The organism is Halomonas sp. DP3Y7-2 (genome assembly GCF_019800795.1).
Taxonomy (GTDB): Bacteria; Pseudomonadota; Gammaproteobacteria; order Pseudomonadales; family Halomonadaceae; genus Halomonas; species Halomonas litopenaei_A.
The window spans coordinates 401,162-516,504 of sequence record NZ_JAHVKJ010000008.1 but is presented as its reverse complement, the minus strand read 5'-3'; the positions used below and the strand labels follow the sequence as shown (position 1 = coordinate 516,504).

Sequence of the window (115,343 nt, the reverse complement as noted above, 5' to 3'; positions counted from 1 at the left end):
GGCCAGGCTGTCGGCCAGGCCAGTAGCATTTCCATCGGCATGACCAATGGAGCCGTCCAGGGTGTAGGACCAGCTGCCGTCGGTGTCGACCGTCAGGGTGCCGTAGTCACCAACCACCGTGGTGCCATCGGTGTTGATCTGCACCCAGTTACCGTCCTTGTCCTGGACCTCATAGCGGGCCAGGCTGTCGCTGCCGGTGTCGCTTAAGAAGCTGCCGCTGGTGGTCTCGCTGTTGCTAGCGGCGTCGCTGCCCGCACTCTGCCCCGCGCCACCGTCAAGCCCCGCCTCCAGCACGCTATAGGCGCCGTCCTCGGTCGCCGGGTTATTGTCCGGGCCGCTGGGGTCCACGGTGGGCGTGGAGTCGGCGGCCACCGTTACCGTCAGGGTTGAGGACGCGGTGTCGCCATCGCCGTCGGTGATCGTATAGTCGATCACCGCCTCACCCTCGAAGCCGGCGGCCGGGGTAAAAGTCACCTGACCATCGGCGGTAAAGCTCACCGTGCCCACGCTTGCCCCACCCAGCACGCTGACGGCGGTCAAGGTGGCGCCGTCGGCGCCCTGGATGTCGTTCGCCAGGACGTTGTAGGTGACGGAGGTATCTTCAGCGGTAGTGGTGCTGTCGGCCACGGCGCTCGGGCCGTCATCCCCGATGGCAATGGTCAGGTCCGCCGGGTCGGAGACGTCACCGTCGCTATCCACTGCGCGCACGCCAAAGGTCTCGGCCAGGCTATCGGCCAGGCCGGTAGCATCGCCATCGGCATGATCAATGGAGCCGTCCAGGGTGTAGGACCAGCTGCCGTCGGTGTCAACCGTCAGGGTGCCGTAGTCACCAGCGACCGTGGTGCCATCGGCACTAATGGCGATCCAATTGCCGTCCTTGTCCTGCACCTCGTAGCGGGCCAGGCTGTCGCTGCCGGTGTTGCTTAAGAAGCTGCCGCTGGTGGTCTCGCTGGTGCTCGATGCGTCACTGCCCGCACTCTGCCCCGCGCCACCGTCAAGCCCGGCTTCCAACACGCCATAGGCACCGTCCTCGGTCGCCGGGTTATTGTCCGGGCCGCTGGGGTCCACGGTGGGCGTGGAGTCGGCGGCCACCGTTACCGTCAGGGTTGAGGACGCGGTGTCGCCATCGCCGTCGGTGATCGTGTAATCGATCACCGCGTCACCCTCGAAGCCCGTCGCCGGGGTAAAGGTCACCTCGCCATCAGCGCTAAAGGTGACGCTGCCCTGGCTAGGATCGCTCAAGGTCGCCGAGGTCAAGGTGGCGCCATCGGCGCCCTGGGTATCGTTCGTCAGTACGTTGTAGGTAACAGCGGTATCTTCGGCGGTGGTGGTGCTATCGGCCACGGCACTCGGGCCGTCGTCGCCGATGGCGATGGTCAGGTCCGCCGGATCGGAGACATCACCGTCGCTATCCACCGCGCGCACGCCAAAGGTCTCGGCAAGGCTATCACTCGGGCCGGTCTGGTCGGTGCCGCTATGGGTAACGTTGCCGTCCAGGGTGTAGGACCAGCTACCGTCAACGTTGACCGACAGGGTGCCGTAGTCACCAGCCACCGTAGTGCCATCGGCACTGATCTGCACCCAGTTACCGTCCTTGTCCTGGACCTCATAGCGGGCCAGGCTGTCGCTGCCGGTGTCGCTCAGCAAATGACCTGTAGTAGTTTCGCTGGTGCTTGATGCGTCGCTGCCCGCACTCTGCCCCGCGCCGCCGTCAAGCCCCGCCTCCAGCACGCTATAGGCGCCGTCCTGGGTGGCCGGGTCATTATCCGGGCCACTCGGGTCGACGGTGGGCGTGGAGTCGGTGGCCACCGTGACCGTCAGGGCCGAGGTGGCGGTGTCGCCGTCGCCGTCGGTGATCGTATAGTCGATCACCGCTTCGCCCTCGAAGCCCGTCGCGGGGGTAAAGGTCACCTCGCCATCGGCGTTAAAGGTGATGCTTCCGACACTCGACCCACCCTGCACGCTGGCGGCGGTCAAGGTGGCGCCATCGGCGCCCTGGATGTCGCTGGTACCGTCACTGTTGTCGAGGACGTTGTAGGCCACCGGCGTATTGAGATCGGTGCTGGTGCTATCGGCCACCGCCGTGGGTTCATCGTCGAGAACATGCACCTGCAGCTCATCCCTGGCGCTATGGCCATGCCTATCCGTGACGACGACGTCGAAACGATCAACAACGCTGCCGTCCCCGGAACTGTGGTCTGCCGCGTCACCGTTCTCGGTGTAGCCGTAACTGACCCTCCCCGTCCGCGGATCAAAGCCGGTGATCAACAGGCTGCCTTGGTGACCGACGATGGCCACCGGCGACTCCGTGGTCGCCCCCATGACCTCGACACCATGGATGCGGATAGAGGCGATATCGGCGAACCCCCACATCACGACGGTGTCGAAGATCGTGCTGCCCTCGCCCTCTACCACGCTGTTCACCGCAGCTGACACCTGCCCCTCTCCCGGAGGGGGGCTGACAGGTGGCTCAACCTCACCGCCATCTGGAGGAGTGACCGTCGGCTCTCCTGCGCCTTGTCCGGAGGGCTGGCTCGGCGGCGCGACGTCATCCACACCAGGACGGCTGATCTCAGGTTCACTTTCACCAACACCGGCACTGTCACTCTGACTCGCCAAGTCAACAAGATCGTCTGGAGTTCCGCCTCCTTCTCGAGGCGTCAAGAAGGCTCCGCTAGACGCACCCTCATAGGTATATGCCAGAGGATCTACTGCCTCGGTGATGCGCTGCAGGCGTACGAAATCGAAACCGTCTTCAACACCCGCCTCTATCTCCCCCGCTTCCGGAGGGGCGAGTGCCTCGAATACGTCGCCGTGGGAGGATTCAAGAAAACCCGATAGCTCCGCGACTTGCCGTTGGCTGAGAGCGTGAACGGAGCTGGCATCTCCTTCCCCCATCTTCAAAGGAATCATGACCTGGTGCCAGCCCTGCAAGCGTACTTCCGGACGGCCGTCGTCGAAAATCAGCACAAGACTTGCGCCAGCTTCCGTAAAGACAATATCACCCGCACTGATGGTATCCCCTTGATCCAGGGGCAACACCTCGCCGTCGGGCTTCTTGACCCAAGCTTGACCCACAATACTGCTGACAGTGGCGTTAGTCATACCGATCCCCTTGGACACCGACTTCCGTCCTATCAGTGCATTGATGGTTGCCAGGTAAGAACGAATGTCGTTGTCGTATGACGATGCGGACGATGCTCTGCAAGGAACGGCGTTACGCCGAGATCCGCCAGGACCAAGCAGCACCGCGCACAACGAACACACCAAAAAACAAAATCACGTAAAAACAATTATTTAAATAAACGACTATGATTCAGATATTTCTAAAGTTATGAAAATGACTAGATATTTAGTGTTTTTTTCACTTCACATACCTTTATTTATCATACTAGGTACCTCCATTGGAGTATGTCTATTGCTACAAAATACTGAAAGCCTCAAACAGCACAATTCGTAATATAGAAATGCGCGCACTTCGTCGTTTTTGCATAATGTTGACAAGAAATCTGTGCGCTATTGCGCACCGACAGACACGTACTCGATACATCTGCAAGAGAGCCCATGGACGGCGGCAAGGAGGAGCGTCAGGAACAACAGGAAAGGAGAGGTCAAAAAAACACCCGATGGGCTAGGCCCATCGGGTGTTGTAGCGGTAACGCTGTGATCGCCCGCTGATGCAGGCGATAGTCAGATCATGCGTCTGTAGGGTGCGACATCCTGCGATCCAGCAAGGCGCGCCAGCGAATCAGCACCGGGGCATCGCTCAGCGAGACCTGGGCCAACAGCTGACGGAACTCATCGTGGGCGGCATCATCATTGCCGTCGACGTGGCTCAACCAGAGTTCCAGCGCACAGAGCTGCTGATGCAGGTTGCCGTCGCGCTTGGCCTGCTGTCTCGCCAGTTCCGCCAAGGTGCGCACCGAGTCGAGATCACGGCCGATCTGGCGCCTCACCCGCGCCAACTGAATGGCCAGCTCCGGAACGAACAGAGTCGCGCGTTCTCTGGCCAGCAGCAGGCACTGGTCGAGATAGTCCTCGGCCTGTTCCAGTTCCCCCATGGCCAGGCAGGCGTCCACATACCAGAAGTTGGGACGCTGGCAAGGATCTCGCCCAGTGATCTCGGCCAGTTCCTCGTGGGCGGCCTGAAGCTGTTGCAAGCCGTCACGGCTGCCCGCCAGCGCACGCTGCCAGCCAACCACCGCCCGCGAGGACACCTGCCACAGATGCAGATCGGAGCTTCCGGTCAACTCGAACGCGCGCTGCGCGCGATGGGCGGCCTCGTGCACATGGCCCAGCTGGCGGTACAAGGCGGCGGCGTACATCAATGCCATCGCCAGGCTACCGGGGTGATGAATCTCTTCCGCCAGTCGGATCGCGGATTCCACGTGTCGCTCAGCCCGCTGATAGTCACCCCTCAGGCACAGCGTCCAGCCCTGGAAGCAGGCCGCCGCCACCTGAGGATGATCGGAGAACGGCAGCCACTCGATCATCATCGGGTTATTGAGCGGATCCAGTTCCTCGAGGTGGTCATATGCCTGGCGTATGCGCCCCGCCCAATACTCGCAATTGGCGCCGGCGTAGTCTGCCAGCCGTTGATAGCGGGGATCCTCCAGCCGCACCGCCAGATCGTTCAGACGTGACGCCAGCAGGAAGGCATCGGCATGGGCGTTGCGCTGACTGCAGCCCACCCATAGCCCCCACTTGACCAGGAAGGCCTGCTCGAGATCGTCCTCGTCCTCAAGATCCGTGGTGCACTCGGTCAGCAGCTCTCTGGCCTTGACGAAACTCTCGTGGGCAGTGGGAGAACCGTGTCCCTCCAGTGCAAAGGCGGCTTGACCTCGGACCGTCAGCAGGCTGATTTCTCGCTCGGCCTGTCGTTCGACCTGACGCAGGCTCGCGAGTCCCGCATCGGCCATCTTCAGTGCCGTGCGATTGGCGCTGACCTTGAGGGCCTCTCGTGCCGCCAGTTCGAAGTAGCGAGCACCCCGCGCGTAATGTCCGCTGCGCCGCAAGTGCATCGCGAAATCGCCGGGGTGGCGGCTGATCCACATCGGGAAGCGTTCTTCGATCAACTGCACGACGCGGCGATGCATGTCGACTCGCACATCCCGGGGACAGGATAGATAGGCGGCTTCGTGGAGCAGCTGATGGGTAAACTGATACTGCTTTGCGCCCGCTTCACCGTCAGCGATCTCGATGATCTCCAGCCGGCGCATTTCCTCCAGCGCCTTGCCCAGACGATCGGGCTCCCAACCGCTACATTCGGCCAGAAAGTCGAAACGGAAGTTACGCCCCAGCACGGCGGCCACGTGGGCAACTTCACGATCCACGTCCAGCTGGTCGATCCGGCTGGTCAGAAGGCCCAGCAACCCGTGGGGAAGCTCATCTAGCTGAACGCTACGGCCTTCACGTCGATCCATATCGAGGCGGCGGCAGATCTCCTGCAGATACAGCGGCACCCCATCACAGCGCTCGATGATCTGACCTCGCAAGCGCGGTGACAGGTGAAGCCGATAACGTCGAGCCAGCTGGGTCAGCAGCCGCGACGACTGCATCGCATCAAGACGGCCCAGCGTGATCTGCTGGTCCCAGTGCAGGCGAGTCGGGAGTGACTCACGTCCATGATGACTGGCGATCAACAGCAGCGGGCAGTTGATCGGAAGGCGGGCCTGCAGTCCGGCCAGCACCTTGAAGGAGGGCTCGTCGACCCATTGCAGGTCATCGATCATCAGTACCAGCGGCCGATCCTGCGACAGCTCGAGCACCAGGCCGTGCAACAGGGAGACGACGGCTTCCACCGCCTCGCTGCTCTTGGCCAGCAAAGTGCTCTCCTGGGCATCCCGGATGCCCATGGCCTCTTCCAGCCATTGCCGGTCGTTGTCGTCAAGTTCACCCAGCCCCAGGCGCTCGACCAGTCCGCTTAACCCCTCGGCATCGAGCTCCCCACCTAGGTGCCAGCGCAGCAGCTGACGCGCCACTCCATAGGGTTCCTGAACCGACATGCGGGTATTTGGCTGCCAGCAGATCGTCGCGTCACGGCTCTGCTCCAGGTGACGGAAACCTACCAGCAGGGCCGACTTTCCGAGACCGGATGGCCCTTTGACCAGCACGCTCTGGCGCAGGCCAATGCCTGCCCTCGCCAGGGCATCACGCAACATGCGCAGCGCATTCTCACGGCCCACCAGGCTGGGTGGCATGGCGTCGCGCCCGCCTTCGTTGCTGCCCAGCACCAGCGCCCGCAGGCGCACCCGGCCATCGCTGGCGACCAACCGAGAAAACAACCGAGGCTGGAGGTCCAGTGCAGGAGGCATGTGCTGACTGGCCTCCTGGGAGATGACCAGCTCGCTGCCCTCGGCGGCACTCATCAAATTCAGTGCCCCCTGGGTCACCTGGCCAAGCGGATCTACCAGATGACGTGCTGGGAGGTATACCACTTGGCCACTGTTCAAACCGGCGGCCAGCTCGATGGTCGGTACACTGCCCTCGCCCGTCCAATGGCGCTGGCATTCTTCATCCAGCAGCCGACGGCAGTGCTCGTAAAGCGCTACCAGTTCAGCCAGCTGGTGGGCCGGGCCATGGGTACCGAAACAGGCAAGCCCCAGGCCGCCGGTCGCACCGGGCAGCCAGAACCCACCCAGGTGATGACATTGTTTTTCCAGCCAGCGCATCAGCTCGATCTGCAGCGCCAGGCAGGCACGGGTCTCCGCGCGGCTGCCCATGTCGCCTTGCAGGCTCAGGCGGATTGCCATGACGGACAGCTGACGATGCTCGACTTCGTCTTCACTGAGAGGTGGACTGTCCACGGACAAGGTGCGTGAGAACGCTCCCTTGGGCGACAGCGAACCACTATCGGCCTGGCTGTCTGACCAATAGGCGGCCAGCTGCAGGAAGCCGGGGTCAGGCTGCTGGCCGGACAGCGCCAGCAGCTGCAGGAAGCTGTTGTACTGCTCGTGAGCGGCCGCCATCTGACCCTGCTCGGCCAGCTGGCGAACCAGTCGCTCGTGAAACGGTGCGTAGCCTGAGAAACGGCTGACCAGATCCTGCAGCAGTTGATCAGGCGCTTCGCCCTCCTGGTCCAGCACGTCTTCAGCAAAGCGGATGACGCGCTGACGCCACTCGTTACGCACCTGAATCAGCCAGCGCTGAAAGTCAGGACAGGCAGGTAGCTGCAGCTCTTCGACAAGATCTCCGCGATACAGCTCAAGAATCGTCTTGAGGGTGTCGATATCGCGCTTGCCCTCGAGCAAACGCTGCAAGCCATGTACATCGAAGCCCCACTGGGACGGCAGCTGGAAGGCAATGGTCTGGCGCGACACGGTCAGCACCTTGTCGGCCTCATCCCCCAGAGACTGTCTCAGGCAGTGCAGTGCATGACGCAGATTGGTCCTGCCTGATGACAGGCCCTGATCGGGCCACAGCAGTTCTGCCAGTGTGGCGCGGTTGACCGGCTGCTGATGCAGCAGCAGATACACCAGTAATGCCTTGACCTTGTCGTAGCTGAATTGAACGAGGACATCGTCTCCCAGGCTCAGGGAAAAGTGCCCGAAGAGTGCCAGGTGATCCTGGTCGATTATCTGGGAAGCATCGTGTTGGGCGTCCCGCATGATGGTGTCCCTGCGTGGCGATGCACTCGGCGTCAGGCCGGTACACCGCTGTGAAAACGAAAGGCGACGTCCGGGGTCGTCACTAGTTGCTCTTCGCGGGCCTTGAACTCCGCAATACGCGTTTCTATCGGCGCGTCGGTCAGCTGGCGGGCCAGACTGATGTAATCCTCGAAGTGACGTCCCTCCGACTTAACCAGACCTCGGTAGAACTTGGCAAGCTCCTCATCAAGATGCGGAATCAGTCGTGCGAACCGTTCACAGCTGCGCGCTTCGATCAAGGCACCCACGATCAGTATATCTACAAGCCTATCAGGCTCATCTTTTCTGACCAGTTCTCTGAGCCCCTCAGCGTAGCGCGAAGCACTGAGGTGACGGTATTCAATGCCTCTCGTCTTCATGATCTTGACCACCTGCTCGAAGTGCAGGAGTTCCTCCCGCGCCAGCTGCGACATCTTGGTCAGCAGCTCGGTGTGATCGACATAACGGTACATCAGGCTCATGGCGGTCGAGGCCGCCTTCTTCTCGCATTGAGCGTGATCGATCAACAGCAGGGTTTCGTTATCGAGGGCCCATTGAACCCATGATGCAGGCGTCTCACAGGGCAGAAACTCGAGAAGTTCGACAGGCAAGGAGGCGTCATGCTCGGTGCTGACAGGACTGTTCATGCAGAAAACATCCAGTAGTGGGCAGGTCAGCGACCTGCCTGAGAATCGCGCTGACGACGGGAAGCGGCGGCGCCATTCAAGGCGTCGCTCAGCGCTGCGTACAACTCGGCCGCCGACGCAGGCGCGCCGGGGCGTGGACTGAGGCCATAGGCGTCGAGCACGCCAATGCGCTCTCGACCGACGCGTAACAGCTCGACGGCACGGGACAGCGCCGGCTGTGACGCACGAAAACGGATGCGATGTCGACGCATCTGCTGCTCGAGCCGGGCTTCATCGAATACGTCGATCAGCACCGACGCTTGCTGCTGGCGCAAGGCATCGAGTTCGTTCATGCGCCGCTGACGTTCCTCTGCGGGCATGGCAAACCAGTCGCGAATCTCGTCGCGATGGCGCTGACAGCCTCGACAAACGTCGTCCCCCAGCGTGGTGGAACATAGCCCGACGCAAGGAGACAGCACTGCTCCCGTCATTGATGCACCGCCTGTTCCCGTCTCTTGAATCGGCGACATGGTAACGCCTGCACCGCCGAGACACACCCCTGAACTGGCTCGGCGATGCCCTCGGCGACCAAAGTTCAAAGGCCGTTATGGGGGGCTCGCTTAACATTGTCGACAGTTTATTCTAGAATCCCGGCCACCGTTGACAGCGTGTCCCTCACGCTCGGCTCAGTCCGCCGGAGCGTGACCACCATAAACCAATGAGGGCCCCCACGTGCTTGAAGCCTATCGCCAACATGTCGAAGAGCGTGCCCAGGAAGGCATCCCTGCCAAGCCGCTGAATGCCGAGCAGGTCGCCGAACTGGTCGAACTGTTGAAGGCGCCGCCTGCCGGCGAAGAAGAAGCGGTCCTCGATCTGCTGACCAATCGCGTGCCTCCCGGCGTCGATGAAGCGGCCTACGTCAAGGCTGGCTTCCTCACCGCCATTACCAAGGGCGAGGCAACGTCTCCGCTCATCGACAAGGTCCATGCGGTCAAGCTGCTGGGCACCATGCAGGGCGGCTATAACATCGCCACCCTGGTGGAACTGCTCGACAACCCAGAGCTGGCCAAGGAAGCGGGTGAGCAGCTCAAGCACACTCTGCTGATGTTCGATGCCTTCCACGACGTCGCTGACCGCGCCAAGGCCGGCAACGACGTCGCCAAGGACGTCATGCAGTCCTGGGCCGATGCCGAGTGGTTCCTGTCCAAGCCCGCCCTGGCCGACAAGATCACCCTGGCAGTGTTCAAGGTGCCCGGCGAGACCAACACCGACGACCTGTCGCCGGCCCCGGACGCCTGGTCACGCCCGGACATTCCGCTGCACGCCAATGCCATGCTCAAGAACGAGCGTGAAGGCATCGAGCCGGAAGTCCCCGGTACCAAAGGCCCGATGGCCCAGATCGAAGCGGTCAAGGCCAAGGGCTTCCCGGTCGCTTACGTCGGCGATGTCGTCGGCACCGGCTCCTCGCGCAAGTCCGCCACCAACTCCGTGCTGTGGTTCTTTGGTGACGACATTCCCAACGTGCCCAACAAGCGCGCTGGTGGCTTCTGCTTCGGCGGCAAGATTGCTCCCATCTTCTTCAACACCATGGAAGATGCCGGCGCCCTGCCCGTCGAAATGGACGTCTCCAAGATGGAGATGGGTGATGTCATCGACGTCTACCCCTACGAAGGCAAGGTCTGCCGTCACGACACCGACGAAGTGATCTCCACCTTCGAGCTGAAGACCCAGGTCATCCTCGACGAAGTCCGCGCTGGCGGCCGTATTCCGCTGATCATTGGTCGCGGACTCACCGACAACGCGCGCAAGGCGCTGGGCCTGGATCAGTCGGACGTCTTCCGCCTGCCCGAGCAGCCCAAGGACACCGGCAAGGGCTTCACCCTGGCCCAGAAGATGGTCGGCAAGGCCTGCGGCATGGACGGCGTGCGTCCGGGCATGTATTGCGAGCCGAAGATGACCACCGTTGGCTCCCAGGACACCACCGGGCCGATGACCCGTGACGAGCTCAAGGACCTGGCCTGCCTCGGCTTCCAGGCCGACCTGGTGATGCAGTCATTCTGTCACACCAGTGCCTATCCCAAGCCGGTAGACGTGGAAACTCACCACACCCTGCCCGACTTCATCATGAACCGTGGCGGCGTCTCCCTGCGTCCCGGCGACGGCATCATCCACTCCTGGTTGAACCGCATGCTGCTGCCGGACACTGTCGGCACCGGCGGCGACTCCCACACCCGTTTCCCGATGGGCATCTCGTTCCCCGCGGGTTCTGGTCTGGTCGCCTTTGCCGCCGCCACCGGCGTCATGCCGCTGGACATGCCGGAGTCGATTCTGGTTCGCTTCAAGGGTAAGCGCCAGCCCGGCGTGACCCTGCGTGATCTGGTCCACGCGATCCCTTACTACGCGATCCAGCAGGGCCTGCTGACCGTCGAAAAGTCCGGCAAGAAGAACGCCTTCTCTGGCCGCGTGCTGGAAATCGAAGGCCTCGAGGAGCTTACCGTCGAGCAGGCCTTCGAGCTGTCCGACGCCAGTGCCGAGCGCTCCGCTGCAGGCTGCACCATCACCCTGTCCGAGGATTCGGTCAGCGAGTACCTGAAGTCGAACATCACTCTGCTCAAGTGGATGATTGCCAACGGCTACGGCGACAAGCGCACCATCGAGCGCCGTATCCTGGCCATGGAAGAGTGGCTGGCCAACCCGAGCCTGATGCGCGCCGACGCCGACGCCGAGTACGCCGAGGTCATCGAGATCGACCTGGAGCAGCTCAAGGAGCCGGTGCTGTGTGCCCCCAACGACCCGGACGATGCGCGCCTGCTGTCCGAAGTGGCTGGCCAGAGCATCGATGAGGTGTTCATCGGTTCGTGCATGACCAACATTGGTCACTTCCGTGCCGCCGGCAAGCTGCTCGAGAAGCAGCCCGCAGGCAGCCTGAAGACCAAGCTGTGGCTCGCTCCGCCGACCAAGATGGACCAGCACCAGCTGACCGAGGAAGGCTACTACGGCATCTATGGCCGCGCTGGCGCCCGCATGGAAATGCCCGGCTGCTCGCTGTGCATGGGTAACCAGGCGCGTGTTGCCGCCAAGAGCACGGTGGTGTCCACCTCCACCCGTAACTTCCCCAACCGCCTGGGCGACGGCGCCGACGTCTTCCTGGCCTCCGCCGAACTGGCCGCGGTGGCGGCGGTGGAAGGCCGCTTGCCGAGCGTCGACGAGTACCGTCGCTACATGGGTGAGTTCGATGCCATGGCGGGTGAAATCTACCGCTACATGAACTTCCATGAAATCGAGGAATATCAGAAAGCCGCCTCGAACGTGATTCCGGTCGCCCAGGAGGCCTGAGTCACACCCTGATCAGGCACGCCGCCTGTCAGTAATGAAGCGCCCGGACGTCAACGTCCGGGCGCTTTTTCGTTGGGCGCCTCGCGAATGTCACGATGTCACGCAGTGCCCCGGGGCTGGATAACCCCCGCATCTATGGCATCATGCGATTAACAGCAACGGAGATGCCCCATGAGCCAGATTGTCACCCCAGATATCTGTGATGCCTTTCCTGAAGTGGCCGTATGTGACCCGATCTTCGTCAACTACGGCGGTCAAGAAGCGTTTGCCGGCCCGGTTCGCACGGTCAAGTGCTTCGAGGACAACTCCCTGGTCAAGCAGGCGGTCGCCGAACCTGGCGACGGCGCGGTGCTGGTCGTGGATGCCGGCGGCTCGACCCGCTGCGCGATGCTCGGCGACATGCTGGCAGAACAGGCGGCAGGCAATGGCTGGGCCGGCGTCATCATGTACGGCTGCGTGCGCGACGTAGACATCCTTGCCGAGACGGATCTAGGCATTCAGGCGCTCGGCGCCCACCCACGCAAGAGCGAGAAGCGTGGTGAAGGGCAGCGCGATGTGCCGGTCACCTTCGCTGGGGTCAGCTTTACCCCCGGCCAATGGGTCTACGCCGACAACAACGGCATCCTGGTGGCTGAAGAGCGTCTCGCTCTGGAGTGAGGTGTTCCGCGATCGGCGCGACGCTTCCCCCTACCGCGGCTGCCCAGCCTCCTGTGACCCATCCAGGGCTGTGGTCCAGCACTATCGACCATAGCCTCGGCACGCCATACATGCACCGTCCAACGGCAGACGACCCTCAATGACGCTTGCCCGGGATGTCTTTACCAGCCTGAGCGACCACCTGCGCCCGCTGCTGGCCTACCATCTGCTTTTCACCCTGTTCGCCTCCGCCCTGCTGTTGCCCACACTGGGTTGGCTGCTGGCCATCTGGCTGGAACAGGTCGGTCGACCACTGGTGACCACTGCCGACGCCGTCGAGCTGTTGCTGTCACCTCTGGGCTTCACCTGGGTCTTTGCCTTTGCCGCCGGCCTGCTGACGCTGCTGTACCTGCAGCAGGCCGGCATGATGCTGGTGGCGGTCGAACGCCAGGGCTCCCATGCGCGTCAGGCACTGGTGGCGCTATGGCAGAGCCTGCATCGGCTGCCAGCACTGGCCACACTGGCGTGCCTGCAGGTGGCCGTTCACTTAAGCGGCGTGGCCATCCTGCTGGCCTGTGCCCACCTGGTGCATGACAGTCTGCTCAGCGGCCTGGACGCCTATTATGTCCGTCACGTGCGACCACCGGCTTTCTGGCTCTATCTCTCTACCTTGCTACCGATGGTAGGACTGTGGCTGGCCTTCGCGGGAAGGCTGTACATTCGCTGGTGGCTTGCCTTGCCAAGCCTCGTGCTGGAGGGCCTCAAGCCCTTTGCCGCATTGCGTCGCAGCCACGCTCTGACGGTCAAACGCCAAGGCGGCCTGGCACTGGTCATCTTCAGCATGCTGACCATCCTGCTGGCCCTGCCTTCCGCGGTCTCACTGGTATTCAGTGCCTGGGTCGGCCCCCTGATCGCCAACCTGCCGGATATCGGCGCGGTGGTCATACCGACCATGCTGGCGGTGGTGACCTCGGCCACGCTGCTGACCCTGGGCGTCGCCTTTGCCATCATCGTCGTCAATGCGTTGCTGGCGACCTGTCTTTACCTGCGGCGTGCCCATCGCCTGCCCCGTCCCGCCCCACCCCCTGCCGATGCCCATCCGGGTCGCTGGGCATGGGGTATCGAGGTGGGCATCGTGCTGTTTGCCCTGTCTCAGGCGTGGTTGATGGTCGAGCGACAGGATATCCGCGAACAGGTCGACGTGATCGCCCACCGGGGCGCCTCCATGGTCGCGCCGGAAAACTCCATGTCGGCGATTCGTCGCGCCATGGACGACGGTGCTGATGTGATCGAGATTGATGTCAGGCTGGCCGGTGACGGCACCGTGGTACTGAGTCACGATGCCACCCTGCTGCGCCTGGCCGGTGATGACCGACGCATCGGTGATCTCGACTGGAGCGAGCTGGCCAGACTGGACATCGGCGCAAGCTTCGCGCATGCCTTTGCCGGAGAGCCCCTGGCCAGGCTCGACCGAGTGCTGGAGGAGGTGCGCGGACGCGCTAGGCTGTTGATAGAGCTCAAGCCTGAGCGGGGCCAGGAAGAAGCGCTGATCAAGGCTGTGCTAGGCGACCTGCAGAGGGAGCGGCAGCAGCGGCTGGCATGTCGTCACGATGCCACGGACAAGCTCGAACGGCTCGTCTGCGGCGACCCGCAGCTGCTGCAGACCAGCTGGCTGGCATCGCTGTCCTATCGCCAGGTTCAGCGCATCAATCAGCTTGCGCCCGATGCACGCAGCCTGCTGCTGGCGGAGTGGGCATTGCCCGGAAGCCTGCCCTATCGCCATTTCAATGGGCTCGGGCTGCGCCATACGCAGATTGACGACGACCAGCTGCGCCGGGCTCACGTGAGCGACAAGCCGCTGTACGCCTGGACCGTCAATGACCCAGCGCGCATGGCTCGCCTGATCGACCTGGGGGTCGACGGTATCATTACCGACCGACCCGACCTGCTGACGGCGCTGCTGCGCGAGCGCCAGGCCATGAGCGACGCGGAACTGATGCTGACCAAGCTACGCCACTGGCTGGAGAGCTGAGCTCCGGCGGCGGAGACATGGCACTGCCAGCCAGAGGCCAAGTGGCGTAGCCAGCCAGAATCCAAGTGGCAGTGCCAGCCAAAGCCCAGCTGGCGCTGCCAAGGCTCAGCCAGGCATGACCTCAGTCGCCCATGACGACGCCTTCTCGACGGGGGTCAGCGCCACCGAACAGACCCTCTTCGGTGACCTCCAGTGCCTGCAAGCCGCTGGTCAGCTCACGGGTCTCCACCTCGTGCCCCATCCCCTGCAGATCACGCACGGTGGCCTCGGGAAAACGCCCTTCCTCCAGATAGACAGCGTCACCCAGCGTGATGGCATGGGGCAGATTGAGCGCCTGCTGGGCATCGAGCCCACGCACCAGCATGGCGTCCAGCGTCTGGGCAGTGTAGTGGATGATGGCCGCGCCCCCCGGCGACCCGAGGCTGGCCACCAGGTCGCCGCTCTCACGCTCGAACACCAGCGTCGGACTCATGCTGGACCTGGGCCGCTTGCCCGCTTCGACCCGGTTGGCAATGGGCGTGCCTTGCTCATCGGTAGGCGTAAAGGAAAAGTCGGTCAGCTCATTGTTGAGCAGGTAGCCGCCGTCCAGGTCCGACCCTCCATTGGCCATGATGCGCGAGCCAAACGCCTGCTCGATACTCGCGGTCATGGCGACCGCCTGTCCGTCACCATCAATGATGCTGATGTGGCTGGTGCCATACTCAGGCTGATGGGGCTGCGACGCGTAGGCTGTCTTCATCGCCCCTGGGTTGCCCGGCCGCGCCACACCGGTGCCCATGCTCTGCTCTTCGATCAACTCGGCCCGCTTGGCCAGATACTCCGGCGCTACCAGCGAGCTCCACGTACCGCCTGGGGCCTCGACAAAGTCGCTGTCACCAATGAAGCGGGCGCGGTCGGCAAAGGCCAGGCGCGACGCCTCAAGGAACGGGTGCAGCCAGTCCACGGTGGGCACCCCCTCATTCAGCGCGGTCTCGATCTCGGGCCTGGCCTCCATGATGCCCAGGATCTGCATCATCGTCAGATGCCCCGAGGAAGGAGGCGGAAAACCGCAGACCTCCCACTGCCGCCAAGGGGTACACAGTGCGTCCCGCTCCACGGCCGCGTAGCCGGCCATGTCCTCGAGACTCAGGGTGCCCGGCATGTCCGGATGATTCTGTACCCTGGACACCAGATCCTCGGCAATCTCACCGGTATGCAGAGCCGTGCTCCCCTCCTCGCTGATCTTGGTCAGAATCGCCGCCAGCGCAGGATTGCGTAACCGGGTGCCGACCGCCACAGGCTGCCCTTCGCCATCGAAGAAGTAGGCACCTGCGACATCGTCTTCCGCTAGCGATGGCGTGGCGGCCAGACTCTGGTGGAGGCGTGGACTGACCTCGAAGCCCTCGGTTGCCAGGGTGATGGCGGGCACGAACAGGGACGCCCATGGCAGCTTGCCATGTTCGTCGTGGGCCAGCTCGAGCATGCGCACGGTGCCGGGCACACCGACGGAGCGGCCACTTTCCACGGCGGTCATGAACTCGATCGGCTCGCCGTCTGCATCCAGAAACAGCGCCTCGTCGGCCCCTAGCGGAGCCTTCTCTCGGCCATCGAAGGCGTGGACCCTCTCGCCGTCATGCAGCATCAGGAAGGCGCCACCGCCAATCCCACTGGACTGAGGCTCGACCAGCGTCAGCACCATCTGCACCGCGACCGCCGCGTCAATGGCGTTGCCACCTGCCTTCAATACCTGATAGCCGGCATCCGTCGCCAGCGGGTTGGCCGCTGCCACCGCAAACCGCTCGGTCGCCCAACCCGGCTTTTCCTCGTAACCGGAGCCCTCCTCTGGGGAAATGGCCGGACGGGTATAGTCAAACGCTGGCGCGGCTTCCACTGCCGATGCCAGGAGACTGCTTGCCATTACCCAGGCCACTGCCGTGGCCAGGCCGTCAGGCCGACGCAAGAACGTCGCTCTCATCACCGCTCCTTTTGTGACGAAATCAAAGATGCCTTATGTGTTTCTGCATAGGTGTGTTTATGCATAGGTGTGCTGATGCATAGTTGCTGCTTCAGCATAGTTTATCGCAGCCTACGATACCGCACGCTCATGCTCGCTTCTCGTGGCGCCGGATGCGCAGCCGGCAAAACGCGCAGATAAGCGCCAAGGCCAGCATCACCAGCGTCAACCCGCCAAGGGTGGAAACCAACTGATGGTACCCCTGCGGTACATCCTCGGCGCGCTCGGCCATGCCTTTTTCCGCCAGGCGCACCACCCCAAACACCAACGCCATCAGCAGGCCCAACGGCAGCGCCGAGCGCACACGCGCAAGCGCCTTGGTCAATGACCAGGGCGGGGTGGGCTCGCGCTTGGGTCGCGGTGTCTTTGGTGCAGAGGTGGTCGCCTTGGCCGCAGCGGCCTTGTCGCTGCCCGCCTTCTTGGCGCGACTCGCCGGAGCCCGCTTGCTGCGCGCCTTGGGTGTCGGTTTTTTCGCCGCCGGGGTCCGCTCAGGCAGGATACCCGCCAGCAGCCAGCGCCCAAGCGACCAGCACATCCATCCCAGGCACACCCCGATGGACAGCAGCACGCTCCCCATGACCAACAGATATGCCATTACAACGTCCTATCAACAAACTGCCTGTATGGTGCCAATTCTCATGGCCCTTGGGGAGCCCTGGAGGCCACTTTGCTGCCTGCTCGGCACGCGCCGCTCGTCGCGGCATCATCGGCCACTACACCTGATACGGCGATGTCATGCACCCCGAACCAACGTAACACGCCGCGGCCATGGCCGCGGCGTGAATACGGAGGGTGCTTACAGACGCTTTCGTCGGAAGTTCTCGTCAGAAGCTCTGGTCAAACGCTCTCGTCAGACGTTCTGGTCACACGCCCTCGACAGAGGGCGCTGCTAGCCTAGCCGATGGTTTCGCCCGCCAGCATGAACCAGGTTTCCAGTACAGCGTCCGGGTTCAGGGACACGGAGTCGATACCCTGCTCCATCAACCACTTGGCCAGCTCCGGATGATCCGACGGCCCCTGGCCACAGATGCCCACGTACTTGCCCTTGGCCTTGCAGGCCTGAATCGCCATGGCCAGCAGCTTCTTGACGGCGGGATTACGCTCATCGAAGAGGTGCGCCACAATGCCGGAGTCGCGATCGAGACCTAGCGTCAGCTGGGTCAGGTCGTTGGAGCCAATAGAGAAGCCATCGAAGTACTCGAGGAACTCGTCCGCCAGCAGGGCGTTGGCAGGCAGCTCGCACATCATGATGACCTTGAGCCCGTTGTCGCCGCGCTTGAGGCCGTTGGCCGCCAGCAGGTCAACCACTTCGCTGGCTTCCTCGGTGGTGCGAACGAAGGGAATCATCAGCTCGACGTTGTCGAGTCCCATCTCGTCGCGCACCCGCTTCATGGCACGGCACTCGAGCTCGAAGCACGGCCGGAAGGTCTCGGAGATATAGCGCGACGCGCCGCGGAAGCCGAGCATCGGGTTCTCTTCGCCGGGCTCGTACAGCTTGCCGCCGATCAGGTTCTCGTACTCGTTGGACTTGAAGTCCGACATGCGCACGATGACACGCTCGGGGTAGAAAGCGGCGGCCAGGGTCGAGATACCCTCTACCAGCTTGTCGACATAGAAGCTGACGGGATCGTCGTAGCCGGCAATACGCAGGTCAATGGTCTGTTGCAGCTCACCCGGCAGCGTGTCGTACTCCAGCAGGGCCTTGGGGTGCACACCGATCATCCGATTGATGATGAACTCCAGGCGCGCCAGGCCAACGCCCGCGTTGGGCAGCGTAGAGAAGCTGAAGGCACGATCCGGGTTGCCCACGTTCATCATGATCTTGAACGGAATGTCGGGCATGGCGTCGACGCTGGTCACGTTACGATCGAATTCCAGCAGGCCGTCGTAGACGTGGCCGGTATCACCCTCGGCACAGGATACGGTCACTTCGCGACCATCACGCAGTACCTCAGTGGCATCACCACAGCCAACCACCGCGGGGATGCCCAGCTCACGGGCAATGATCGCCGCGTGACAGGTACGTCCACCGCGATTGGTGACGATGGCCGAGGCACGCTTCATGATCGGCTCCCAGTCCGGGTCGGTCATGTCCGTCACCAGCACGTCGCCGCTGTTGACCTTATCCATCTCGTCCGGGCTCAGGATCACCTTGACCGCACCACGGCCAATGCGCTGACCGATGGCACGGCCGGTGACCAGGGTGCGCCCCTTCTCTTTCAGCTGGAAGCGCTCCAGCGAGCCGCCTTCCTGCTGAGACACCACGGTTTCAGGACGCGCCTGCACGATGTACAGCTGGTTGTCGTCGCCATCCAGCGCCCACTCGATATCCATCGGGCGGCCATAGTGCTGTTCGATGGTCATCGCCTGGCGCGCCAGTGCCATGACCTGTTCATCGTTGATGCTGAAGCGACCGCGGTCGGACAGGGGCACGTCCACGGTCTCGACCGACTTACCCGCGCTGGCGTCGCCGGTGTAGATCATCTTGATCAGCTTCGATCCCAGGTTGCGGCGCAGCACTGCAGGGCGCCCTGCCGCCAGGGTGTGCTTGTGCACGTAGAACTCATCGGGGTTCACCGCGCCTTGTACCACGGTCTCCCCCAGGCCCCAGGAAGAGGTGACAAATACCGCGTCGCGGAAGCCGGACTCTGTGTCCAGGGTGAACATGACGCCACTGGCGCCGGTCTCAGAGCGCACCATCTTCTGCACCCCGGCGGACAGCGCCACGTTCTCGTGGGCATAGCCACGATGCACGCGGTAGGAGATGGCGCGGTCATTGAACAGCGACGCAAACACCTCGTGCACCGCACGCTTGATATTGTCGTAGCCTTCAATGTTGAGGAAGGTTTCCTGCTGGCCAGCGAAGGAAGCGTCAGGCAAGTCTTCCGCCGTTGCAGAGCTGCGCACGGCCACCTTCAGGTTCGGATGCTTGCCCAGCATCTGCTCGTAGGCCTCGCGCAGCGCCGCCTCGAAGGCGGGCGGCAGGGGCGTATCGATCACCCACTGACGAATCTTGCTGCCGGCCTCGGCCAGGGCATTGACGTCATCGACGTCCAGGCGTGCAAGTTCCTGATTGATTCGATCATTGAGCCCCTCGTGGGAGAGAAACTCGCGATAGGCATCAGCGGTGGTAGCGAAACCGCCGGGCACCGTGACCCCCGCTCCCGCCAGATTGGAAATCATCTCGCCGAGAGAAGCGTTCTTGCCGCCAACGCGCTCGACGTCGTTCATGCCCAACTGATCAAACCACAGAATGTACTTGTCCACGTGACCCCCTTGGATGTCGACGAACTCGTCCATGACACGCCGTCATGACTGGATGCTGGCGACTCTATCAGCGCCCCACCATATTCGCCATTGGTCTAAGAGCGAAGTCACTGGAGGATTTTTACAACACCGGGGGAAAAAGCCAGCTTTCTGTAGTCTGGACACCTTCAGGGGCATCGGCGTGCCACTACGCAGCGCCTCCATCAGGGTCATGGCGGCGTCCGACTGATATCCCCCCGGCCCTTCCCTCACCTGGCTTGGGGGCCGACGGTCTCGGCCCATCATTGGGCCAGCACAGCCGATTGATCTGCTTGTAGTGAGGGAGGCCAATCCTGGCTAATTTTACTTCGAACGCGCACAACTTGTCTGTCCCCGCCATGCAGCGGACAATGCCAGCACTCTTTACAAGGTATCCGCCATGACCCGTACCGCTTTCTTCATTTCCGACGGCACCGGCATCACCGCCGAAAGTCTTGGACGCAGCCTGCTGGCCCAGTTCGAGAACGTCGAGATACGCAAGTTGACCAAGCCTTATATCGACACTATCGAGAAGGCGCGCTCGCTGGTCGGGATCATCGAAGCCACCGCGGTAAGGGACGGCGTGCAGCCGATCATCATCGACACTATCGTCGACGAAAAGATTCGCGCTGTGATTCGTCAGGCGCCGGGGTTCAAGGTCGATATCTTCTCGACCTTTCTGGAGCCGCTGGAAAAGGAACTGGAAACTCATTCGTCCTACAGTGTGGGGCGCACTCACGCCATTTCCAGCGATGACGTCTACATGGACCGCATTCACTCGGTGCACTTCGCCCTGGACAACGACGATGGCGCCCGCACCCATCAATACGACCAGGCGGACGTGATACTCGTCGGCGTGTCGCGCTGCGGCAAGACCCCAACCTCGCTCTACCTGGCACTGCAGTTCGGCGTTCGTGCCGCCAACTACCCGCTGACCGAAGACGACCAGGACGACAGCGGCACCCTGAAACTGCCGGCCGTGCTGGCCAAGCAACGCCACAAGCTGTTTGGCCTGACCATCGATCCCAGGCGACTGGCAGCGATTCGCCACGAACGAAGGCCCAATAGCCGCTACAGCAGCATGGACCAGTGCATGCAGGAGGTCGCTCAGGCTGAAGCCATGTTCCGACAGCTGCATATTCCGTTCATCGACGCCACGCGCTTTTCCGTGGAAGAGATTTCGACGCGCATGATTGCGGAAACCGGCATCAACCGCCGCTTTTCCCCTCGCTGATCGCGCTCAGGACATCGGGGCAAGTGCTCCGAGTCCCCGGTTACATCTGCTCTCTCTGTCCGATGGGCCTCACGGTCGGCACGGTTGACTGTCGGCCCACGGACAGACGTCCACTCGTCATCTTTGCAGCAAGTGCTTGTCTCTATCGCTTCGCCCACGTCCTTTACCTCTTCGACAGCAGGCCGCTCAGCTTGCAATGAGAGTCAATCTCGTTACTATTTCAAGGACGCGTTCCAGCGCCTCCTTCCTGCCTTCGTGAAAAGGACAATTCCATGATCTCTCGTCTTGTGCGTCGCCCTCTGGCGCTTGCTATCGCGGCCGGTGCTCTCGCTGTGGCTTCCCATGCTTCCGCCGAGGATGTCACCGCCGACGCCGTCGTCGGCCACTACGCTGACCTGGCACACACCACCTACAGCGATGCGCTGAAGACCGCCAAGGCGTTGGACGTCGCCATCGATGAGCTGCTGGCGGCCCCGACCTCCGAAACCTTGGCTGCCGCCAAGAAGGCCTGGCGCGAGGCACGTATTCCTTACCAGCAGAGTGAGGTCTTCCGCTTCGGCAATGCCGTGGTCGATGACTGGGAAGGCCAGCTCAACGCCTGGCCGCTGGACGAGGGCATGATCGATTACGTCAGCCAGGACGGCTATCAGCATGAGCTCGGCAACGCCGGTGCCACCGCCAACATCATCGCCTCCTCCTCGATTACCGTCGGCGGCGACGAGATCGACGTCTCCACCCTTTCGCCGGAACTGCTGGCAGAGCTTAATGAAATTGGCGGCTCCGAAGCCAATGTCGCCACCGGCTATCACGCCATTGAGTTTCTGCTGTGGGGACAGGACCTGCATGGCTACGAGCCGGGTGCCGGAGAGCGTGGGGCCAGCGACTTCGCCCTTGGCGACGACTGCACCAACGGTAACTGCGATCGCCGCCGCGCCTACTTGAAAGCCGCCAGCCAGCTGCTGATCCAGGATCTGGAGTGGATGGTGGCCCAATGGGCACCGGTGGACGAAGACAACTATCGCCGCGAGTTGACCAGCGTACCGAGCGAAGAAGGCCTGCGCCGTATTCTGTTTGGCATGGGGTCGCTGTCACTGGGCGAGCTGGCCGGTGAGCGCATGAAGGTCGCGCTGGAGGCCAATTCCTATGAAGACGAGCACGACTGCTTCAGCGACAACACCCACAACTCGCACTACTACAATGGCAAGGGCATTCAGAACGTCTACACCGGCCAATATCAGCGCATCGATGGCAGCGTTCTCGAGGGACCCAGTGTAGAGGCCCTGCTGGCGCAGACCGACAGCGACCTGGCGCAGACCCTCGAGCAGCAGCTTGAGAGCTCCATGGCAGCCCTGGGCACCCTCAAGCAGACGGCGGAGCAGAGCGAGTCGCCCATGACCTTCGACATGATGATCGCTCCAGGCAATGAGCAAGGTGCGGCCATCGTCAACGACGCCATTCTTGCCCTGGTCACCCAGACTGTCTCCATCGAGCAGGCCGCGGGCGAGCTTGGCGTCACCTCACTCGAGCCGGATGATGCCGGTCACGACTTCTGATCTTCTCCTGGCCGGAGCTTTGTTGATGTAGATCACATCCAGGCCAGAAACTAAATGATGAAATGCGATTCATTCGCCTCGAGAAGCCGCACGCCAAGGCGTGCGGCTTGACTGTGTCAAGGAATCGCCAGATGCGTCACATGCCCACACTAAACCGTACCTTGCCAGTCTTGCTGGCTGGGCTCACCCTTGGCACGCAGGTCCTTGCCAGCGGCGAGCCATCACTCCAGACCGATCCTCGCTCCGGCGGCGAAGGCTCGGTCAAGCAGTTCGACCACAACGCCTACTCGCTGCCGCTGGGCAACATGAGCATGACCAAGCGGCTCGACTTCAGCGTCGGCAACAGTTTCTTTCGCAATCCCTGGGTCGTGGCCCCCGCCAGCACCGATGCCCGTGACGGCCTTGGTCCACTGATCAATACCAACAGCTGCCAGGGCTGTCATATCAAGGACGGTCGCGGCCACCCGCCGGCGGACGGTGAACCACCGGTGTCCCTGTTCCTGAGGCTATCCGTGCCGGCCACCACCGCGGACGACCAAGAGCTAGTCAGGCGAACCGGCGCTGTGCCGGTGCCCCACTACGGCCGCCAGCTGCAAACCGCGGCGATTCCGGGCGCAACGCCTGAAGCCGACATGGTTCGATCACTCTCGCCCAGAGAGATCACCTTCGATGATGGCCACCAGGTCACGCTGGCGGTGCCCACCTACCACATCGAGGATCCCGCCTACGGCGACCTGCCCGAGACGCTGCTGACCTCGCCTCGGGTGGCGCCACCGATGATCGGACTGGGCCTGCTCGAAGTCGTGGACGAGGACCAGCTGCTGCAGTGGGCGGATCCCGACGATAGCGACGCAGACGGTATCTCCGGGCGCGCCAATCGCGTATGGGACGTGCGCCAGCAGGAGACGGTGCTGGGACGATTTGGCTGGAAGGCCGGCGAACCCAGTGTGGAACAGCAGAGCCTGCATGCCTTCGCCGGCGACATGGGGCTGACCTCACGTCTGGCCGCCGCTACCGACTGCATGCCAGGCCAGGGCTGCGAGGACTTCCCCGACGGCGGCGACCCGGAGGTCAGCGACGAAGTGGCCGACTTTGTCACCTTCTATGCCTCGAGCCTGGCCGTTCCGCAGCGAAGGAACATGCAGGATCCTGCGGTACAGGCCGGCGCCCGCCAGTTCAACGAACTCGGCTGCGCCGCCTGCCACCGCCCCAGCCTGACCACACCAGAGGACACGGCTCGTCCAGAACTGGCGGGCCAGACCCTGTGGGCCTATACCGATATGCTGCTGCATGATATGGGGCCTGAGCTTGCCGACGGCCGCCCCGAGTACCAGGCAGATGGCAACGAATGGCGCACCCCGCCGCTGTGGGGCATCGGTCTTGCCCAGCAGGTCAACCCCCAGGCAGGCTTCCTCCACGATGGCCGGGCACGCACCCTTGAAGAGGCCATCCTGTGGCACGGTGGTGAAGCGCTCGCCGCCCGGGATCGTTATCGCGCTCTTGCGCAGCAGGAGCGTGCACAATTGCTGGAGTTCCTGAATTCACTATGACGTACCGCTCACGCTCCCCCTTCGCGTCACTTTCTCGCGCCTTTTCACTGGGTGGCGCCACGCTGGCGTCGATCGTCGCGATGTACAGTAGCGCCGCCCTCGCTGACCAGGCGGGTACTTCGCCCCGTGAGACGTGGCATCACGATATCCAGCAGGGTTACCAGCAGCTGAACCGCACCACCGAGTCCCTGGCGGAGGCCTTCGCGCCGGGTTGCGATGCGCTCGATCATGACGCCCTGGCAGCGCACTGGCTGGACGCCTACCAGGCCTGGCAGGCCGTCCGCTTCGTCGACTTTGGCCCGATCGAGGTCGACAGTCGCGCCTGGCAGCTGCAGTTCTGGCCTGACAACAAGAACCTGGTCGGCAGTCGCATCGCCAGCCGACTGCGTCAGGAGACGGCGGTCACGCCCGCTGACATCGCCGCCGCCGGCGTCGCCGAGCAGGGCTTCCCTGCCTTGGAGTACCTGCTGTTTGACGACGCCATGACGCAGCACTCGCTCCAGCAGCCGAATGCCTGTGCGCTGGCCCAGGCCATCAGTCAGCACCTTGCTCAGGTCGCCAGCGAGCTGAACCGCGATTGGCAAGCCTTCCGCTCCCACTACCTGGCCACCGACAGCTACTCCGAGGCCACCGTTCACGCCGCGCTGCAGTCCCTAGAGATCCTCGAGGACAAGCGCCTGGGCGAGCCCCTGGGGATGATGGGTGCACCGGCCAATGGCTACCGCGCAGAGGCCTGGCGCAGTGATGCCTCGATCACCCTGGCGACGGCCACCCTGGAGGGACTGCAGGATCACTTCGTCCCGGGGCTAGAGCGGTGGCTCTCGCAGCAGCACCAGGACGAGCTTGCCGCGGCATTCAGCGACCAGCTCAAGGATGCGCTCGACCAGGCACGTCAACTGGACACAGGGATTGCCACTGGACTGCAAGACGACCAGGCGCGCCAGCAGCTGGCCACGCTCTATCTGGAAGTTGCCCAGCTACGCCAGGTACTCGGCGATGAAATAGCCCCGGCGCTAGGTATCGTTCGCGGCTTCAACTCGAGCGACGGAGACTGATCCCATGTCATCGAGGCTAGCCATCGGCCGCAAACAGCCGTCGACGTCTCGACAAGCGTCGGTTCAGAACCCCCTGCGCCGACGGCTGCTGGTCAGCTCCAGTGCGGGACTCGCCCTGACTGGCCTGGCGTTATCGGGTGTGCCCACATCGCTGTGGGCCAGCGACGAGCAGCAGCGGCGTGAGTGGTTTTTCAGCGCGGTGGACGACACCCATGGCGGCCATCACCTGGCGGGTCTTCGGCGTGACGGCAGCGAGCATTTTCTGCTGCCAGCGCCAGAGCGCTGTCACGGCGGCTGCCTGCGGCCAGGCCACGACCAGGCGGTGCTGTTTGCACGTCGTCCCGGCTACCGCTTCCACGTCATCGACGCATCGCATCAAGCGACGCTGATGACCATTGAAGCGGGTGACGGGCGCCACTTCTATGGACATGGGGTATTCGACCCCAGCGGCCGTTGGCTCTACCTCACCGCCAATCGCGTCGAGGATGCCATGGGGCTGGTGCAGGTGCGGGATGCAGAGGATCACTATCGCCTGGTGAATGAGTGGGAACTGGACGGTATCGGGCCCCACGAGATCGGCCTGATGCCCGACGGTGCCAGCCTGGCGGTCGCCCTGGGCGGCATCCTGACCCGTCCCGAAAGCGGCCGCGCCAAGCTCAACCTGGCTGAGATGGCACCGGCCCTGCTGCTGATCGATCGCCAGAGCGGTGACATTGTGGAGCGCCACCGCCCGTCTCACCACCAGCTGAGCTGCCGCCACCTGGATATTGCCGACGATGGCAGTATCATCGTCGGCTATCAATTCCAGGGCCCCGAATGGGAAACCCACCACCCGCTGATCGCCAGGCGATCCGCAGATGGTGGGTTTGAGGAGTGGACCCTGCCCGACCAGATCCAGGCGGGCCTTGCCCAATACACGGCAAGTATTGCGGTCAGCCAGGTTGCCGCCACTGCAGCGGTATCTGCACCCAGAGGAAACCGCGTGCTGCTGATCGACCGTAACAGTGGCGCGCTGCAGGCAGACCTCCCGATCGACGATGCTGCCGGGCTTCGCTGCGACGGCAGCGGCGGCTATCTGATCACCACCGGCAGCGGTGATGTCCACCACCTTGCGTCGTCAGGTCACCATAGCCTGGTCGCCTCGCTGCCGCTGCGCTGGGACAACCATCTGACCTGAGCAGCAACATCCACGTATTACTTGAGAAGCAACACCAGGGACCAGGCGCCTCAGCGAATGATGCCCTCGCGCCTGAGTCGCGCGATATCGTCTGCACTGAGCCCCATGTCGGTCAGCACACGCTCGCTGTGCTCGCCGAGACTGGGGGGTGGAACATCGGCGGTGGCACTCTCGCCATCGAAGCGCAGCGGGTTGGCGACCTGGGGCACGCCATCAATCTCACGGGCCATCCCCCGGTGCCGCACCTGGGGATCGGCAAACACTTCCGTCAGGGTGTGAATCGGCCCTGCGGGAATGCCCAAGGCTTCGAAGCGCGCCAGCCACACATCCCGTTCATCGCCGCTGAGTATGCCCTGGATCAAGGCCACCAGGTCGTCACGATGGGCCACCCGCCCTTCATTGGTGGCGTACTCGCCCTGACTCCACTCGGGATGCCCGAGCAGTTCAGCGAGGCGTGCAAACTGTCCATCATTGCCTACCGTCAGCACCAGGTGGCCATCCCGACAGGCAAACGCCTGGTAGGGAACAATATTGGGGTGGGCGTTGCCATAACGCTCTGGTGCACGACCACTGACCAGCGTGTTCAGCGCCTGATTGGCCAAGGTCGCCACCTGGACGTCCAGCAGTGCCAGGTCGACATGGCTGCCTTCCCCGGTGTCACGCCGGCGATTCAGTGCCGCCAGAACGCCAACGGCAGCGTACAGCCCGGTCATCACATCCGTAATGGCCACGCCTGTCTTCATCGGCATGCCATCGGCTTCGCCGGTCAGGCTCATCAAGCCGCCCATGGCCTGGATCATGAAGTCGTAACCCGCCCGATGGGCATAGGGGCCAGTCTGACCGAAGCCGGTGATGGAACATACCACCAGAGCAGGATTCAGCGCCCGCAGCGACGCAGCGTCCAGGCCGTAGCGCGCCAGCCCTCCGACCTTGAAGTTCTCGAGCACGATGTCAGCGCCGCGGGCCAGCGCCTTGACCAGGCGCTGGCCCTCGCCGCTGGCAATATCGATCGCCAACGACTGCTTGGCTCGATTGGCACACAGGTAGTACGCCGCCTGACGCTCGACGTCCTGTTCAGCCTGCGCCACCCCCTGGTGCCAGGGGGGACCCCAGCCACGGGTGTCATCACCCCGACCTGGATGCTCGATCTTGATCACCCTGGCCCCCATGTCAGCCAGCAGCTGACCGCACCAGGGTCCTGCCAGTACCCGTGACATGTCGAGCACCGTCACACCGGACAGCGGTCGATTCGCCCCCAGGCCGGGACCGGCAGCTGCAGCAATCGACATCTCGCTCATCGTGACCCTCTCGCTCAACCGCTGAAGGCCTGGAGGCCGGTCTGGGCGCGCCCGAGGATCAGGGCGTGGACGTCGTGGGTGCCCTCGTAGGTGTTGACCGCTTCCAGGTTCATCACATGACGGATCACGTGATACTCGTCGCTGATGCCGTTGCCACCGTGCATATCGCGAGACTGGCGAGCGATATCCAGCGCCTTGCCGCAATTGTTACGCTTGATCAGGGAGATCGCTTCCGGCACCAGCTGGCCGTCGTCGATCATCCGCCCCACTCGCAGCGAGGCCTGCAGACCCAGGGCAATCTCGGTCTGCATATCCGCCAGCTTCTTTTGAATCAGCTGGTTCGCCGCCAGCGGTCGACCAAACTGCTTGCGCTCGAGAGTGTAGTCACGGGCCGCGTGCCAGCAGGCTTCGGCCGCCCCCATGGCGCCCCAGCTGATGCCATAGCGCGCACGGTTGAGACAGGAAAATGGCCCCTTGAGTCCCTGCACGCCAGGCAGACGCTGCTCGTCCGAGACCTCGACGTCCTGGATCGCAATCTGACCGGTAATCGATGCACGCAGGCTGAACTTGCCGTCGATCTTGGGGGCGCTAAGCCCCGGCATGCCTTTCTCCAGCACGAAGCCGCGAATCACCCCTTCCTCGTCACGGGCCCACACCACGAAGACATCGGCGATCGGGGAATTGGTGATCCAGGTCTTGGTACCGTTCAGCCTCCAGCCCGACTGCGTGCGATAGGCCCGCGTCGACATGCTGCCCGGATCAGACCCGTGGTCTGGCTCGGTCAGGCCGAAACAGCCAACCCACTCACCGCTGGCAAGCTTAGGCAGGTAGCGATCCCGCTGGGCGTCGCTGCCAAAGGCGTGAATCGGGTACATCACCAGGCTCGACTGCACGCTCATGGCGCTGCGATAGCCGGAATCCACGCGCTCCACTTCACGCGCTATCAAGCCGTAGCTGACGTAGTTCATGCCAGCGCAGCCCCAGCCGTCGATGGTGGCGCCCAGCAGGCCAAGTTCGCCCATTTCGTTCATGATCTCGCGATCGAAATGCTCATGGCGGTTGGCTTCGAGCACCCGCGGCAACAGCTTTTCCTGGCAATAGTCGTGAGCGGTCTGCTGGACCATTCGCTCTTCTTCGCTCAGCTGATCGACCAGACGGAAGGGGTCGTCCCAGGTGACGGGGGTAATGCTGCTCATTAGCCAAACTCCAAAATGTCTACATTTTGGATAAATGTAGACCTAATTCCCCATAATGCCAACCACCACCTTGGTCGAACCCAACGTGATGCTGCCCCAATGTGCTGAAACCTAGGCAAGCGCTGAGGACATCCGCGAGCGGCGCAACGCGCCCCAAACAAAAGCGGCACCGCCTGGGCAGGCGGTGCCGCTTGATCACCCAGCCGTCACACCAAAGCGTCAGTCCTGACCTGGCTCTCCGGCGCGATACAGGGATTGGATGCTCGAGAAATCCAGGCCACCGTTGCCCTGGGCACTGTGCAGCGCGAAGAGATTGCGCGCTTGCGAGCCCATGGGAACGCTGGAGCGGGAGCCAAGCGCCAGTTCCCAGGCAAGCCCCAGGTCCTTGGCCATCAGATCCGTCAGAAAGCCACCCTGATAGTCACGCGAGGCCGCAGACCCCTCCATGACACCTGGCCAGGGGTTATACACATTGAGCGCCCAGTTGCCGCCGCTGCTCTGCTTCATGATGTCGGACAGCACCGTGGGGTCGAGCCCATTCTTCACCCCCAGCGCCAGCGCCTCGGCGGTGCCACTCATCAGGATACCCAGCAGCATGTTGTTGCAGATCTTGGCCACCTGGCCGCTTCCGCTGCCGCCAGCGTGAAACAGATTCTTGCCCATCACCTCGAGCACCGGCCTGGCGCGCTCGAAGCCTGCTGCGTCACCGCCCACGATAAAGGTCAGGGTGCCGGCCTGGGCTCCACCGATACCACCGGACACCGGCGCATCCAGATAGGTACACCCATGCTTGGCCGCTTCCGCCGCCACCAGGCGTGCGTCATCCGGCGAAATGGTGGAGGCATCCAGCAGCAAGGGGGTGCCTTCCAGGGCATCCAGCAAGCCCGCTTCTCCGTCACGCCCCAGATACAGCGCCTTGACGTGGGCGCCAGCCGGCAGCATCGATACCACGACGTCGGCCCCGGTGGCCGCATCAATGGCCGACACCCCGCGCCGTGCCCCCTTCTGCTCCAGCGCGGCCATGGCGCTTTCTACGAGATCGTACACGCAGACCTGGTGACCCGCGTTGACCAGATTGGCCGCCATGGGGGCCCCCATGTTACCCAACCCGATAAAGGCAATGTGCATTGGCTGTCTCCACATGTCCTGGCTGTGCTCAGGACGGTTTGCATTGTTTTCGTTGTTGCTGGCGATAGGGTGATCCGCCGACTGGTCTTGCTTGAACAAGCGCCAGAACCTTCGACCGCCCCTTCATCAGAATATGTCTATGAGGCCGGCGCGCGCTGCTCGAGGCCGCTACAGGTCATCAAGCGGGCCGGGAGCCTTGCCCCAGGGCGCGCCGAACATGGCCGCCAGATCAGCCGCAGGCACGCTGGATACGTCCCGGTGACGCCATTGCGGTGACTTGTCCTTGTCGATCAGCAGTGCCCTTACACCCTCGGCGAAGTCTCCCAGCACGTTGCATTGCACCGACACCACCAGTTCATCCCGAAAGGTATCCGCAAGGGACGAGTGGCGATGTCGCTTAAGCATGTGCCACGCCAGGTGCGCGGTCAGCGGGCATCCCTGGCTGAGTCGCTTGCGATTGTCGGCGAGCCAGGCGTCGTCACTGTGATCGGCGGTGATGGCAACGACGGCATCCTCGACCCGCCCCTTGCCCACCAGCGAACGCAGGTGATCGAGATGCGGCCAGACCTGCGCTGCGGGAGCCTGCTCGGGTGACTCAAAGCGGGCCAGCACCTCGCATACCAGTGCCTCAGCATCGACCACGTGACCGGCGGCGAAGTGGCAGTCACACAAGGCGTCCAACAGTTCGTCACCGCGCTCCCTGGGCACGAATCGATCGGCCATGCCCAAGTCCAGGGCGTCACGCGCGTTGATACTGGCACCGGTCAAGCCCAGGTACAGGCCTACGCCGGGAGGCATCTTGTTCAAGAACCAGCTGGCCCCGATATCCGGGTACAGCCCGATGGTCACTTCGGGCATGGCGATGCGCGTGGTCTCGGTGACCAGACGATGGCGCCCACCGGCGGTCAGCCCCAGGCCTCCCCCCATGACGATACCGTCGGCCCACACCAGCAGCGGTTTTGGGTAGGTGTGCAGACGGTAGTCAAGCCGGTACTCGGCGGCAAAATACTGGGTGGCGTAGGTACCTGGCTGGACCCGCTGCGTTTTCTCGCGCTGCAACTCGCGCACCAGAGCGACCACATCGCCCCCGGCGCAGAATGCCTTGTCACCCTCCCCTTGCAGCCAGACGGCGTGCACGTCGGGATCCTGGGCCCACTCTTCCAGACGCTCATCCAGCTGCTCGATCATCTCCAGCGACAGGGCATTGAGTGCCTTGGGCGCGTTAAGGGTTGCGATACCGACACAGCCGCCACCCGCTGCAGGTCGCCGCTGAAATCTGACCAGATCCTGATGCATGCAAGATACTCTCCGTAGTGAAATGCCTTGCGGTAGTGAAATGCCTTGCCGCAGTGCAATACCGCGACGTTTGGCATGGCCAACCGCGCAGGGCTAGATGTATCGGCGACGCTTACTGCAGCGCTTCGATCACGCCATCGGCAAGCAGCCGACGACCGACGATCAGTCGCATGATCTCGTTGGTGCCCTCAAGGATCTGATGGACACGGGTATCACGAACCAGGCGCTCCAAGGGGTATTCCCTGATATAACCGTAGCCCCCATGCAGCTGCAGCGCCTCGTTGCAGACCTTGAAACCGATGTCGGTGGCAAAGCGTTTGGCCATGGCGCAATGCGCGGTGGCCTCGGGGTCGGCCTGATCCAATCGCCAGGCGGCCTGGCGCACCATCAAGCGAGCGGCCATCAGCTCGGTCGCCATGTCTGCCAGCTTGAACTGCAACGCCTGGAAGGAGGCCAGCTCACGCCCAAATTGCTTGCGCTCACCCAGATAATTGCGCGCCAGTGTCAGCGCGTGCTGTGCAGCGCCCAGTGAACAGCTGGCGATATTGAGACGGCCACCGTCCAGCCCCTTCATGGCAAACCGGAACCCTTCTCCCTCCTCGCCCAGGCGATGATTGGCCGGCACGCGCACGCCATCAAGGCTGACCAACCGCGTCGGCTGGCTCTTCCAGCCCATCTTGTCTTCGTTCTTGCCGTAGCTGATGCCCGGTGCGTCGGCCGGCACGACGAAGGCCGATACGCCACGGGCACCACTGTCCGCTGCCCCGGTGCGTGCCATCACCACCAGCACCTGAGTCGCACCGGCACCAGAGATAAACATCTTCGCGCCATCAATGACATAATGATCGCCGTCACGCACCGCCTTGGTTCGCAGGTTGGCCGCGTCAGAACCGGCACCTGGCTCGGTGAGGCAGTAGGATCCCAGCAGCTCACCGCTGACCATGGCCTCCACATACTGACTGCGCACCTCGTCAACCGCCCAATTGGCGATCATCCAGGTCACCATGTTGTGAATGGTGAGATATGCGGTGGTGGCGATGCAGCCTTGGGACAGCTGCTCGAATATCAGCGAGGCGTCCAGGCGCGACAACCCGAGCCCGCCCTGTTCTTCAGGGGTATAGATGCCAAGAAAACCGGCCTCTCCAGCACGCCGGATCACATCCACGGGAAAGTGTGATTGAGCATCCCATTCGGCCGCATGATCGGCCAGCTCGACACGTGAAAAATCCGCTGCGGCGGCCACCAAGGCCTTCTGGTCATCGGTGAGAGCAAAGTCCATGACAGCTTCCTCGTCTCCAGGATGGCGGTGGCCGCCTCATCCCTGGATATTCGTGTTGGATCGGCCCGTGTCAGCCTACCGACGACGCCCTGCGCCAAGCCCCTGCAACGTGAGCCATGGGGACTGCGCGACAGGCGGCTCAGCGACTACAGGCTCGTCGGGGTGTTCGCGATGACGGCGCTGCTACGGGCACCTTATGCGGCCCCAACCTAGCACTTGCTTGGTTGTGTACCTATCAATCCATAGTCGTACACACCGTCGATATCGCTCACGCCATGTGTCGGCCAATAGCCTCAAACGCCAGCCCTGCCCGCGCCTGGTTGGCGAGTACGGGACCCTGGCCTTGCATGGTGAGGGTCGTCACCGACCCAGCAACATTCACTTTACGTTAACGTCAACTTTGACTAGTGTCTCTTCCAAGGACTCCAGTACATCGGGTCCCTCAACAGGACAACGCATCATGAGCAAACCTGCCAGCGCCCCCTCTACCACTCGCCCCGGGGCTGCCAGCGCCGGGCAAACAGCGAAGAGCTCTACTGGGGTCTCCGTGACGTCTCGCCATTACACCATCGGTGAACTGGCCAAGATGTTCGAAGTCACCCCCCGCACCATTCGTTTCTATGAGCAGGAAGGGCTGCTGGCGCCTCGACGCGAAGGACAGAAGCGCATCTATCGCGAGAAGGATCGCGTGCGGCTGAAGCTGACCCTGAGAGGCAAGCGTCTTGGCTTCTCCCTGGCCGAGATTCGCGAAGTGGTCATGATGTACGACGCCATGCCCGACGGAAATGCGCGCCAGTTGAAGCGACTTCTGGAAATCATCGCCGAAAAACGCGCTGAACTGGATCGTCAGCTTGAGGATATCCGCCTGATGCGCCTGGAGATGGACGACGTCGACCGGCGCGCCAGAGAGGCTCTCGATCAGCTGGACGAGTGATGCTCTCACTTAGAGGCTGAACCTGAGCCCGAACCTGAGCCGGCTCGCCCCGGCCTCAGCAACCCGTCGGCCAATGACGACCTGACCATCAATAACGACAACATCCAGCACAACCCGACGACATAACGAGACCCACAATGACACGCCAGACCGCCCATTCAGCCCCCAGGATCCCGTCCAGCTATGTGAGCGGGATCAGCGACCAGCCTCTCAAGGGCCAGACCATTGGTGATTGCTTCGACGAGACGGTCGCTCGCTTCCCTGACCAGGACGCCCTCATCAGTCGACATCAGGGACTGCGCTACACCTGGCAGCAGCTCAGAGAAGTGACCGACCAGGCTGCCAGAGCGCTGCTGGCGATGGGCGTAAAGAAAGGCGACAGGGTCGGGATCTGGTCGCCCAACTGCGCCGAATGGACGATCACCCAGTTCGCCACGGCCAAGATCGGCGCCATCCTGGTCAATATCAATCCCAGCTACCGCACCCATGAGCTCGATTACGCGCTCAAGCAGTCCGGCACCTCGACCCTGATCCTGCAGGGCAGTTTCAAGACATCGGACTATGTGGCCACCCTGGCGGAACTGGCGCCCGAGCTTCACGATATCCCAGGGGCGGGACCATTGACGCTCAAGGGCCTGCCAGAGCTGAAGCGCGTCATCTGCCTCGACGCCGACAAGGCACTCCCAGGAATGCTGGCATGGCCGCGCATCTTCGATCGCACGGAAGAAGTCAGCGCGGCGGAGCTTGCCGAGGTCCAGGCGGGCCTGCAGTTCGATGAACCGATCAATATTCAGTACACCTCCGGCACCACCGGGGCCCCCAAGGGCGCCACCCTCTCCCACCACAACATCCTGAACAACGGCATGTTTGTGGCACGCGCCATGAACCTCACCGATCAGGACCGGATGGTCATCCCGGTACCGCTGTACCACTGCTTCGGAATGGTCATGGGTAACCTGGGCTGCGTGACACATGGTGCCACCATGATCTACCCCGCCGACGGCTTTGACCCGGAGACCACTCTGGCGGCGGTGTCCGAGGAGAAGGCGACAACACTGTACGGCGTGCCCACCATGTTCATTGCGGAGCTTGAGCATCCCGACTTCAAGCGCTATGACCTGTCGTCACTGCGCACCGGCATCATGGCGGGTTCCATCTGCCCCATCGAAGTCATGCGCCGCGTCATCGATCAGATGAACATGCAGGACGTCACCATCTGCTATGGCATGACCGAAACCAGCCCCGTCAGCCTGCAGACCACCACTGACGCCCCGCTGGACAAGCGCGTGACCACCGTGGGCACCATTCATCCTCACCTTGAAGTCAAGCTGGTGCATCCTGACAGCGGGGTCGTCGTGCCCAGGGGTGAACCTGGCGAACTGTGTACGCGCGGCTACAGCGTGATGCTCGGCTACTGGAACAATGAAGAGGCAACAGCTTCGGCCATTGATGCGGCAGGCTGGATGCATACCGGCGACCTGGCGACCATGGATGACGAGGGCTATGTCTCGATCGTCGGACGCATCAAGGACATGATCATTCGTGGCGGCGAGAACATCTATCCGCGCGAAATCGAGGACTTTCTGTATACCCACCCCGCCATTTCGGACGTGCAGGTGATCGGCGTGCCGGATCGCAAGTACGGTGAAGAGGTCATGGCCTGGGTCAAGCTGAGCGAGGGCGAGCAGCTCGATGAAGACGCTCTCAAGGCATTCTGCAAAGGCAAGATTGCCCACTACAAGGTGCCCCGCTACGTAAAGTTCGTCGACGAGTTCCCGATGACCGTCACCGGCAAGATTCAGAAGTTCAAGATGCGCAAGGAAGCCACCGACGAACTAGGGTTGTAAGCCCCCGGGCTCGTGGGCCACTCCCTGAAACTCAAGCGCTGACTCTCCATCGCTGAAGCTCAAGCGTTGAGACCCAGCCGCAAAAAAGGCGTCCCTATCAATGGGACGCCTTTTGTCTGGCCAGGCAGGCGGGCCTGGCCTGGATATCTGCAGGCGGGACTACATGCCCTTGGGAGCGAAAATCCCCGGCGCGTTGCGCCAGTAACCCTTGAAGTCCATGCCGAAGCCGAACACGTAGCGGTCGGCCACTTCGAGACTGCAGTAATCTGCCTTGAGGCCCGGCACCGCCTTGCGATCGTGGCTTTTGTCCACCAGCACGGCCGTAGACACGCTCTTGGCCCCTGCCTCACGGCAATAGTCCAGGATGGCCGCCAGGGTCGCGCCCTCGTCGAGAATGTCATCGACAATCACCACATCACGGCCGGCCATGGGGATCTCTGGCGACACTCGCCAGAACAGCTCTCCGCCGCGGGTCTTGCCGCGATAACGCGTGGCGTGCAGGTAGTCCACCTCCAGCGGGAACCCGAGCCGGGGCAACAGATGTCCCGTGGTGATCAAGCCACCGTTCATCACACAGTAAAACACCGGCAGCTTGTCACCCAGGTCCCGGGTGATCTCTTCCGCCATGCGGTCCAACGCGCGCTCTACCTCATCATGACTGATCAGGCAGTCGGCGGTGTCCATTACCTCACGCATGTCATCACGTGAGGCGCTATGGGCAGGATCAAGTTTCGGCATATCAGTCAGCTCGTTTCATTCATCAATCGGAAGTCATCGCCGCCAGGCGCGCGTGGACACGGCGCCAGCGCGACAAGGCAGACAGGGCATCAAGGTCGGGGCGGGCTCGGGCATAGCGAAGACGCGAGGCCCTGCGCGGCGCCTGATCGACACAGGCATCAAGCACCGCCGTGGCAGCTGGACGGTCATTGCATACCAGCACCATGTCGCAACCGGCCTCCAGAGCAGCCTTGGCTCGCTCAGCGGGGCCACCGGCGACCTGCGCCCCTGCCATGGTCAAGTCATCGGAGAAGATGGTGCCCTTGAAGCCCAGAGTCTCCCTCAGCATTCCCAACCAGGAGGGCGAAAAGCCCGCCGGACGAGGGTCGAACGCCGGATAGACCACGTGAGCCGGCATCATGCCATCCAGCTTGCCGGCCAGGCGCTCGAAGGGCACCAGGTCGTGCTGACGCAGCTGATCGAGACTCCGCTCGTCCCGGGCGACCTCGTGATGGGTATCCGCCTTGACCCCACCATGCCCTGGAAAATGCTTGCCGACGGCCGCCATGCCCGCCTCGTGCAGCCCCTCGATAAAGGCACCACCGAGCCGCGCCACCACCTCGGGATCTGCATCGAAGCTGCGGTCACCAATCACCGACGAGAGGCCGACATCGACATCCAGCACCGGAGCAAAGCTGAGATCCAGCCCACAGGCAGCCATCTCCATGCCAAGCAACCAGCCTGCATCCTGGCAGAGGCGCAAGGTCACCTCGGGCGCGCTGCGGTATTCCTGACCCAGCCGGGACATGGGCGGCAAGCGCGTCACCCCTTCCTTGAGCCGCTGCACGCGACCACCCTCTTGGTCGATCCCCAGCAGAAGGCCGGGACGCAGCTCTCGGATCGACCGGCACAGCGCCCTGACTTGATCGGCATCATGGGTGTTGCGGCCAAACAGGATGACTCCGCCAAGGGCGGGATGCAGAAGCAGTTCGCGCTCTTCGGCCGACAGCTCGAGGCCATCGAGATCCAGCATCACAGGTCCGAATGTCTGGGTCATGTCGCTTACCTGGTCGGAAAAAAGGGAACGATTCTAGACCAATGGGCTACGTCGTGACACCCCGACAGCGCAATGCCAGGCACGACCACAGACAACCCATGGCAGCGACGATAGAATAGCACCCGCGGACCTCAGGGTCCGTTCTCTCGATTTGCCTGCTGCTGGAGCCGCACTGCTGCCTATGGATGTCATCACCACCATCATCGTCATCACCCTGGGACTTTGCCTGGGCAGCTTCCTGAACGTCGTCATCGTCCGCCTGCCCGTCATGCTGATGCAGCAGTGGCGCACCGAGGCACGTGCCGCTCTGGAGCTTGAGGATGACATCGAGGCTCCCATCTCGCTGGCCCGCCCCGGCTCATGCTGTCCCCGCTGCGGACACCCCATCGCATGGCACGACAATCTGCCCCTGTTGGGCTGGATCAAGCGCCGCGGTCGATGCGCTGTATGCAAGGGACGTATCAGCGTCCAGTATCCGCTGGTCGAACTGGCCAGCGCCATTCTGGCGCTGACCTGCCTTAAGCTGTTCGGACTGCAATGGAGCGCGCTATGGATCTTCGCGGCTTGCCTGACCCTGCTGGCACTGGCGGTCATAGATCTGCGCACCCAGTTACTGCCGGACGCACTGACCCTTCCGCTGCTATGGGCAGGTTTGCTCTACCAGCTACTATTCAGCCCCGCGCATCTGGCAGACGCGGTCATCGCGGTGGTGGCAGGCTATGGCGTGCTGTGGGCCGTGGGTGCGATCTTCTACGCCATCACCCAGCGTGAAGGCATGGGGCGTGGCGACATCAAGCTGCTCGCCGCCCTCGGTGCCTGGCTGGGCTGGCAGCTGCTGCCCCTGGTCGTTCTTGTCGCCGCGGTAGTGGGCGTGATTTCGGGCTTGCTGGTACAGTGGCAAAGACCACATCTCAAAGGACAGGCGCTGCCCTTCGGGCCCTCCCTGGTCATCGCTGGCGGCCTGGCCTTACTGGCGGGCGAAGAAATGCTGTTGACGTACAAGGCCATGCTTGGCGCATGATGCGACCCATGAGGGTCGTCACAAAGGCAACAATGGAGTAATGGCGGCATGATCATTGGATTGACGGGCGGTATCGCCTCAGGAAAATCGACTGTCGCAAGACTGTTCGGCGAGCTTGGTGTCAGGTGGGTCGACGCCGATGACATTGCGCGTGAAGTGGTGGCCCCCGGTGAACCGGCCTTGAAGGCCATCGTCGATCGCTACGGTGACACCATCCTCAACCGTGAAGGTCGTCTCGACCGCAGCGCACTGCGTGACATCGTCTTCGCCAACGAAAAGGAACGTCGCTGGCTCGAAGCCACCACCCACCCACGGATCAGAGAACGGCTGACCACACGACTGGCCCTGCTGCAACAGCAGGACAGCCCCTACGTGCTGCTGGTTTCTCCGCTGTTGTTTGAGTCCGGTCAAGCCGACATGGTCCAGCGCAAGCTTGTGGTCGATGTGGCCGAGGACGTCCAGATGGAACGCGCCATGGCCCGCGACAAGATCGATGCTGACCAGGCCAAGGCTATCCTGGGTTCACAAATGCCGCGAGAAAAGCGCCTCTCTCTCGCCGATGACGTCCTCGTCAACGAAGGGGATCTCAGCGCACTAGTCGACGCGGTAAAAGCGCTGGATGGACGCTACCGCGCCATGGCGGGCAGCTGATACGGCTAATGCTGAGCGAATAGCACTGGCGAATAGCACTGGCGAATAGCACTGGCGAATAGCCATTCGCAGGTCCAGACTCACGCCCCAACCGCGTTCCGAGACACATGGCGAGCACCGCTGAAGACGGTGCCAAGCCCCACCACCTGACACAAGGAGACCCAACATGTCCCACACGGCATCCCAGGGGCCACTCAAGGTCGCTTGCCCCCAGTGCCGCAAAGAGGTGCTTTGGACCAGCGACAACGAGTTTCGGCCTTTTTGCAGCAAACGCTGCCGGCTGCTCGACCTGGGCGCCTGGGCCGACGGCAGCCATCGTATTGCGGGAGAGCCCGCGATGGACGAAACCAGTATTGACGAATGGGTTGCGCGGGCAGAACGCGACCTGTACCAGCAGGACTGAGCCAATGCCACGCGATGGGCACGACACGTCAGCCTCAGCGCCGTCCTATCAATGGCTCGCGGCACTCGATCAGGCCTTTGATCGCCTGGTAGACAGGGCGCATCAGGTCGCCGATGCCTGGGCGGCGTCCGGGCTCGGCGGATGGGCATTTGGCAGGGATAAGGTGGATCCTGAGTGGCTTCGCCAGTCCTTGCTCGACCTATGGTATGTCGACGGCCAGGATGGCCGAGTCACCCACAGCCACGTTGGACTGGTCTGCTGCGACGACGCCACCTACGCCGCCGCACAACAGCTGAATGAGGCCAAGAGTGACTTGTCCCACCAACTGGCAGAGATTCGTCAGCACTCGCCGCAGTTGATGGCAGAGATCAAGGCTCGGCTGCCCCAGCGACATCCCGACCTCAACCAGCATCTAGGCGGTGCGGGCCTTGCCCGTCTTCACCTCAAACAGGCATGGCGCCACGTCCCCGTGGCCGAGGCCTCCGTGGATCGCGTGCGATTGGCATGGTACAGCAGCGGCAGGTCGATCAAGCGGATCAGTGTGGCCGATGCGGAGCAGAAACTGCTGGCACTCGACAGCGAGGCAGCCCATATCCGCATACAACTGAAGCGTTTAGCGGGTATTCCCTCAAGCGAGATGCTGGCACAGGTGCAACGCCAGGCGCCGCTGATGCGCGCCAATCTCTTCTATCACGAGCCACTGACTGACGGCCGCATGCGGCGAGCCATGAATGTCGCCCTACCGCTTTTCCTGCCGCAGCAGCACCTTCCACGACACAACCTGCCTCCCCTTGCCCCGCCACTGGAGCGTCAGCGCGCTCGACGCAGCGACGAGCGCCTCGAAGACACACCTTTTCTGCCGAGTCTGAGAGCCTACCGCTACCGCTGATCGCACCAGCACTCCGTGCCGCCAGCAACCACTGCCTGTACGCCAGCAAGGCGGCAGACGCCAGGCCAGTCAGGGTCGATACTCCCCTTGGCGACGTCAGTGCGACTTATGCGTGCGATTTCACTGACATTCTTTTGCGGAATATCCAACAAGGAGTCGTCGCCCAAGACGACTGCAGAAACAGCACAGTCGGGCCATCATGTCACAAACTGTAATCACTCGCGTCACTACCGAGACGCAACAGGCGAAAGATGACCTGACCACTGCCGGCTCCGGCGGGCACCGCTATCAGGCCACGCGCCCCATGGATTGCAGCAGCGTGACGAGTTCGGCGACGGTTTCCGGACTCTGAGCGTATTCCTGAATCAACGCATGCAAGCGACGCTCGAAGTCTTCTTCACGCTGCCGGCGCTCCTCTTCCTCAACGCTGTCAATGGTGCGCACAGGCGGTCCGGTGGGAATCTCGGCGGCCTTGCTCGGGTTGTCCAGGCTGCGAAGCGCTTCCGCGAAGGCATCATCCAACTCACGAAAGCGGCGCAGTTTTTCGCGTTCGTCCATAGGCTTGGGGGAACTCTGAGATTTCATTTGTTACCATTCGTTAACATCAACAGGGATAAGCCGAATCGAGCATGCTGGCAAACCAGCGTATCAAAAAAGGACCAAGAAATCGCGATTTCTTCCTCTATAACAGTATCTTAACTGCTCAAATGGCACAGGATTTTTGTGCACAAACAATCAAAACGGCACATTGCACTTGCCAACCAAAGTGGCTAGACTGCATAACTACGTAACAGGATGTATCTTAACGCAACAAACTTTCATCATTATATTTCGGGACAGATGGATGTCCCGGTAACAATGACCACGGGACAGACGCTCGGATTCGTCCTCCGAGGACCCAGCAAGGGGTCAGGTCCATCGCGATGGTTCAGGGAGGCATGACCATGTTCAACGAGATGATGCGCGCCGAAATCTGGCTCCAGGAGACCTTGGACAGCCAGCTCAGTATTGAAGACCTCGCCACCCGTATGGGGTACTCCTCATCTCAGGTGCGCAGGCGCTTCCGCCAGTCATTTGGCATCTCGCCCAGCGCCTATCGCGACATGCTGCGACTGGAAAAAGCCGCCAGGCTCCTGATCCACACGCCACACGGCGTCCATGATATCGCCAGGCGCTGCGGATATCGCAACCACTCGGCGTTTACTCGCGCCTTCCAGCGCCGCTATCGCGTCGCCCCCCGCGAATATCGTCAGAATCAGCGCCTGGAACTCTACCGCCAGCGCCACAACCTGCCTCACTTCTCGGTCAAGATGGCAGACCTGCCTCTGCGCCGCGCCGCGGTCACCCGTCTGTATCAGCCGCCGGAAATCATCGAGAACCTGGATAACTGGCAACGCAATGCAGAAGGCGCCTACGATCTGCCGGCACGCCTCACCAACGCAGCGCCAATCGCCATCCTGCATGACCATCCGCTGGCCAGTGAATCCCCGCGTATCGACCTTGGAGTCCATGTCGACGAGGAACATGCCCACCGCCTGGCGCTACCGCTGCCCTTCCGACTCGTCATGTTGCCGGCGCAGCGTCATGCCTGCATCACCCTTGAGGACAGTTCACACCTCACCAGTGCAATGCTGTTCATGGCCTGCAGAGGACTGTCTGAACACGGGGTCTACCTCAGCGGTGAGGCACCGCAACTGGTCAAAGGCAAGTATGGGCTGGAACTGAGATTGCCGCTACTCGAGGAAGACTGACCTTCCGCGAACCAACATTCATGCCTTCCCTTGAAGTGGCCACCTCGGTGGCCACTTTTTTCTGCGGTCATCATACCAGAATTTCACGCCGTCGCTGCCACCGTCAGCCACCACTGAGGGCTGTACACTGCCTTTACCACACGCGGCTACCCACAAGGGGCTACCCACAAGGGGCTACCCACAAGCAGACAGCGGGGAATACGAGGCGCTTGCAGCAATCTACGCCACTCTACAACCCGAGCCACTGCCCCAACAATAGCCTTGGCGCTAGCCAGGACGACTGCCCAGATAACGACCTTCAGGACATCCAAGGCGACTGTCCCCTCTGTATCAGTTGCACCCCTGACCTTTCCCCCAGGCAACGGACAGCAGGCATCGTGCTACGGCGATCAGGCTGACCTGCTACACGGCCACGCCTATATTCTGTCAGCGCAATGTCACGCCATGACATATAGCGATACATCCAAGAACACAATGGACACAGCCTTGGCGGCCCTGCCTGGACGCCACAGGGGCCAAATCTCGGGCCCCCTCCTCTCAATACCACCCTCGTCAACAGACTCTACAAGAACCCTGCGGGATGTGAGAGAGCCCCCGGGTGCCGGCGACAGCATCAACAAAGAGACGCTTGTGGGCTACGCACCCTGACGGTGGCGAGGCGATATCGAGTAAACGCCAAAAGGCCACACCAAGCCTCGCCCTACCGGCGCTAAAACGACATCGCCCGAGCAGGATGACGGTGACATTTCACCATTCCCTACCCGGGCGAGCGATCATGACGGGAGCTACGCTACATCAAATGCCGTATCACCGCTCCGTCACAAAGCGCTGGCTTTAGCCTTCAACACGAACCAGCCAGGATTCGACGGTATCGTTGCCGTGCTCTTCCTTCCAGGCTTTCAGTGTCTTGTGGTTACCACCACGAGTTTCCACCACTTCGCCGGTATTCGGGTTCTTGTAGATCTTCAGCTTGCGCTTGCGGCGACCACCAGCGGCGGGTGCAGCAGCCTTGCCAGCGGCAGCGGGCTTCGGCTGAAGGATAGCAATAACGTCGGAGGAACTCTTATCGAACTCTTTCATCAGTTCTTCGAGCTTTCCCTTGAACTCGAGCTCTGACTTGAGACGATCGTCATTCTGCAGTTGATCGAGTCGCTGCTGGAGCTGCTGCAGCTGCTGCTCCATCTGCATGTAGTCATTCAACAATGAAGACATTGGCGTAAACCTGTAGTAGTTGCTTTCGGATGCCGCGGTATTATCACTCTTGAATCTCTGTGTGACAACCATCTTTAACAACGCACACTAGGTCGAGACACCACAATGATAGATACACTACGGCAATGTAGGGGCAAGATCGGACAATAATTAACCTAACCCCCATCGCTAACGCTGTCCAGCCCCGCCTTCTGTCCCACTATCTGGCAAGCGGAATGGAATACTTGGCTTGAGCGAACATATGACAACGTGAACAAAAAAAGGAAATAGCCATTAAAGATTTTACTAATATAATTGAGGCATATTTGGCAACGGTGCGTGGAACAATATGTCGCCATATCGATACAGGCGCGACATTCAATACCCTTGTCTCACAAAGTAAACAGTATTAACTGTTGCCCTGCCGTTATCGCCTTCGCCACACGACAACAGCAGCGCCCTACCGCAGTGGGCCTACTATGGGCTCCCGCCATATCCCTGAATGCACAGACACACGGCTATCCCACCCTCCTTGACGCTACCCACGGCACTGGAGCACCCAGCTGACAAAGGCTCTCTACTGCTCTGGATGATCTATTACCAGGCAGTCTCTACCGCCCAGAAAAATCTATCACCAGGAGCTCTCTACCGCTCAGAACGATCTATCGCCAGGCATCCTCTATTGCGAGGCACCGTCTATTGCCAGGCGCTCGCTATTTTCGGGTACGCTCGGCATCTAGATGCCACGAAGAGCGCGCCTCCATGTTACGGCGAACAAGATCTGGTGAAGCATTCACCAGCAAGGCGTGGCCGGTATCACAGAGATGGCTCTCTCATTCTCCCTGACAACCTCTTTCAGCATATGGTGGTGTGACCGCTATGCCCTGCCCTCTCGGTTTGCACGGGGGTTTGCATAGGGTTTTCGCGGAGGACACCCATTCAAAGGAGATAGCGCTTTTATAAAGCGCTATCTTTCCCTGAAGGGTCTTTGTTCATGAAGATCTTCTCGCCATGAAGGTTGTCTTGCTATGAAGGTTGTCTTGCTATGAGAAGCGTCTTTGCAGGAAGGGCGTCTTGCCCGGCCGAGGCGTCGCCAATCTGACATATATTTACAACTAGCAAGATCGGCTTGACGCCTTGGAACCCACGTCCAGTATCACTCCGTCTATTCGCTTCGCCGTGTCGGGGTTGCTAAGTACCCGCCCAATGTCTCCGTCGGTGCACTTGGTATTGTGCCGTCACCTTATATGCGAGGCCCCAAGCGAGCGGTGCATGTAAAAATGATGAGACAAAAAAAGCGCCTCCCGAAGGAGGCGCCTTGAACCTTGTCGTGCTCGACGTGAGTCGAGGGGCGACTTAGTCCTGACCCATCTGCTGCTTGATGAGGTCGCCGATGGTGGTCGGGCCACCGGTCTCGACTTCCTGCTCGCGCAGCTTGGTCATGTTGCGACGCGTGTCGTCCTGATCCTTGGCCTTGACGGACAGGGCGATCTGGCGGTTCTTGCGATCGACGCCGACGATGCGGGCCTCGACGCTGTCGCCTTCGTTCAGCACGTTGCGTGCATCTTCGACGCGGTCAGCGCTGATTTCAGAGGCTTTCAGCACGGCGATGACGTCGGTAGCCAGCTCGACGTGAGCTTCCTTGGCATCAACTTCAACAACGCGACCAGTGACCACAGTGCCCTTGTCGTTCACAGACAGGAACTCGGCAACCGGATCGGTATCGAGCTGCTTGATACCCAGGGAGATGCGCTCACGCTCCGGATCGATAGACAGAATGACGGCTTCCGCTTCGTCGCCCTTCTTGAAGGAGCGCACGGCTTCTTCGCCAGTCTCGGTCCAGGAGATGTCGGACAGGTGAACCAGGCCGTCGATGCCACCGTCCAGACCGATGAAGATACCGAAGTCGGTGATGGACTTGATGGTACCCGCAACGCGGTCGCCCTTGTTGAACTGGGCGTTGAAGGTTTCCCACGGGTTGGCAGTGCACTGCTTGATACCCAGGGAAATACGACGACGCTCTTCGTCGATGTCCAGCACCATGACGTCGACATCGTCACCGACCTGAACCACTTTGGACGGATGGATGTTCTTGTTGGTCCAGTCCATTTCAGAGACGTGAACCAGACCTTCGACACCCTCTTCCAGCTCGGCGAAGCAGCCGTAGTCGGTGAGGTTGGTGACGCGAGCGTGCACCTTGGTGCCTTCCGGGTAACGATCCTTGATGTTGACCCAGGGATCTTCGCCCAGCTGCTTGAGACCCAGAGAAACGCGGTTGCGCTCACGGTCAAACTTGAGCACCTTGACGCTGATCTCGTCGCCAACAGCAACGATTTCGCTCGGATGCTTGATACGCTTCCACGCCATGTCGGTGATGTGGAGCAGGCCGTCAACGCCGCCCAGATCAACGAAGGCACCGTAGTCGGTCAGGTTCTTGACGATACCGATGATCTGCTGACCTTCCTGCAGGGTCGCCAGCAGAGCTTCACGCTCGGCACTGTTCTCGGCTTCGAGCACGGCGCGGCGAGAAACGACAACGTTGTTGCGCTTCGGATCGAGCTTGATGACCTTGAAGTCCAGCTCTTTGTTTTCCAGGTGCGTGGTGTCGCGCACCGGACGAACGTCGACCAGGGAGCCCGGCAGGAAGGCACGGATGGAGTCGACGTCGACAGTGAAGCCGCCCTTGACCTTGCCGTTGATCACGCCCTTGACGATCTCTTCCTTCTCGAAGGCAGCTTCCAGCACCTTCCACGCTTCGGCGCGCTTGGCCTTCTCGCGGGACAGGCGGGTTTCACCGAAGCCGTCTTCCACGGCTTCGAGGGCCACGTGGACCTCGTCACCAACGGCAATGGTCAGCTCGCCGCTGTCGTCGCGGAATTGCGCGGCAGGGATCTGACCTTCGGACTTCAGGCCGGCATTGACGGTGACCCAGTCACCTTCGATGTCGACGACAGTCGCCGCGACGATCGCGCCCGGCTCCATGTTGATGTCCTGGAGAGACTGTTCAAACAGTTCAGCAAAGCTTTCGCTCATGATGTTCCTACGTGATCAACGTTGAGTGCGGCAGGGCCGCTTCTCCGCACCACCAGCAAGTGCGGGCCATATTCAAAAACCCCCGGGGATGTTGACACTGGTTAGACCTGAACGAGTTTTCCGTTTCATGCACTCGAGCACGTCGTGACATCTTGCCGGGGACGCCGCAAGGGAGTTCAGAAGTCTCAGCACAGACCCTTTCGGGACAAGAGCTGGGTCAGCCGATCCACCACTTCCGGTATGCTCAGGCTTGTCGTGTCCAGCTCGATGGCATCATCGGCCGGCACCAGCGGGGCGACACTGCGATTCGTATCGCGGTCGTCTCGCGCCTGAATCTCCTTCAAAAGACTCGATAGACTAGCATCGACGCCTGCCTCCCGCAACTGGAGATGGCGCCGTCGCGCCCTCTCCTCTGCGCTTGCGGTAAGGAAAATCTTCAGTGGCGCAGCGGTGAACACCACGGTGCCCATGTCGCGACCGTCGGCCACCAGCCCAGGGGCCTTGCGGAAGTCCCGCTGACGCTTGAGCAGCGCCTGGCGCACCGCGGGCAGAGCGGCCACCAGAGAGGCACTGTTACCGACCTGCTCGGTGCGAATTTCCCGGGTCACATCCACGCCTTCCAGCTCGACGATGACCTCACCATCCGTCGCCCGAAACACCACATCGAGCTGACGCGCCAGCCGCTCCAGCTGACCCTCGTCATCCAGCGCAATACCCCGCTGAAGGGCTGACAGGGCCGTCAGGCGATACAGACAGCCGCTGTCCAGCAGATGCCAGCCCAGCCGCTCGGCGATCAGGCGGCTGATCGTACCCTTGCCCGCCCCACCAGGACCATCAATGGTCAATACCGGGACGTCAGCGTGTTCGATCTGGCTCATGCCCCCTCCTCACGCGCCTCTTCACGCAGCTCATCGAGCTGAAGACCGACACTGCGGGCAAGCTCCACGAAGCCGGGGAATGACGTCGCCACGTTGGCGCAGTCGTTGACCTCGATCGGCGCACTGGCCCGCAGCGCCGCGATGGTGAACGCCATGGCGATGCGGTGATCTTCATGACTCTCCACAGTGCCGCCAGCGTAATTGGCGCCGTCGCCGCCCTTGCCGACGATGTCGATGCCATCATCGTAGAGGGTATTCTCGATACCCAGCGCGCTCATGCCGTCGGCCATGGACTGCAGGCGGTCAGACTCCTTGACGCGCAGCTCCTCAGCCCCACGCAGGCGCGTGACGCCCTGGGCATTGGCGGCCGCGATGAACAGCGCAGGAAACTCGTCGATGGCCAGCGGCACCTGGTCCACCGGAATATCGATGCCGGTGAGAGGCCGATAGCGGATATGCAGATCAGCGACCGGTTCGCCGCCCACCTCACGCTGATTGTCGAGGCGCAGGTCCGCCCCCATGGCCAGCAGGATGTTGATCACGCCAATCCGGGTCGGGTTGATACCGACATGTTCCAGCACCAGGTCAGAGCCCGGCGTGATGGCTGCCGCTACCAGAAAGAAGGTCGCCGAAGAGATGTCGGACGGCACGTCGATGGGGCCCGCGGTCAGGTGACCGCCCCCCTGCAGCCAGCAGGTGTCACCGTCTCGCTGCACGTCGTAGCCAAAGCCGTTGAGCATACGCTCGGTATGATCCCGGGTCGGCGCAGGCTCACGCACACGGGTTTCGCCTTCGGCAAACATCCCCGCCAAGAGCAGGCACGACTTGACCTGGGCGCTGGCCATGGGCATGTCGTAATGGATTCCCTTGAGCGCCTGACCACCCTTGATCTTGAGCGGCGGACGACCGCCCTCGGCGGTGTCGATGACGGCCCCCATCTGACGCAGAGGGTCTGCCACACGCCCCATCGGACGACGTGTCAGCGAGGTATCGCCGGTCAACTCGGTATCAAATGCCTGGCCGGCCAAGAGACCCGCAAACAGGCGCATGGCGGTGCCGGCATTGCCCACATAGAGAGGGCCCGCCGGCTTCTTCAGGCCGTGCATGCCGACGCCATGAATGGTGACTCGCCCATGATGGGGCCCTTCGATGGCCACGCCCATCTCGCGGAACGCCTGCAAGGTGGCAAGGCTGTCCTCGCCCTCGAGGAAACCGGACACCTCGGTCACCCCTTCAGACAGGGCACCCAGCATGATGGAACGATGTGACACCGACTTGTCACCAGGCACGCGAATGCGACCGGTAACGCTACCACCGGGGGCTACCCGATAGCGCAGCATGGCTGTTTCTTGCATCTGATATTCCGCCTGATAACTGGTCTGGTTGAGCAAGGTATCAAAATAGTGGCGCGCGTGGCTGGCCCGATCGAAGGTCCCCAGCAGATGATCCCCATCACCGCGTTCCACCGCCTCACGTAACTGTGCGAGTCCGGCCTCGAAGTCATCCAGCGCCTCAAGCACGGCGCCGCGATTGGCCTGAAAGACGTCACGCCACATCACAGGGTCGCTGCCGGCGATCCGGGTAAAATCGCGAAAGCCACCGGCGGCATAGCGAAAGATCTCGAGGCGCTCGTCCTGGCGTGCCAGCGTGTCGACCAGGGAGAACGCCAGCAGATGGGGCAGATGGCTGGTGCGAGCAAGCACCTGGTCGTGACGCGCGATGTCCATCTCCAGCACCTCGGCCCCCGTCAGCTGCCACAGGCTGCGAACCCGCATCAGCGCCTCGTGGTCGGTATCGGCCATGGGCGTCAGGATCACCTTGTGGGCCTGGTACAGATCCGGGTTGGCCGCCGCCACGCCGCTCTTCTCCGAACCCGCAATCGGGTGTCCCAGGACGAAGCGCGGCGGCAACTCGCCAAATGCCGCCACCGCGGCCTCGGCGATGGCGCCCTTGGTGCTGCCTACGTCGGTGATCACCAGGTCGTCCGCGGCCCGATGCCGCAGCGCCTGCAGCTCCGCCATGACCTTGCCCATGGCCATCACCGGCACCGCCAGGATCACCAGGGTCGCCCCGTCGATCACCGATTCGAGAGATGGGCCTCCCGCATCAATCAGGCCCATCTTTACGCCAAGCGCGACCTCCCGCTCGTCACAATCACACGCCAACAGGGTACTGCCGTCAGCCTGACCGACGCCTGCCTGGCGCAGCGCGGCGGCCAGGGAGCCGCCAATCAACCCAAGACCTACGATGACGATACGCGATGAAGATGGCAAAGGTGAACCACTACTCCCCATGCCTACAGAACCCCCTGGGGGTAGGACCCCAGCACCTTCACCTCGGACACTCGCAGGCGCACTTCCTCCAGTAACGCCGACACCCTCGGCTCTTCCACATGTCCGCTGAAATCGATGAAGAACACATAATTCCAGGCGCCAGTGCGGGAGGGGCGCGTCTCCAGACGAGTCAGATCGATCTGGTGGCGGTGGAAAGGTTCCAGCAGGTCGTGCAATGCCCCGGGCTGGTTGCGGGTCGCCACCACCAGCGATGTCTTGTCGACACCGGACATCGGCACATCCTGGTTACCGATGATCAAGAAGCGCGTGGAGTTATCCGGGCGATCCTCGATCTTCTCGGCGACGTGCGTCAGGCCGTAAAGCTTGGCGGCCATGTCTCCCGCAATGGCCGCACTATGCCACTCGCTCTTGACCAGGCGAGCGGCCTCGGCATTCGATGACACCGGCACGCGCTCGGCGTGAGGATAGTGGGCATCGAGCCACTTGCGGCACTGGGCGAAGGACTGCGGATGGGAATAGATCCGAGAGATCTTATCCTTCAACGTGGTGTCCGCGACCAGCAGATGATGATGGATGCGCAGCACCACCTCACCACTGATACGCAGACCAGAGTCGATGAACGAGTCCAGCGTGTGGTTGATCACCCCTTCGGTAGAGTTTTCCACCGGTACCACGCCATAGTTGACTGCGCCCGCTTCCACCTCGCGGAAGACTTCATCAATCGCCGCCATCGGCAGACTCACGGCGCTGTCGCCAAAGTGCTTGAGCGCCGCCTGCTGGGTAAAGGTCCCCTCGGGACCCAGGTAGGCCACCTTGATCGGCTGCTCCAGCGCCAGGCACGCGGACATGATCTCGCGAAACAGTCTGGCCATTTCCTCGCTGTCCAGCGGCCCCTGGTTCAGCTCCATGACCCGACGCAGGACCTGGGCTTCACGCTCAGGACGATAGAACACCGCCTGGGGGTCACTGGCGGTCTTGGTCTCGGCCACCTGGCGCGCGCACTCGGCACGCTCGCTGATCAGGCGCAGAATCTCAGTATCGATATGGTCGATGCGCTGACGCAGCGACGCGAGTCCCGATTCTTTCGAATCACTCATCATGTGTCTCCTTGTCACGCCCTGCCGCAGGTACGGGCATGTGGCATAGGACGGCTGATCCAACCTGGCGCGGGCTGCGACACATGTCGTATCGCTGCCCTGCTGCCTAGCCGCGCCGCGTCTCGAAATCGCTCATGAAGGCCACCAGCGCATCCACTGCGGCTTCCGGCACGGCGTTGTACAGACTCGCACGCATGCCACCCACACTGCGGTGCCCTTTCAGGTTGAGCAGGCCCGCCGCGTCCGCTTCGCGCAGGAAATCGCCCTCCAGGCCGCTGTCCGCCAGCACGAAGGGCACATTCATCTGAGACCGGTTGCGCTTGGCGATGGGATTGGAATAGAAGTCACTGGCATCGATGGCGGCGTAAAGCTTGCCGGCCTTGCGTGCATTGATCTCAGCCATGGCGTCTACCCCACCGATGTCCCGCTTGAGCCAGTCAAACACCAGCCCCGCCAGATACCAGCTGTAGGTGGCCGGGGTGTTGATCATCGAACCGGCCTCAGCCAGGGCACGATAGCTGAACAGGCTTGGCATGCTGTCCACCGCCCGGTCCAGCAGATCATCACGCACGATCACCAGCACCAGGCCAGCGGGCCCAATGTTCTTCTGGGCACCTGCGTAGATGACGCCGTAGCGCGACACATCCAAAGGCCCCGACAGGATCGTGGACGACAGGTCGGCCACCAGCGGCACCTCGACTCCATCTGCGCGACGGGCGCTGGGCAGATAGTCCAGCGCCAGGCCACCGATGGTCTCGTTGGGCGTCACATGCAGGTAAGCGGCATCATCTGACAGCGCAATATCACTATCGCGAGGCGCCTCCACATGCCCATTCGACGCGCTGGAGGCGGCGATGTGGGCGCGACCGAACAGGTGTTGCGCCTCCTTGATGGCCTTCTTGCCCCAGATACCGGTCTCGAGGAAGTTGGCCTGACCGCCGTGGCCCAGCAGGTTGTAAGGTACCGCGGCAAACTGCTGGGTCGCTCCGCCCTGAGTAAACAGCACGCGGTAGTTGTCGGGGACGGCCAGCAGCTCGCGCAGGTCCGCCTCGGCCTGCTCAGCGATGGCAACGTACTCGCTGGAACGGTGACTCATTTCCATCACCGAGAGGCCGCGCCCCTGATAGTCCAGCATCTCGCGCTGAGCGCGCTCAAGTACCGCGGTAGGCAGGGCGGCTGGGCCCGCACAGAAATTATAGTGGCGTGTCATGGTGTCCTGGCGATCGATCGTCATGGGGAGGCGCCCGCAGGCGCCGACCTGTCACAGGGCGGGGGGCGGCACCCGCTATGGGCGCCGCGCCATCCCGGGATCAGTCGTTATTGTTATCGGCAGCGCTGTCGTCAGAGGGGCCGTCCTCTCCAGAGCCTTCCTCTGAAGGGCTTCCCTCTGCAGCGTCCTCTTCTGCAGAGATATCCTCTGCCGCGCCCTCGGGGGACGCAGACTCGTCATCGAGCTCTTCGGCGTCCTCGCCCTCGAGCTCTTGAATACGCACGGTCTTGACCAGGGATTCGGCATCGCCGAGACGAATCAGCGTCACCCCTTGCGTGTTACGTGAGCTGATCGAAACTTCCTCGACCCGAGTACGCACCAGCGTGCCGCGGTCGGTGATCAGCATCATCTCGTCGGAGGACAGCACCTGCATGGCGGCTACCATGGCGCCGTTACGTGCGCTGGTCTGCATGGCGATAACGCCCTGACCACCGCGACCGCGCAGGGGGAACTCCTCGAGACGGGTGCGCTTGCCGTAACCGTTTTCACTGGCGGTCAGGATATAGATCTGACCATCATCACCCACGCTCTCGACGTCGCTGGCCTCACCGTGCTCTCCGCCTTCGGCGTCCGCATCGATTTCCAGGCTCTGGGGAATGATCAGGCTGATCACTTCCGCATCATCGAGCAGGCGCATGCCGCGCACCCCTCGTGCGGTACGTCCCATGGCACGCACCTGGGACTCCTCGAAGCGGATCGCCTTGCCGTTGGACGACAGCAGCATGGCATGGTCACTGCCCGAGGTAATGGCGGCGCCGACCAGACGATCGCCCTCCTCGAGGTCGATGGCAATCAAACCGACGCTGCGCGGGCGCGAGAACTGCTCCAGGCTGGTGCGCTTGACCGTACCGCGAGCCGTGGCGAAGAAGATGTAGCAGTTCGGATCGTAATCCTTCACCGGCATGATGGCGTTGATCGCCTCACCCTCATCCAGCGGCAGCAGATTGACCAGCGGCTTGCCACGGGAGCCTCGGCTGGCGGCCGGCATTTCGTAGACCTTGAGCCAGTACACCTTGCCGCGGTTGGAGAACAGCAGCACCGTGTCATGGGTCGACGCCACCAGCAGGTGCTCGATGACGTCTTCGTCCTTCATGGCCGTGGCCGACTTGCCGCGCCCGCCGCGACGCTGGGCCTGGTAGTCGGACAACGGCTGGGTCTTGGCGTAGCCCGAACGAGACACGGTCACCACCATGTCTTCCTCGGCAATCAGGTCCTCGATCGACAGATCAAGGTGGCTGGCCTGGATGTCGGTGCGACGCTCATCGCCGAACTGGTCACGCACGGCGATCAGTTCTTCGCGAATCACCTCCAGCAGACGGTCCGCGGAGGCCAGAATGGCCATCAGCTCGGCAATCTTCTCGAGGATCGACAGGTACTCGTCCAGCAGCTTTTCCGTCTCGAGACCGGTCAGGCGATGCAGACGCAGCTCGAGAATCGCCTGGGCCTGAGCCGGCGACAGGCGGTACTCGGTACCCACCGTGTTGAGACCAAAGCCTTCCTCCAGATCTTCGGGCTTGCACGACGTGGCGCCGGCGCGCTCGAGCATGCCGGTCACCTGGCCGGGCTGCCAGGATTTCGACAGCAGCTTTTCCTTGGCTTCGGCAGCGTTGGGCGAGGCCTTGATCAGCTCGATCACTTCATCGATGTTGGAGATGGCGACCGCCAGGCCTTCGAGGATGTGGCCGCGCTCTCGGGCCTTCTTCAGCTCGAACAGTGTCCGGCGGGTCACCACTTCACGCCGATGACGAATGAAGGCTTCCAGAACCTCCTTGAGGTTCATGGTCTTCGGCTCGCCGTCTTCCAGCGCCACCATGTTGATGCCGAAAACGTTCTGCAGCTGAGTCTGGGCGAACAGGTTGTTCACCACTACCTCGCCACTCTCGCCACGCTTGACCTCGATCACCACGCGCAAGCCGTCCTTGTCGGACTCGTCACGCAGCTCGGCGATACCGTCGATCTTCTTGTCCTTGACCAGCTCGGCGATCTTTTCGATCAGACGCGCCTTGTTCACCTGGTAAGGCAGTTCAGTGACGATGATGTGGTCACGACCACTCTTGTCGTCATGCTCGATGGTGTGCTTGGCACGGATATAGATGCGCCCGCGGCCGGTACGATAGGCCTCGAGAATACCGGCGCGGCCATTGATGATGCCGCCGGTAGGGAAATCGGGCCCCGGTACATGCTCCATCAGATCATCGACGCTCAGGGTGTAGTCGTCGACCAGCGCCAGACAGGCGTTGATGATCTCGTTCATGTTGTGGGGCGGGATGTTGGTCGCCATGCCCACCGCGATACCGGACGAACCATTGACCAGCAGGTTGGGCACCTTGGTCGGCAGCACGTCGGGAATCCGCTCGGTGCCGTCGTAGTTGTCGACCCAGTCGACGGTATCCTTCTCGAGGTCAGCCAGCAGCTCATGGGCCAGCTTGGCCATGCGAACCTCGGTGTAACGCATCGCGGCGGCATTGTCGCCATCGATGGAACCGAAGTTGCCCTGGCCATCGACGAGCACATGGCGCATGGAAAAGTCCTGCGCCATGCGCACGATGGTGTCGTACACCGCACTGTCGCCGTGGGGGTGGTATTTACCGATGACGTCACCCACCACACGGGCAGACTTCTTGTACGGCTTGTTCCAGTCGTTACCCAGCTCGTGCATCGCAAACAGCACACGCCGATGAACCGGCTTCAGGCCATCGCGCACGTCCGGCAGCGCTCGGCCGATGATCACGCTCATCGCGTAATCGAGGTACGACTGCTTCAGCTCGTCCTCGATATTGACTGGCAGAATCTCTCTGGCGATGTCACCCATGGGTCGTCAAGTCCTTTGCACAGCAACAGGTAGGCGCGTCACGCAGCCGTGACAAGGCGCACAAATACAGCCACGTAGCATACCACCCTTGGTGGCTATAGCGCAGCGTCTGTCATTGCTTCCAGGCACTTGTCATCATTTCTTCAGCGGCTCGCAGACGCCAATGGCGCAGCAGGCAGCGTCAGTCCACCACCACCAGCGCCGCCAAGGCATCACGCAGCTCTCCATCGATGGTCATTGCCTTGTTGCTGGCGACATCGAGCAGAACAAAGGTCAGCTCAGCGCGGACCACCGTGGCACCATCCCGCTGTCGCAGGATCTCATGGTGCATCTTGGCACTGCGTCCACCCAGCACCGACAGACGGGTTGCCACCTCGAGGCGGTCTCCGGTCACCGCCGCTTCGCGGTAGTCGACGTTCAGATTCACCGCAACGAAGGCGATGTCACCGGTCGCCAGGCGCGACATCAACGCCGGATGACGGTCGAAATAGTCCCAGCGCCCCTCCTCCATGAACTCCAGGTAACGGGCGTGATTGACGTGGCCATAGCCGTCCAGGTGGTAGCCACGCACGGCCACCGTCACCTTGCCGATCTTGTCCTGCATGCTGCTCTCCTTGTGGATGTTCCGCTTAAAGAGGGTGTCGATACCTCAACGTCGATAACAAGATGCCGACACCCAACATTCAAACTACTGTTTGATACTGAGCGCTGTCGAGCCTGCTGGCAATACCGCCCCCAAAGAGGCAGAGGCGAAGCGGCGCTTCGCTGCTACGCTTGCCTTCGATACAGGCCTCACCGCTGCATCATTTTCACCCTAGGCCGCCAGCGTTGGCGCAATCGCGACCGACCTGAGCGGGTCACTGGCACCCGAGAACACCATTCGCCATAATGTGCCTCCTTTTCGACCCGAGAATTGCTTCATGTGGTTCAAGCACTTGCACCTCTATCGTCTGCACGACGCCAGCACACTGGACAGCGAGCAGCTGGAAACAGCCCTCGCTGAACAGGCTTTTCGTCCGCTCGGCAGCAGCGAGGCTCGCCGCAGCGGCTGGACAGCCCCCGCCGGTCGTGGCAGTGATCGCTACCTGCACGAATTGCAAGGCCAGCGGCTGATGACCGCCCTGCGCCAGGAGCGCATTCTGCCGGCCTCGGTCGTGAAGGAAGAGGTCGAGGAGCGGGTCGAGGTCATCGAAGCCCAGGAGAGCCGCAAGCTGCGCCGCCAGGAAAAACAGGCGATCAAGGAGCAGGTCTACGAAGAGCTGCTGCCCCGCGCCTTCGTCCGCAGCCAGAAGACCGACCTTTGGTGGGACACCCGGCGCAACCTGATTGCGGTCAACAGCTCCAGCCGCAAGCGTGCAGAAGAGCTGTTGGACCTGTTGCGCGAAACCCTGGGAAGCCTCAAGGTGACGCCGCTGGCGGCCCAGACCCTGCCGATTCGCGCCATGACCACCTGGCTCAATGACGCCTCATCGCGTCCCGCCGATATGCTGTTGGGTGATCAGGTGGAGCTGAAGGCCAAGGGCGACGATGGCGTACTCAAGGCACGCCAGGTGGACCTGGACGGTGACGACATCCAGCAACTTCTGGAAGGTGGGCGCCAGGCCAGCAAGCTGGCACTGGCCATGGAGGGACGTCTGCGCTTCGTGCTGCATGACGACCTGGCCGTCAAGTCGCTGGCCTTTGATGATGCCTTGATTGATGAAGCCAACCAGGCCGATGACGGTGACGATGCCGTTCTGCGGATGGAAACCGACTTTATTTTGATGGCACAAACGCTGGGTGACAGCGTGGATCGCCTGATCGACTGGCTGGGCGGTGAAGCCCAGAGCAACTCCGTTACGGCTACTGACCTGACTGCGACGACAACATGACTTCGAATGCTGAGGCCGGGCAGGATCCCTGGCACGACATACGCCCTTATCAGGATGACGAGGTGGCGGCGACGCTTGCACGCCTGTCAGAAGACCCTGAGCTGTTGACCGCGTTGACGCGTTATCGCCTCCCGCGCCTCTCGCGGCTGATGCCTCGCGTCTCCCGTGCCCTGGCCAGCTGGGCGATCAAGCGTGAGACCCGCGATGTGACCAGCGTCGCGCAATTCCAGCAGCGCATCGCCAGCTACATGCAGCGCATGCTGCGCACCTCCACCGACGACTTCCGAGTGGATGGCCTCGACGCGCTGGATGCCGACACGGCCTATCTGTTCATCGGTAACCATCGCGACATCTCGCTGGATCCGGCCTTCGTCAACTATGCCCTGTACCTGGCCAACCGCAATACGGTGCGCATCGCCATCGGTGACAACCTGCTCAAGAAGCCTTATGTCACCGACCTGATGCGCCTGAACAAGAGCTTCATCGTGCCTCGCAGCGCCCGCGGCAAGCGCGCCATGCTGCAGGCCTACCTTCAGCTCTCGAGCTACATTCGCCACTCGATTCAGGACGACAACCACTCGATCTGGATGGCCCAGCGCGAGGGCCGCGCCAAGGACGGTATCGACCGTACCGATCCGGCCATTATCAAGATGATGACCATGGCCCATCGTGCCGACAATCGTCACGCCCCCCTGGGCGAAGGCGTCGAGGCGCTGCGCCTGGTCCCGGTGGCCATCAGCTACGAATACGACCCCTGCGATATCCAGAAGGCCAGAGAACTGAAAGCCGTCAGCGAGGATGGCGGCTACAACAAGAGCGAATTCGAGGATATCAGCTCGATCGTGGCGGGCATCACTGGTCACAAAGGCCGCGTTCACCTGCGCTTCGGGACGCCCATCGACCGCAGCTTCGACACCCCCGAGGCCGTGGCAGCCGAGATCGATCGCCAGGTGCTGGGCGACTACCACCTGTTTCCCAGTCATTACCTGGCGCTCGAGGCCCTGGGCGCGCACCCGGACCTGCTCGACTTCTCTGAGGTCACCGACGCCGACCGGGAGCGCTTTGCACAGCGATTGGCGCAGGTGCCCGACGACCTCAAACCCTGGTGGCTGGCACAGTACGCCAATCCGGTCATCAACTGCGCGGGGCGAGAGATCGCGCCGTGAGCACCCCCTCCTCGCCGGCACCCCGTCGTTTTTACTGGACGGCTCAGGGCGTCACCCTGATTGGCGCCGGCGTGGACCTGGTGGTCGGCGTAATGAAGCTGATCACCGGGATGATCGTCGGCTCTGCTGCGCTGATCGCCGACGGCATCCACTCCTTCTCCGATATCGTGACCGATGTCTTCGTCCTGGCCGCCACCCACTACGGGCGGCAGGCGCCGGACCGTGACCACCCCTATGGCCACGGCCGCATCGAGACACTGGCGACGCTATGGCTGGGCGGCGTGCTGATCTTCGTCGCCGGTGCGATTGCCGCCTCCAGCGTCGAGCGTCTGCTCGACGACCAGCTCGCCACCGCACCAGGGGCCACGGCCATCGGTATCGCGGTGGTATCGCTGCTCGCCAAGGAAGCAATCTTCCACTATTCGCTGCACGCGGCACGACGGCTGGACTCGGCACTGCTCGAGGCCAACGCCTGGCACTCGCGCACCGATGCCCTCTCCACCCTGGTCGTGCTGGTCGGCCTGATTGGCGGACAGTTCGGTGTGGGCTGGATGGATGCCGCAGCCGCCATCCTGGTGGGCCTGATGGTCGGCTGGGTGGGGGGACGACTGATGTGGCAATCCTCCAGGGAATTGATCGATACCGCACTTCCGGCCGAAGATGAACGTCAGCTGCGTCGGCTGGCCGAAACTGTGCCAGGGGTCACGAGCGTCCACGACCTGCGCACTCGCCGACTGGGCAGCGACGTGGTGCTCGACCTGCACATTGTCGTGGCGCCCAGGGTCACGGTGTCGGAGGCCCATGAGATCGGTAACGCCGTCAGCCGTGAGCTGCGCCAGTCCTCGCGCCGATTGAAGGACGTGACCTTCCATATTGACCCAGAGGACGATGAAGGCCTGATTGCGCACAGTTTGCGACCAGGCCTGCCGCTGCGGGCAGAGATCGAGCAAATCCTTGATCAAAGATGGGCAAAACATCCCGCCTGGCGCCGACGTCTCGCGCTGAACCTGCACTATTTGGATGACCGGGTAGATATTTCGTTGTACGTTGACTCTCAGATCCATCATGACGACCTTGATGAGTTAGCTCACGAATTATGCCGAGACCTAGCCCCTCTCCCCTGGGTGGGACAGCTGACGCTGTGGCAAGGCCCGGGAAAGGCCTGACCACGACCCGGACCCTGTCATGACCTCACCCGCGTCGACCGACGCCTCTGTATCCCGCCGCAGCGTGCTGCGCTGGCTGGGACTGGGCACTGCGAGCCTGCTCGGCGGCGGCCTGCTGTCGACACCTGAGCCAGCGGGTGCCGCCCTGGACCACGCCAGAATGCGCTCGGCCATGAGCGCAGAATTTGGTGCTCAAGGGGTGCAGGTGCTGGAGGAGTGGCTAAGCCTGATCAACCGACTCAGGGCTGCCGATATCGCGACTCAGCTACGCGAGGTCAACGACTTCTTCAATCGCAAGGTTCGCTGGCTCGAGGACCGCACCATCTGGCGCCAGAGTGATTACTGGGCCACCCCGCTCGAGTCTCTTGGACGCGGTGCCGGCGACTGCGAAGACTATTCCATTGCCAAGTACGTCACGCTCAAGGAGCTGGGCATCCCGGTCAGCAAACTGCGCATGATCTACGTACGTGCCAGGCTAGGACGTAGCCAGATTACCCAGGCCCATATGGTCCTGGGGTACTACGAGACACCAAGCGCCGAGCCGCTTATCCTCGACAACATCGCCGCCAGCGTTTCTCGCGCGAGCCTGCGAACCGACCTGGACCCGTTATTCAGCTTCAATAGTAGTGGCCTGTGGGCAGGAGGCTCCACGCAGTCGCGTGCAGACCCTCTGGCCCGACTTTCGCGCTGGCGTAATGCGATTGATCGCATGCGCCGACAAGGGATTCAATAGCCCAATGCCCTATCTTCCGCTTCACGCTTATCTAGAGACGCCGCCATGTCGTTGATCAAACAACTCTGGCTCGCCATCATCGTCATCCTGCTGATCGCTCTGGGCGGCAGCCTGCTGGTGGCCGTGACCGGCAGTCGTGCCTATATCGAACAAGAGCTCGAGATCAAGAATACCGACAATGCCAATGTGCTGGCGCAAGCCATAAGCAATGCTCCCAATCAGGATCTTGTGGGCATTGAACTGATGATCTCGGCGCAGTTCGACACCGGTTACTACCGCAAGCTGCAGCTGGTCGACGGCGAAGGACGACCGATCATTCAGCGCGTCTCGGAAGTGGCGGAAGACCATAGCGTTCCCGGCTGGTTCCGCCAGCTGATCTCCTTCGATGTGCCCAGCGGCACCGCCGCGGTGCAGGACGGCTGGACCCTGCTCGGCACCCTGGAGGTGGACAGCACCCACGCCTTCGCCTATCAATCGCTGTGGCAAAGCACACTGCGCATGGCCGGCTGGTTCGTCGCCGCCGGCGCACTGAGTCTACTGATCGCCTATATGCTGGTGCGTCACATCAGCCGACCGCTCAAGACCGTCACGCGTCAGGCTCACGACATTGGCGAGCGCCGCTTCACCATTGCTCCGCTACCGCGCACGCTGGAACTGCGCGAGGTGTCGGAAGCGATGAACCGGCTGTCGGAAAGCGTGCGTGAGATGCTGGAGCGTGAAAGTGAACAGATCGATCGACTGCGGCGGCAACTGCTGCACGATGCCATCACCGGCGCCCTGACCCGCGACGCCTTTATCGACCGGCTCAGCTACAGCCTGGAGCAGGACGGCGAATCCAGCTACGGCATCATTGCACTGATTCGAGCCACCGACCTGGCCGCGCTCAACGAGCGCCGCGGCCACCTGCACACCAACGCCGTGCTCAGCGACCTGTGCCAGCGCCTGACGGCCATCGCCGATGCCCATGGTGAAGGTTATGTGGGCCGCCTCAATGGCAGCGATTTTGCCCTACTGCTGTGCGGCAACGTCGATGAAGCCTGGGCACGCGAGCGCCTGAGCGACAACCTCTCCGCTCTGGCCGAACAGAATTCACCGGTGCTGCGTCTGCCCGCTGCTCTCGGCACCTATCATCATGGTCAAAGCCGCACTACGCTGATGTCGGCATTGGACGGCGCCTTGTCCATGGCCGAAACACGCCCCGGCCAGGCCATTGAAACCTGCCGCCACGCAGAACAGGCCGCTCTCTACCATAGCCGCGCCGAATGGCGTTCCGCCCTGGTCGAGGCCATGGAGCACGGCGTCCTGCTGGGCCAGTACCCGGTACTGGATCGCCAGGGCAGCCTGCTTCACCACGAAGCGCCGGCACGCCTCAATATCAAGGGCGAGTGGCGCCAGGCGGGCACCTTCATGCCCTGGATCGCACGTCTGCGTCTGCATGACAGCCTGGATATCCGGGTCATCGATACTGCGCTTGAGACCATTCATCACCACCGTCAGCCGCTCGGCATCAACCTGTCCCACGCCGCCATCACCCAACCCAACGTGGTCATTGCCCTGCAGCAACGACTGAGTGCACGCCCAGACTCGGCTCCCTTCCTGTGGATCGAGGTGCCAGAGTCCATTGCCAGGGCGGATCTGGAGAGCTTCCGCTACCTGTGCCAGTCGCTGGCGCCCTTCGGCTGCCATCTGGGCATGGAACACGTCGGTGCCGCCTTCCGCCAGCTCGGTGACCTGCGCGATCTTGGCCTGTCCTACATCAAGATCGATGCCACCCTGTGTCGAGGTGTCTCCCACCGTCCAGAGCAGCAGACCATCCTCAGGGGCATGGCAACGCTGTGTCATTCGCTGGCGATCAAGGCGATTGCTGAAGGTATCGATGAAGACGAGGACATCGAGACCCTGTTCGAGCTAGGCCTCGACGGCGTGACCGGTCCCGCCGTCTCGGCCCGCGCGGATGCGGCGTCAGGGCGATAGACGGCTCGTCGCAGTGCCATCGAAGGCCTGACTACACGCAGGCCTTGCTGTGACAAACGGACAGCACAAAGCCACCAGAGCGCACAACACCACTAGGCAGCAACAACAAGGCCACCTGAAAAGGTGGCCTTGTTGTTGCGTACGGCGCTGTTAAATCAGAGGGTCGTCATCGCCGCCCACCAGGTCCACGTCGTTGTAGCGACGACGCAGTGACTGGCGATCCATGATCTTGCGACGCGCCGCCTCAGGGAGATCGGTAAAGCTGATCACCCCCTTGTCCATCAGCAGGTCCAGCACATCCTCAAGTACCCGCACAAACGCCAGATCAGACGCGTGAAACTGCGACTGCTCATGGCGCGGGCTGCCGTCAGACAGGAATGCCAGCAACTCCTGGTCATCTGGTGCCATGAACTCGTCGCAGATAGCCGTTGGCTCTCGGCTCACGCAGACAAGCTTACCTTCCCCGTCACGCTGGACGTACATGCCGCTTTCTCCCTGTTCTTCGTTGATCGAGCATATATCAACTTTCTCTTGTGCCCCAGCACCTGACCTCACTCTGCAGGGGCGCTGCTCGATTCTCGTTAGGGCCCCACGGATGGGGCCCCCTCGACCTGCAACCACTGACGATTGTTGACTGTCCCGTCGTCTCCCGCCCACTGGCGTGATCAGACGTCCAGCTGTCCCTGGTTCAGCAGCTGGGTCAAGAAGTCTTCGCCCGACTGCCCTGACATGCTCGCCCCTTCCAGGGTAATCAACTGATCGGCATTGGCATTATCGCCAGCCAGCCCACCGTCGCTCTTGATGTACAGCACCACGTCATCACCGTCCTGCTCAGCGTGGATGAAGTCGTTCAGTGACTGCTGATCATCACTTGCATCGAAGCCTTGCAACAGATCGCTCAGATCCAGCACGTCGGCCTCTGGATCCGTGCCAGGCGCCGTGCCCGCCGCCGCGACATGGAAGTCCGCGATCACGTCATCGGCGGCGGCGCCTGTCTCGCCCTGGTCACCCAGGACCCAGGCGAAGGTGTCGGCACCGAGTCCACCCAGCAGTAGGTCGTCACCCGCACCACCCAGCAGCAGGTCATCGCCATCCTCACCGTGCAGGGTGTCATTGCCGCCCCCGCCGATCAGCACGTCGTCACCGTCACCGCCTTTCAGGGTGTCAGCGCCACCATCCTTGCGGCCGCTATCGAGCAACGCCTCATAGTTGCTGCGAATGTAATCCATGATCTGATCCTGATCAGGATCGCTACCGCCGTTTTCGGACCATTTCAGGAACTCGAACAGACCCGAGAAGCCCAGACCATCATGTTCACCGGCAGCAAACACCTTGCCGCTACCATCGGTCCACTCCAAGTGGTCGGTGTTGACGGTGTCACCAAAGATGATGTCGGCACGGTCCGTGCCATCGAGCGTGTCATCGCCAAGGGCCGCCAGCTTGTCGAAGGAAGACCCGCCGTTGAGTACCGCTTCCAGTTCTTCTGCCGTGTTGACGATGGAGGCCTCGCCCACCGGAGCTGTCGGGTACTCGTAATCCCTGATGGTGATGTCATCGAGCCGGATCCAATCCTCCGCGCCACTGCCGTTATAGACATCCAGAACGATCCGATAGACGCCGCTTTCCAGAACTCCTGTCTCGAACGTGGACCAGGAAGTGCTTTGGCCACCTCGGCCGGAATGGACTGTATTCCAGCCACCTTGTCCGTCCGACTGCTGCACGAAGTATTGGAAGTTGTCTGAACCGCCGTAGGCATCCGTCTGATAGCGGAACTGAAGGGTAGAATAGCCGTGCTCCGGTGCCTCGAGGGTGAAGGCCCTGCTCGTCGCTACCGCTCGTCCCGAGTTACCCCCGGAGAACACATCCGTCAGGGTCAGGTAGCCTCCACCAACGGTCAACAAACCGGAGCTGTCGCCGGACTTCGTCCAGCCCGTCTGCGTATCCAACGGGCTATCGCTGCCAGAGAAGTCCACCAAGCCGCGGCTTCCGGTGTAGGAGGCCGAGGAGTAAGGAATCACCTGGCTGACGCCCGTCACATCGGTGTTATCAAAGAAGCGCAGCACGTCTTCGTTGATCCCCGAACCGATACCGATGGCCTCGACGCGACTGATGGCGGACAGGCCCTCGAAGGCTTCCAGAGCGTTGTTGACCTCGTTAAAGCCGGTATCCCTACCATTACCACCGGTACCACCGCTATCGGTGACGTAGAAGGTCGGCAAACCATCGGTCAGGAAGTACGTCAGGTTGTCGTAGCCGTTAGCCGCGGACTGCTCCTCGAGCCATCCCTTGGAGGCCTCGAAGGCCGCCTCGTAGTTGGTACCACCTCCCGAGTTGCGCGAACCGTCGACACTATTGATGTAGTCGACGATACGGTCCACTTCGCTCTCTGACGAGCCAAGATCCAGGGTCTGGGTAAACCGCGCCCCAGTATCAAAGTCGACCACCTGCAGATTGATGATGCCGTCAAAGTCCGCCAGCTGCTCCACCAGGTTGGCCAGGGCCTGCTTCGCCAACGCCATGCGCGACAGACCCTGCGTGCCCGAGTCAGCGCTCATGCTGCCGGAGCTGTCGAGGATCAACGAAACGTTGTAGTTCTGGGCCGGGTTGATGACGGTGAACTTGCCTCCGCCGTCGCCGATCATGACATCGCTGCCACCGCCACCGGTCACGCTGTTGTCGGAATTATCACCGACAAACAGCTGATCCGGAGCGCTGACTTCGAGGGTCAGACTACCGCTGGCGGTGTCTCCATCACCGTCGATGCCCGACAACCCAAGCTCGATATCAAAGGCATTGCTTGCCTCACCCAGGCGATAGTCCATGTCTCCCAGCACGAACGGTACTGTGCCACCGCCGGTGACTTCGATGCCCTCCATGCCGCCTTCCGGGCTCAGCACGAATGACCAGCCATCCTGCATGCCATCCAGCACCAGTCGGCCCGCACCGTCGACAGTGATGCCAACCTGGCTGGTCACATCGGTGCCCGTGTGGTCGACGATGCGCACATCGTCCACAGTCAGACGGAAGTCACTGCTCGCCCCTTGGGCCGGTGAGCCACCGCCCGCACCGTCTGCCACATAGTCGATGGCAGCGACGGTCACCACGGCCTTCGCATTATCCCCATCGACGTGGATGGTCTGGCGCACTTCAGCTACGCGCTCATGCCCTTGCCAGCTCGGCTCTCCCACATCCGAGAATGCCAGGCTGTCCAGGAAGCTGATGCGAATAGCCTCATTGAGTTCGATCCCCGTACTGAGGCCGCCGGCCACACCAATTCCGCCCTCAAGCGGCACGATGCCGACGCCATTGGGCGTCGAGTACAGGACATCGTTGTCAGTTTCTAGATCCTGATAGTTGGCGCCGTGGTAGCGCACAACACCCGAGAGATCCAGATCCGACACTTCCGCTCGTTCGGTGCGCCCGTTGCTGACGTCGCCATCACTGACCTCGAGACGGTAGCTGTCGCCCGCAGCGTCCAGCACCACGCTGAAGCCGACGGTGCCATCCGCCGTCACAGCGTCAAGCTGAGAACCGTCAGCGGACATGCGATAGGTCAAGGCTTCACCTTCAAAGTACAGCGGCTGACCATCGGTGTCCGTGGCGACCTGGCCATCCATGCCGGCAAACACCACATTGGATACGCCATCTGCCCCTGCGGCGTCGGCAAAGTCGATGCTGCCACCGCCGCCATCCCTCAGGGTAGCGGTCTGCGCCGTGAACGCCTCAGGGCTGTCGTCATTGATCAGCACCTGGAGCGCCCCATCGGCAGAACTGCCGTCACCGTCGGTGACGCTGTAGCCGATCTTGAACGCCAGGACATCCTCACTCTCACTGTCAGGGTGATCCAGCGGCTGATGCAGGGTCACTTCGTAGGCACCGCTGGCGACGTCCGTCAGCGCCACGCTCAGCACCAGAGCTCCGGAGGCATCACGGCTTGTGAGCGTACGTCCATCGTTGCTCAGGCCATAGCTGACCGGCTCCCCGCCAGAGGATACGTTCGGCAGTCCCGACAGGCTCCAGGCAAAGGCGTTCTGGCTGGCAGCACCGTCCGCGCCGAAGGAGTAGCCCAGTGTACCGCTGACCACTGTGGCCTCACCCGCCAGGTCACCGACGCCGCCAGCGATCCCGCCCGGCAATCCGTCTTCATCGAGCAGCGCCTTGTCGATAGCCCCCTCGGGTCGAGAATCCGCAGCCACATTGACGGTCAAGCTGGCCTCGCTGGTATCTCCATCGGCGTCGACGATGGTGTAGCGAATGACGACGGTTCCCTCTACCCCAGGTCCTGGCGTGAAGGTCAGTTCTCCGGTGCTACTGTTCACCGTCACCCGACCGGCAGACTCGTGTCCAGGCGCCAGTGCAGCCGACTGCAGCACAGCACCATCGGCTCCGCCAATGTCATTGGCCAGCACATCAACGGTGACCGCGGTGTCCTCAGCCGTGGCGGCCGTGTCATCCACCGCCTGCGGCACGTCATCCACAATGTTGATGCTGATGCTGGCACTGGCGGTATTGCCGTGGGCATCGGTCACGCTGTAGTTGAAGGTCTCCTGGGCGGTCAGCGTGTTGCCGCCATTGTCCGCCTGGCTCCCGGTCACAGCGCTGCTCAACGTATAGGTAAAGGAACCATCGCTGCTGATCACCAGTACGCCATGATCCCCCTCGATCCGCGCTTCGGTGTAGCTCAGGTCATCTCCCTGGGCATCGGTTGCACTCAGCTGCCCGGACACGCTGTGACTGCCGCTGCCGGCGTCGCTACCAGCGGCAAGACCGGCCTCGCTGACCGTTGCTGTTGCTTGATTGGCGGTCGGGGAACCATCCGTCACCACAAACTTGACGTTGGTCTGACTCGTGTCGCCGTCGGCGTCACGAATCACGTAGGTCACCACTTCTTCATAGCTGGCGTTGGCTTCCGCGGTGTAGGTATAGCTACCGTCGGCATTCCACGTCAGCTCGCCACGCAGTCCGCTGGTATCGATCGACACCACCTCGGCACCATCTGCGCCCTGCACGTCGTTGGCCAGCAGGCCATTGTCGGCCGTGGTCGTCAGCGATGTGCCTGACTGCAGCGCGGCCGGTGTGTCATTGACGGCCTGCGGTACGTCATCAATCACATCTACGGTGATGGTGCCAGTTGCCGAGTTGCCCTGGCTGTCGGTGACGGTGTAGGTGAAGCTCTCTGCATCGTCCACCGGGTTGTCGGAGGACGTCACTGGCTTGGTCAAGGTGTAGGTGAATGAGCCATCGGCACGGATCACGATGTCTCCGTACTCCCCTTTGATGGTCTCCGCCTTGAAGGTCAGCGTGTCGCTCTGGGGATCCGTCGCGACCAGCTGCCCGGTGACCGTCGCCGAGCCATTCCCCGCCTGGGAGCCGCCGTCAAGGCCTGCTTCGTTGACCTGCACGTTGCTGGGCTGAGTGCTCGGCACGCCATTCTCAACCTGGATGGTCAGCGTAGCTTCGCTGGTATCACCATCGGCGTCCGTAATGGTGTAGCGCACCACTTCGGTGTAGCTGCCGGACTCCGTCGCGGTGTAGACGAAGCTGCCGTCGGCGTTCCACTCGAGGCTACCTTGCAGCGAGGAAAGGTCTACCGCCGTCACTCTGGCGCCATCCGCTCCCTGATCATCATTGGACAGCAGCCCTTCGGTGGCGTCTTTCGACACAACCTGCGAGGACTGCACACCGTCGACGCGATCATCGGCAGCAACAGGCGCGGTATCCAGGATCTGGATATCCAGGCTATCGCTGGCAGTGTCGCCTTCGTTGTCGGTCACCACAATCACGAAGCTGTCGACGATATTGTCGTTGGCCGCGTTGTGCTCGGCCGGGCCGCCGGTCTCGGTGTAGCTATAGCTGAACTCGCCTGTCGCGGCATCAAAGCCGGTGATGGTCAGGGTTCCCTGGGTGCCCGTGGTGATGACCACAGGATTCGCCTGGGTGGCGCCAGTGACATCAATGCCAGCCACCGTCACCCCCGCAATGCCCGCGCTGCCGCCCACGGTGAAGGTGCCGGTGACGGTCTCGCCGCTGTCCTCTTCCACGCTGTTGTCGGCGCCGGTCACGTTCCCGTCACTGTCGGTCACGGTGATGGTGGGCAGGTCATCTTCCTGGCCGTTGATGGTCAGGGTCAGGGTGGTGCTGCTGGCGTCACTGTCGGCGTCGGTCAGGGTGTAGGTAAACACCTCGGTGACCGACTCGCTGCCGTCCAGACCCTGTACCGCCGGGTTGGTGTTGTCCAGCGCGTAGCTATAGCTGCCATCGGGTGCGATGGTCAGGGTGCCGTACTCGCCCTGAATCACCAGTTCACCATCCGCATTGGTGGTGGCGGTGTTGCCGCTGGCGTTGTCGCTAGTCACCGCGGTGACCGTGGTGGCATCGGCTCCCAGGGTGTCCGCACCAGTTCCGTCAGACACCACGTTGCCAGAGACGGACGCCGTGTCTTCGGTGATGGCGTTAACGTCAGCCACGGCCTGCGGTGCGGTATCCAGGATCTGGATATCCAGGCTGTCGCTGGCGGTGTCGCCTTCGTTGTCAGTCACCACGATCGCGAAGCTGTCGACGATATTGTCGTTGGCCGCGTTGTGCTCGGCCGGGCCTCCGGTCTCGGTGTAGCTGTAGCTAAACTCGCCTGTCGCGGCATCGAAGCCGGTGATGGTCAGGCTGCCCTGTCCACCGTTGTTGGGGATGCTCACCGGAGTGGTGAAGTCCGCTCCCACCAGCTCCACACCGCCGATGGTCACGCTGGCCACACCCGCGCTGCCGCCCACGGTGAAGGTGCCGGTGACGGTCTCGCCGCTGTCCTCTTCCACGCTGTTGTCGGCACCGGTCACGTTCCCGTCACTGTCGGTCACGGTGATGGTGGGCAGGTCATCTTCCTGGCCGTTGATGGTCAGGGTCAGGGTCGTACTGCTGGCGTCGCTGTCGGCGTCGGTCAGGGTGTAGGTAAACACCTCGGTCACCGACTCGCTGCCGTCCAGCCCCTGTACCGCCGGGTTGGCGTTATCCAGCGCGTAGCTGTAGCTGCCATCGGGTGCGATGGTCAGGGTGCCGTACTCGCCCTGAATCACCAGTTCACCAGCCGCATTGGTGGTAGCAGTGTTGCCGCTGGCGTTGTCGCTGGTCACCGCGGTGACCGTGGTGGCATCGGCTCCCAGGGTGTCGGCACCGGCATCATCTGCAGCGCCGTCAATGACATTGCCCGACACGGAGGCGGTGTCTTCGGTGATGGCATTCACGTCGGCTACGGCCTGCGGCGCGGTATCCAGGATCTGGATATCCAGGCTGTCGCTGGCGGTATCACCTTCGTTGTCGGTCACCACGATCGCGAAGCTGTCGACGATATTGTCGTTGGCCGCGTTGTGCTCGGCTGGGCCGCCGGTCTCGGTGTAGCTGTAGCTGAACTCGCCCGTCGCGGCATCGAAGCCGGTGATAGTCAGGGTTCCCTGGGTGCCCGTGGTGATGACCACAGGGTTCGCCTGGGTGGCGCCGGTGACATCAACGCCTGCCACCGTCACACCCGCAATGCCCGCGCTGCCGCCCACGGTGAAGGTGCCGGTGACGGTCTCGCCGCTGTCCTCCTCCACGCTGTTGTCGGCGCCGGTCACGTTCCCGTCGCTGTCGGTCACGGTGATGGTGGGCAGGTCATCTTCCTGGCCGTTGATGGTCAGGGTCAGAGTGGTGCTGCTGGCGTCGCTGTCGGCGTCGGTCAGCGTGTAGGTAAACACCTCGGTCACCGACTCGCTGCCGTCCAGCCCCTGGACGGCCGGGTTGGCGTTATCCAGCGCGTAGCTATAGCTGCCATCGGGTGCGATGGTCAGGGTACCGTACTCGCCCTGAATCACCAGCTGACCATCCGCATTGGTGGTGGCGGTGTTGCCGCTAGCGTTGTCACTGGTCACCGCGGTGACCGTGGTGGCATCGGCTCCCAGGGTGTCCGCACCGGCATCATCTGCAGCACCGTCAATGACGTTGCCTGACACAGACGCGGTGTCTTCGGTGATGGCGTTAACGTCAGCCACGGCCTGCGGTGCGGTATCCAGGATCTGGATATCCAGGCTATCGCTGGCGGTGTCGCCTTCGTTGTCGGTCACCACAATCGCGAAGCTGTCGACGATATTGTCGTTGGCCGCGTTGTGCTCGGCCGGGCCCCCGGTCTCGGTGTAGCTGTAGCTGAACTCGCCCGTCGCGGCATCGAAGCCGGTGATGCTCAGGGTTCCCTGGGTGCCCGTGGTGATGACCACAGGGTTCGCCTGGGTGGCGCCGGTGACATCAACGCCTGCCACCGTCACACCCGCAATGCCCGCGCTGCCGCCCACGGTGAAGGTGCCGGTGACGGTCTCGCCGCTGTCCTCCTCCACGCTGTTGTCGGCGCCGGTCACGTTCCCGTCGCTGTCGGTCACGGTGATGGTGGGCAGGTCATCTTCCTGGCCGTTGATGGTCAGGGTCAGGGTCGTGCTGCTGGCATCGCTGTCGGCGTCGGTCAGCGTGTAGGTAAACACCTCGGTCACCGACTCGCTGCCGTCCAGCCCCTGTACCGCCGGGTTGGTGTTGTCCAGCGCGTAGCTGTAGCTGCCATCGGGTGCGATGGCCAGGGTGCCGTACTCGCCCTGGATCACCAGCTGACCATCCGCATTGGTGGTGGCGCGGTTGCCGCTGGCGTTGTCGCTGGTCACCGCGGTGACCGTGGTGCTATCGGCTCCCAGGGTGTCCGCACCGGCATCATCTGCAGCACCGTCAATGACGTTGCCAGAGACGGACGCGGTGTCTTCGGTGATAGCGTTCACGTCAGCCACGGCCTGCGGCGCGGTATCCAGGATCTGGATATCCAGGCTATCGCTGGCGGTATCACCTTCGTTGTCGGTCACCACGATCGCGAAGCTGTCGACGATATTGTCGTTGGCCGCGTTGTGCTCTGCCGGACCCCCGGTCTCGGTGTAGCTGTAGCTGAACTCGCCCGTCGCGGCATCGAAGCCGGTGATGGTCAGGGTTCCCTGGGTGCCCGTGGTGATGACCACAGGATTCGCCTGGGTGGCACCGGTGACATCAACGCCTGCCACCGTCACACCCGCAATGCCCGCGCTGCCGCCCACGGTGAAGGTGCCGGTGACGGTCTCGCCGCTATCCTCTTCCACGCTGTTGTCGGCGCCGGTCACGTTCCCGTCACTGTCGGTCACGGTGATGGTGGGCAGGTCATCTTCCTGGCCGTTGATGGTCAGGGTCAGAGTGGTGCTGCTGGCGTCGCTGTCGGCGTCGGTCAGGGTGTAGGTAAACACCTCGGTCACCGACTCGCTGCCGTCCAGCCCCTGAACGGCCGGGTTGGTGTTGTCCAACGCGTAGCTGTAGCTGCCATCGGGCGCGATGGTCAGGGTGCCGTACTCGCCCTGAATCACCAGTTCACCATCCGCATTGGTGGTGGCGGTGTTGCCGCTGGCGTTGTCGCTGGTCACCGCGGTGACCGTGGTGCTATCGGCTCCCAGGGTGTCGGCACCGGCATCATCGGCAGCACCGTCAATGACATTGCCAGAGACGGAGGCGGTGTCTTCGGTGATGGCGTTAACGTCGGCTACGGCCTGCGGCGCGGTATCCAGGATCTGGATATCCAGGCTATCGCTGGCGGTATCACCTTCGTTGTCGGTCACCACGATCGCGAAGCTGTCGACGATATTGTCGTTGGCCGCGTTGTGCTCGGCTGGGCCGCCGGTCTCGGTGTAGCTATAGCTGAACTCGCCCGTCGCGGCATCGAAGCCGGTGATAGTCAGGGTTCCCTGGGTGCCCGTGGTGATGACCACAGGATTCGCCTGGGTGGCACCGGTGACATCAATGCCAGCCACCGTCACACCCGCAATACCTGCACTGCCGCCCACGGTGAAGGTGCCGGACACGGTCTCACCGCTGTCCTCCTCCACGCTGTTGTCGGCGCCGGTCACGTTACCGTCGCTGTCGGTCACGGTGATGGTGGGCAGGTCATCTTCCTGGCCGTTGATGGTCAGGGTCAGGGTCGTGCTGCTGGCGTCACTGTCCGCGTCGGTCAGCGTGTAGGTAAACACCTCGGTCACCGACTCGCTGCCGTCCAGCCCCTGGACGGCCGGGTTGGCGTTATCCAGCGCGTAGCTATAGCTGCCATCGGCTGCGATGGTCAGGGTGCCGTACTCGCCCTGGATCACCAGCTCACCATCCGCATTGGTGGTGGCGCTGTTACCGCTGGCGTTGTCGCTGGTCACCGCGGTGACCGTGGTGCTATCGGCTCCCAGGGTGTCGGCACCGGCATCATCTGCAGCACCGTCGATGACGTTGCCAGAGACGGAGGCGGTGTCTTCGGTAATGGCGTTCACGTCAGCCACGGCCTGCGGTGCCGAATCAATGACGTTGACGGTCACCTGGGCCGTGGCACTATCACCGTCAGCCTCGGTCGCAACAACTCCGATGCCGCTAATAGAAAGCGAGTTCGCCAGCGCGTCGGCCACCTCATGCGGGAGGGCCTCGCTGAGTTCAGCGGTAACCCGCACGATACCGTCCTCACCCGCTTCCACTGACGCTGGAGCAGCAAGGGACAGGGTCACCGCGACAGCAGTGCTACCACCCAAGCGGCCTTCGAGCTGGCCATTCGCATTCGCCGTCCATACCAGCGTCTGCCCTGGCTCCAGCCCAGCGGTGGTAATGCCTGACACGCTGCCGTCTGTTGCAATATTGGCAAACCTGAAACTGGTCAGGTTGTCGCTGCCTGCAGTGAAGGTCAGCACGCCAGAGTCCTGCTCTGCGCCGCCGATGGTACCCACTTCGTCCAGCGTAAGATCCAGGCTCTCGGTTGCCGGATCATCGTCGCCACTGGTAACGGTGACCGTCGGGCCAGTACCGTCGGTGATGGTGACGGTGTGGCTATCGGAGGCGGTATCACCATCGGTATCGACGGTCTCGATAGTGAAGTTGATCGACGGGCTCTCTGCCTGGTCGAGGTTGTTGTTCGCCTCGAAGGTCCAGCTGCCATCACGGCCAACGGTCAACACGCCTTCGGCGGTATTGAAGGTAACGACGTCGGTGTCGGCGTCGCCCAGTGTCAGCGTCTCGCTGCCCACGCTGACGGTAACGGTGGCGCCGTCGGCACCGGCATCGGTGGTCCAGCTGCCGTTGACGCTCTGGCCTTCCACCACTGTCGCGGTGCCAGGCTCAGTGGAGTCGCCAATCTGCAGCGTCGGCTGATCGTCGGCCACCGTCACGCCCACACTAGCGGACGTACTGGTGCCGTCGGTGTCGGTACCGACCACGGTGATTCCGCTGATGGTCAGTGCATCGACGCCATCGGCGTGGACCAGGCTGTCCGCCAGAGTCGCGGTCACGGTCACTACCGCGGACTGGCCAGCCGTAACCGAGCCATTGTTATTCAGCGTCAGGGTGATGGCGGGTTCGCCACCAGCTTCGGTGCGCCCTTCCAGCTGACCGGCGGAGTTCAGCGTCCAGGTCAGGGTGCCATTAAGGCCATCAACATCAATATTATCTGTGCTGCCAAAGCCGATGCTGGCAATCGCATCACTGCCCGCCGTAAAGGTCAGGCTGGCCACGTCCGTAGAGGAAGCGTCGCCTTCGGTGTCGGCATCGTCCAGGGACACCGCGGCGTTGGTGGTCGCCGGATCGCTGTCGGTGACGGTGACCGTCGGGCCAGTACCGTCGGTGATGGTGACGGTGTGGCTGTCGGAGGCGGTATCACCATCGCTATCGACGGTTTCGATAGTGAAATTGATCGACGGGTTCTCTGCCTGGTCGAGGTTGTTGTTGGTCTCGAAGGTCCAGCTGCCATCGCGGCCAACGGTCAACACGCCTTCGGCGGTATTGAAGGTCACGACGTCGTTGTCGGCGTCGCCCAACGTCAGCGTCTCGCTGCCCACGCTTACGGTAACGATGGCACCGTCGGCACCGGCATCGGTGGTCCAGCTGCCATTGACGCTCTGGCCTTCCACGACTGTCGCGGTACCTGGCTCAGTGGAGTCACCAATCTGCAGCGTCGGCTGATCGTCAGCCACGCTGACCGAGACGCTTGCCTCGGTGCTGCTGCCGTCGGTGTCGGTGCCGACCACGGTGATGCCGCTGATGGTCAGTGCATCAACGCCATCGGCGTGGACCAGGCTGTCGGCCAGAGTCGCGGTCACGGTCACTACCGCGGACTGGCCAGCCGTGACCGAGCCGTTGTTGTTCAGCGTCAGGGTGATGGCCGGCTCGCCACCGGCTTCGGTACGCCCTTCCAGCTGACCGGCGGAGTTCAGGGTCCAGGTCAGGGTGCCATCCAGGCCATCAACGCTGATGGCGCCGGTATCGCCAAAGCCGATGCTGGCAATCGCATCACTGCCCGCGGTAAAGGTCAGGCTCGCCACGTCCGTAGAGGAAGCGTCGCCTTCAGTGTCAGCATCGTCCAGGGACACGGCGGCGTTGGTGGTCGCCGGATCGCTGTCGGTAACGGTGACCGTCGGGCCAGTGCCGTCGGTGATGGTGACGGTGTGGCTATCGGAGGCGGTGTCACCATCGCTATCGACGGTCTCGATAGTGAAGTTGACCGACGGGCTCTCTGCCTGGTCGAGGTTGTTTTTCGCCTCGAAGGTCCAGCTGCCATCGCGGCCGACAGTCAGGGTGCCTTCGGTCAGATCGAAGGACACCGTAGCATCTGCTGCGGTACCCAGAACCAGGGAGTCACCTCCCACGGTCACCGTAACAGTGGCGCCATCGGCACCGGCATCGGTCGTCCAGCTGCCGTTGACGCTCTGACCTTCCACGACTGTTTCGGGGGCATCGGTAATGGCGATTTCGGGCTGATCGTCCGCCACCGTCACGCCCACACTAGCGGACGTGCTGCTGCCGTCGGTGTCGGTACCAACCACGGTGATCCCGCTGATGGTCAGTGCATCAACGCCATCGGCGTGGGCCAAGCTGTCCGCCAGAGTCGCGGTCACGGTCACTACCGCGGACTGGCCAGCCGTAACCGAGCCATTGTTATTCAGCGTCAGGGTGATGGCCGGTTCACCACCGGCTTCGGTGCGCCCTTCCAGCTGACCGGCGGAGTTCAGGGTCCAGGTCAGGGTGCCATTAAGGCCATCCACATCAATATTATCTGTGCTGCCAAAGCCGATGCTGGCAATGGCATCGCTGCCCGCGGTAAAGGTCAGGCTGGCCACGTCCGTAGAGGAAGCGTCGCCTTCAGTGTCAGCATCATCCAGGGACACGGCGGCGTTGGTGCTCGCCGGATCGCTGTCAGTGACAGTAACCGTCGGGCCGGTACCATCGGTGATGGTGACGGTGTGGCTGTCGGAGGCGGTATCACCATCGCTATCGACGGTCTCGATAGTGAAGTTGATCGACGGGCTCTCAGCCTGGTCGAGGTTGTTATTGGCCTCGAAGGTCCAGTTGCCATCGCGGCCAACGGTCAACACGCCTTCGGCGGTATTGAAGGTCACGACGTCGGTGTCGGCGTCGCCCAACGTCAGCGTCTCGCTGCCCACGCTGACGGTAACGGTGGCGCCATCGGCACCGGCATCGGTGGTCCAGCTGCCATTGACACTCTGGCCTTCCACCACTGTCGCGGTACCCGGCTCAGTGGAGTCACCAATCTGCAGTGACGGACCATCATCGGTGATCGCAATATTGATACTGGCCTGACCACGGGTACCGTCATCGTCCGTCACCACCAGTCCCACCGTTTCGGTGAAGCCGCTATCGGTGGCGCCGTCCTGGCTATCGTTGTCGACCCGGGTATCCAGGGTGTAGCTGTAGCTCACCGTACCGCCGGCAGCGTCTCCGTCGAAGCCGGTCAGGGACAGGCTGCCATAGGCCGTATCGACCACCACCGGGTTGGTCGTGGACAGACCTTGCAGCTGGTTCAGCGTCAGTGACTGATCCCCTACCTGAACGCTGGCCACACCATCCACACTGGTGAAGGTGAAGCTGCCGCCGCGGGTCAGCGCAGTGCTGTCTGCCGCACTGCCATCCGCCAGATTGGCTTCACTGACCTGGACGTCGCCACCATCAGCCGCCAAGCCGCTCAGGCTCACGCCATCATCGGTGGCGGTAACCGTGATGGTCAGCGTCGCCGGAGAGGTGTCGCCGTCGGCATCGGTCAGGGTGTAGGCAAAGGTCTCGGTCAGCGTTTCGTCACCGCTAAGCGCCTGCACACGGGCATCACTGTTGTTGAGCGTATAGCTCCAGCTGCCATCGCTGTTCAGGGTCAGGGTGCCAAACTCGCCTGTGGCGCTGGGGCTATCCAGGGCGACCGTCGCGGGCTGCGCTGTGGAACTGTCAGCACCGGTCGTGTCATTGGCCAGCACATTGCCAGAGATGGCCTGTGCAGTGTCCTCGGCCACGCTGGCACTATCATCGCTCGCCGACGGCGCATCATCCGCAATGGCAATACGAAGACTGCCGCTGGACGCGCTACCGTTATCGTCCGTCACCACCAGCCCCACCGTTTCGGTGAAGCCGCTATCGGTGGCGCCGTCCTGGCTATCGTTGTCGACACGGGTATCCAGGGTGTAGCTATAGCTCACCGTGCCGCTGGCAGCATCTCCATCGAAGCCGGTCAGGGACAGGCTGCCATAGGCCGTATCGACCACCACCGGGTTGGTCGCGGACAGACCTTGCAGCTGGTTCAGCGTCAGTGACTGATCCCCTACCTGGACGCTGGCCACACCATCCACGCTGGTGAAGGTGAAGCTGCCGCCGCGGGTCAGCGCAGTGCTATCTGCCGCACTGCCATCCGCCAGGTTGGCTTCACTGACCTGGACGTCGCCACCTTCGGTGGCCAAGCCGCCCAGGCTCACACCATCATCGGTGGCGGTGACCGTAATGGTCAGCGTCGCCGGAGAGGTGTCGCCGTCGGCATCGGTCAGGGTGTAGGCAAAGGTCTCGGTCAGCGTTTCGTCGCCGCTAAGCGCCTGCACACGGGCATCGCTGTTGTTGAGCGTGTAGCTCCAGCTGCCATCGCTGTTCAGGGTCAGAGTGCCAAACTCGCCTGTGGCGTTGGGGCTATCCAGGGCGACCGTCGCGGGCTGCGCTGCGGAACTGTCGGCACCGATCGTGTCATTGGCCAGCACGTTGCCAGAGATGGCCTGTGCAGTGTCCTCAGCCACGCTGGCGCTGTCATTCACCGCCACCGGTACGTCGTCCTGCACCTGGATGGTCAGGTCGGTGGAGGCTTCGTCGCCGTCGCTGTCAGTCGCCGTAATGGCGAACTGATCCGCCAGGTCATCGCTGCCGGTGCCCTGGCTGGTGTGATCCTGGGTGCTGCCGTCGAGGGTGTAGCTCCAGCTGTAGTCGCCGGCGTCGGAGACGCTGACGGTCAACGTGCCGAAGTCGCCCACTACGGTGCCGCCAGCGGTGACATTGACGCCGTTGATGACCAGTGAGGCCAGGCTGTCACCACCGGTGGTGATGGGCAGCGTGCCGCTGGTGGTCTGGCTGCCGTCGCCCGCGGCACTGCCGCCAGGCAGGCCCGCTTCGCTGACCGTGAACTGGCCACCTTCGGTGCTCGGGGAGTCATCCGGCACGCTGATGGTGGGCGTGGAGTCTTCCGCCACGGTGACGCTGAACACCGCGCCGCTGGTGTCACCATCGGTATCGGTGATGGTGTAGTCGATCAGCGCCTCGCCTTCGAAGCCCGGCGCCGGGGTAAAGGTGACGTCACCCGCGGCATTGATCGATACGTTGCCCTGACTCGGGTCACGCAACGTCGCTGAGGTCAGCGTTGTCCCATCCACGCCCTGGGTGTCATTCGCCAGCACGTTATAGGTGATCGGGGTGTCTTCCGCGGTATTGGCGCTGTCATTCACCGCCACCGGCACGTCGTCCTGTACCTGGATGGTCAGGTCGGTAGAGGCTTCGTCGCCGTCGCTGTCAGTGGCCGTAATGGCGAACTGATCCGCCAGGTCATCGCTGCCGGTGCCCTGGCTGGTGTGATCCTGGGTGCTGCCGTCGAGGGTGTAGCTCCAGCTGTAGTCGCCGGCGTCGGAGACGCTGACGGTCAACGTGCCGAAGTCGCCCACTACGGTGCCGCCAGCGGTGACGTTGACGCCGTTGATGACCAGTGAGGCCAGGCTGTCACCACCGGTGGTGATGGGCAGCGTGCCGCTGGTGGTCTGGCTGCCGTCGCCCGCGGCACTGCCGCCAGGAAGGCCCGCTTCGCTGACCGTGAACTGGCCGCCTTCGGTGCTCGGGGAGTCATCCGGCACGCTGATGGTCGGCGTGGAGTCTTCCGCCACCGTGACGCTGAACACCGCATCGCTGGTGTCACCATCGGCATCGGTGATGGTGTAGTCGATCAGCGCCTCGCCTTCGAAGCCCGGTGCCGGGGTAAAGGTCACATCCCCCGCGGCATTGATCGATACGCTGCCCTGACTCGGGTCACGCAACGTTGCTGCGGTCAGCGTTGCCCCATCTACGCCCTGGGTGTCGTTGTCCAGCACGTTATAGGTGATCGGGGTGTCTTCCGCGGTAGTGGCGCTGTCATTCACCGCCACCGGCACGTCGTCCTGTACCTGGATGGTCAGGTCGGTAGAGGCTTCGTCGCCGTCGCTGTCCGTCGCCGTGATGGCGAACTGATCCGCCAGGTCATCGCTGCCGGTGCCCTGGCTGGTGTGATCCTGGGTGCTGCCGTCGAGGGTGTAGCTCCAGCTGTAGGCGCCGGCGTCGGAGACGCTGACGGTCAGCGTACCGAAGTCACCCACCACGGTGCCGCCAGCGGTGACGTTAACGCCGTTGATCACCAGCGAGGCCAGGCTGTCACCACCGGTGGTGATGGGCAGCGTGCCGCTGGTGGTCTGGCTGCCGTCGCCCGCGGCGCTGCCGCCAGGCAGGCCCGCTTCGCTGACTGTGAACTGACCGCCTTCGGTGCTCGGGGAGTCATCCGGCACGCTGATGGTCGGCGTAGAGTCTTCCGCCACCGTGACGCTGAACACCGCGTCGCTGGTGTCACCATCGGCATCGGTGATGGTGTAGTCGATCAGCGCTTCGCCTTCAAAGCCCGGCGCCGGGGTAAAGGTCACATCCCCCGCGGCATTGATCGATACGCTGCCCTGACTCGGGTCACGCAACGTTGCTGCGGTCAGCGTTGCCCCATCTACGCCCTGGGTGTCGTTGTCCAGCACGTTATAGGTGATCGGGGTGTCTTCCGCGGTAGTGGCGCTGTCATTCACCGCCACCGGCACGTCGTCCTGTACCTGGATGGTCAGGTCGGTAGAGGCTTCGTCGCCGTCGCTGTCCGTCGCCGTGATGGCGAACTGATCCGCCAGGTCATCGCTGCCGGTGCCCTGGCTGGTGTGATCCTGGGTGCTGCCGTCGAGGGTGTAGCTCCAGCTGTAGTCGCCATCTGCTCCCACACTAACGGTCAGCGTGCCGAAGTCGCCCACTACAGTGCCACCAGCGGTGACGTTAACGCCGTTGATGACCAGCGAGGACAGGCTGTCACCACCGGTGGTGATGGGCAGCGTGCCGCTGGTGGTCTGGCTGCCGTCGCCCGCGGCGCTGCCGCCAGGCAGGCCCGCCTCGCTGACCGTGAACTGGCCGCCTTCGGTGCTCGGGGAGTCATCCGGCACGCTGATGGTCGGGGTGGAATCTTCCGCCACGGTGACGCTGAATACCGCGTCGCTGGTATCACCATCGGCATCGGTGATGGTGTAGTCGATCAGCGCTTCGCCTTCGAAGCCCGGCGCCGGGGTAAAGGTCACATCCCCCGCGGCATTGATCGATACGCTGCCCTGGCTCGGGTCACGCAACGTCGCAGCGGTCAGCGTTGCCCCATCCACGCCCAGGGTGTCATTCGCCAGCACGTTATAGGTGATCGGCGTGTCTTCCGCGGTATTGGCGCTGTCATTTACCGCCACCGGCACGTCGTCCTGCACCTGGATGGTCAGGTCGGTGGAGGCTTCGTCGCCGTCGCTGTCCGTCGCCGTAATCGCGAACTGATCTGCCAGGTCATCGCTGCCGGTGCCCTGGCTGGTGTGATCCTGGGTGCTGCCGTCGAGGGTGTAGCTCCAGCTGTAGTCGCCGGCGTCGGAGACGCTAACGGTCAGCGTGCCGAAGCCACCCACTACAGTGCCGCCAGCGGTGACGTTGACGCCGTTGATGACCAGTGAGGCCAGGCTGTCGCCACCGGTGGTGATGGGCAGTGTGCCGCTGGTGGTCTGGCTGCCGTCACCCGCGGCGCTGCCGCCAGGCAGGCCCGCTTCGCTGACCGTGAACTGGCCACCTTCGGTGTTCGGGGAGTCATCCGGCACGCTGATGGTCGGGGTGGAGTCTTCCGCCACTGTGACGCTGAACACCGCGTCGCTGGTGTCACCATCCGCATCGGTGATGGTGTAGTCGATCAGCGCCTCGCCTTCGAAGCCCGGTGCCGGGGTAAAGGTCACATCCCCCGCGGCATTGATCGATACGCTGCCCTGGCTCGGGTCACGCAACGTCGCTGCGGTCAGCGTTGCCCCATCTACGCCCTGGGTGTCATTGTCCAGCACGTTATAGGTGATCGGGGTGTCTTCCGCGGTATTGGCGCTGTCATTCACCGCCACCGGCACGTCGTCCTGTACCTGGATGGTCAGGTCGGTGGAGGCTTCGTCGCCGTCGCTGTCAGTCGCCGTAATCGCGAACTGATCCGCCAGGTCATCGCTGCCGGTGCCCTGGCTGGTGTGATCCTGGGTGCTGCCGTCGAGGGTGTAGCTCCAGCTGTAGTCGCCAGCGTCGGAGACGCTGACGGTCAGCGTGCCGAAGTCGCCTACCACGGTGCCGCCAGCGGTGACGTTAACGCCGTTGATGACCAGTGACGCCAGGCTGTCGCCACCGGTGGTGATGGGCAGCGTGCCGCTGGTGGTCTGGCTGCCGTCGCCCGCGGCGCTGCCGCCAGGCAGGCCCGCTTCGCTGACCGTGAACTGGCCACCTTCGGTGTTCGGGGAGTCATCCGGCACGCTGATGGTCGGCGTGGAGTCTTCCGCCACCGTGACGCTGAATACCGCGTCGCTGGTATCACCATCGGCATCGGTGATGGTGTAGTCGATCAGCGCTTCGCCTTCGAAGCCCGGTGCCGGGGTAAAGGTCACATCCCCCGCGGCATTGATCGATACGCTGCCCTGGCTCGGGTCACGCAACGTTGCTGCGGTCAGCGTTGCCCCATCCACGCCCTGGGTGTCATTGTCCAGCACGTTATAGGTGATCGGGGTGTCTTCCGCGGTATTGGCACTGTCGTTCACCGCCACCGGTACGTCGTCCTGCACCTGGATGGTCAGGTCGGTGGAGGCCTCGTCGCCGTCGCTGTCTGTCGCCGTAATGGCGAACTGATCCGCCAGGTCATCGCTGCCGGTGCCCTGGCTGGTGTGATCCTGGGTGCTGCCGTCGAGGGTGTAGCTCCAGCTGTAGTCGCCAGCGTCGGAGACGCTAACGGTCAGCGTGCCGAAGTCGCCCACTACAGTGCCACCAGCGGTGACATTGACGCCGTTGATGACCAGTGAGGCCAGGCTGTCGCCACCGGTGGTGATGGGCAGTGTGCCACTGGTGGTCTGGCTGCCGTCGCCCGCAGCGCTGCCGCCAGGCAGGCCCGCCTCGCTGACGGTGAACTGACCGCCTTCGGTGCTCGGGGAGTCATCCGGCACGCTGATGGTCGGGGTGGAGTCTTCCGCCACAGTGACGCTGAACACCGCGTCGCTGGTGTCACCGTCGGCATCGGTGATGGTGTAGTCGATCAGCGCCTCGCCTTCGAAGCCCGGTGCCGGGGTAAAGGTCACCTCACCGGTTTCGCTGTTGAAGGACACACTGCCCTGGCTGGGATTGCGCAGGGTCGCCGCAGAGACGCTCGCTCCATCCACGCCCTGGGTGTCATTGTCCAGCACGTTATAGGTGATCGGGGTGTCTTCCGCGGTATTGGCGCTGTCATTCACCGCCACCGGCACGTCGTCCTGCACCTGGATGGTCAGGTCGGTGGAGGCTTCATCGCCGTCGCTGTCCGTGGCCGTAATCGCGAACTGATCTGCCAGGTCATCGCTGCCGGTGCCCTGGCTGGTGTGATCCTGGGTGCTGCCGTCGAGGGTGTAGCTCCAGCTGTAGTCGCCAGCGTCGGAGACGCTAACGGTCAGCGTGCCGAAGTCGCCCACTACAGTGCCGCCAGCGGTGACGTTAACGCCGTTGATGACCAGCGAGGACAGGCTGTCGCCACCGGTAGTGATGGGCAGCGTGCCGCTGGTGGTCTGGCTGCCGTCGCCCGCAGCGCTGCCGCCCGCCAGGCCCGCTTCACTGACCGTGAACTGGCCGCCTTCGGTGTTCGGGGAGTCATCCGGCACGCTGATGGTCGGGGTGGAGTCTTCCGCCACCGTGACGCTGAACACCGCATCGCTGGTGTCACCATCCGCATCGGTGATGGTGTAGTCGATCAGCGCCTCGCCTTCGAAGCCCGGTGCCGGGGTAAACGTGACGTCACCCGCGGCATTGATCGATACGCTGCCCTGGCTCGGGTCACGCAACGTCGCTGCGGTCAGCGTTGCCCCATCTACGCCCTGGGTGTCATTGTCCAGCACGTTATAGGTGATCGGGGTGTCTTCCGCGGTATTGGCGCTGTCATTCACCGCCACCGGTACGTCGTCCTGCACCTGGATGGTCAGGTCGGTAGAGGCTTCGTCGCCGTCGCTGTCAGTGGCCGTAATGGCGAACTGATCCGCCAGGTCATCGCTGCCGGTGCCCTGGCTGGTGTGATCCTGGGTGCTGCCGTCGAGGGTGTAGCTCCAGCTGTAATCGCCATCTGCTCCCACACTAACGGTCAGCGTGCCGAAGTCGCCCACTACAGTGCCACCAGCGGTGACGTTAACGCCGTTGATGACCAGCGAGGCCAGGTTGTCACCACCGGTGGTGATGGGCAGCGTGCCGCTGGTGGTCTGGCTGCCGTCGCCCGCGGCACTGCCGCCAGGCAGGCCCGCTTCGCTGACCCTGAACTGACCGCCTTCGGTGCTCGGGGAGTCATCCGGCACGCTGATGGTCGGGGTGGAGTCTTCCGCCACCGTGACGCTGAACACCGCGTCGCTGGTATCACCATCGGCATCGGTGATGGTGTAGTCGATCAGCGCCTCGCCTTCGAAGCCCGGTGCCGGGGTAAAGGTCACATCCCCCGCGGCATTGATCGATACGCTGCCCTGACTCGGGTCACGCAACGTCGCAGTGGTCAGTGTTGCACCGTCCGCGCCTTCAACGTCGTTAGCCAGCACGTTGTAGGTGACCGGGGTGTCTTCCTGGGTCTCGGCGGTATCGTCGAAGGCCTGAGGAGCATCATCGAGAATCGCGATATCGAGAAAGCCGCTGGTGGTGCTGCCATCGGTATCCGTGGCAGTGATCACGATGCTCTCTACAAGGCCGTCACCGGTGGCACCATCCGCGCTGTCATTATCGACCGGCGTGGTGAGCTCGAAGGTATAGCTGACGGTGCCACCCGTGGTTCCGCCGGTATAACCGGTCAGCGTCAGGGTGCCATGAGGGGTATTGATGACCAGCGGGTTACCGGCAAGTCCATTCAGCCGGTCCAGGCTGATCGGACCACTGGAGCCCACCGTGATGGAGGTCAAACCGTCGGGCGCACTGACGCCAAAGCTGCCACTGACGATACTGCCAGCAGCGGGCGAGCTACCTGAGGCAAGCCCGGACTCGCTGACGGTCTGCTCAGCGGATGCAAAGCCAACGGCTGCGCCGCCAGTGCCCACGGCACCGCCGGTGCCCCCCTGCGGGCCGTCCAAGCCAGTCAACGTGACCGGCTCATCAACGTCGTCTGAACCACCGCCCTCCTGCTGAGGAAGCTCCTCGTCTACTCGCTGGTAGCCATACTCGAATGACAGCGGCGTCACTTCCTCAACAATACGCAGCAGACGCACGAAATCATGCCCGCCTTCGACCCCAGCGCCACCAGCAGCCCCCGCAGCCGGTGCTTCCAGGATATCCAGCAGATCCCCATCGCTTTCTTCCAGCAGCGCCAGCACCCTGGCGACGTCAGGGTCCTCGAGTACCGGCGCCTGCTCGCCTTCGCCACTGCCTTCAGCGACATCTTGAGTCAGCAGAATCTGAGCATTGCTCTCCATCTCGACCAGGGGCGCACCGTCCACCTGTTCGAGCCTGACGCGCGCCCCATTGCCGGTAATCACCACCTCGCCCTCGCGAAGCTGGTCACCCTCTGCCAGGGCTCTCAGGTTACCTTCTGCATCACGGGCCCAAGCTTGACCAACAAGCTGAACAACGGTGGCAATGATCATAGGGGCGTCTCTCTATAGCGTTTGGGGGCTGTATAATTTTTGGCGCACGCACACAGCTGTGCAGATACGACATTACATGCGCACGAGATATCTCAATACTGTACCAGAGGACAATGAGCTACCTCTTTTTCTCCACCACCCCGTCTTCCCCTTTTTCTTCTCCTATGCTATTGCTTTTTCACGCCTATTAGCGTGCTTACAAAAATATCCGCGTTATGAGAAAAGCCAGACTGCACAAAAACTCCCCCGACCTCTGGTACTAGCTTGTTGGCTTGCCCCACCGTCGGCGATGTCGCCTCCCGCATTTTTCATGTACAACGCTGCGCACCACGTACAACAATTTATGTCTCGTGATCCTGTTTCGGCCCGAATGCCAGGCCTTAGCGAGAAGACTATGCGCATAAAAAAAGCGCGCCCCTGAGGGCGCGCCATTTTGGCCAGAACACGCGATGTACCGCGCGTCCAGTCGTTTTCTGATCACGTCATCGCCAGCACCAGGCCAACGACAGCGGGAGGATCACTGCTCCCGCATCTTCCATCCAAGGGTTTCACCGGCACGCAGCGGCACCAGGCTCTTCCCTTCACCGAAGGGCAGCTCGGCAGGCACCTGCCACTCGGTCTTGTCCAGGGTAATGCGATCTGCGTTGCGTGGCAGCCCATAGAAATCCGGGCCGTGGTGACTGGCAAAACCCTCAAGGCGATCAAGTGCTCCGGCCTGCTCGAATGCCGTTGCGTACAGTTCAATCGCCGTCAACGCTGTGTAAGCGCCAGCGCAACCGCAGTCGCTCTCCTTGTCGTGGCGAGCGTGAGGAGCGCTGTCAGTGCCCAGGAAGAAGCTGGTGTCGCCAGAAGTCGCTGCCTCGATCAATGCCTCACGGTGACGCTCACGCTTGAGGATCGGCAGGCAGTAATAGTGAGGACGAATCCCGCCCACCAGCATGTGGTTGCGGTTATACAGCAAGTGATGGGCGGTGATGGTCGCCCCCACATTGGCCGGGGCCTGGGCCACAAAGCTCGCCGCATCGGCGGTAGTAATGTGCTCAAACACCACCTTGAGCTCGGGGTGGCGTGACAGCAGCGGCTTCATCACCCGGTCGATAAAGACCTTCTCCCGGTCAAAGATATCGATCTCGTGGTCCGTCACCTCGCCATGCACCAGCAGCGGCATGCCCAGGCGTGCCATGGTGGCCACCGCTTCGTCGCAATGCTTAAGATCGGTCACACCGGAATCAGAATTGGTGGTGGCTCCTGCCGGATACAGCTTGACCGCCTGTACCTTGCCGCTAGCCCAGGCCTGCTCGATATCTTCCGCCGTGGTACGGTCGGTCAGATACAGCGTCATCAGCGGCTCGAACTGGCTACCTTGCGGCAACGCCGCCAAAATACGCTCGCGATAGGCCAGCGCCTGCTCCAGCACTGTCACCGGCGGCTTGAGGTTGGGCATGATGATGGCACGCCCCATTTGGCGCGCGGTGTCCGCTACCACTGACTCAAGCGCGACGCCATCGCGCAGGTGAAGGTGCCAGTCATCCGGGCGGGTCAAGGTAATGGAAGTCACTTGTTGTCCTGTCATCGAGTGGTTCAAGGTCGGGCGCAGTATACCGCAAAGCGATCGACCTCCGCTCATCGCCACAAAAGCACGATATTTCGCGTATCATGCGCAAGTGTCTCCTGCGAGCACTATCCTGACAGGCGAAAGGCGCCGGCAGGACAGGCCGACACAAGACGCGGAACAAGGCAGTGGCCATCCAGATGGCCATGGAGAGTGAACGAGGCATTCAGGGCCAATCAATAGGCCTCGCCTGTCACCCAGGAACCCCCTGCGCCCCGTTTTTACCGACTAGCCCTAGCGAGAGCTCAATGCCCAAGGTACGTCACTACGCCGACCTGGTCGCCACCCTGGCGGGACTGATGTGGTTGATGCTGTATTGGTCGATCAGCGTATCACTGCATATCGATAGCGCCGAGCCGGCACTGGCTGCCCTGCTGATACTGGGCACCATGATCCTGCTGAGCTTTGTGCATCGCCCGGTGCGCGTCATGCTGAGTCGCTATCACGTGCGCAAGCGGCGCACCGAGATGTGGATGCATATTCTGGCGCTACCGCTGAACCTGGCATTTCTGTTTGCCATCGTCATCGATCACCTGATCACGCCCTTGAGCGGCGCGCAGAAAATGCTGCTGTTCAACGTCCTGGCCACCGCCAGCTGGTTGGTCTTTCTCGTCACCCTGCTGATGAAACTGCTGGCCCGGTCCATCGCTGAACGCCGCGGAGAGCGCAGCGATGACGACGCTGACAGCAACCCTGACGTGAGCGCTGCAAGCGCCAGCGCACTGCCCCCCACTTCCGGCGAATCAACAGCCGCCGAACCGCAGAAAGACAACACTTGAACCCGCCCCTCACCATGACAACGCCACCTCACGCAGCCCTTATGGGGCTTTGCCTGAAAAGCGAGAGCGCCAGACGAAAGAACGGAAAGCAGTGAGAAGCAAAAGGGCCACGAACATCGTGGCCCTTTTGCATTCTGAACCGGACAGCGTGTTAGAAACGATCGACCCTGAAGGGCGTCATATCGATATCCGCCGGCTCCCCCTCGATCAGCTGGGTCAGCAGCTTGCCGGTAACAGGGCCCAGCGTGAAGCCCTGATGCCCATGACCACAGGCCAGCCACAGGCCATCCTGTCCCGGCACCGGGCCAATCACTGGCTTCATGTCTGGCGTGCAGGGCCTGGCACCCTTCCAGGGCGTGGATTCCAGCCGCTGCCCCAGGGGGAAGAGCTCCCTCGCCTTGCGCTCCGCCGCCTCCAGCTGGTCTAGGTGCGCCGGCGCCTCCAGCCGCTCCAGCTCGGCCCCGGTGGTCAAGCGAACGCCCTGGCGCATCGGCGCCAGCAGATAGCCGACCTCAGCGTCCATGACCCAGTGACCGAGCGCCCGCTCGTCAGGCTGGGCATAGTGCATGTGGTAACCGCGCTTGACGAACAGCGGAATCCTCAAGCCCAAGGCCGTCATCCACTCCTGCGTCCAGGGCCCCAGCGCCATGACCAGACCGTCAGCGTCCAGCTGGCGGCTGACTGCACCGCCACCCAGTGACACCCGCCAGGCTTGGCCAGTGCGCTCCACGGCGTCCACATTGGCCTGCACGATCTCGCCCCCGGACTCGACAAAGGCCCGTGCGTAAGCAGCGACCAGATCCCCCGGACTGGCCACCGTCCAGGGGTCCAGCCAGTGAATGGCCCCGGCCAGCCCCTTGCCGCTGTCGTTGCCAGCGCCGCTCGCCAGGCCGGGTTCCAGCTGGGCAAGCTCCGCTCTGTCGAGTCGCTTGAAGCGAATCCCGAAGCGCTGCGCATCGGCCTGAGCCTGGGCGTGCCGCGCCGTCAGTTCGGCCTCGCTGCGATACACCTCCAGCCAACCGTCGCGACGAATCAACTCCTCAGCGCCCGATGCCGCAATCATGGCGGCATGGGCGTCAATACAGCCTGAAATCAAGGACGCATACTCAGGCACAATTCGCTCATACCGCGCCGGCGCTGAGTGCTGCCAGTACTTCAACAAGGTACCCGCGTTGGCCATCATCGCACCCGGGCGGTAGCGGATATCGATCTGCCGATTCGGAGCCACCCGCAGCAGCGTGCCGAGGTCGCGAGGAAACGCATAGGGCCGAACCGCCTCACGCTGGATGATGCCGGCATTGCCATAGGACGTCTCACGCCCCGGCTCGCGACGGTCCACCAGGGTCACCTGATGACCTCGCTGGCTCAGATGCCAAGCAACGGACACGCCCACCATCCCAGCACCCACTACCACCATCTTGCGCGACATCTGCGTCTCCTTGTCTCGACTCGCACTGGCTGAATCAGAAAACTTTACTATCCCTGATCGCGTTCAACAGGATGATCCAGTGTACCTGTCACAAAAGCCAGTCTCACCCACTACAATTTCTCCGAATGACGACAGCGCTATCGACAGACCCTGCGAGCGACAGACCTGAAAGCGAAGGACACTGAAAGCAAAAGACCCAGAAAACGAAACACCAAGCGCGCTTGAGCTTATCCATGCCGTCGCTGCTCAAGTTCGCTTGATGCAGGCGTCCTTACCTTGATCACCGCGCCGCGGCGCGATTTTCCTCGGCGATACGGGTACGCACGAAATCGCCGTGGCTGACATGCAGCAACTCGGCCAGGGCACGGATGCGATGTTCTTCCAGGGCATCCTTCTCTCCATCGGCAAAGGCCAGCGCCCACATCTGCTGCACCAGGGCGACCCGCTCCTGATACCCGGTTCGGTCTCTCAGCTCACGCACAAAACGGTGATGGTCAACGGCCGTTTCTGCTTCCTGGCGAGCCAACGACATCAGCTCGTCCAACGCTGCCGGGTCCAGCTCGAAGCGCTGCTGCAGCTGCTCGCGCATCAGCGCGATCTCGCTGTCATCCATGCGATAGTCTGCCCGCACCACCTCACACAGCAGAACCGCCGTGGCCAAGGACAGATCGACGTCTGCCTGGGCGTGTTGCGGCTGCGCCACATCGTTGATCCAATTCCTCAGGGAGGCCATCATCGTCATCGTTATCTCCTTGCCTGTACCACCATCTCAATGTCTTCGCAGGATACCGCCATGCCTCATCCGCTGCTGATCGTGTCACTCGCTGCCCTGGTTGGCGCCATTGTTGCAGGCGTCGGGGCCTGGAAGGTGCGGGACGTCAACCGCTGGCCCAGCGCCCAGGTCACCGTCACCGACACCGGCGTCAGACTGGCCGAAGCACAGCGCCATCAGCGCGAGCGGGATGAACAGGCCAAGCGATATCTGGCACGCGTGGCCGTCGAAGGCCGACTCGAGGGTCGCCTTGTAACTTCCGACAACAGTGGCTTTGATGGCGTTCCCTCCTTCGAACGCCGCGAGGACGCCGAGGCCTACCTGGCGGCCTACCCCGTCGGCAGTCAGATAACGGTGCGCTACTCGCCTAGAGACCCGACCATCATCCACCTAGGCACGGCCAGCCTGCCCTGGGGACGCCTGGGCCTGGCGGGATTCCTGCTGATGGCAAGCCTAGGCGCCTTCGCGCTATACACGACCAAGACCTGACCCTGGCGAGCCCCAGGCAATGCTCGCAAGTGGCGGCTCAGGCTTCTGGCCGCCGAACCAGCAGGACCACCGGCGCGCAAAGCAGGTAGAGGGCACCCAGCCACAAGAAGATGTCATTGAACGCCAGTACCTGGGCTTCACGCGCCACCGTCTGCCCGACCAGCGCCAGCGCGCTCTGCTGCGGATCCGCCACATGACCGGCAAGCAAGCTCTCGTATCCCTGCAACCGCTCAAGCACGACACCGCGCCCCTCATTTACTGCACCGATCAACTGGCTCCAATGATAGTCCTCGCGGATGTCGCGCACGGTGTCCATCAGCGCCAGACCGACCGCCCCACCAAGGTTGCGCATGACGTTGAACAGCCCGCTGGCATTGCCCACCTCTTCACGCGGCAAGGTTCCCAGCGCAATGCGCGAGGCCGGAATGATGCACAGGATCAGCCCCACCCCGCGCACGATCTGCGGCCAGAAGAACTGCTCGAACCCGGACTCTGAGGTCAGGCAGGCGTTCATGATCGAGCCCACCCCCACCAGCACAAAGCCCACAAACATCAGTACGCGCAGGTCAACGCTGCCGGACAGCCGACCGGCCACGGGAGCGGTGAAGAACATCGCCACCCCGGTCACGAACATGACCTGACCAATCTGCAGGCTGGAAAATCCGCGCACATAGCCAAAAAACAGCGGCATCAGATAGACCAGCCCGTACAGGGCGATGCCGATCACAAATCCCTGGCCGGCGCCCAGCGCAAAGTTGCGGTTGGCAAACGCGTGCAGGCCCACAATCGGATACCGATGGCGCAGCGTGCGTACAAAGAAGCCGATGGCGGCCAGGCCGCAGGTCAGCGAGAGCATCAGGATCAGGTGATCATCGAACCAGTCATCCCCGGGGCCCTCTTCCAGCACGTACTCAAGGCACCCCAGAAACACCGCCATCAGCGCCAGCCCCAGCACGTCCAGACGCCTGGCCGCGCTGCGGTCGCCCTTGTCGATATCCAAGAAGCGCCACGCCGCCCAACTGACCAGCACACCTGGAATCACGTTAGCCAGAAACAGCCAATGCCAACTGGCGATCTCCGTGATGTAGCCCCCCACCGTGGGCCCCACCGACGGCGCCATGGTAACCACCATGCCGATCACGGCCTGAACGGCGCCCATCATCCGACGCGGAAAGATCGAGAAGCTGATGGCGTGAGTGATCGGGATCATCGCCCCGCCAAGAAAGCCCTGCAGTGCCCGCAAGATGACCAGCTGTTCGATGCTGGTCGCCAGGGCGCATCCCAGGCTTGCCAGGGTGAAGCCGACGCTGGACAGCACAAAGGCTACCCGCGTCGAGAGAATCCGGGTCAGCATCCCGGACAGCGGAATCATGATGATCTCGGCGATCAGGTAGGACGTCTGGACCCAGGAGATCTCCTCACTACTGGCGGCAACGCCGGCTTGAATCTCGTTCAGCGAGCTGGCCACGATCTGGATATCCAGAATCGCCATGAACATGCCGAATACCGCCGCAATAAAGCCAATACGCTGAGGCCAGGGGGGCAGTTCATCGGCGCCCGAAGGCGCCGCGGAGGCAAGCGCTGGGGACTGACTCACGCGCCTGGCCCTGCCAGCGTCGCCGCTACCGGGGGCGTCTGCTCGCGCTCGGCCTGGTGCCGCGCGCCCAAGGGATCACCGTCCAGGGAACGGGTGTCGACTTCAGGCACCACAGACAACCCCGCACGCAGCACGCCCAGTGCCTGTTCAGGCCCGGTCAGTCGAATCTTGACCGGCACCCGCTGCACGATCTTGTTGAAGTTGCCGGTGGCATTGTCCTGGGGCAGCAGACTGAACTGGGACCCCGTCGCCGGCGCCAGGCTGTCGACCACCCCCTCGAAATGCACCTGGGGATAGGCATCGACCGCCAGTCGCACCGGCTGACCAATGCGCATGCGCTCCGTCTGGGTCTCCTTGAAGTTCGCCACCACGTAGGCCGACTCGACCGGCACCAGGTGCATCAGGGTCAGCGAGGGCTGCGCCAGATCCCCGACCTCCGCGGTGATGGCACCGACAACGCCATCGCGCGGGGCCCGCAGCGTCGCCTTTGACAGCTGGTGTCGGGCGACCTCCACTGCCGCCTGTGCGGATACGACACGCGCCTGCGCCGCCTGTTCGTCGGCCAGCGCAACGTCCAGCTGTCGCTGGGCCGAGGTCAGTGCCGCCCGGCGTGCCGCTAGCGTGGCCGCGGCCACGTTGACGCTGGCTTCATCGTCCTGCTGTTGCTGCTCCGAGGCGTACTGGCGTGACGCCAGCGAGCGCGAGCGCTCCAGATGACGAAGCGCCTGAGCATGCTGCGCCTCGGCAGAAACCACCTGGGCCTGCGCCTCTTCGATGGCCGCACGCTGTCGTTCGATCTGCCGGCTGGCCTGGACCTGCTGGGAACGAGCAACCTGCTGGTCCGCCAGGGCCTGAGCCAGCTGCTGCTTGACGTCGGTGTCATCCAGCTTCACCAGAACATCACCAGCGCGCACCTGCTGGTTATCCATCACCGGCAGCTCCCGGATCAACGCCGATAGTTCAGCGCGCAGACTGACCGCATCCGCATGCACATAGGCATTATCCGTCTCCTCCAAGTAACGGCCCGTCGACCACCAGCTCATGCCCCACCAGATCAGCGCCACCAAGGCCATCAGCCCGGCCAGTGCCACGATTGCCTTCTTGCCACGCGTCATCTCGTCCCCCACGTACCCTGTCTTACGCTTGTCTAGTTGCCGCCTGTGTCGACCCACGCGCTTCTTCATCGAAGCACCGGGAGGGGGCAGCAAGGCGCGGCCCTCGACAGCGCAAATTCATGAACCGCATTAGTGTAGCGCATGCTACACTTTTACGTCGCGGTGCTTTTTGCGTCGATCACCCCGCTGCTGTCTCCGGTGGCTGGGCCATTCGCCAGCAGCGGCATCGGTAACATCAACAACAGCAGCAACAAGGGCGAGGTCCGCGAGACCGGGGCTTTTACCGCAGCACGAAACGGGGAAAGGAAGCGGATACAAGTACGCCGGTGTAAGTCAGCAGGTATAGGCAAGCAGGTCACGTAAGCAGAACCCAGCCATCGGACGGCGGGATATCATCAGCAAGAGGACGAGCAGATGTCGGTCAACGACTCAGCCCATCAGGGCTTTACGCCACGCGGAGAAGCCCGCAGACAGCGTCTGTTGGCAGCCGCCAGGGAGGTCTTTCTCGAAAAGGGATACGCCGGTGCCAGCGTCAACGATATCGTGGCCCGAGCGGGAGGGTCGCTGAGCACGCTCTACAAGCTGTTCGGCAACAAGGAGGGGCTGTTCGTGGCGTCGATGGAGGCCCAGGCCTCCAGCGTGTGGAGTCGCCTGGGTCAGGCTGGCGAGCGACCGCCTGAAGAGGTGCTGACGGAACTCGCCCGAGACCTCATGGACCTGGCCCTGCCCGCCGCCAACATCCGCCTGATTCGTGGCATCGCTGCCGAGGCCGAACGCACCCCGGATCTCGGCGCACTGTTTCTCGACCACGGCCCCGACCGCACCCGCCGCGAACTGGCCGACTACCTCAACGCCCAGCATCAGCGAGGTCGACTGACGGTCAAGGACCCGCGCGCCGCCGCCGGCATCTTTACCGGCATGGTACTGGGCGAGTGGATGCTCGACTCCCTGGTGGGTCGCCCGCCCCAGCTCGATGCCCAGGCCAGGGACGAGCGCGCTCGCCTGTGCACCCAGCTGTTCCTCGGCGGGCTCGGTGGGCAGTAAGTCCCAGGGACAGTCGTTGCCGTCGAGTGGCACAGCCACCAGCGTCTTCAGTTCCCAGCACGCCTTAACAGAAATACCAGAGGAGCACAGGCAAGATACAAGCAGCCAAGCCACAGAAAGATGTCATTGAACGCCAGTACTTGAGCCTCCCTTGCGACGACATCACTGATGAGATCCACGGATGCCTGCATGGGATTTGCCGAATGCCCTGTCAGCATCCTCTCGTAACCGTCGAGACGTTCAATGACGGGCTCGCGACCCTGGGACACCGCTGCGATCAGATGAGACCAATGATAGTCTTCGCGAAAATCACGAATCGTATCCACCAGCGCCAGACCCACAGCCCCTCCCAGGTTACGTACAGCACTGACCAGCCCACTGGCATTGCCCACTTCCGCCTTTGGCAGCGTCCCCAAAGCAATACGCGACACCGGAATAATACAGAAGATCAGGCCCACGCCACGTAGCACCTGAGGCCAGAAGAATTGCTCGAATCCCGCCTCCGTCGTCAGACACGCATTCATGATGATGGCGATACCGACCAGCACGAAGCCGAAAAATAGCATGAGCCGCAGATCAACGGAGGTAGAAAGGCGACCGGCCACTGGTGCGGTAAAGAACATCGCAATCCCCGTTACCGCCATGATTTCACCGATCTGCAGGCTGGAAAACCCTCGGACATAACCAAAGAACAGCGGCATCAAGTAAACCAGGCCATAAAGGCCAATACCGACAACGAATCCCTGCAAAGCGCCTAGCGAGAAGTTTCGATCCGCGAAGACATTCAGTCTCACAATCGGCTCTCGGTGTCGCAACGTACTAAAAAAGAAGCCCGCGGCCGCTACGGCGCTAACTAGCGACAACGATAGGATGACGTCATCTTCAAACCAGTCATCTCCTGGCCCCTCCTCCAGCACATACTGGAGACAGCCCAGGAAAATCGCCATTAGCATCAGCCCCCAGATATCAAGACGATGGGCGGCCCCATGATCTCCCTTGTCGATATCCAGGAATCGCCACGCCACCCAACTGACAATCGCACCGGGGATCACATTGGCCAAAAATAACCAATGCCAACTTGAAAACTCGGTGATATACCCTCCCACGGTAGGGCCCACCGAGGGTGCTACGGTCAATACCATACCAATAGCGGCCTGCACGGCGCCCATGGCTCGGCGTGGAAATATCGAGAAGCTTATGGCCTGGGTAATCGGAATCATCGCTCCGCCCATAAATCCCTGGACCGCGCGTAAGACGATAAGCTGCTCAATACTGGTGGCAAGCGCACAGCCAAGACTGGCCAGCGTGAAACCTATGCAGGAGAGTACAAATGCCACCCGCGTAGACAGTATGCGAGTGAGCATGCCCGATAAGGGAATCATGACGATTTCAGCGATCAGGTACGACGTTTGTACCCAAGAGATCTCTTCGCTGCTCGCCGAGACACCGGCTTGAATTTCATTCATCGAGCTAGCGACAATCTGGACATCCAAGATCGCCATGAACATCCCGAATACCGCGGCGATGAATCCAATCCGATGCCGCCACGGGGGCATTTCACTCGCCTGATCCAACCCCTGGGGGACCGACACCGCACCTTGGCTCATGCCTCAGGCTCTTGAGCCAGGCCCGCATCAATTACCATTTGATGATCCACTCTCAGGCGCACGCCTAGTGGGTCCCCATCCACTATCCGGGTGTCTACCTCTGGCACTACCGACAGACCAGCGCGCAGCGCCCCCAACTCCCTACCGGGCCCGATAAGACGAATCTTGACCGGCACGCGCTGCACGATCTTGTTGAAATTTCCGGTCGCATTATCTCTTGGTAATAGGCTGAATTGAGCCCCAGTGGCTGGCGCCAGACTTTCTACCACGCCCTCAAAGTCGATCTCAGGATAAGCATCTACATGTAGGCGTACGGGCTGACCAATGCGCATACGCTCGGTCTGCGTCTCTTTGAAGTTGGCCACCACATAGGCCGAATCGATTGGTACCAGATACATCAGGGCCAGGGATGGCTGAGCCAGGTCGCCCTCCTCGACCGTGATAGCACCAACGACCCCATCACGCGGAGCCCGAAGCGTGGCCTTCTCCACCTGGTGCCGCGCGACTTCTACAGCGGCCTGAGCGGACGCGACTCGCGCCTCCGCCGACTGTTCGTCAGCCAGTGCAACGTCCAACTGACGCTGAGCCGACGTCAGCGCCGCCCGACGTGCCGCCAGGTTGGCCGTCGCCATATGCACACTCGCCTCATCATCCTGGCGCTGCTGCTCCGAGGCGTATTGACGCGACGCCAGTGAACGAGAGCGCTCCAGGTGATTAAGCGCCTGCTCCAGCTGAATTTCTGCGGCGGACACCTGTGCCCGCACCTCATCGATAGCGGCACGCTGACGTTCGATGCTGCGGCCAGCCTGGGCCAACTGTGACTGAGCGACTCGCTCATCCGCGCGAACCTGAGCCAGCTGCTGCTCGACATCTGTGGCATCCAGTTCCACCAAGATATCACCAGCATGAACGCGCTGATTGTCAGCAATCGATACCTTTCTTACCAAGCCAACAAGTTCTGATCGGATGCACACTTCATTGGCATATACGTATGCATTATCCGTCTTCTCTAGATAGCGCCCCACTAGCCACCAGTGCCGCCCCCACAAGACTGAAAGCGCCGCCACTCCAACCACAAGGCCCCGTAATCCCCACCTCGACAATGTCGTCATTTTACGCCCCAGCGTCACACTATTTTTACTTTTTTATCATTCACTAATTGATACTACACTCAACCCAATACCCAGGCGACACGCTGAAAAACACAGGTTCTAAAGAGCACATATTTGTGGCTAAAGTCCGACACCAAAAGTCAGAAAAATAGGGCTATGTCACATGCTTCTAACGTTTACCGACATCTCCATGGAGCAAAGCGCGTAAGCAACGGCTATTGGAGGGGCAATAGGAGGGGGTAACAGGAGGGGCCACAGGAGGGCATTGCTCGAAAAGGGATGCGCCGTTGCCAACGTCAACGACGTCGCGGCGGCCCAAGGGAGACGTTCGCTAAGCACGATTGGCACACTGATCGCTAACCAGAGCGGCGACAAAAAGGGACGACAAAAAGGGGCTACAAGATGAGCCTACAAGACGAGTCTAATAAGAAGGGACGGTTCGTGGCGCCGATGGGCATGGCGCTGGGCGAGCGGTTGCTCGACTCCCTGACGGGTCGCCCGCCCCAGCGCGATACCCAGGGCCAGGGACGAGCGCGCTCGGCGCCACTCACGGCCTACACGTACACCAGGCTTGTGCACCCAGCCCGGGCTCGGTGGGCAGTAGGTCCCGTGGTCAATCGTTGCCGATGGCCGGTCCATAATCTGCTGCGCTGAAGATCTTCCATTCGCCGGCACGTCGACGCTTGAGGCCAGCCAGCACCTGACCACCTGCTCGATTCCACGCAAGCCAGGCGTCTTCAAGCGTGGCATAGGGCGTCTCCACAGTAGAATCACACAGCATGCTGGCCAGGGAGGACCGGCTGAAGGCGCCCACGCCAATATTGAACGCCAGCAGCACCATGGCATCGAACTGATGCTGCCCGAGCCCCGACGCCCCGACCCATGGGCGACACGCTTCCAGCCGCGCCAGCACGCCCTGCTCGATGTCCTGGAGATCTCGACGCAGCAGCGAATCCGCCCAGTTCAGGTCGATCCCCCGAGCAAACCGAGACCACTGCCCCTCCTCGATCAGGTGGCCGACGCCAATGGTGGCGCCGGGCTGCCACTCATCGATCGTCTCACCGGTGAGGTCGTGATAGGGCAACAGGCGGCAGCCTTCCGCGTCGATCAACCATCGCCGGCCACGCGGGCTCAGCCTGCTGGGGGGCGGCTGAATGTACGCTGCCAGCTCGTCATATAGCGATAGCGGCCAGCTACGGCTGCCCTCCTTGTCATCACTACCGGTCTCATCGTGGCGACCGGTGTAGGCGACGTCCTGCTGCTCGCGCCCTTCACTACTCCCTGCCTGGGTGACCATGGCATCCTCCTGCGCACTTCATTCCGTGAAGCCATGTCCCGCAGGGTGACAGTCAACGACGTCAGCCATCCCGACTCAGGACAAGGTTATGTAACGGCACGGCGCCGATATGTCCGGTGCCCGCCCCAGATCAACCCCACTGGCCTCGGCAGGAACGTGCGCGCAGCGAGATCTCAGGTGGACGGATCTCGGCTAGGCAACGCCATCGGCCGCTTGCCCCCAGCGATACAGGAACAAGGCATAGGCCCGCAGGGTATGACGAATGGACGCAATCTCCACCCGCTCATCCACGCCATGGATGCGCTCGGCCACGGGGCCATAGCACGTGCCAGAGATACCATGGCGGTTCAACGCTCTCAGGTCGGTGGTGCAGGTCAATGCCACCGACGGCAATGCCTCACCGGTCAGGGCCCGATGACAGTCCGCCAGCAGCGCCACGCCCGGATGATCGAGGTTGACCTGGTGCCCCTCGGAGCGGAACCCATGAAAACTGAGCTCCGGTGCCGAAATCCCAGACCCCATGCCCTCTCGCGCGGCGTCGACGCACTGGCGCACCTTGTCCATGATCTCCTCCGCTGCCACCCCCGGCGGAAAACCGATACGCCCTTCCAGGGTGGCATGACAGGGCACGCTGGAGGCCCAGTTGCCGCCTTCGATGCGGCCAATGTTCAAGTTGAACGGGTGCTCGACGGCGTCATAGGGTGCCTCGCGCCCGGCATTCAGCTCGGCTTCCAGCGCCTTGAGCGGCGCGATCACCGCCTGGATGGCCTCGATCGCATTACTGCCCGCAGAGGTGTCCAGCACGTGGGCCGGCACCCCTTCCAGCGTCACCTTGAACCACAGGGTCCCGACCTGGGCGGTGGTCAGCGTGGCGCCAAAGGGTTCTGGTATCAGGGCGAAATCCCCCCGTCCATCCCGCGCCAGGCAGGCCAGCGCCCCGTGACCGGTACACTCTTCCTCGATGACCGTCTGCAGCGTGAGCGGAAAGCGGATATCGAATCCTGCCCGCTGCATGGCGGTCACCGCGGTCACCATGGCGGCAATGCCCGCCTTCATGTCACCGGCGCCGCGTCCGTAGAGCCAGCCATCCTGCTGCCACGGCTCCCACGGCGACCTAGTCCACATCGACACAGGCTCCGCGGGGACCACGTCCAGATGCCCGTTGAAGATCAGGTGCGGCCGATTCGATGTACCGTTGATCACCGACACCAGGTTGTAGCGATCGTCAGCAGCGCCTGACGGCGAATCCGGCAGCGGCACCCGCTCCACCGTCAGGCCCATGCCCAGCAAGTGCTGTTCCATCACCTGCAAGACACCAGTTTCAGCACCCAGCACGCTGTATTCGCGCACCAGATCCGACGTCAGGGCCAGGGTGTCGGGCATCAGTTCGTCACACACATCGAGCAGCCGCTGCTCGTTGGCGTCCAGCGCCTCAGTAGACAATAGGGGCGTTGTCATTGGCGGAAGTATCCAAGGTTGAGATGAGTGTCGAAGCGGCCAGGCCGGTGCCGATGATCCATCTCGCACACCAGTTATGCACTTTCATGCAGGATGGGCACAAGCCTGTGTAACCGCGGAATTAGCAGGGATTGATCTACATCAATCTCACTGGTGGTTGTTTGAGTGGTTGACGCTGCTGTGGCCGTCGGCGAGGCGCTCGATCACGGAATCACGCGCCACACCAATGTGATAGTCGACCTCTTCGCGGCAACGCTCCGGGTCGCCACTGCGCAGGGCATCCAGCAGACGCCAGTGCGACGCCGCGATGCTCTCCGGGGTGTCGTGGGTACGTGTGATCAACGTAATGCACAGCCGCAGCTCGAAGCTAAGGTCGTCAAAGGCACGCAGCAGGCGGGGATTGCCGGCAAGCTCGAAAACCCGCCGGTGGAAGGCAATATCTTCCTCGATCTTGGCACTTTCATCGTGACCCGAGGCGACATCACACAACCGTTCGATCTGCTGCTTGAGGCTCTGCTCGATGTCCTCATCAAAACGCAGCATCACCCGCTCGAAGGCATGTCGCTCAAGACCGATACGCAGGTCGAAGACATCGTTGAGCTCCGCCACATCCAGACTGCGCACAAAGAAGCCACGTCGTGGCCGTGACACCAGCAATCCGCGGCTTTCCAGCAACCTGGCAGCCTCACGCACCGGCGCACGACTGATGCCCAGCTCGCTGGCCAGTCCGGCTTCTGATAGCCGCTCCCCCGGCGCAAAGCGCGCCGCCAGAATCGACTCGGTCAGGTAATCCACCACCTGATCCACCAGGTTGCGTTGAATCACGAAGGGGGCGGGGTAGGCATCTGAAGGCATGGTCATCCTTTGCGTTGAAGCGTGGGCCATGGCCCAGGAAGCTGGCACAGCGGGTACCGTACCGATCCAGTATGCACGGAGTCGACCATCAACAACAGTCGATTGACGACTGTCGACAGTTTGGATCAGCACTGCTAGGTTCTAGAACAGCCACTGACAACAATCACTCATAACAACTGCCAAAAAAAGGTGCCCCATGTCTGCGACGTCTCGCCGCTTCGCCGTTCCCCTTATCACCTCGACGCTGGTGTCCCTGGGACTGGCCGCCACCCTGCCCGCCTCCTCGGCACTGGCCCAGGACACAACCGACAGCTCGTCGGCACAGCCCCAGCGCGGTGGTGTCATCGACACCATCATTCAGCCGGAGCCCCCCGGCCTGGTGCTGGGCATGATCCAGAACGCGCCCACGCGCACCGTGGCGGGGAACATCTACGAGGGGTTGCTGCGCTACTCCACCGATATGGAGCCGATGCCGCAGCTGGCCAAACGCTGGGACGTCAGCGAAGACGGCCTGACCTACACCTTCTACCTGCAGGAAAACGCCAAGTGGCATGACGGCGAGGCCTTCACCGCAGACGATGTGGTGTTCTCTGCCGACGTCTTCCACCGGGAGCTCAATCCCAGTGCCCGTGCCGTGCTTGAGCACGTGGAGAGCATCGAGGCGACCGACGAGCACACCGTGGTGTTCACCCTGAAGAAACCCTTCGGCCCCTTCCTGATCTCCTTCGAGGCAGGCACCTTCACCATGGTGCCGGAGCACATCTACGCGGGCACCGACTTCCGCAATAACGACGCCAACAACCACCCCATCGGCACCGGCCCCTTCCAGTTCGACAGCTGGGACCGTGGCACCGTGATCAAGCTCACCCGCTTCGACGACTACTACGAAGAGGGCCTGCCCTACCTGGACGGGATCAACTGGCACATCATTCCCGACGGCGCCTCCCGTGCGGTCGCCTACGAGAACGGCACCGTGGACGTGCTGCCCTACGGAACGGTAGAGAACTTCGACGTGCCCCGGCTGACCGCCATGGACAACACCTGCGTGACGGACAAGGGCCACGAGTACTTCAGTCCCTTCGCCATGCTGTGGATGAACAACCGCGAAGGACCGACCGCCGACAAGCGCTTCCGCCAGGCAGTGATGTACGCCATGGACCGCGAGTTTGCCCGCGACGTGCTGTGGAACGGTATGGGCGAAGTGCCGGCAGGCCCCTTTGGCTCCAACGCCAAGTTCAATGATCCGGATCTCGACGGCTACGCCTACGACCCCGACAAGGCCGAGCAGCTGCTGGATGAGATGGGCTACGACGGCGAAGAGATCACTCTGCTGCCGCTGCCCTATGGCGAGACCTGGAATCGCTGGGCCGAAGCCGTTCAGCAGAACCTCAAGGAAGTCGGCATCAATGTACGCACCGAGGCGACCGACGTCGGTGGCTGGAACCAGCGCCTGGGCGAGCGCGACTACGATCTGGCCTTCACCTACCTGTATCAGTACGGCGATCCGGCGCTCGGCATTTCACGCACCTACCTGTCGACCAACGCCGAAAAGGGCTCGCCCTGGAACAACGTGGAAGGCTACCAGAACCCCGAGGTCGATGAGCTGTTCAACAGCGCCGCCACCGCCTACCCGGACAGCGAGCGCGAGCGCCTCTACCACGAAGTGCAGCGCATCCTGCTGGAGGACGCTCCCCTGGGCTGGCTGCTCGAGCTCGGCTTCCCCACCATCTACCGCTGTAACGTCAATGACCTGGTGACATCGGCGGTGGGCGTCAATGACGGTTTCAAGGACGCCTGGATCGCCGACTGATTGCCGACGGATCCCCCACTGATCACACCCAAACGGGCCGACGACCTGCTCGTCGGCCCGGTGGCTGGCCAGATTCCCGACCAGATGACGGGGTCGCCCGCGGCCCCGAATGACTGCGCGAGAACCCATCATGCTTTACGCCCGACTTATTGTGTCGCGCCTGATCAAGGCAGCCGTCGTGCTGCTGATGATCGTCGTGTTCAACTTCGTGCTGATCCAGCTCGCCCCCGGCGACCCCGCCGCCATCCTCGCGGGTGAAGCCGGCGCCGCGGACGAGGCCTTCATCGCCCAGCTACGCGAGCGCTTCGGCCTGGACCAGCCCATGTACGTCCAGCTGTGGCACTACGTGTCCGGCATCCTGACCCTGGACTTCGGTTACTCCTATCGCCAGCAGATGCCGGTACTGGATCTGATTATGGATCGCCTGCCAGCCACCCTGCTGCTGACCGGCACCGCCTTTGTGCTGTCGCTGGGCCTCGGTATCCTGGCCGGCTCCATGGCCGCCATGCGGGTCAAGAAGGCCTCGGGCTCCTTGATCATGGCCCTGGCGCTGCTGTTCTACGCCACACCGCTGTTCTGGGTAGCGCTGATGGCGGTGGTGCTGTTCTCGGTGTACCTGGACTGGCTGCCCGCCTACGGCATGTTCACCGTAGGTGCCAATCTGGAGGGGCTGGGCTACGCCCTCGATGTAGCCAAGCACCTGGTCCTGCCAGCCACCACGCTGGGCCTGTTCTTCATGGCCATCTACACCCGCATGACCCGGGCCTCGATGCTCGACGCCGCCCAGCAGGATTTCGTCAAGACCGCCCGGGCCAAGGGCCTGGCGCCGCAGGTTATCCAGCGTCGTCATATCCTGCGTAACGCGCTGCTGCCGATCATCACCCTGGCCGGGCTACAGGCCGGACAGATGGTAGGCGGCGCGATCCTCACCGAGACCGTGTTCGCCTGGCCCGGCATCGGCCGCCTGATGTACGAGGCACTGATGCAGCGCGACTACAACCTGCTGCTGGGCATCTTCTTCTTTTCTGCCGCCCTGGTGATCCTGTTCAACATCCTTACTGATCTCGTCTATCGCCTGGCGGATCCACGTATCAAGGGGGCTGCCGCATGACGTTCTTTGCCCGTTTTGCCCAGAACCGAGGCGCCCTGGTGGGCCTGCTGATCCTGTGGGCGATCATCCTGATGGCGGTACTCGCCCCGCTGCTATTTCCGGAATCACCCTGGCGCATGGTCCAACGTCCGTTTCTGCCACCCATGGCCCAGGAAGGCTTCTGGCTCGGCACCGATACCATGGGACGCAACGTTGCCGCCGGGCTGATGCACGGTGCCTGGGTATCGCTGTTGATCGGCCTGGTCTCCACCGCGGTTGCCCTGGCCATCGGCGTGCCCCTGGGCGCCATTGCCGGCTACTACGGTGGCTGGGTCGACGATGCGCTGATGCGCTTCACCGAGTTCTTCCAGACCATTCCCAACTTTGCCCTGGCCATCGTCCTGGTGGCGATCATGCAGCCCAGCGTGACGTCCATCGTGCTGGCCATTGCCATCGTCAGCTGGCCACCGGTGGCGCGCCTGGTACGCGCGGAATTCATGTCCCTGCGCCAGCGCGAATACGTGGAGGCTGCGCGCCTGGTCGGCCAGAGCAACCTGCAGATCATGCTGCGCCAGATCCTACCCAACACCCTGTCGCCCATCATCGTGCTGGCGTCCTTGATGGTCGCCACCGCGATCCTGCTGGAGTCGTCGCTGTCCTTCCTCGGTCTCGGGGATCCCAACGTGATGTCCTGGGGCTACATGATCGGCGCCGCACGCACGGTGATTCGCCAGGCCTGGTGGCTATCGTTCTTCCCTGGCCTGGCGATCCTGCTTACGGTGCTCGCCCTCAACCTGGTGGGCGAGGGACTGGACGACGCCCTCAACCCCAAACTGGCTCGGGAGCGCTGAACCATGGCGACCAACAACGACCACAGCACGCCGCCCATTCTGCGCATCGAAGGCCTCAGCGTTGCCCTGCCCCAAGGGGCCGACCGCGACTATGCGGTCGAAGACCTCAGCTATGACGTCAGCCCCGGCGAAATCCTCTGCGTGGTGGGGGAGTCCGGCTCGGGCAAGTCCATGGCGGCCAATACCATCATGGGGCTGCTGCCCAAGGGGGTGCGTGCCACCGCAGGGCGCATCCTGTTCGAAGGCATCGACCTGTTGAGCCTGGATGACAAGCGTCACAGGGCCCTGCGCGGCAAGCAGATCGGCATGATCTTTCAGGAGCCGATGACCGCGCTCAATCCGCTGATGCGGATCGGCGACCAGATCGCCGAAGTGTTCGAGGCCCACGGAGAGCTGAAACCCGCGCAGCGTCAGGCCCGAGCCCTGGAGCTGCTGAAGGAAGTCGGCCTGCCGCAGCCGGAGCGCGCCATACGCGCCTACCCCTTCGAGCTGTCCGGTGGCCAGCGCCAGCGCGTGATGATCGCCATGGCGCTGGCACTGGAGCCGCGCCTGCTGATCGCCGACGAGCCCACCACGGCCCTGGATGTGACCACCCAGGCACAGATTCTCTCGCTGATCGCGGAGCTGCAGCAGCGACGCGGCATGGCGGTCATGTTCATCACCCATGACTTTGGCGTCGTGGCCGAAATCGCCAATCGCGTCTGTGTCATGCGTCAGGGGCACATCGTCGAGCTGGGCCGCCGAGACGACGTGCTCGACCATCCGCAGCATGACTACACCCGGGCGCTGATCGAGGCCATACCTGCCGACGCCGCCCCACCCCGGCGCGAGTCGCAGCCACCGGCGCCCATGCTGGAGGTGCGCCAGCTGAATCGGGTCTTCCGCTCTCGCGGGGGCTTGTTCAAGCCGTCTCGGGAAGTCCGCGCCCTGGACGACGTCAGCTTTACCCTGTCCCGGGGCGAAACCATCGGCATCGTCGGTGAATCCGGGTCCGGCAAGTCGACCCTGGGACGCTGCATCGTCCGGCTGGAACGTCCTGACAGCGGTGAAATCCTGATCGGAGGCGAAGACCTGTCGGCGCTGAGCGGCGATGCCCTGCGCCAACAGCGCCACCGGATACAGATGGTGTTTCAGGACCCTTATGCCTCCCTCAACCCGCGCACTCGGGTTGGCATGGCGATCGCCCAGGGGCCCATCGCCAACGGTGTGCCAAAAGCCGATGCCCTGAGCAAGGCCGACGAACTGCTGGAACTGGTCGGGCTCGGCGGCAGCGCAGACCGCTACCCCCACGAGTTCTCCGGCGGCCAGCGCCAGCGCATCGGTATCGCAAGGGCCCTGGCGCTGGATCCCGAGCTGATCGTGGCCGACGAGGCCGTGTCTGCCCTCGACGTGTCCATCCAGGCTCAGGTGCTCGAACTGCTGGAGGACCTCAAGCAGCGCTTCTCGCTGTCGCTGCTGTTCATCACCCACGACCTGCGCGTGGCGGCGCAAATCTGCGATCGGATCATCGTCATGCAGCATGGTCGCATCGTCGAACAGGGCACCGCCTCGGAGGTCTTCCTGACCCCCAAGGAGGAGTACACCAAGGAGCTGCTGGCAGCGATCCCTGGACGCAAGAGCGAACACGGGAGCCGTCACGACAGTCATATTGAAAGAAAGAGCGAACAAAAGAGCGACAGCCATAACGAAGGAAGTAGCGGCAGCCAGCAGGAGGCCTATTCATCATGACGGAAGCGACATCTCCCCTCTCCGGCTCTTCCTTAGCCTCTTCTTCGGCCTCTTCTTCGGCCTCTTCGTCGCCTTCGTCCCCAGCGTCTTCGTCAGTGGGCGCGTCCGCCGAGGATAGAGACGCGCTGCTCGCCACCCTGAGAGAGCGGCTCGGCGACAACCAGGTCCTGACCGGCGAGGACGTGGCCCGCCGCCAGGTGGACTGGTTGAGCGGCGCCGCCTGCCGGGCTGCTGCCATCGTCCGGCCCGGCACGCCGCAGGAAGTGGCTGAGGTACTGACGCTGTGCCACCAGGTGCACCAGCCCGTCGTCACCCACGGCGGACTGACCGGCCTGGTCCACGGCGCCGAGGCAGAGCCGGACGAGCTGGTGCTGTCGCTGGAACGGCTAACCCGCATCGAGGACCTGGACCCACTGGCCGGGACCATCACCGTGCAGGCGGGCGTACCGCTGCAGCAGGTGCAGGAGGCGGCCAGAGAGGTCGGTATGCAGTTTCCTCTCGACCTGGGGGCCCGCGGCAGCTGCACCATTGGCGGTAACATCGCCACCAATGCGGGAGGCAACCGGGTCATCCGCTACGGCATGATGCGCCAACAAGTGCTGGGGCTCGAGGCCGTGCTGGCCGATGGTCAGGTCATCAGCGCCATGAGCCCGATGCTCAAGAACAACGCGGGCTACGATCTCAAGCAGCTGTTTATCGGCAGCGAGGGTACCCTGGGCGTCGTCACTCGCGCCGTGCTTCGCCTGCAGCCGGCGCTGTCGGATGCCCGCACGGCACTGATCGCCTGTCCGGATTTCGCCTCCATGACCGCCCTGCTGGCACACCTGCGAGACCGACTGGGCGGCGGTTTGGCGGCCTTCGAGGCGATGTGGCGCAATCATCTGACGCTGATCACCGCCAATGGCCGCCATAGCGCCCCGCTAGAGCTGGACGCACCCTACTACGCGCTGGTGGAATCCCTGTCCGGCGATGGGCCGCACCACCAGGCACAGTTCGAGAGCGCGCTGGAAAGCGCCTTCGAACAGGGCTGGGCCAGCGATGCGGTGATCGCCCAGTCCGACACCCAGCGGGAGCGGCTGTGGGCGATTCGCGACGACATCGAAGGCCTGGTGGAGGCGCTGTCCCCGCTGATGGCCTTCGATATCAGCCTGCCCATCGCCGCCATGCAGGACTACGTGGATGAGGTCGAGTCGGCGCTGACCACACGCTGGCCCCAGGCGCGCCTGGCGGTGTTCGGCCACCTGGGCGACGGCAACCTGCACCTGTCCGTGGGCGTCGGCAGCAACGACGCCGAAACCCGCCACGGGGTGGAAGCCTGCCTGTACCGCCCGCTGGCCGACCGGCAGGGCTCGATCTCGGCCGAACACGGTATCGGGCTGGAGAAGCGCGACTGGCTGTCGATCTCGCGCAGCCCTGAAGAACTGGCGCTGATGGCGACGCTAAAGCGCAGCCTCGACCCGTTGGGACTGCTTAACCGACACAAGGTCGTGCCATGGACAGCCGCCCAGGATCATTGACGACCTGGTTGATACATTAGCTACCGGGCTCTTAAATACCCGGCTCTTGGATTTCCGGCTTTCAAGCACCCACGTTTATTGCCCAAAGGCTCATTGCTTCAAACGCTTACTGCCACCGACCACAGGAACCTCTACAGGATACGTTATGGCCTCCGACACCCCCGCCTTCGCTGATCACCTCTACACCCCGGGACCGGATAACCCCTTCCCTGGTATCTGGGTGCTCAAGCGCCGGATCGGCAAGGAGATCCCTCATCGCCTCGGCTCCAACGAGGGGCTCGACATGCCACATCGCGCCCTGCGTGACGCCTTCGGCGACGCCATGGCCGAACACGTTTACTGCTATGGCGACGCGGAAGCCCTGGCCGTGCGTGAACGCCTGTGCCGCCTGCATGGCTTCGAGCTGGATACCCTGCTGGTAGATGCCGGCTGCGACAGCCTACTGGCGCTGGTACTGCGGGCCACCGCGCCCACCGGCACTACCGTGGTCAGCTCCGCCGGGACCTACCCCACCTTTGGCTACTTCGCCCAGGGCCAGGGGTGTCGGCTGGTGGAAGTCGACTATCACGAAACCGCCGACGCCCTGGCACCGGACATCGATGCGCTGATAGAGGCCGCCCACCAGCATCAGGCTCGCCTGGTGTACCTGGCCAACCCTGACAACCCCACGGGCCACGTCCATCCCGTGGCAGAAGTCGAACGGCTGCGAGCAGAGCTGCCCAAGGACTGCTGGCTGCTGCTCGACGAGGCCTACCATGACTTTCGGGATGATGCGGCAGAACCCGCCTTTACCCGCGCCCTGCCGGGAGTGATTCGGTGCAGGACGCTGTCCAAGGCCCACGGCCTGGCGGGCCTGCGGGTCGGCTATGCCATCGCCGAACCCGACACCCTGGCGATGCTGATGAAGGTGCGCATCCACTATGCGGTGTCCACCTTGAGTCTGGCCGCCGCCGAGGTAGTGCTCGACCACCAGGACGAGACCGACGCACACATCCAGGCGGTGCTGGAGCGTCGTCGCCGCCTTGCAGAGCACTTCAAGGCACTGGGAGCCGACGTACTGGAAAGCGGCACCAACTTCATTGGAATACGCCTGGCCGACGCCGACACGGCGCGCCAGGTTCACGCCGACCTGTTGAATGAGGGCAAGCTGATCGCGCGACCCGCGCACCCGGCGCTGGGGCACGTACTGCGCATCACCGCAGTGGCCGACGCCCTGGAGCCGGGCCGCCTGGCCAGGCTCGAGCGGGCGATTCAAGCTCGATGAGCCTCTGCTGAAAGGCTTTGAGAAAGGGCTATCACCCACAGGATCATCGCCGACGGGCACAGGCCCATCGGCGATGACGTCAGGGGCTACCTCCTTGAGTGGTTGCCGCCCGCCGGTGCCAAACGGCTAACGCTCACGCAAAAGCGTGCGTTCAGCCAACAGCATCGGCTTGGGCGAACAGGTCGCTTAGCTGTCGTGTACCGCCACGTTGAGGGTGGCGTCGGGAAAGTGCCTGCGCAGCATGCGGTTCTGGAACTCGTCTACAAAGCAGGCGTTGATGATAATGATGAAGCGCTCGAACGGGGCGTCCTCGCGACACTGGCGAATGCTGTCCACGCTGTGGAACAGCTGATCATCGCGCAAGTGCAGTATCTCACCCGGGGCCAGGGTGATACGGCCCACCTCCTGCTGTCCGGTCTTGTCCAGGTACAGGGTGTTGACCGCGCCCTCGACGTTGTCACGGCTGAGCACCACGATACTCAGGTACTTGCAGCCGTCGGCGTGGATTCCCTGCCCCTGCAGCGGGTCGACGCAGCCATCCCCTCTCACCCCGGTGATCTGCATCAGGATGGGTGACCTGGCCGGCAACTCCCACAGCTCTGCCCACGACTTGACGAAGGCCTTCACGTCCTCACGCTCGGTAAAGGCCGGCAGCAGCGGCTCGTAGTAACGCAGGCGATCAGCCATGCTGGCCGCATCATTGAAGCGACCTCCCTGAGCCATCGGGCATTCACCCAGTGTCTCGACCTCACCGCTATCGTTCAGGTGCAGCCAGGACATCCGCTTCCAACGCTGGTTGACGTAGGGGTCGCGGGGTAGATCCGCCACGAAGGCTTGCCACGCAGCCAGCTCAATCCGCGCCAGCGTCGTCTTGCTCCAGGACTGAGACGCCAATTCCTCGTGGACCGATGACTCCCAATAGCCAGGAGCAGGTGTCTCATACCATTCCTGTATCGCACCGGCGTCTTCCACCAGCGCCAGATGGCGGCCGACGTTCATCTCTTTGATTGATTTCATGACATTTTCCTCGTTTTTATGCGCATTCACGCGCATTTCATGGATGTTGCTTACGCAACAACGAGGATCATGTGGAGGCCCTTGGGGCCGGTCAAATGCCGGTTTGTACGCAAAACCGGAGACTAAAACCCTACCGCCTTGCTGGTATCGCCACCCATGCCGCCGGCATGGTAAAACTCACTTTTCATGTTCCTGATACCGTCCTAGGTCGCGCTTCGGGACTTTCTGTACGACACTTGCTACATATGCATGTCCATTACAACGTGTGCAGTTCGACGCAATCTCTTCCTCCGCTACGTCGTAATTGACCGCACAGGGGTATGACGCCATTGCACATCGGTGACAGACTTCCACCCTATCCTCGCGCCAAGCAGCGCATCGCCGAGCAGGACAGTCGCAAGCAGACTAGCGATCAGCGGCTGAGCCAGAGCGAGGGCGAGGCGCCGGCGCTTCCATCACTGACGCTCAGTGAATGGCGTTTCCGCGAGCTGCTGATGAGCCTCTCGCGGGTGGCCGTGCAGGGGTACGATCGTGATCGTCGGGTCATCTACTGGAACAGCGCCAGTCAGGCGCTGTATGGCTACAGCGAGCAGGAAGCCCTTGGCCGCCGGCTGGAAGAGCTGCTGATTCCCGATGCCATGGTGTCTGCGGTTATCGACGCTCATCAGGCGTGGGTCTGCCACGGCACCGAAATCCCCCCGGAAGAACTGGAACTGAAGCATCGTTCCGGCGCCACCGTGCCGGTCTTTTCCCACCACGTGATGCTTGCCCAGAGCAGCGACAACCCGCTGATGTTCTGTATCGACATCGACCTGGCTGGCGAACGCCAGGCCCGCCGCGACCTGGACTACATGACCCGCTTTGACCGTTTGACGGGGCTGCCCAACCGCCACGCCTTCGAACATGACCTGGCGGGTATGCTCGAAGAATGCCGGCTACATGACGACAGCCTGTTGATCCTGTTTATCGACCTGGATCGCTTCAACGAGATCAACGACACCCACGGCTACGAATACGGGGACAAGGTCATCAAGGAAGCGGCCCGGCGGCTAAAGTCCTTTCGCCGCAGCCATGACCTGCTGGCACGCTTTGGCACCGATGAATTCGTGCTGGCCATGCCACGAGTCGACGTAGCCAATGACGCCACCCAGGTGGCCGACCGGCTTCTTGAGACCATCGCCAGGCCCATGCGCATCCAGAACCGGGAGCTGCGCATCAATGCATCGGTCGGGCTCAGCCTCTATCCCGACAATGGCAGCGCGGTACAGGAACTGGTCGGTAACGCCGATGCGGCCAAGACCAGGGCCAAGCAGGAAGGCCGCAACACCTACCGCTTCTTCAGCCCTGAGGCTCACGCTGCCATGGTGCGCCAGCACAGGATCGCCGCGAGCCTGCAGCGCCTGCTGGATCAGGATGGCAAGGCTGACAAGGAGGGCGAGCTAAGCCTGGCCTATCAGCCTCAGGTGTCCGCCAGCAGCGGCTACATCGACTCCATGGAAGCGCTGCTGCGCTGGACCACCGCGGAAGGCGAGTTTATCTCCCCCGGGGAATTCATTCCGGTGGCCGAACGCAGCGAGCTGATCACGCGACTGGAAGACTGGGTACTGCATCACGCCTGCCAGCAACAACAGCGCTGGCGCCAGCAAGGGCTAAGGCGGGTCAGGGTCGACATCAATATCTCGGGCAGGCACGCGATGATGCCGGGCATGTTCGAGGAGTGCTCCCGTTGCGTGGAGAGCTACGGGCTCGGCCCCCAGGATATTGGCATCGAGCTGACCGAGAACGTGTTGATCGAGGCCGGCCAGAGCGTGCTGGACAGCCTGCGCTGCCTGTATGACCAGGGCTACAAGATCGCCATCGATGACTTCGGGACAAGCTTCTCTTCCATGAGCTACCTCAAGTTCCTTCCCGTCACTGCGCTGAAGATCGACCGCACCTTCGTAGCCGAGTGCACCCAGGACCCCAAGGACCGCGCCATCATGGAAGCCAGCATCTTTCTTGGCCACCGCCTGGGCCTTGAAGTCATCGCCGAAGGCGTCGAGACCGCCGAGCAGGAAGCCCTGCTACAGGAGATGCACTGCGACCTGCTGCAAGGCTACTACTACCACCGCCCTACCGATGCCGCCAGCATCGCACGACTGCTGCGCGCAGGCCCATTGGGGCTGAGCGGCAAAACAAGTGGTGGAGTTCATGGCAGCAGAGAGGGAAACACAAGGACTAGCAAGGGGGGGAAATACAACTGAATGCCGCACGACAGTCGCGCTGCCCCAAGACATGCAAGTGAGCGACTCGCAAGAAAACGACGTGAGAGAGAACAAGGTGAGTAGGAGACAATACGGCCCTTGATACTGGGCGGCTCCGATCTGGCTCGTAGCGTACGACTCTCCCCCTGCTCCTCACACCCGCGTTATACCTTTGCTTAGGCCTAAACACGCTTGCGCCGGACGGCGGCTTCTGTATCCTCAGCTACTGACTTCCGCCTGATGTGTCGAGCCATCCGAGAGCCAGGCAGGAAGCATGACACTTCGCCATCCGTCACGCTTTTCACAGCGATGTACCAGCAAGGACCACACGGCAATGACCAACACCCCCACCCAGCCCCCAGAGCACTACTTCCCCAGGCCGCCTGCGGATGATGAGATATCCCTGGTAGATATCGCGCTCATCCTGGTTCGCCGTTGGAAGATGATGGCGGTGATCTTTCTGGTCGTCGTGCTGGCAGCGCTAGCGTTCGCCCTGAGCAAGACCGACACCTATCGCTATGTATCCATCTACAACGTGGCCGAGCGCCAGCCGAGCGGAAGTTCAGGGGTAGGCGTTCTGGAAGCACCTAAGAGCGTGGTATCAAAGATTGAAAATTACTACTTCGATGCGATCGCTGCCGACATTCTGGAAGCCAAGGGGCTGGCCAGATTCTCCTTCGAAACGCAAGCAGAGGCACCTGACAACGTCGCTTTTCTCACCATCTCTTCTGAAGCTGATGAGGACAGCGCAGCCTTGGTCAAGGAATACCACCAAACCCTGCTAGACACCGTGAAGCAGGATCAAGATCAATTGCTTGCCAAGCGGAAAAACACGCTCGAACAACAGCTGCAAAGTGCAGAGGAAAGCCTGGAAGCAGCAAAACAATCCACATCAGAAAGCGCTGCGGAACTAGTCGCAACCTACACTGCAAATATTGTAGACATCGAGCAAGACCTCGCTTACTTAGCAGAAGGCCATGTGCAGCGAGTCGCAGCTCAGAGTCGGGTACCCGTTGGTACCAGCAAGGCCCTGATCATGGCGCTGGCGATCGTGCTGGGCGGCATGCTGGCCGTGATGGCCGCTTTTATCGCAGAGTTTGCCGGCACCGTGCGCAAGGCCTCCCAGCAGCGCGGCTAAGAGGCTAGTAAGCCAAGAGGCTCTCTTATAAGTTAAGAGTCCAGCAGCACCATCAACGAAAACCGCCCCGCAGGCTTGGCCTGCGGGGCGGTTTTCTATTTGGCTTGGCCTGCTTCGGGGAGCAAGATCAGGGGCTGCTATGCCGCGACCAACCTCGGCCAATCTAAACTCGCCTCAACCCGCCTCAACCAGCGAGTCCCCCCGCCCTACTGCGAAGTACATCAACCCAGCCTGGCGCACGATCTCTGGGTCGTAAAGGTTGCGGCCATCGATCAATACGGGCATTGCCAGTTGTTCCTTCAACCAGCTGAAGTCGACGGAGCGAAACTCCTTCCACTCGGTGCAGATCACCAGGGCGTCGGCGCCCTTCACTGCCTGAATACGATCCCCCGCCAGCATCAGGTCTTCACGCTCGCCGTAAATGCGGCGGGCTTCACGCATGGCCTCAGGGTCATACGCCTGGACCTTGGCACCGGCTTGCCACAGGGCCTCCATCAGGGTGCGGCTAGGCGCATCACGCATATCGTCGGTATTGGGCTTGAAGGAAAGTCCCCACACGGCGATGGTGCGCCCCTTCAGATCACCATCAAAGGCATTTGCCAGCTTGGTAAATAGCGTCTGCTTCTGACGATTATTAACCGCCTCGACAGCGCCAAGCAGCTCGGCCTGGTAGCTGACCTCACGGGCGGTACGCTCCAGCGCCTGTACATCCTTGGGGAAGCAGGAACCACCGTAACCACAGCCGGGGTAGATAAAGTGGTAGCCAATGCGCGGGTCGCTGCCGATACCGCGGCGCACCTGCTCCACGTCCGCCCCCAGGCGCTCCGCCAGGTTGGCGATCTCGTTCATAAAGCTGATCTTGGTGGCCAACATGGCGTTGGCAGCGTACTTGGTCAGCTCCGCGGCGCGCACGTCCATGAACATCAGCTTTTCCTGCAGGCGGATATACGGGGAGTAGCATTCCCGCATAAGCTGCTTGACCTTGTCGGAATCCGTACCCACCACGATACGAGCCCCGTGGGAGAAATCCTCGACAGCGGCACCTTCCTTCAGAAACTCGGGGTTGGAACACACGTCCACGTTCAACGCCACGCCGCGGGAGTCAAGCTGGGACTGCACCATGGCCTTGACCTTGTCGGCGGTGCCGACCGGTACGGTGGACTTGTCCACCACCACCTTATCATCCTGCATATGCTCGCCGATGGTCTTGGCCACCGCCAGCACATACTGAAGGTCCGCACTGCCGTCCTCGTCCGGCGGCGTGCCGACAGCGATGAACTGCAGGGTGCCGTGGTCCACTGCCGTCTTGGCATCGGTCGTAAAGACCAGTCGGCCTGCCGCCACGTTGGCCTTGACCATCGGCTCGAGGCCTGGCTCGAAAATGGGGATCTCACCACCTTCCAAGCGAGCGATCTTATTTGCGTCCACGTCCATGCACACGACATCATGGCCAACGTCTGCCAGGCAGGTCCCTGTGACCAGTCCCACGTAACCGGTGCCAAAAATGGTGATCTTCATTCCTTGCTACTCACTCACTGCTTGGTTGATCGGCCAAGGATAGCAACCTCGGCATAGATTTGGCACAGCAAAAGCCAGGCCTATATCAATGGGGAGACATCCCTGGCGGTGTCGTCACGGCAACAGGCTCTGCAGGCACCAGTAAACCGGGCGCCACGCCAGGCCCCTTCTCCCGTGCCGACCCCAGGAGACCAAAGCCCTTTAAAATTAAGCTCCCGGGGAACATGCCCAATAGGTGAAGCGAACGAGCCTCCAGCAACGTAGGGCATCATCAGCGCCGGCGTTTCTGCAGTCTTTCCCTAAACGCGATAGAAGTCGCGATACCACTCAACGAAGTGACGTACGCCCTCTTCTACCTGCACCCGGGGCTTATACCCTGTAGCCTGATAGAGGGCATCGGTATCCGCCCAGGTACGGGGCACGTCGCCCGGCTGCATGTCCTTGTAATCACAGATGGCCTGCTTGCCCGTCGCCTTCTCGATGGCGCGCACAAAGTCCATCAGCGATACCGGGCTACCGTGACCGATGTTGTACAGGGCGTAGGGCGCAGACGCGGTGTCCGTGGTGACCTCGGTGCTGCCTCTTGGCGTCGGCACCACCTCCAGCACGCGCACAATCCCCTCAACGATATCGTCAATATAGGTAAAGTCGCGTGACATCTGGCCGTGGTTGTAGACCTCCATGGCTTCGCCGTTAAGCACCGCCCGGGTGAACTTGAACAGGGCCATGTCGGGACGCCCCCAGGGGCCATAGACGGTAAAGAACCGCAGCCCGGTGGTCGGCAGGTCATACAAGTGGGAATAGGTGTGGGACATCAGCTCGTTGGCCTTCTTGGTGGCCGCATACAGGCTGATGGGATGGTCCACATCGTCGTCAGTCGCAAAGGGGACCTTGTCGTTGGCACCGTATACCGAGCTGGACGAGGCATAGACCAGATGCTCTACACGGCTGTGACGGCATCCTTCCAGAATATTGAGGTGCCCCACCAGGTTGGCATCGACATAGGCGTGGGGGTTGTCGATCGAATACCGCACCCCAGGTTGGGCAGCCAAATGGATGACGCGATCAAAACCTTCGCGTTCAAACAGCGTTGCGATGCCAGCGCGGTCAGCCAAGTCCAATGGGAGAAAGGCAACGTCAGTGCATGAAGCCAGATCATCCAACCTCGCCTGCTTCAGGGCAACGTCGTAGTAGTCGTTGAGGTTGTCGATACCGACAATACTATGACCAGCGCCACTAAGCCGCTTCGCCACGGCATGACCTATGAAGCCCGCCATACCGGTAATCAAGAGTTTCATCGCAGAGTCCTTGCCAAGTGCGGCGCCATTGTAACCCGGTAACGGGGTACGAGGTCAGCCATCTGTCGAGCACTTTCCGCAAAAGGCATATGACGATCATGACATGCTCATCTAGCGACCATCGCGACAGTGGCTATGATAGCATTCGCGTCGACATCATCACGCGAGACCCACCCGTTGCAGGAGCCAACCGTGAAATCACAGCGCATCGCCTTTGTCATTGAAGACCTTTATGGGGGCGGTGCCCAGAAGTCCCTTCTGTACACGGCGGATCAGCTGCGCCAGCGCGGCCACGCGGTCAAGGTCTTCACGCTGCGCGACAAGGTGGAACATCGCCTGCCGCCGGGCCTCGATATCGAAAACCTGGCAGTGGTCACGCGCTTTACCAAGGCAACCTCAACTGTACTGACCGAGAAATGGCAGGCCCGCAAGATAGGCAAGGCCCTGGATGCCTGGCGACCAGAAGTCGTGATTTCCTGCTCCTGCGACAAGATCACGCGACACCTGGACCGGGACAACCTGTATTTCTGGATCAAGTCCGACGTCAGCGCCAAGTTCAGTCGGCCAGAGGCCCGAGAAAAGGCCTTCGACAAGGTGAGACGCTTCTACGGCGGTCGCAAGGTCATCGCGGTGTCCCAGGGGGTCAAGGAAAACCTGGAAAACGTCGTCGGCCTCAAGGCCGAGACCATTATCCCCATCTATAACCCCTACGAGCGCGAGCCCTTTGTCGAGATGGCGGCGGAGACGCTGACCCTACCGGCAGGCATCCGCCAGGGGGAGTACCTGCTGTCCGTGGCGGCCATCGAGCCCCGGAAACGCCAGGACAGACTGCTGCGGGCCTACCGCAAGGCACGTGATGAACACGGGCTCACCACGCCGTTGGTGCTGCTGGGCAAAGGCAAGCCGGAGAATGAGGCGGCGGTGAAGGCGCTGATCGACGAGCTATCCCTTGGTGAACACGTTCACCTACTCGGCTATACAGCAAACCCCTACCCCTTTATTCGCCACGCCCTGGCGATGGTGCTGACCTCTGACGCCGAGGGGCTGCCACGGGTGTTGATTGAAGCGCTGTTGTTGCACACGCCGGTGATCAGCGTTGACTGCCCCAGCGGCCCAAAGGAAATCCTGACCCAGGAACTCAGCGACTTTCTGATCGACCGGGATGATGAAGATGGGCTAGCCAGTGCCATGGCCCGCATGGCCTCGGCTCCCGTCACTGTCGAGCCCCGTCACTACCAGCAGTTCTTGAAGGAGAACGTGCTGCCGAAGTTCGAATCCCTGCACGTCAGCAAGCAGGCGTAACACCATGCAACTGCTGGATATTCCCTTTAACGATCGGCGCCGCCGCTACCTGATGTTTCATACCCAGGGCCTGCCCGAGCGCCTGGCACTGTCCCAGACAACCACGACG

The 115,343-nt window shown here is 62.4% G+C and carries 71 protein-coding genes (2 of these 71 running past the window's edge); 33 read left to right on the top strand and 38 right to left on the bottom strand.

All coding sequences use genetic code 11. The features are described from left to right. The 4 genes from KUV45_RS11900 to KUV45_RS11885 form a co-directional block, all read right to left on the bottom strand. A protein-coding gene (locus KUV45_RS11900) for a retention module-containing protein (protein WP_222163174.1) crosses the window boundary here: on the bottom strand, positions 1 to 3,105 show its 5' end (the start). 3,459 nt of this gene lie to the left of the window's left edge; only the first 3,105 of its 6,564 coding nucleotides appear in the window; it begins with the start codon at positions 3,103 to 3,105; its stop codon lies off the left edge, out of view. A gap of 590 nt (positions 3,106 to 3,695) precedes the next feature. Beyond that, positions 3,696 to 7,607 carry an AAA family ATPase gene (locus KUV45_RS11895; RefSeq protein WP_222163173.1) on the bottom strand — a complete coding sequence of 1,304 codons (3,912 nt, stop codon included), beginning with the start codon at positions 7,605 to 7,607 and terminating at the stop codon, positions 3,696 to 3,698. Positions 7,608 to 7,639: 32 nt separating this feature from the next. Further along, entirely contained in the window at positions 7,640 to 8,272 is a 633-nt protein-coding gene (locus KUV45_RS11890) for a tRNA-(ms[2]io[6]A)-hydroxylase (RefSeq protein ID WP_222163172.1), read from the bottom strand. 26 nt (positions 8,273 to 8,298) lie between these two features. Then, positions 8,299 to 8,781 carry a DUF1289 domain-containing protein gene (locus tag KUV45_RS11885; RefSeq protein ID WP_224852017.1) on the bottom strand — a complete coding sequence of 161 codons (483 nt, stop codon included), beginning with the start codon at positions 8,779 to 8,781 and terminating at the stop codon, positions 8,299 to 8,301. A 202-nt stretch (positions 8,782 to 8,983) separates the two neighbouring features. Between KUV45_RS11885 and acnB the strand changes: the two genes are divergently transcribed. The 3 genes from acnB to KUV45_RS11870 all read left to right on the top strand — a co-directional run bounded on the left by acnB (position 8,984) and on the right by KUV45_RS11870 (position 14,255). Continuing rightward, positions 8,984 to 11,587 carry a bifunctional aconitate hydratase 2/2-methylisocitrate dehydratase gene (acnB, locus tag KUV45_RS11880; RefSeq protein ID WP_206938202.1) on the top strand — a complete coding sequence of 868 codons (2,604 nt, stop codon included), beginning with the start codon at positions 8,984 to 8,986 and terminating at the stop codon, positions 11,585 to 11,587. 171 nt (positions 11,588 to 11,758) lie between these two features. After that, the gene (gene rraA, locus KUV45_RS11875; RefSeq protein WP_206938199.1) at positions 11,759 to 12,244 is read left to right on the top strand and encodes a ribonuclease E activity regulator RraA; all 486 of its coding nucleotides are present in this window, start codon (positions 11,759 to 11,761) and stop codon (positions 12,242 to 12,244) included. Between the two features lie 139 nt (positions 12,245 to 12,383). After that, entirely contained in the window at positions 12,384 to 14,255 is a 1,872-nt protein-coding gene (locus KUV45_RS11870; RefSeq protein ID WP_222163171.1) for a glycerophosphodiester phosphodiesterase family protein, read from the top strand. 121 nt (positions 14,256 to 14,376) lie between these two features. Here KUV45_RS11870 and KUV45_RS11865 read toward each other — a convergent pair whose 3' ends face one another. From KUV45_RS11865 to ppsA, 3 genes are all read right to left on the bottom strand, one after another. Continuing rightward, on the bottom strand, positions 14,377 to 16,152 hold the full coding sequence (locus KUV45_RS11865; RefSeq protein WP_222163253.1) for a gamma-glutamyltransferase family protein: 1,776 nt from the start codon (positions 16,150 to 16,152) through the stop codon (positions 14,377 to 14,379). Positions 16,153 to 16,336: 184 nt separating this feature from the next. After that, a complete protein-coding gene (locus KUV45_RS11860; protein ID WP_206938195.1) occupies positions 16,337 to 16,843 on the bottom strand; it encodes a hypothetical protein in 507 nt (168 codons plus the stop codon). Between the two features lie 299 nt (positions 16,844 to 17,142). Further along, on the bottom strand, positions 17,143 to 19,515 hold the full coding sequence (gene ppsA / locus KUV45_RS11855; protein ID WP_206939197.1) for a phosphoenolpyruvate synthase: 2,373 nt from the start codon (positions 19,513 to 19,515) through the stop codon (positions 17,143 to 17,145). A 418-nt stretch (positions 19,516 to 19,933) separates the two neighbouring features. Here ppsA and KUV45_RS11850 point away from each other — a divergent pair, with 418 nt between their 5' ends. The 5 genes from KUV45_RS11850 to KUV45_RS11830 all read left to right on the top strand — a co-directional run bounded on the left by KUV45_RS11850 (position 19,934) and on the right by KUV45_RS11830 (position 26,102). Then, entirely contained in the window at positions 19,934 to 20,767 is an 834-nt protein-coding gene (locus KUV45_RS11850; RefSeq protein WP_206938193.1) for a pyruvate, water dikinase regulatory protein, read from the top strand. Positions 20,768 to 21,039: 272 nt separating this feature from the next. Beyond that, positions 21,040 to 22,320: an imelysin family protein gene (locus KUV45_RS11845; RefSeq protein WP_222163170.1), complete on the top strand. Its 1,281-nt coding sequence runs from the start codon at positions 21,040 to 21,042 to the stop codon at positions 22,318 to 22,320. 131 nt (positions 22,321 to 22,451) lie between these two features. Continuing rightward, positions 22,452 to 23,870, top strand: a complete 1,419-nt coding sequence (locus KUV45_RS11840) for a di-heme oxidoredictase family protein (RefSeq protein WP_224852018.1) — start codon at positions 22,452 to 22,454, stop codon at positions 23,868 to 23,870. Continuing rightward, positions 23,867 to 24,925, top strand: coding sequence for an imelysin family protein (locus KUV45_RS11835; protein ID WP_222163169.1), 1,059 nt, complete (start codon positions 23,867 to 23,869; stop codon positions 24,923 to 24,925). The genes KUV45_RS11840 and KUV45_RS11835 overlap by 4 nt, the downstream gene beginning before the upstream one ends. Before the next feature lie 4 nt (positions 24,926 to 24,929). Continuing rightward, entirely contained in the window at positions 24,930 to 26,102 is a 1,173-nt protein-coding gene (locus KUV45_RS11830) for a DUF1513 domain-containing protein (RefSeq protein WP_222163168.1), read from the top strand. 50 nt (positions 26,103 to 26,152) lie between these two features. Here KUV45_RS11830 and KUV45_RS11825 read toward each other — a convergent pair whose 3' ends face one another. The 5 genes from KUV45_RS11825 to KUV45_RS11805 all read right to left on the bottom strand — a co-directional run bounded on the left by KUV45_RS11825 (position 26,153) and on the right by KUV45_RS11805 (position 32,299). After that, complete coding sequence (locus tag KUV45_RS11825) at positions 26,153 to 27,400, bottom strand: CaiB/BaiF CoA-transferase family protein (RefSeq protein WP_224852019.1); 1,248 nt, start codon at positions 27,398 to 27,400, stop codon at positions 26,153 to 26,155. A gap of 14 nt (positions 27,401 to 27,414) precedes the next feature. Continuing rightward, a complete protein-coding gene (locus KUV45_RS11820) occupies positions 27,415 to 28,596 on the bottom strand; it encodes an acyl-CoA dehydrogenase (RefSeq protein ID WP_222163167.1) in 1,182 nt (393 codons plus the stop codon). Between the two features lie 219 nt (positions 28,597 to 28,815). Continuing rightward, positions 28,816 to 29,724, bottom strand: coding sequence for a 3-hydroxyisobutyrate dehydrogenase (gene mmsB / locus KUV45_RS11815; RefSeq protein ID WP_222163250.1), 909 nt, complete (start codon positions 29,722 to 29,724; stop codon positions 28,816 to 28,818). A gap of 168 nt (positions 29,725 to 29,892) precedes the next feature. Beyond that, positions 29,893 to 31,020, bottom strand: coding sequence for an enoyl-CoA hydratase/isomerase family protein (locus KUV45_RS11810; protein WP_222163166.1), 1,128 nt, complete (start codon positions 31,018 to 31,020; stop codon positions 29,893 to 29,895). A 112-nt stretch (positions 31,021 to 31,132) separates the two neighbouring features. After that, positions 31,133 to 32,299 carry an acyl-CoA dehydrogenase family protein gene (locus KUV45_RS11805; RefSeq protein WP_206938179.1) on the bottom strand — a complete coding sequence of 389 codons (1,167 nt, stop codon included), beginning with the start codon at positions 32,297 to 32,299 and terminating at the stop codon, positions 31,133 to 31,135. Positions 32,300 to 32,759: 460 nt separating this feature from the next. On the opposite strand from KUV45_RS11805, the gene KUV45_RS11800 reads away from it, so the two are divergent. After that, positions 32,760 to 33,233, top strand: coding sequence for a MerR family DNA-binding transcriptional regulator (locus KUV45_RS11800; RefSeq protein WP_222163165.1), 474 nt, complete (start codon positions 32,760 to 32,762; stop codon positions 33,231 to 33,233). A 137-nt stretch (positions 33,234 to 33,370) separates the two neighbouring features. Further along, the gene (locus KUV45_RS11795; RefSeq protein WP_222163164.1) at positions 33,371 to 35,080 is read left to right on the top strand and encodes an AMP-binding protein; all 1,710 of its coding nucleotides are present in this window, start codon (positions 33,371 to 33,373) and stop codon (positions 35,078 to 35,080) included. Between the two features lie 159 nt (positions 35,081 to 35,239). On the opposite strand, the gene KUV45_RS11790 is transcribed toward KUV45_RS11795, so the two are convergent. Then, complete coding sequence (locus KUV45_RS11790) at positions 35,240 to 35,818, bottom strand: hypoxanthine-guanine phosphoribosyltransferase (protein ID WP_206938164.1); 579 nt, start codon at positions 35,816 to 35,818, stop codon at positions 35,240 to 35,242. 22 nt (positions 35,819 to 35,840) lie between these two features. Further along, positions 35,841 to 36,854 carry a beta-N-acetylhexosaminidase gene (gene nagZ, locus KUV45_RS11785; protein WP_206938162.1) on the bottom strand — a complete coding sequence of 338 codons (1,014 nt, stop codon included), beginning with the start codon at positions 36,852 to 36,854 and terminating at the stop codon, positions 35,841 to 35,843. Between the two features lie 181 nt (positions 36,855 to 37,035). On the opposite strand from nagZ, the gene KUV45_RS11780 reads away from it, so the two are divergent. The 4 genes from KUV45_RS11780 (at position 37,036) to KUV45_RS11765 (ending at position 39,818) form a co-directional block, all read left to right on the top strand. After that, positions 37,036 to 37,875 carry an A24 family peptidase gene (locus KUV45_RS11780; protein ID WP_222163163.1) on the top strand — a complete coding sequence of 280 codons (840 nt, stop codon included), beginning with the start codon at positions 37,036 to 37,038 and terminating at the stop codon, positions 37,873 to 37,875. A 48-nt stretch (positions 37,876 to 37,923) separates the two neighbouring features. Next, positions 37,924 to 38,526 carry a dephospho-CoA kinase gene (coaE, locus tag KUV45_RS11775; protein WP_222163162.1) on the top strand — a complete coding sequence of 201 codons (603 nt, stop codon included), beginning with the start codon at positions 37,924 to 37,926 and terminating at the stop codon, positions 38,524 to 38,526. A 166-nt stretch (positions 38,527 to 38,692) separates the two neighbouring features. Then, positions 38,693 to 38,929 carry a DNA gyrase inhibitor YacG gene (yacG, locus tag KUV45_RS11770; protein WP_222163161.1) on the top strand — a complete coding sequence of 79 codons (237 nt, stop codon included), beginning with the start codon at positions 38,693 to 38,695 and terminating at the stop codon, positions 38,927 to 38,929. Between the two features lie 4 nt (positions 38,930 to 38,933). After that, on the top strand, positions 38,934 to 39,818 hold the full coding sequence (locus KUV45_RS11765; RefSeq protein WP_222163160.1) for a DNA replication terminus site-binding protein: 885 nt from the start codon (positions 38,934 to 38,936) through the stop codon (positions 39,816 to 39,818). 288 nt (positions 39,819 to 40,106) lie between these two features. Here the strand turns inward: KUV45_RS11765 and KUV45_RS11760 are convergent, their stop codons facing one another. After that, positions 40,107 to 40,403: a hypothetical protein gene (locus KUV45_RS11760; RefSeq protein ID WP_222163159.1), complete on the bottom strand. Its 297-nt coding sequence runs from the start codon at positions 40,401 to 40,403 to the stop codon at positions 40,107 to 40,109. A gap of 359 nt (positions 40,404 to 40,762) precedes the next feature. On the opposite strand from KUV45_RS11760, the gene KUV45_RS11755 reads away from it, so the two are divergent. Then, positions 40,763 to 41,569 (top strand): helix-turn-helix transcriptional regulator, encoded by an 807-nt coding sequence (locus KUV45_RS11755; protein ID WP_206938142.1) that lies wholly within the window; start codon positions 40,763 to 40,765, stop codon positions 41,567 to 41,569. An 834-nt stretch (positions 41,570 to 42,403) separates the two neighbouring features. Here KUV45_RS11755 and KUV45_RS11750 read toward each other — a convergent pair. From KUV45_RS11750 to KUV45_RS11715, 8 genes are all read right to left on the bottom strand, one after another. After that, the gene (locus KUV45_RS11750; protein WP_206938140.1) at positions 42,404 to 42,781 is read right to left on the bottom strand and encodes a histone-like nucleoid-structuring protein, MvaT/MvaU family; all 378 of its coding nucleotides are present in this window, start codon (positions 42,779 to 42,781) and stop codon (positions 42,404 to 42,406) included. A 1,335-nt stretch (positions 42,782 to 44,116) separates the two neighbouring features. Further along, entirely contained in the window at positions 44,117 to 45,793 is a 1,677-nt protein-coding gene (rpsA, locus tag KUV45_RS11745) for a 30S ribosomal protein S1 (RefSeq protein ID WP_206938138.1), read from the bottom strand. A gap of 185 nt (positions 45,794 to 45,978) precedes the next feature. Continuing rightward, positions 45,979 to 46,671 (bottom strand): (d)CMP kinase, encoded by a 693-nt coding sequence (gene cmk, locus KUV45_RS11740; protein WP_206938136.1) that lies wholly within the window; start codon positions 46,669 to 46,671, stop codon positions 45,979 to 45,981. Then, positions 46,668 to 48,965: a bifunctional prephenate dehydrogenase/3-phosphoshikimate 1-carboxyvinyltransferase gene (locus KUV45_RS11735; protein ID WP_222163158.1), complete on the bottom strand. Its 2,298-nt coding sequence runs from the start codon at positions 48,963 to 48,965 to the stop codon at positions 46,668 to 46,670. Before KUV45_RS11735 ends, cmk begins: the two co-directional genes overlap by 4 nt. A 2-nt stretch (positions 48,966 to 48,967) precedes the next feature. Continuing rightward, entirely contained in the window at positions 48,968 to 50,062 is a 1,095-nt protein-coding gene (gene pheA, locus KUV45_RS11730; protein ID WP_222163157.1) for a prephenate dehydratase, read from the bottom strand. 106 nt (positions 50,063 to 50,168) lie between these two features. Next, positions 50,169 to 51,272: a 3-phosphoserine/phosphohydroxythreonine transaminase gene (serC, locus tag KUV45_RS11725; protein ID WP_222163249.1), complete on the bottom strand. Its 1,104-nt coding sequence runs from the start codon at positions 51,270 to 51,272 to the stop codon at positions 50,169 to 50,171. 100 nt (positions 51,273 to 51,372) lie between these two features. Further along, positions 51,373 to 54,144, bottom strand: coding sequence for a DNA gyrase subunit A (gene gyrA / locus KUV45_RS11720; protein WP_222163156.1), 2,772 nt, complete (start codon positions 54,142 to 54,144; stop codon positions 51,373 to 51,375). Between the two features lie 181 nt (positions 54,145 to 54,325). Next, positions 54,326 to 54,748, bottom strand: a complete 423-nt coding sequence (locus KUV45_RS11715) for a thioesterase family protein (RefSeq protein ID WP_206938128.1) — start codon at positions 54,746 to 54,748, stop codon at positions 54,326 to 54,328. Between the two features lie 316 nt (positions 54,749 to 55,064). Here KUV45_RS11715 and KUV45_RS11710 point away from each other — a divergent pair, with 316 nt between their 5' ends. From KUV45_RS11710 to KUV45_RS11690, 5 genes are read left to right on the top strand one after another with little or no spacing between them, the layout of a single operon-like run. After that, positions 55,065 to 56,015 carry a recombination-associated protein RdgC gene (locus tag KUV45_RS11710; RefSeq protein ID WP_206938126.1) on the top strand — a complete coding sequence of 317 codons (951 nt, stop codon included), beginning with the start codon at positions 55,065 to 55,067 and terminating at the stop codon, positions 56,013 to 56,015. Further along, positions 56,012 to 57,181, top strand: a complete 1,170-nt coding sequence (locus KUV45_RS11705) for a 1-acyl-sn-glycerol-3-phosphate acyltransferase (protein ID WP_222163155.1) — start codon at positions 56,012 to 56,014, stop codon at positions 57,179 to 57,181. Before KUV45_RS11710 ends, KUV45_RS11705 begins: the two co-directional genes overlap by 4 nt. After that, entirely contained in the window at positions 57,178 to 58,347 is a 1,170-nt protein-coding gene (locus KUV45_RS11700; RefSeq protein WP_224852021.1) for a cation diffusion facilitator family transporter, read from the top strand. Before KUV45_RS11705 ends, KUV45_RS11700 begins: the two co-directional genes overlap by 4 nt. A 19-nt stretch (positions 58,348 to 58,366) precedes the next feature. After that, positions 58,367 to 59,080 (top strand): transglutaminase-like cysteine peptidase, encoded by a 714-nt coding sequence (locus KUV45_RS11695; protein ID WP_222163154.1) that lies wholly within the window; start codon positions 58,367 to 58,369, stop codon positions 59,078 to 59,080. A 45-nt stretch (positions 59,081 to 59,125) separates the two neighbouring features. Further along, positions 59,126 to 61,054, top strand: coding sequence for a LapD/MoxY N-terminal periplasmic domain-containing protein (locus KUV45_RS11690; protein ID WP_222163153.1), 1,929 nt, complete (start codon positions 59,126 to 59,128; stop codon positions 61,052 to 61,054). 150 nt (positions 61,055 to 61,204) lie between these two features. On the opposite strand, the gene KUV45_RS11685 is transcribed toward KUV45_RS11690, so the two are convergent. The 3 genes from KUV45_RS11685 to pyrC all read right to left on the bottom strand — a co-directional run bounded on the left by KUV45_RS11685 (position 61,205) and on the right by pyrC (position 84,850). Continuing rightward, entirely contained in the window at positions 61,205 to 61,537 is a 333-nt protein-coding gene (locus tag KUV45_RS11685; protein WP_206938103.1) for a tryptophan synthase subunit beta like protein, read from the bottom strand. A 182-nt stretch (positions 61,538 to 61,719) separates the two neighbouring features. Beyond that, positions 61,720 to 83,292: an Ig-like domain-containing protein gene (locus tag KUV45_RS11680; RefSeq protein WP_222163152.1), complete on the bottom strand. Its 21,573-nt coding sequence runs from the start codon at positions 83,290 to 83,292 to the stop codon at positions 61,720 to 61,722. Positions 83,293 to 83,809: 517 nt separating this feature from the next. After that, on the bottom strand, positions 83,810 to 84,850 hold the full coding sequence (gene pyrC, locus KUV45_RS11675) for a dihydroorotase (protein ID WP_222163151.1): 1,041 nt from the start codon (positions 84,848 to 84,850) through the stop codon (positions 83,810 to 83,812). 302 nt (positions 84,851 to 85,152) lie between these two features. Here pyrC and KUV45_RS11670 point away from each other — a divergent pair, with 302 nt between their 5' ends. Continuing rightward, entirely contained in the window at positions 85,153 to 85,683 is a 531-nt protein-coding gene (locus KUV45_RS11670) for a hypothetical protein (RefSeq protein WP_308126709.1), read from the top strand. Between the two features lie 151 nt (positions 85,684 to 85,834). Here KUV45_RS11670 and KUV45_RS11665 read toward each other — a convergent pair whose 3' ends face one another. Both KUV45_RS11665 and KUV45_RS11660 read right to left on the bottom strand, forming a co-directional pair. After that, a complete protein-coding gene (locus KUV45_RS11665) occupies positions 85,835 to 87,163 on the bottom strand; it encodes an FAD-binding oxidoreductase (RefSeq protein ID WP_222163247.1) in 1,329 nt (442 codons plus the stop codon). A gap of 229 nt (positions 87,164 to 87,392) precedes the next feature. Beyond that, positions 87,393 to 87,854 carry a TerB family tellurite resistance protein gene (locus tag KUV45_RS11660; RefSeq protein WP_224852022.1) on the bottom strand — a complete coding sequence of 154 codons (462 nt, stop codon included), beginning with the start codon at positions 87,852 to 87,854 and terminating at the stop codon, positions 87,393 to 87,395. A gap of 51 nt (positions 87,855 to 87,905) precedes the next feature. On the opposite strand from KUV45_RS11660, the gene KUV45_RS11655 reads away from it, so the two are divergent. Continuing rightward, a complete protein-coding gene (locus KUV45_RS11655) occupies positions 87,906 to 88,373 on the top strand; it encodes a DUF3592 domain-containing protein (protein WP_222163150.1) in 468 nt (155 codons plus the stop codon). 37 nt (positions 88,374 to 88,410) lie between these two features. Here KUV45_RS11655 and KUV45_RS11650 read toward each other — a convergent pair whose 3' ends face one another. Both KUV45_RS11650 and KUV45_RS11645 read right to left on the bottom strand, forming a co-directional pair. Beyond that, a complete protein-coding gene (locus tag KUV45_RS11650) occupies positions 88,411 to 89,970 on the bottom strand; it encodes a DHA2 family efflux MFS transporter permease subunit (RefSeq protein WP_224852023.1) in 1,560 nt (519 codons plus the stop codon). Further along, positions 89,967 to 91,085, bottom strand: coding sequence for an HlyD family secretion protein (locus KUV45_RS11645; protein ID WP_222163149.1), 1,119 nt, complete (start codon positions 91,083 to 91,085; stop codon positions 89,967 to 89,969). Before KUV45_RS11645 ends, KUV45_RS11650 begins: the two co-directional genes overlap by 4 nt. Before the next feature lie 414 nt (positions 91,086 to 91,499). On the opposite strand from KUV45_RS11645, the gene KUV45_RS11640 reads away from it, so the two are divergent. Beyond that, positions 91,500 to 92,129 carry a TetR/AcrR family transcriptional regulator gene (locus KUV45_RS11640; RefSeq protein WP_222163148.1) on the top strand — a complete coding sequence of 210 codons (630 nt, stop codon included), beginning with the start codon at positions 91,500 to 91,502 and terminating at the stop codon, positions 92,127 to 92,129. Between the two features lie 47 nt (positions 92,130 to 92,176). On the opposite strand, the gene KUV45_RS11635 is transcribed toward KUV45_RS11640, so the two are convergent. The 5 genes from KUV45_RS11635 to KUV45_RS11615 all read right to left on the bottom strand — a co-directional run bounded on the left by KUV45_RS11635 (position 92,177) and on the right by KUV45_RS11615 (position 98,458). Continuing rightward, complete coding sequence (locus KUV45_RS11635; RefSeq protein WP_222163147.1) at positions 92,177 to 93,736, bottom strand: DHA2 family efflux MFS transporter permease subunit; 1,560 nt, start codon at positions 93,734 to 93,736, stop codon at positions 92,177 to 92,179. Then, a complete protein-coding gene (locus tag KUV45_RS11630; protein ID WP_222163146.1) occupies positions 93,733 to 94,848 on the bottom strand; it encodes an HlyD family secretion protein in 1,116 nt (371 codons plus the stop codon). Before KUV45_RS11630 ends, KUV45_RS11635 begins: the two co-directional genes overlap by 4 nt. Positions 94,849 to 95,461: 613 nt before the next feature. Next, positions 95,462 to 96,145 (bottom strand): lysozyme, encoded by a 684-nt coding sequence (locus tag KUV45_RS11625; protein ID WP_222163145.1) that lies wholly within the window; start codon positions 96,143 to 96,145, stop codon positions 95,462 to 95,464. A gap of 192 nt (positions 96,146 to 96,337) precedes the next feature. Then, a complete protein-coding gene (locus KUV45_RS11620) occupies positions 96,338 to 97,603 on the bottom strand; it encodes an ArgE/DapE family deacylase (RefSeq protein WP_222163144.1) in 1,266 nt (421 codons plus the stop codon). A 147-nt stretch (positions 97,604 to 97,750) separates the two neighbouring features. Next, a complete protein-coding gene (locus tag KUV45_RS11615) occupies positions 97,751 to 98,458 on the bottom strand; it encodes a GntR family transcriptional regulator (protein ID WP_308126708.1) in 708 nt (235 codons plus the stop codon). Positions 98,459 to 98,654: 196 nt separating this feature from the next. Between KUV45_RS11615 and KUV45_RS11610 the strand changes: the two genes are divergently transcribed. From KUV45_RS11610 to KUV45_RS11585, 6 genes are all read left to right on the top strand, one after another. Next, positions 98,655 to 100,268, top strand: a complete 1,614-nt coding sequence (locus KUV45_RS11610; RefSeq protein WP_206938055.1) for an ABC transporter substrate-binding protein — start codon at positions 98,655 to 98,657, stop codon at positions 100,266 to 100,268. A 130-nt stretch (positions 100,269 to 100,398) separates the two neighbouring features. Then, entirely contained in the window at positions 100,399 to 101,379 is a 981-nt protein-coding gene (locus KUV45_RS11605; RefSeq protein ID WP_222163142.1) for an ABC transporter permease, read from the top strand. After that, entirely contained in the window at positions 101,376 to 102,209 is an 834-nt protein-coding gene (locus tag KUV45_RS11600) for an ABC transporter permease (protein WP_206938050.1), read from the top strand. Before KUV45_RS11605 ends, KUV45_RS11600 begins: the two co-directional genes overlap by 4 nt. Before the next feature lie 3 nt (positions 102,210 to 102,212). Further along, the gene (locus tag KUV45_RS11595) at positions 102,213 to 103,937 is read left to right on the top strand and encodes an ABC transporter ATP-binding protein (RefSeq protein ID WP_222163141.1); all 1,725 of its coding nucleotides are present in this window, start codon (positions 102,213 to 102,215) and stop codon (positions 103,935 to 103,937) included. Further along, entirely contained in the window at positions 103,934 to 105,454 is a 1,521-nt protein-coding gene (locus tag KUV45_RS11590; RefSeq protein WP_222163140.1) for an FAD-binding oxidoreductase, read from the top strand. The genes KUV45_RS11595 and KUV45_RS11590 overlap by 4 nt, the downstream gene beginning before the upstream one ends. Before the next feature lie 145 nt (positions 105,455 to 105,599). Continuing rightward, on the top strand, positions 105,600 to 106,718 hold the full coding sequence (locus tag KUV45_RS11585; RefSeq protein WP_222163139.1) for a histidinol-phosphate transaminase: 1,119 nt from the start codon (positions 105,600 to 105,602) through the stop codon (positions 106,716 to 106,718). Between the two features lie 186 nt (positions 106,719 to 106,904). Here the strand turns inward: KUV45_RS11585 and KUV45_RS11580 are convergent, their stop codons facing one another. Further along, positions 106,905 to 107,735, bottom strand: a complete 831-nt coding sequence (locus KUV45_RS11580; protein ID WP_224852024.1) for a 2OG-Fe dioxygenase family protein — start codon at positions 107,733 to 107,735, stop codon at positions 106,905 to 106,907. A gap of 320 nt (positions 107,736 to 108,055) precedes the next feature. Here KUV45_RS11580 and KUV45_RS11575 point away from each other — a divergent pair, with 320 nt between their 5' ends. Further along, a complete protein-coding gene (locus KUV45_RS11575) occupies positions 108,056 to 109,978 on the top strand; it encodes a bifunctional diguanylate cyclase/phosphodiesterase (protein WP_222163138.1) in 1,923 nt (640 codons plus the stop codon). Between the two features lie 334 nt (positions 109,979 to 110,312). Further along, complete coding sequence (locus tag KUV45_RS11570) at positions 110,313 to 111,116, top strand: lipopolysaccharide biosynthesis protein (protein ID WP_222163137.1); 804 nt, start codon at positions 110,313 to 110,315, stop codon at positions 111,114 to 111,116. Positions 111,117 to 111,290: 174 nt separating this feature from the next. Here KUV45_RS11570 and KUV45_RS11565 read toward each other — a convergent pair whose 3' ends face one another. Next, the gene (locus KUV45_RS11565; RefSeq protein ID WP_222163136.1) at positions 111,291 to 112,634 is read right to left on the bottom strand and encodes a UDP-glucose/GDP-mannose dehydrogenase family protein; all 1,344 of its coding nucleotides are present in this window, start codon (positions 112,632 to 112,634) and stop codon (positions 111,291 to 111,293) included. 299 nt (positions 112,635 to 112,933) lie between these two features. Continuing rightward, a complete protein-coding gene (locus KUV45_RS11560) occupies positions 112,934 to 113,932 on the bottom strand; it encodes an NAD-dependent epimerase (RefSeq protein ID WP_222163135.1) in 999 nt (332 codons plus the stop codon). Positions 113,933 to 114,124: 192 nt separating this feature from the next. Here KUV45_RS11560 and KUV45_RS20400 point away from each other — a divergent pair, with 192 nt between their 5' ends. Both KUV45_RS20400 and KUV45_RS11550 read left to right on the top strand, forming a co-directional pair. Continuing rightward, positions 114,125 to 115,234 carry a glycosyltransferase gene (locus tag KUV45_RS20400; protein WP_222163134.1) on the top strand — a complete coding sequence of 370 codons (1,110 nt, stop codon included), beginning with the start codon at positions 114,125 to 114,127 and terminating at the stop codon, positions 115,232 to 115,234. Between the two features lie 4 nt (positions 115,235 to 115,238). After that, positions 115,239 to 115,343 carry the beginning of a lipopolysaccharide kinase InaA family protein gene (locus KUV45_RS11550; protein ID WP_222163133.1) on the top strand. 630 nt of this gene lie beyond the right edge of the window, so 105 of the gene's 735 nt are visible here — the first part of the coding sequence; it begins with the start codon at positions 115,239 to 115,241; its stop codon lies beyond the right edge, outside the window.

Coding starts and splice junctions, on each gene's coding strand:
- KUV45_RS11895 (WP_222163173.1), bottom strand. CDS start 7,607: ATGCGGGACGCCCAACACGATGCTTCCCAGATAATCGACCAGGATCAC.
- KUV45_RS11890 (WP_222163172.1), bottom strand. CDS start 8,272: ATGAACAGTCCTGTCAGCACCGAGCATGACGCCTCCTTGCCTGTCGAA.
- KUV45_RS11885 (WP_224852017.1), bottom strand. CDS start 8,781: ATGTCGCCGATTCAAGAGACGGGAACAGGCGGTGCATCAATGACGGGA.
- rraA (WP_206938199.1), top strand. CDS start 11,759: ATGAGCCAGATTGTCACCCCAGATATCTGTGATGCCTTTCCTGAAGTG.
- KUV45_RS11870 (WP_222163171.1), top strand. CDS start 12,384: ATGACGCTTGCCCGGGATGTCTTTACCAGCCTGAGCGACCACCTGCGC.
- KUV45_RS11865 (WP_222163253.1), bottom strand. CDS start 16,152: ATGGCAAGCAGTCTCCTGGCATCGGCAGTGGAAGCCGCGCCAGCGTTT.
- KUV45_RS11860 (WP_206938195.1), bottom strand. CDS start 16,843: ATGGCATATCTGTTGGTCATGGGGAGCGTGCTGCTGTCCATCGGGGTG.
- KUV45_RS11850 (WP_206938193.1), top strand. CDS start 19,934: ATGACCCGTACCGCTTTCTTCATTTCCGACGGCACCGGCATCACCGCC.
- KUV45_RS11845 (WP_222163170.1), top strand. CDS start 21,040: ATGATCTCTCGTCTTGTGCGTCGCCCTCTGGCGCTTGCTATCGCGGCC.
- KUV45_RS11840 (WP_224852018.1), top strand. CDS start 22,452: ATGCGTCACATGCCCACACTAAACCGTACCTTGCCAGTCTTGCTGGCT.
- KUV45_RS11835 (WP_222163169.1), top strand. CDS start 23,867: ATGACGTACCGCTCACGCTCCCCCTTCGCGTCACTTTCTCGCGCCTTT.
- KUV45_RS11830 (WP_222163168.1), top strand. CDS start 24,930: ATGTCATCGAGGCTAGCCATCGGCCGCAAACAGCCGTCGACGTCTCGA.
- KUV45_RS11825 (WP_224852019.1), bottom strand. CDS start 27,400: ATGAGCGAGATGTCGATTGCTGCAGCTGCCGGTCCCGGCCTGGGGGCG.
- KUV45_RS11820 (WP_222163167.1), bottom strand. CDS start 28,596: ATGAGCAGCATTACCCCCGTCACCTGGGACGACCCCTTCCGTCTGGTC.
- mmsB (WP_222163250.1), bottom strand. CDS start 29,724: ATGCACATTGCCTTTATCGGGTTGGGTAACATGGGGGCCCCCATGGCG.
- KUV45_RS11810 (WP_222163166.1), bottom strand. CDS start 31,020: ATGCATCAGGATCTGGTCAGATTTCAGCGGCGACCTGCAGCGGGTGGC.
- KUV45_RS11805 (WP_206938179.1), bottom strand. CDS start 32,299: ATGGACTTTGCTCTCACCGATGACCAGAAGGCCTTGGTGGCCGCCGCA.
- KUV45_RS11800 (WP_222163165.1), top strand. CDS start 32,760: ATGAGCAAACCTGCCAGCGCCCCCTCTACCACTCGCCCCGGGGCTGCC.
- KUV45_RS11795 (WP_222163164.1), top strand. CDS start 33,371: ATGACACGCCAGACCGCCCATTCAGCCCCCAGGATCCCGTCCAGCTAT.
- KUV45_RS11790 (WP_206938164.1), bottom strand. CDS start 35,818: ATGCCGAAACTTGATCCTGCCCATAGCGCCTCACGTGATGACATGCGT.
- nagZ (WP_206938162.1), bottom strand. CDS start 36,854: ATGACCCAGACATTCGGACCTGTGATGCTGGATCTCGATGGCCTCGAG.
- KUV45_RS11780 (WP_222163163.1), top strand. CDS start 37,036: ATGGATGTCATCACCACCATCATCGTCATCACCCTGGGACTTTGCCTG.
- coaE (WP_222163162.1), top strand. CDS start 37,924: ATGATCATTGGATTGACGGGCGGTATCGCCTCAGGAAAATCGACTGTC.
- yacG (WP_222163161.1), top strand. CDS start 38,693: ATGTCCCACACGGCATCCCAGGGGCCACTCAAGGTCGCTTGCCCCCAG.
- KUV45_RS11765 (WP_222163160.1), top strand. CDS start 38,934: ATGCCACGCGATGGGCACGACACGTCAGCCTCAGCGCCGTCCTATCAA.
- KUV45_RS11760 (WP_222163159.1), bottom strand. CDS start 40,403: ATGAAATCTCAGAGTTCCCCCAAGCCTATGGACGAACGCGAAAAACTG.
- KUV45_RS11755 (WP_206938142.1), top strand. CDS start 40,763: ATGTTCAACGAGATGATGCGCGCCGAAATCTGGCTCCAGGAGACCTTG.
- KUV45_RS11750 (WP_206938140.1), bottom strand. CDS start 42,781: ATGTCTTCATTGTTGAATGACTACATGCAGATGGAGCAGCAGCTGCAG.
- rpsA (WP_206938138.1), bottom strand. CDS start 45,793: ATGAGCGAAAGCTTTGCTGAACTGTTTGAACAGTCTCTCCAGGACATC.
- cmk (WP_206938136.1), bottom strand. CDS start 46,671: ATGAGCCAGATCGAACACGCTGACGTCCCGGTATTGACCATTGATGGT.
- KUV45_RS11735 (WP_222163158.1), bottom strand. CDS start 48,965: ATGGGGAGTAGTGGTTCACCTTTGCCATCTTCATCGCGTATCGTCATC.
- pheA (WP_222163157.1), bottom strand. CDS start 50,062: ATGAGTGATTCGAAAGAATCGGGACTCGCGTCGCTGCGTCAGCGCATC.
- serC (WP_222163249.1), bottom strand. CDS start 51,272: ATGACACGCCACTATAATTTCTGTGCGGGCCCAGCCGCCCTGCCTACC.
- gyrA (WP_222163156.1), bottom strand. CDS start 54,144: ATGGGTGACATCGCCAGAGAGATTCTGCCAGTCAATATCGAGGACGAG.
- KUV45_RS11715 (WP_206938128.1), bottom strand. CDS start 54,748: ATGCAGGACAAGATCGGCAAGGTGACGGTGGCCGTGCGTGGCTACCAC.
- KUV45_RS11710 (WP_206938126.1), top strand. CDS start 55,065: ATGTGGTTCAAGCACTTGCACCTCTATCGTCTGCACGACGCCAGCACA.
- KUV45_RS11705 (WP_222163155.1), top strand. CDS start 56,012: ATGACTTCGAATGCTGAGGCCGGGCAGGATCCCTGGCACGACATACGC.
- KUV45_RS11695 (WP_222163154.1), top strand. CDS start 58,367: ATGACCTCACCCGCGTCGACCGACGCCTCTGTATCCCGCCGCAGCGTG.
- KUV45_RS11690 (WP_222163153.1), top strand. CDS start 59,126: ATGTCGTTGATCAAACAACTCTGGCTCGCCATCATCGTCATCCTGCTG.
- KUV45_RS11685 (WP_206938103.1), bottom strand. CDS start 61,537: ATGTACGTCCAGCGTGACGGGGAAGGTAAGCTTGTCTGCGTGAGCCGA.
- KUV45_RS11680 (WP_222163152.1), bottom strand. CDS start 83,292: ATGATCATTGCCACCGTTGTTCAGCTTGTTGGTCAAGCTTGGGCCCGT.
- KUV45_RS11670 (WP_308126709.1), top strand. CDS start 85,153: ATGCCCAAGGTACGTCACTACGCCGACCTGGTCGCCACCCTGGCGGGA.
- KUV45_RS11660 (WP_224852022.1), bottom strand. CDS start 87,854: ATGACGATGATGGCCTCCCTGAGGAATTGGATCAACGATGTGGCGCAG.
- KUV45_RS11655 (WP_222163150.1), top strand. CDS start 87,906: ATGCCTCATCCGCTGCTGATCGTGTCACTCGCTGCCCTGGTTGGCGCC.
- KUV45_RS11645 (WP_222163149.1), bottom strand. CDS start 91,085: ATGACGCGTGGCAAGAAGGCAATCGTGGCACTGGCCGGGCTGATGGCC.
- KUV45_RS11640 (WP_222163148.1), top strand. CDS start 91,500: ATGTCGGTCAACGACTCAGCCCATCAGGGCTTTACGCCACGCGGAGAA.
- KUV45_RS11635 (WP_222163147.1), bottom strand. CDS start 93,736: ATGAGCCAAGGTGCGGTGTCGGTCCCCCAGGGGTTGGATCAGGCGAGT.
- KUV45_RS11630 (WP_222163146.1), bottom strand. CDS start 94,848: ATGACGACATTGTCGAGGTGGGGATTACGGGGCCTTGTGGTTGGAGTG.
- KUV45_RS11625 (WP_222163145.1), bottom strand. CDS start 96,145: ATGGTCACCCAGGCAGGGAGTAGTGAAGGGCGCGAGCAGCAGGACGTC.
- KUV45_RS11620 (WP_222163144.1), bottom strand. CDS start 97,603: ATGACAACGCCCCTATTGTCTACTGAGGCGCTGGACGCCAACGAGCAG.
- KUV45_RS11615 (WP_308126708.1), bottom strand. CDS start 98,458: ATGCCTTCAGATGCCTACCCCGCCCCCTTCGTGATTCAACGCAACCTG.
- KUV45_RS11610 (WP_206938055.1), top strand. CDS start 98,655: ATGTCTGCGACGTCTCGCCGCTTCGCCGTTCCCCTTATCACCTCGACG.
- KUV45_RS11605 (WP_222163142.1), top strand. CDS start 100,399: ATGCTTTACGCCCGACTTATTGTGTCGCGCCTGATCAAGGCAGCCGTC.
- KUV45_RS11600 (WP_206938050.1), top strand. CDS start 101,376: ATGACGTTCTTTGCCCGTTTTGCCCAGAACCGAGGCGCCCTGGTGGGC.
- KUV45_RS11595 (WP_222163141.1), top strand. CDS start 102,213: ATGGCGACCAACAACGACCACAGCACGCCGCCCATTCTGCGCATCGAA.
- KUV45_RS11590 (WP_222163140.1), top strand. CDS start 103,934: ATGACGGAAGCGACATCTCCCCTCTCCGGCTCTTCCTTAGCCTCTTCT.
- KUV45_RS11585 (WP_222163139.1), top strand. CDS start 105,600: ATGGCCTCCGACACCCCCGCCTTCGCTGATCACCTCTACACCCCGGGA.
- KUV45_RS11580 (WP_224852024.1), bottom strand. CDS start 107,735: ATGAAATCAATCAAAGAGATGAACGTCGGCCGCCATCTGGCGCTGGTG.
- KUV45_RS11575 (WP_222163138.1), top strand. CDS start 108,056: ATGACGCCATTGCACATCGGTGACAGACTTCCACCCTATCCTCGCGCC.
- KUV45_RS11570 (WP_222163137.1), top strand. CDS start 110,313: ATGACCAACACCCCCACCCAGCCCCCAGAGCACTACTTCCCCAGGCCG.
- KUV45_RS11565 (WP_222163136.1), bottom strand. CDS start 112,634: ATGAAGATCACCATTTTTGGCACCGGTTACGTGGGACTGGTCACAGGG.
- KUV45_RS11560 (WP_222163135.1), bottom strand. CDS start 113,932: ATGAAACTCTTGATTACCGGTATGGCGGGCTTCATAGGTCATGCCGTG.